Origin of the sequence: Streptomyces sp. NPDC047974, assembly GCF_040653375.1 — a bacterium.
Classification (GTDB): domain Bacteria; phylum Actinomycetota; class Actinomycetes; order Streptomycetales; family Streptomycetaceae; genus Streptomyces.
On sequence record NZ_JBEZNU010000005.1, the window covers coordinates 182,787 to 297,227 of the forward strand.

Sequence of the window (114,441 nt, forward strand, 5' to 3'; positions counted from 1 at the left end):
CGCGCGGCGAGCTGCGCCGAACGGCCCGAGCGCGCCGCGTCCTCCGCGTCGCGGGCCAGCGCCGCGCCGCTGAAGTGCGCCTCCAGGCACCCCAGGTTGCCGCAGGCGCACGCCCGTCCGTCCGGCTGGACCTGGATGTGCCCGATGTCGCCGGCGCTGCCCGTCGTACCGCGGTAGACCTGACCGCCGATCACGATGCCGCAGCCGATACCGGTACCGATCTTGACGCAGAGGTAGTCGCCGACGGAGCGGGCGACGCCGGCGTGCTGCTCCCCCATCGCCATGAGGTTCACGTCGTTGTCGACCATCACCGGACAGCCGAGGTCCTGGCTGAGGGCCTCGCGGACGGGGAAACCGTCCCAGCCGGGCATGATCGGCGGGGCGACGGGCACGCCCTCGGGGAAGCGGACGGGACCGGGGACGCCGATGCCGGCACCGTCGAACCCCTCCGCGACACCCGACGCCTTCAGCTTGTCCGCCAGGGCGAGGACCCGTTCGAAGACGGCGACGGGCCCTTCGCGGACGTCCACGGGCTGGTTCAGGTGTCCCAGGACCTCCAGTTCGGCGTTGGTGACGGCGACGTCGATCGAGGTGGCCCCGATGTCGACGCCCAGGAAGCGCAGCGCCGGGGCGAGCCGGAGGTTGTGCGAGCGGCGTCCGCCGCGCGAGGCGGCGAGCCCGTCCGCGACGACGAGCCCCGTCTCGAGGAGCCGGTCCACCTCGACCGCGAGCTTGGAACGGGACAGGTCCACCAGATCGCCCAGTTGGGCACGGGAGTTGGGGCCTCCGTCGCGCAGGAGGCGCAGCAGTCGCGCCTGGTGCACGTTGGCGGGTCGAGCGGTCATCCGTCTCACGAATCCCTCCCCTCCCCCGCCTCCGGCTGGGGGCCCGGTTGCCTGTCCGCGGCGGCCGATCCGTCGGGCTTTCGAGAGGAACGTAGCAGCGCTCCTCCGAGCTGGGAACTACTTGAGCAGGAAACCGTCACAACTTCTTCCACTCCCGGGACAAAGACTCGTCGCCACGGAGACCGTCGTCACGGAATCGGCCTCTACGGAGACGGTTGCCACGGAGACGGTCGCCACGGAGACGGTTGTCATGGAGACGACGGAACGGCCCCCCTTCCGGAGAAGGGGGGCCGTCACGCGGCGGGAGCCGGAGCGGGGTGGATCAGGGGGCGATCTTCAGGAGCTTGTTGGCGGTGCCGGCGGAGGGGTTCTTGATGGCGTCGGCCGTGGCCGCTCCGGTGAGGGCGGCGGCCGTGTCGGCCGGGGTCGCCTCCGGATGGGCGGCCAGGTACAGGGCGGCGGCACCGGCGACGTGGGGTGCGGCCATGGACGTGCCGGAGATCGTCTTGACCTCGGTGTCACTGCCGTTCCACGCCGAGGTGATCTCGGAGCCCGGAGCGTAGACGTCCACCACCGCGCCGAAGTTCGAGAAGTCCGACTGCTCGTCGTCCTTCGTGCTGGACGCGACGGTGAGGGCTTCGGGGACCCTGGACGGCGAGCCCTGGCCGGCGTCGGAGGACTCGTTGCCGGCGGCGACGGCGAAGGTGATGCCGGCGGCGATGGCGCGCTGGACCGCCGCGTCGAGCGCCTCGTCGGCGCCGCCGCCGAGGCTCATGTTGGCGACGGAGGGGCCGGTGTGGTTCTTCGTTACCCAGTCGATGCCGGCGACGACCTGCTCGGTGGTGCCGGAGCCGTTGTCGTCCAGGACGCGGACGGCCACGATCTTCGCCTTCTTGGCGACGCCGTGGGAGGTGCCGGCGATGGTTCCGGCGACGTGGGTGCCGTGGCCGTTTCCGTCGTCGGCCGAGTCGTCGTTGTCGACGGCGTCGAAGCCGTGGGTCGCCCGGCCGCCGAAGTCCTGGTGCGAGACCCGGACCCCGGTGTCGATGACGTACGCCGTCACGCCCTCCCCGCCACCGTCGGGGTACGTGTACTTCTCGTCGCCGGCGGTGTCGGCCTGGTCGATCCGGTCGAGGCCCCAGGACGGGGGCTTCTCCTGGGTCTCGTTGATGGTGAAGCGCTTGTTCTGGACGACCGTTCCGACGGCGGGGTCGGCCGCGAGCCGCTTGGCCTCCTGGACCGTCAGACCGGAGGCGGAGAAGCCGTTGACCTCCGAGCCGTAGGCCCGGTCGAGCGTGCCACCGTACTTCTTCGCCAGCGCTTCCTTGTTCGCGGATGCGTCGAGGATGACGACGAAGCTGCCGTCGACGGCGCCGGGTGCGCCGAGTCCGTGCACGGTTCCCTCGGCGGGGGCGGACGCGCCGGCGAGGTTGGCGGCGAAGAGCGCCGCGGCGGCGGAGCCTGCCACACCTGTGGCTATGGCTGCGTGACGAAGGCCGCGGGATCGCTTGTGAGTTGCCATGAAGGGAGATCTCTCCTCGTGTTGACGTGTGGGGCGTCAAACGTTCGAGAGAACCTTGTGCGGCTTGGCAGGAGCAAATCAAGTCCCGTCCGTGACGAGACGTTATTCAACAAGGTTTCTTAAAACCGCCTCCGCATCCCCTCCACGACATTCACGCCTCCCACCGCACCCTCCCGCGGGACGCGCACATCCCGCGGGCCCGCTCCGGCCTCCCGAGCGGGCCGGTGCCGCGCGGGAGGCCGTTCGACGGGCGAGGCACTCAGGCGCCGAGGACGGTCAAGGCCGCGATCGCGGGGCCGAACGCGCCACCGAGTTGATAGCCGAGGTTGAACAGGCCGAGCGCCGTGGGGCGTTGGGGCGTGGGCGCACTCTGGACGGCGAGCACGGCCAGGGTGGCCTGACCCGCGCTGGTCGTGAACACGGCCAGGGTCGCGACGGGCAGGAGCAGCGCCGGCCAGGGGGTGAGCAGCGCGAGGAGCGGGGCCAGGGCTCCGGCGGTGAGCAGGATGGCCAGGACGCGAGTGCGGCCGAGCCGGTGCGCGACGACGGCCAGCGCCATGGAGAGGACGGAGCCGGCGAGCAGGGCGCCCAGTTGACCGACGCCGATCGCGGAGGCCGACCAGTCCGTGCGGTCGCGCAGCACCTGCGGGACGGCGAACAGGAGGGTGAAGTACGAGGTCGCGAAGGCGCAGGCGAGCAGGGTGGAGAGGAGGAACGCCCTGGTGCGCAGCAGGGACAGCGGGACGAAGCCGGAGGGGCGGGCCCTGATGTGCAGCGCGAGCAGCACGCCCACGGCGAGGGCGGCGGTCACGGCGGGAAGCGGGAAGCGGGGCACGAGGACGACCGACGTGGCCAGCAGCACGAGCAGGGCCGCACCCCGGCCGTCGAACGGGGTCCTCTCCTTCGGTGGGTCCAGGTCTGCGCGGCGGACGACGGCAGGGAGGGCGAGGAGCGCGACCGCTCCGACAGCGAGGGAGAGGCGCCAGGCGGCGACGTCCGCGAGCACCGAGCCGAGCAGGGGACCGACCGCGCCGAGCACGCCGAATCCCGCCGTGATGACGCCCATCCGGCGGACGGTGCCGGCCAGGCTCATCGCCGCGGTGACCAGACCGGCACCGCCCACCGCCTGCGCCGCGCGCCCGGCCATGGCCAGCGGCAGCCAGGGGGCGGCGACGACCACGGTGCCGGCCACGACCAGGGTCGCGCTGAGCCGGAGGACGGCACGAAGGCCTCGGCGGCGCAGAAGCCCGGCCATCAAGGGGGTGCCGACGGCGATGGCCCAGGCGAACACCGTGACGAGCCAGGTCGCCGTGGCGGTGGGGACGCCGAACGAGCCGGCGATGTCGTCGAGGATCAGGACCGGGCTGTTGGCGCCGGCGGCGAGCGGGGTGGCGAGTAACGCGAGCCAGAGGGCGGGTACGGGGCGCGGCTCCGACGGCGAGGTGGTGGTGGGACGCGGTCGGGCGCGGTCGAGCAGGGACACGGCGGACTCCCGTCAATCAACCTTGATAATCTCAGCGTTGAGATAAAAACAGCCCGAGTCGCTCAACGTCAAGCTTCTTAATGTTGAGAAGATGCCCGTTGAGACGATGTCCGTCGAGATGACGTCCGTTGAGAGGAGTACGCCGATGAGCGACGCCGTGGACGCGATCGTCCGTCAGTGGGCCGAGGAGCGCCCCGACGTGGAAGCAGACCTGTGGCCGGTGGAGTTGTTCGCCCGCGTCCAGCGCCTGAGCCGGGTCGTCGAGAAGTCCGCCAAGGCGGCGGCGGCCGCTCACGGCGTGGAGTACGGCGAGTTCGACGTGCTCACCACGCTCCAGCGCTCGGGCCCGCCCTACGCCCTCACCGCCGGAGCCCTCCTCAAGGCCGCCATGGTCACGTCCGGCGCGATCACCAACCGCATCGACCGGATGGAGGCCAAGGGCCTCGTCGAGCGGATCCGCGACGACGGCGACCGGCGCACGGTCAGGATCCGCCTCACCGACCACGGCCACGCCGTCACCCGCGCCGCCTTCGCCGACCACCTCGCCAACTACGGCCGGCTCCTCGCCGACGTCGACCGCGACCTCGTCGAGAGGACGGGCGACGGCCTGCGCCGGGTACTGGAGACCCTCGGCGACACGAGCATCGAGTAGGCCGTTTCTTCCGGATCGGGCCGGATCAGGGAGCGGCGGGGGCGGCCTGGTAGGCGATCGCGAGTTTGTCTGTTCGTGTGGCCAGGCCGCGCCACTGCTTGAGGTGGTTGATGCACCGCTCGACGCTGTTCCGCTGTTTGTACGCCTCGCTGTCGAAGCCGGGCGGACGGCCACCGAGTCGGCCGCGCCTCAGGCGGTGGCCAACCTGGTCGGACGGCTGTGGAATGACAGCGCGGATGCCTCGCCGCCGCAGGTGGGTCCGGATGGCGCGTGAGGAATACGCACGGTCGGCTGGGACGGCAAAGGGCCGGCATCGGCTGCAGTGAGGACGGCAGCGAGGATGCGTTCCCAGGTTCCATCGGCCGCCCATCCGATCAGGCACTTGTGAGCGGCCCGGAAAGGACCGAGCTCGCCCGGGAGGTCTCGCCACGGCGAACTGGTGCGGTACTTCCATGCGATTGCCTCAAGTGTGCGGCGGTGGCCGGCCCACCGCCGCCCACGAACCGGATCGGCCGGCATCAGCGGCGCGATCCGGTCCCACATCGCATCAGTGATCACTCATCGGACAGGCGCATCCAGTCAACTCACCAACCGGCCAAGCAGATACGGGTGAGGACTACCCGTCCCAAGCCGGAAGTTCGGCAGCGGTGACAATGCTGCGAACGCCCAGGTACGCCCGCCGGGCCGGGGCCGTCTGGTCAACGACGACGGAGCAGCCGGCCCACTGCCCGCCGCACTCTTCGACCATTGACCGCACGGCCGACGCCTGGTTGCCCGTCTCCATCCAGTCGTCGACCAGCAACACCCGGTCCCCGGGGCCCACGGCCGCCCGCTGCAGACGCAGTTCCTGGCGAGTGCCCCGGTAGTCGGGGTCGCTACGACGGGTGGCCTTCTCCCCCGGAAAGATCCCCTCGCCCTTGCGTACGGCGACAAAGCCGACGCCGAGCTCGACAGCCGCTGCGGCGCCGAGCAGGAATCCCCGCGACTCGATGCCGCAGACGGCCGTGACTCCGTCGTCCCGGAACGGCCCGGCCAGGCCGCGGACCACGGCGGCGAGCGCTCCGGGGTCGCGGAAGATCTGCCAGACGTCGGCGTGGCCGCCGATCCACCGGAAGCGGTCGAGGACCAAGGCACGTGCGTGAGACACCATGATCGCGAGTCTGCGGATGGACTGGCAGTCCAGGCAAGCGGATTCCCGTTCGGGGAACACGGACTGACGGGCGCCGCACCACCTTCACCGCGATCCTGATCTGGACCGAAGCTGACCGAAGAGACAGGCCCTAGCCCCCGCCCGGTCGTCGCGGTCGGCCGGCCGCTCGCCGGGAACCGCGACGACCACAGGGCCGGCCGCGCAGGTGACTCAGTACCAGCGGGTGCAGGTCCAGCTTCCGCCCTGCCCGTCGTACTCCTCGACACAGGCCCGGTAGGCGTTGCTCGAACCCACCATCTGCGTGTACGCCTCGTAGGAGGGCGAGGCGTTGGCGACGTACGACCTCCCGCCCCTGATCTCGATCTTGAATCGCCAGCTGCTGTTCGCCTTCTGGATGCGGGCCCACGAGGCGCTGCAGCGCGTGGACGTCCGCAGCTGGACCTCCGGACCGCCACCGGCCGGCTTGATCCGCTTGAGCACGGTCGCGCCGGAGCCGCACCCCTCCTGCTGGGGGTTCTTCCCGGTACAGGCGGCGCCCTTGCACGCGGCGGGTGCCGCCGCCTCCGCGGACAGCGCGGGGGCGAGGAGCAGCGCCGTGGCGAGGGCGACGGAGCCGAGGGACGACAGCAGGGATCGGCGAGTGGCCATGAAGGAGCCTTTCGACACAGGAGAATGCGCACAAAAAGGGTGATCAGCGCATCTGATGTGATCTTGATAGCGATCATGACAGGCCGGTCACAAGCCCACGGGCCTGCGGATCACTCCGGAGAGTGAGTCCTGACCAGGGATTTCATACGTCCGTGTCCGCCCCCGGGACGCCCTCCCTGGCGAGCCGGCTGGGCCACCAGACCTTCGGACCGATGTCGCGCACCAGAGCGGGCACCAGGAGCGACCGCACCACGATCGTGTCGAGGAGGACGCCGAAGGCGACGATGAAGGCGATCTGCGCCAGGAAGGCGAGCGGGATGACGAGGAGCGCCGCGAAGGTCGCCGCGAGAACCACTCCCGCCGAGGTGATCACACCGCCGGTGGCGATCAGCCCGCGCAGCATGCCCTGCCGGGTACCCAGCCGCAGGGTCTCCTCGCGCACCCGGGACATCAGGAAGATGTTGTAGTCGACCCCGAGGGCCACCAGGAACACGAATCCGTACAGGGGTACGGAGGCGTCCGTACCGGAGAAGCCGAAGCCGTGCTCGAAGACCAGCCCCGCGATGCCGAGCGTCGCCAGGTAGTTCAGACCGACGGTGGCGACGAGGAGGAGCGGCAGGAGCAGCGACCGGAGGAGCACGATCAGGATGACGAGGATGATGGCGAGGACGACGGGGATGATCAGGTTCTTGTCGTGCTCCGCGGTGCGCTGCGTGTCGTACTGCTGTGCCGTGTAGCCGCCGACCAGGGCCTCGGCGTCGGTGGCGTGTACGCGCTCGCGCAGGCCCTGGACGGTCCGCTTGGCCGCGTCGCTGTCGGGGGCGTCGGCCAGGGTGGCGTCGATGCGGACCTTGCCGTCGACGACCAGCGGCTGCCCGCCGGGGGTACGGGTGGTCACCTGCGCGTCGGCCACTCCGGGTGTCTCGGCCGCCGCCTGCCGCACCGCGTTCATGCTCACCGCTTCGGTGATGATGACCGCGGGCTGGCCGGAGCCGCCGGGGAAGTGCCGGCCCAGCGTCTGCTGGGCGGCGACGGACGGGGCGTCGTTGACGAAGAGTTCGTCGAGCGGCACGCCCTTCGACTGCAGGGCGGGGAAGAACGCCGCGCCCGCCAGGAGGACGCCGGTGGTGACGATCCACAGCTGTCGGGGGCGGGTGTCGACCCAGTGGGCGACGCGCCGCCAGATGCCGTGACCGCCCGTCCCGGCGTCGGCCGACTTCGGCCTGGCCGGCCAGAACGCGGTCCTGCCCATGAGGGCCAGGACCGCGGGCAGGAACGTCAGTGTCGTGAGGACGGCGCAGACGACGCCGATCGCCCCGACGGGTCCGAGCGCCTTGTTGTTGGTCAGATCGCTGAAGAGGAGGGCCAGGAGGCCCAGGGCGACGGTCGCGGCGCTGGCGGTGACGGCGCCGAAGGATCCCCGGGTGGCGGCCCACGCGGCGGTGACACGGTCACCGCCGGCGGCCAACTCCTCCCGGAAGCGGGCCGTGAGCAGCAGCGCGTAGTCGGTGGCGGCGCCGATGACCAGGATGGACAGGATGCCCTGGACCTGGCCGTCGACACGTACGACGTCGTGGTCGGCGAGTACGTACACGATCGCGCCGGCGACTCCGAGCGCGAAGACCGCGCTGATGATGATCAGGAAGGGCAGAAGGACGCTGCGGTAGACGAGCAGCAGGATGAGCAGGACGGCGACCAGCGCCACGCCGAGCAGGAGCCCGTCGATTCCCGCGAACGCCGCGCCCAGATCCGCCTGGGTCGCCGCGGGCCCGGCGAGTCGGGCCCGGGTGTCCGGCACCTCGGCCGCCGCGCGGTCGACCTCGCCGAGCACTTCTTCGAGCCGGTCCCCCAGGTCGGGTGCGAGGGGCACGACGCCCTGCAGGGCCTTGCCGTCCTCGGAGCGGAAGGCCGGCGAGGGCGCCCCGGCGACGCCTTCGGTGTCCGCCAGCGACCCCAGGGCGGCGGTGGCCGCCCGCTGCTGGGCCTCCGACACGTCGGCGCCGTCGCGCGCGGTCCAGACGACGATGACGGGGATCTCCGGCCGGCTGAAGGCCTTCTGCTGCGTGATCACCTTCGTGGACTCGGCGTTCTGGGGCAGGAAGGCCGCCTGGTCGTTCGTGGAGACCTCGCCGAGCTTGCCCGCGTAGGAGCCGAAGGCTCCTCCGAGGCCGAGCCAGACGGCCACGAGGACGAGGGGGACCAGCCAGCGGACTGGTCGGCGCACGCTGTTCATCGACTCCCTAACGGAGAGCGGGGACAGAGAGAGGGTCGGTCATGACATCTCAACGAGAATGTATCTCAATGATTGAGTAATCTTATACTTGACCTATGCAGCCACCTTCGCCCGACGCCTCCGACCAGCCCAGCGACCTGTTCGCGTACGCCGTCCTGCTGCGCACGCTCCATCGGGAGCTGAACCGGAGCACCCTGGACTTCGCCCACGAGCACGGGCTGCACGCCACGGACATCCACGCCCTCTCCGTCATCATGGATTCCTCCGCCGGCGCCGAAGCGCCCGTCACCCCCACGCGCCTCAGGGAAGAACTGGGCCTGACGTCCGGGGCCGTCACCGCCTGCCTCGACCGGCTGGAACGCTCGGGACACATCAGCCGCGTGCGCGACAGCGCGGACCGCAGGGTCGTCCACGTCGTCTACAACTCCGAGGCCCGCGCTCTGGCGCGCGAGTACTTCAGCCCGCTCGCACGGGCCACCGAGACGGCACGCGGCACGTTCACCCCCGCCGAGCTCACGACGATCGCCTCCTTCCTCCAGGCGCTCAACACCGAACTCGCCGCGGAGCGCAAGGAATGAGGGACGCGACAGGGGGGTGAGGCGGTCTCTTGGCGGAACCGAGGACAGCGGCGGCGCGTATCTGATGGAGTGAGGGGCCGAGGGCGCGGGTGTGGTGCGTGCCCCGATCCGGACCGGTCGTTCACGGGAGGGCGAGCATGCTGGCGGAGGCGATGACGGCGCTGGCCGCGGCCGGGGGCACCGCGGTGGTGCAGGCCGCGGGCACGGACGCGTGGACAGGGGTGCGCGGGCAGGTGGCGCGTTGGTTCGGCCGGGGGAACCCGGAGCGTGAACACGCCGAACTGGAGCGCCTCGACCGGACCGCGGGCGAGCTGGAGACTGCGGCGCCGGCCGAGGTCGAGCGGGTGCGCATCCGTCAGGAGGCGGCGTGGCAGGGCCGGATCCAGGCGCTGCTCGAAGGTCTGGAGGACGCCGAGCGGGACGCGGTCGTGGACGAGCTGACCGCCCTGCGGACGCGGCCGGCCTCCCTCGACGGCGGCGTGTCGGCCGGGCAGGGCGGGGTGGCCGTGGGCGGGAACGTGCTCGTCCAGGCCGACCACTCGTCCGCCGCCGCCCTGGTCATGGGGAACGTGACGCTGGGAAACCCTTCCCGGCCGGGTTCGCACCAGGACTGAGCGCACCCGGTCCCGGCGCGGCCGCGCCGGCCCACCACGTCGGCGGCGTCCACGCCGACCACGGCGGCAGCGCCTTCGGCCACGTCGGACAGGTCCACCACTACGCCGCGCCCCGCGCACCGGCCGCCTGGCCCCACCAGGTCGGCGTGATCCCGCCCCGCGCCCTCTCGTTCCAGCACCGGGCCGAGGTCGACGCGTTGCGGGCCGCGGTCGACAGCGGCGGAACCGCGGTGATCGGCCAGGTCCTGACCGGGACCGGCGGGGTGGGCAAGACGCAGCTGGCCGCCGACTACGCCCGGACCACCTGGGACGGCGGCGGGGTCGACGTCCTCGTGTGGATCAGCGCGAGCAGCCGCTCGGCGATCACCGCCGGCTACGCGCAGGCGGGTGCGGAGGTGCTCGCCGCCGATCCCGGCGACCCCGAGCAGTGCGCGCGGGCGTTCCTGGCCTGGCTGGAGCCGAAGGCCGGTCAGAAGCCGTGCCGGTGGCTCGTCGTCCTGGACGACGTCGTGGATCCGGCCGACGTGCGGGGCTGGTGGCCGCCCGCCAGCCCGCACGGCCGTGTCCTGGTCACCACGCGTCGCCGCGAGGCCGCCCTGACCGGGGCCGGCCGTCGTCCGGTGACCGTGGGCCTGTTCACTCCCGAGGACGCGGCCGTCTACCTCACCGCCGTACTCGCCGCGCACGACCGTCACGAACCGCCCGACCAGATCGCCGGCCTCGCCGCCGACCTGGGCCACCTGCCGCTCGCGCTGGCCCAGGCCGCCGCGTACCTCGTCGACACCGACGTCTCCTGCGCCCGCTACCGCCGACTCCTGGACGACCGGCGCAGGAGACTGGCCGACCTGCTCCCCGAGCCCGGCGCCCTGCCCGACGACCAGGCCGTGACGGTGACGGCTGCCTGGTCCCTGTCCATCGAACACGCCGACCGGCTCCGCCCCGCCGGACTGGCCCGCCCCATGCTCCGCCTCGCCGCCATGCTCGACCCCAACGGCATCCCCGCCGACGTCCTCACCAACCGGCCCGTCCTCGCCCACCTCACCCGCCACCTCCCCCAGGACGCGCGGCCGCCCGTCCACGCCACGGCCGAGGACGCCGAGGGCGCGCTGCGCGCCCTGCACCGGCTCAGCCTGGTCACCTACGCGCCGCACCAGCCCGTCCGGATCCACGGGCTGGTGCAGCGCACCGTGCGGGAGGACCTGCCGCCGGACGTGCTCGCCCACACCGTCCGGGTGGCGGCCGACGCCCTGCTCGACGCGTGGCCGGAGACGGAACGCGACTTCGCCGTCGGCCAGCGGCTTCGCGCCAACACCGAGGCCCTGCGCTCGCACGACGAACACCTGCTGTGGACGGACGACGACGTGCACGAGGTCCTGCTCCGCCTGGGCCAGAGCCTCGGCCGTGCGGGCCTGTACCGGGCCTCCGACGACCACTACCGGGACCTCGCGGCGACCTCGACGCGGAAGTACGGCGCCGCCTCGCGCCGTACCCTCGCCTGCCGCGGCAACGCCCTCGGCTTCCTGAAGTACATCGCCAGCCCCGCGGAGGCCGTGGCCGCGTACACGGAACTCGCCGAGGACTGCGACCGACTCGTCGGACGGGACGACTACTTCACCCTCCGCGCCCGCGGCGACCTCGCCGAGACCCGGGCCCTCGGAGGCGACCCGGCCGGTGCGCTGGCCGACTACGAGGAACTGCTCGTCGACCACCGGCGCGTCGACGGCCCGCACCACCGCCGCACCCTCTCGGTCCGTGCCCGCATCGCGTCCCTGCACGTCGACGCGGGAGACGCGCGGTACGCCGCCGCCCTGTACGAGGAGCTGCTCGACGACTGCCGATCGCACCTCGGGCCCCTCGACGACATGACCCTGGACGTACGCAGGACACTCGCGCAGCTGCGAGGAGAGGCGGGTGATCCCGCCGGGGCCCGCGACCGGTTCGGGGAGCTGCTGGACCAGCACCTGGCGGCGTTCGGGCGCGACGACCACCGCACCCTGGTGGTGCGGCACGATCTGGCCCACTGGCGCGCCGCCGCCGGAGACCCGGCCGGGGCCGCCGCCGAGCTGTCCGACATGATCGACGACGCCGTGCGGGTCCTGGGCCCGCACCACTTCGACGTCGCCCACGCCCGCTTCTCCCTGGGGCTGCTCCGCAGCCAGGCAGGAGACGCGAGCGCGGCGCCGACCGGCATCGACGAGGCCACCCGCCTGCTGGAGCAGGCCTTCGGACCCGACCACCCCTTCGTCATCGGCCACCGCGGCCTGCTCCAGATGTGGCAGCACGGTCTGGCGGAGAGCGATCCGGCCACCGCGGCCGAGGCCGTCGAGGAGATGATCACCTCGCTGACTGCCATCTGGGGCTCCGACCACCCGCAGGTGCTCTTCTTCCGCGGCAGTCTCCTCGGTATCCAGGGCGCGATCGGCGACCCGGGGCGGACAGCCGATGCGGTCGCCGTCCTGCTCGCCGACTGCCGGCGGGCCCTCGGCCCCGAGCACCCCCTGACCCTGACGACCCGCGCGCAACTCGCCGACTGGCGCGGCGAGGCGGGCGACCACGCCCGGGCCGTCGCCGACCTCCGCGTCCTGCGGGAGGACATGGCCCGGGTCCTGGGCCCGCACCATCCGGAGACCCTGCGCACCCGTGAGCTGCTCGCCGCGAAGCTGCACGCGACCGGCGACACCGCCTCGGCCCTCACGGCGTACGAGGACCTGATCACCGTCCACGGCCGGGTACTGGGTCCGGACCACCCGGACACCCTCCGGCTGCGCACCGTCCTCGCCGACCGCCGCGCCGAGGACGCGGAGGCGGACACGATGATCCCGGTCTATCGAGAACTGATCGCGGATCATACGCGCGTCCTGGGCGCCGACCATCCGCGCACGCTGGAGGTACGCGCCCGCCTGCTCGATTGCCGGGCGGAGGCGGGCGACCCGGCAGGGGCGGCCGAGGCGTGCCGCGAGCTGCTCCTCGACTACGAGCGCCTCATGCCACGCGACCACCTCGAGGTCGTGCCCGTCCGCGGCACCTACGCCAAGCTGCTCGCGGACAGCGAGGACTTCACCGGGTCGGCCGCCGTGTACGAGGACCTGGTGTCGGTCGCCCTGCGGATCACCGGCCCGGACCACCTCCTCACGCTCCTGGCCCGTGGCTGCCTGGCCGAGGTGCGGACCCGACGCGACCGGGCCCCGGCCGACGGCCTCGCCGCCTTCGCCGCCCTGCTCGACGACTGCCTCCGTGTCCTGGGCCCCGCCCACGACCTCACCCATGCCACCCGCGCCTTCCGGGACGTCCTGCGCGACAGCGGCCCGGCGGTCCCCTCCACCACCTACGGCGCGCTTCTGGAGCAGTACGCGAAGGCCGAGCGCGCCGGCCGCGCGGCGCCCCCCGGCACCGGCTGAACCCGAACGCACGGACGGAGAAGGGTGCCTGATCCGGGACCTGCCCCGGTCGGGCACCCTTCCTCATGTCAGCGGAGGCCGAGTGCCACGACCTGCGTGATCGCGTCCTCGGCGAAGTTGTCGTCGCTGACGAGGATCAGCAGGCGCTCGCCGGAAGGCAGGTCCGGGCCCCACGTCATGCCCTCGGTGTTGTCGACGGCGGAGAGGCCGAGGGTCTCGAAGTCCGCGACGAGCCTCTTGCGCATCGGCGTCACGGTCTGCCCGGCCAGCGAGTCCATCGCGCGGACGTCGGTCGCCCCGCGCGTGGTGGCGTCGAAGAGGCGGATCTTGTAGCCCGCGCCGGCGACCCAGGTGCGTTCGAGCACGAGGTAGCGGCCGGGCTGGTCCGGGAAGGCCAGGATGGAGGGGACGCCGGTGTCCGGGCCCCAGGGGCTGTTCGGGTCGTTCTCGGCGAAGATCTTCTCCAGCAGGTAGGCGAACTGCCCGAGCACCCGCCCACCGCGGTTCTGCTGCGTGACGCGGACCAGCGCCCCGTTGTCCAGGTCCGGCGGCGGGCCGTCCTGCAGGAGCGGGCCCTCGATCGCGCTGGTCACCACCTTGCCCTGGGAGCCGAAGGTGATCGCCTCGATCGCCTGGTTCTGGCGCGGGCCGCGCTCGTCCATCGTGATCGCGTAGTTCGCCGGCAGCCGCAGCCGTCCGGTGTAGTCGCCGGTGGCGGAGGCGTACTGGATGGACGGCTGGACGACCAGCGGGCCGACCGCCTTGGGCCGGTCGCCCTCCTGCGCCCACCAGTAGTCGCAGCCGCGCGGGTCGACCCTGATCTCCTCCGGGTCGACGGCCTTGCCGTCGCCCACGGCCGGGGCCGGGTAGACCGAGCCGTCGGGCTGGCGGAAGGGGTGGGTGCCGGTGAAGTCGACGGCGTGCACGCCACCGGCGTCCACGTCCAGCTTCGCCGTGTAGAAACGGGCGGGCTGGAGGTTCGAACGGTCGTCGCTGATGAACACGTACTCGCCGGTGCAGGGGTTGCGGTCGACACCGGACAGGCCACCGACCGTGGTGTCCTCGAAGGCCAGCTTGTGGGGAACGGTCTTTTCGCCGAGCAGGCGGGCCTGCACGGCTCGCCCCAACCCCCGGCCGGGGTCGCCCGGTTGGGCGGCGGCGGCCACGGCGGGGGCCAGGGTCGAGGTCAGGAGCAGGGCTACGGCGCACGCGCGGCGCGTCAGGGAAGAACTCACCAGATGATCTTGGCCTCTGGTGGGCGGGAGCACAGTCGCCCAATCGGGTAGGGCTCGCGGACATCGGTTCGGTGGTCGTTCCGGGAACGGCCGCGGACGGGTCCCGCGCGGGGTGCGTCGCCGAGCGGGTGCGGTTCAGTCCCGGGCTTTCACCCGCGTGTCGAGGAAGTCCAGCAACGCCGCGTTGAAGCGGTCGGGCTGCTCGGCGCCCGGGAGGTGGCCGGCGCCGTCGACGACCGTCAGGACGGCCTGGGGGACGAGGTGGTGGATCGTCTCGGCGGCCGCGACGGGGGTGTAGACGTCGTCCGCTCCGACGATGATCAGCACCGGCTCGCGGACGGCGGGCAGCGTGTCACGGTAGTCGCGGCGTTCGGCCCGGCCGCGCAGCGCCGCGGCCGCGCCACGGGGGTCGGTGGCGCGCATCATCGCCAGGACGCGCTCGGCGACGCGCGGCATCGCGGTCACGTTGTACGCGGCGAGCATCTTGTCGATCACCTCGTCCGCGTAGCCGGCCATCCCCTCGGCGAGGAGCCGGTCGGCGAGGCGGTTGCGGGCGTCCTTGCCCTCGTCGGTCTCGGCGGAGGCCGAGGTGTCGGACAGGACGAGGGCACGCACGCGTCGAGGGTGGCGATGGTGGAACTCCATGGCGATCTGACCGCCCATGGAGACGCCGCCGACCACCGCCCGCTCGATGCCCAGGTGGTCGAGGAGCGCGGCGAGGTCATCGGCGAAGTCCGAGAGGAGCACCTGCCCGGGGGTGACGCCGCTGCTGCCGTAGCCGCGCAGGTCGGGGGTGACGACCCGGTAGCCGGCTTCGGTCAGTGCCGTGACCTGGGGTGCCCACAGGGTGCGGTCGAAGGGGTGCCCGTGGACCAGCAGGACCGGCAGTCCGGCCGACGGCCCGAAGTCGTCGTAGTGGAGGGTGACGCCACGCAGGGTTACGGTGTCCATGCCAGGCACCCTAGCCGCGTGATCACCGGTGGTGCAGCGGCGTTGCGCGGGACGACGGACGGGGCCTCGCCCTGCTCCGTTCCGGTCCGGGGCGGCGGAGCCGGTCGGCCTCGGGTGCCGAGGCCGACCGGCTCCTCTCCTGCGTGCCGTCGGTCCCTAGCGGGGCGCGGCGTCGGTGTCGGGCGCGCCGGAGGCCTGGTAGGCGGCGGCCTGGAGGGTGAACATGCGGGCGTAGAGGCCGTCGTGCGCCATGAGTTCGGCGTGGGTGCCCTCCTCCACGACCCTGCCGGCGTCGAAGACGTAGATCCGGTCGCAGTCGACGACGCTGGCCAGGCGGTGCGAAATGAGGACGGTGATCCGGTCCTCGCGCAGGCGCCCGCGGAGGACCGCCTCGTACACGGCGTGTTCGGACGGCGGGTCCATGCTCGCGGTCGGTTCGTCGAGGAGGAACAGCGGGGCGTCCTTGTAGAGGCCCCGGGCCACGGCCATCTTGGCCCACTGGCCGCCGGAGAGGTCCTGGCCGCTACGGAACCGCTTGGAGAGCAGCGTGCTCCACTGTTCGGGCAGGCGGGCGATGACCTGGTCGGCGCCGGAGGCGCGCGCGGCGGCCAGGGCGCGGTCCGGGTCGGCCTCGGTGAGGCTTCCGGTGGAGGCGGTGATGTTGGCCAGGGCGCTGAAGGGGAACCGTACGGGCTCCTGGAGGACGAAGGCGACCTGCCGCTGGAGCGACCGGGCGTCCATGGCCCGTACGTCGACGCCGTCCCAGCGGATCGTGCCGCCCTGCGCCTCGTGGAGCCCGGCGAGGAGCTTGGAGGCCGTGGTCTTTCCGCCGCCGTTGGACCCGACGAAGGCGACGGTCTCCCCCGCCCTGAGGGTCATCGACACTCCGGTGAGGGCGGGTTCGGGCTTCCCCGCGTACGTGAACGACACGTCGTCCAGCTCGATCGTCGCCACGCGCTCGGGAGCCCGGAGGGTGCCGCCGCGCATCTGCAGGCCGCGGCAGCGTTCGAGTACGGCTTCGAGGTCCGCGACCCACAGGGCGTGCTCGTACACCAGGTGGGCCACGTCGACGAGCCGGGTCAGCGCGGCCTGGCCGCTCTGCACGGCCAGCACGGCACTCGCGCCGGCGGCGAGGGGCAGCCAGCCGGCGATCAGCATGGCGGTGAGCGCGCCGTACGTGACCGCGGTGCCCAGTCCGCCGACCCCGCGGCCCGTCAGGTGCAGCCAGGCCGCCTGGGTGCGCAGGCGCGTGTCCTCCTCGGCGATGCGGGTGATCAGCCGGTCGTGCTCGTCCAGCAGGGCCGCCTGCACGGTGTCGGAGCGCACCTCCGCGGCGGCGTCCTGGTCGAGCAGCAGCCAGGTGAAGACGCGGACGCGGCGCTGCAGGGCGTTCCACCGCTTGAAGGAGTGGTACCGGGCGCGTGCGCTGCGGATCGCGGCGATGCCGACGGGCAGCACGGACAGCAGCATCAGCGGCAGCAGGGCCGGATGCAGGAGTCCGAGGACACCGATGGTGCCGGCCAGGCCGAGCGCGGCCGAGGCGAGCGCGACGACCTGTCCGATGAGCTCGCGGGCGTAGAAGAGGCCGCGGTCGTAGGCGCGGAACACCTCGTCGTGCCAGTCGGCGTCCTCCACCGCCTCAAGGCGTACGTGCGCCGTCAGCCGGAGGAACTCCTTCTCCAGCGCGGTCCGGATCTTCGGGGTCACCCGTGCCTGGGCCATCCCGACGCCGGCCTCCAGCAGGGCCCGCAGGGCGAGCAGACCGGCGACGAGGAGGACCTGGAGGGCGGCGGCACGGACGCGCTCGGGTGTCGGCCCCTCCGCGAACAGCGCCTGCAGCACGCCCACGGAGGCGAGGAGCCCGAAGGCGGTCATGGCGGCGGAGGCGAGCTGGCAGGCGACGGCGGCCAGGGTGGCACGCGGGTCCGCCCGCCAGGCGAGCAGACCGATCCGGCGGGTCGTCCGGGGCAGCCCGCCGAGGATCTGGCGGACGGTCGCGGTCGCCACGGCTCCGTCGTGGACGGACCAGTAGGCCTCCTCCATCCCCTCGGTGATGTCCGTGCCGTCGCCGTCGACGGCGGCCGACGGCGGCCGGCCGAGGGTCGGCGTGCGCGGTGGGGGGACGGAGCTGTCGGGAGCCGGTTTCCGGTGGGGGTGCTCGGTCATGCGAACCGCCTCGGGTCCGTGGCTTCCGTGGCTGCCGGGCGGGCGGGTGGGGCGGGTGGGGCGGGTGGGGCGGGAAGAAGGAGAGAAGCGAGGATCTGGGAGTGCAACACGTCCTCCATGCCTGCGGGTCGGGGTGTCGGTCGGCTCAACGAGGTGACATCCCGGGTCGTGCACATCCGATTCGGACGGCGTTCGAACCCCGTCAGCAGGCGAAGGAGAGTTCGTTCCCTGTACATCGATCCGCGCGGGGCGCGGGTCGGGGCGGAGACCCGGCGTGGCCGAAACGCCGAGGTCGCGGGTGTGCGGCCGCATCTCCGACGCGGCCCCTCCGAACGGCGCGGGGCGATCCCGGGTACCGGTCCCGGGTCCCGGTCCCGCGTCCCGCGTCCCGCTCAGAACATCGTGTTGTCGTTCTCGGAGGTGGGCGGGACGACCTGGAGGACGTCCCAGTGCTCGACGATCCTGCCGTCGGCGTCGAAGCGGAAGATGTCGATGCCGGCGTACTCCTCGTCGCCCGGCCAGGTCTGGTGGCAGTGCAGGACGACGTGGTCGCCCTCGGCGAAGGCCCGCCGGTACTCGACGCGCTTGCCCGGGTACTCGGCGGCCATGCGCTCGAAGTAGTCGACGAACGCCTGCTTGCCGTCGCCGACGTGCGGGTTGTGCTGGATGTACGTGTCCCCCACGTACCGGTCGACGGCCTCGGCGGGGCGGCACTCGTTGAACATCAGGTCGTAGAACGCCTTGGCCGTGGCCTTGTTCTTCTCCGGGTCGCTCATGGGGCCACCGTAGGGCCGGCGTGCGGGAGCGGCGCGGCGGGGACGCCGGTCGGACGAGGGCCGTACCGGAGCGGCCCGCCGTGCCGGTGAGCGCGCGGCGCTAACCTCGGAGCCCATGACGATCGTATGGATCAACGGCACCCACGGCGTGGGCAAGACGACGACCGCCGCGCTCGTGCAGCAACTGATCCCGGACTCACGGGTGTTCGACGCCGAGAAGGTCGGCGAGACGCTCATGGACATCAGCCCGGGGCTGCCGACGACGAGCAACTTCCAGCACTGGCCGCCGTGGCGGCCGCTCGTGGTGGAGACCGCACGGCACGTCCTCGACTACACCGGCGGCACCCTGGTGATGCCCATGACGGTCCTGTACGAGCAGTACTGGCGCGAGATCGGCGCGGGCCTCGCCGGGCACGGGATTCCGGTCCGGCACTTCGTCCTCCATGCCGACCGGGACACCCTCCGCTCGCGCATCGCGGGCGACACCGTCACCGGCCCCGACTCCCCGTTCCGCCTCCAGTACCTGGAGCCCTACGCCGAAGCGGCGGACTCGTGGCTGCACGCCGAGGCCGAGGTCGTCGACACCACCCACCTCACCCCCGCCCAGGCCGCCCTGCGGATCGCGGAGTCCGTCACGGGCTGACGCGGTCCGCCCCCTCCCGCCCTCCGTCTGCCCCGGTGAGGGCGGGAATAGGCGGTGCCGGTCCGTTGTTGTGGGGCCATGGGCCGTACGCGCCGTGCCGTCGTTGCCGCCTCCGCCGCCGTTGCGGGAGTCCTCGTGCTGCTCGCGGGGTGCGCCTCCGCCGCCACGTCCGACGGCGTCGCCGCTCCCCCGCCCGCGCGTGTCGCCGAGGCGGGCGAGCCCGCGCCCTTCGGCGCTTCGCCGAGTCCCAGCCCCCGGCCGCGGGCCGCCGAGATCGACATCCCTTCGATCGGGGTGGCGGACCTGCGGGTCGTGCCGTACGAGGGGAAGACCGACGACCGGGCGGGCACCCGCATACAGGACCGGGGCGTCGCGGCCAGCCCGTACGGGGACCGGGGCGGCGTCGGGCCCGGCGACATCGGCAATTACCAGGTGACGGCGCACCGGCTCTCAGCCGGGGGGCCGCTCCGTGATCTGCCCGAGGTCGAGGTCGGCGACCTGGTGCACGTCACCGCCGGAGGCGACACGTACACGTACCGGATCGTCGAGACCCGCACCACCTCCTTCCGCTCCGAGCGGTCCCTCGCCGAGCAGCGTGCCGCGGTCCCGGGGGAACCGGGCGAGCGGCCCACCCAGGCCATGATCACGTTGTCCACCTGCGCGACCCCGGAGGACGACGCGGCGGGCAACTTCTGGCGGGACGCCCAGGGGAATCCCGAGCACCGGATCGACAAGATCGGTCTGCTCACCACGACCCGGCCCGCGTCCGCTCCCTAGTCCGGATCCGCGTCCGGCTGAGCCCGTCCCTCCCGGGGTTCGTCGTTCGGGGTGCCGTCGGCGCAGAGAGTCGTTCTCAGGAGGGGGTCGTCCGGAGCCGGCCGCGGGAGGGCCCTGCGGTAGAGGGCCAGCTGCTCGCAGGTGAGGCTCTCCGGGCCGCATGCCGTGAAGTCGGCCGTCGCGTCGGCGCAGACCTGTGGCGGGAGGCTCGGGGCCGGGGAGACCACCACGCCGGTTCCCGCGCCGTCGGGCTTCATGCCGGCGTTCAACGCCTCCGTCGCGGTGTAGCCGAGCGCGGCGACGGCGGCCGCCGTCGCCAGGAAGAGCCGCGCCGCCCGGGGAGCGGGCGCGGCCGGTAAGGACCTGGGGTCGTCGTCCGTCATCGGTGTTCCTTCGGGGCTTCGGTTCCGCCGGGATGATCACTCGGACGCTACCCCGGCCCGCGCTCACCGGGGGCACCGCTTCGGCGGAGCGCATTGCGGTGATCTGTGTGGCATCCGTTGGAATCCTCGGGAATGTACTGGCCCGTGATCGTTTCCGCGTGGTGCCCTCCCGGCATGAACACACGTACCAGACTCGCTCTGGCGAGCGGCATCGTCGCCGCCGTGGCCCTGACCGGACCGGCCGCCACCGCCGTGGGGACCGGCGCCGTGCCCGATCCGACTCCGGCGCCGCTCCTCACCGCCGCCAACGCGGTGCCCGGCAAGTACATCGTGACCCTCGACGAGACGGTCGACGCGGCCGATGCGGCGGCGAAGCTGGGGCTCAAGCCCACGTTCGTCTACGAGAAGGCGCTGAACGGCTTCGCGGTGCCGCTGACCGCGGTCCAGCTGGACCTCGTCAGGAAGACGCCCGGGGTGGCGTCCGTCGAGGAGGACGCGGTGGCCCTCGCCCCGCCGCAGCCCGTCACGCCAGCGGGTACCCGCGGACCGGCCGCCACCTGGGGGCTCGACCGGATCAACCAGTGGAACCTGCCGCTCGACAACGACTTCACCACGCTCGGCAGCGGCGCCGGCGTGACCGCGTACATCCTCGACACGGGGATCGACTTACGCGCACGACGAGTTCGGCGGCCGGGCCTCGTTCGGCTTCGACGCCATGGGCGACGGACGGGCCGGGCAGGACTGCAACGGACACGGAACGCATGTGGCGGGCACCGTCGCCGGGAAGACGTACGGCGTCGCCCGCAAGGCCGGCCTGGTGAGCGTGCGGGTGCTGGGCTGCGACTCCCGCGGACCGTACTCGGGGATCATCGCGGGGATGGACTGGGTGGCCAAGAACGCCAAGCAGCCCGCGGTCCTGAACGGCTCGCTGGGCGGCGACAAGTCCGTCGCCGTCAACAACGCCGCCACCGCCCTGTACTCGGCGGGCGTCCTGCCCGTCATCGCGGCGGGCAACTCCGCGAAGGACGCCTGCGACGTCTCGCCCGCGTCCGCGGCCGGCACGGTCACCGTCGCCGCGTCCAACGTCTGGGACGAGGAGACGTCCTTCTCGAACCACGGCCGGTGCGTCGAAATCTTCGCGCCCGGCCAGGACATCGTGTCGGCGAAGCTCGGCGGCGGTTCCGTCGCCCTGAACGGCACGTCCATGGCCGCCCCGCACGTGGCCGGGGTCGCCGCGCTCTACAAGGCGCAGCACCCGACCGCCGGCCCGGCCGAGGTGAGCCAGTGGCTGGACGGCAACTCCACCAAGGGACTCCTGACCAACCTCAGCAACAACACCCCCGACAAGCTGCTGTACACCGGCGGCCTGTAGCACCCGCCCGCGTCACCGCTTCCGGTCCCCGTCCCGCTCCCGCCCCGCCTCTCACGCCCCGCCCCGGGCGGTCGGCGACGCCGGGGCGGGGGCCGCGGGTGGCGGGGCGGTGCTGTTCCTGACGACGAGGCTGGTGGCGAGTTCCAGGCGGGTCACGGCGGGTTCGCCCGCGCGCAGCCGGAGCAGCATCTGGACCGCCTCCTCGCCCATCTGGCGGAGGGGCTGGTGGACGGTGGTGAGGGCGGGGCTGGACCAGCGGGCGGGCATCACGTCGTCGTAGCCGACGACGGAGAGGTCCTCGGGGACGCGGAGCCCGCAGACCCGGGCCGCCTCCAGGACGCCGAGGGCCTGGAGGTCGCTGCCGGCGAAGATCGCGGTGGGACGGTCGGGCAGGCGGAGCAGGTCGAGGGCGTGGGCGTACCCGCCTTCGACGTGGAAGTCGCCGAAGCGGATCAGCTCCGGATCGGCCGGGAGTCCGGCCATGCCGAGGGTCGAGCGGTAGCCGTCGAGGCGGGCGAGGGAGCACAGGACGTCCTCGGGGCCCGTGATGATGGCGATGCGCCGGTGGCCCAGGTCGACGAGGTGGCGGGTGGCGGCAACGCCGCCGGCCCAGTTGGCCGAGCCCACCGACGGGACGTCCGGCTCCGGGTCTCCGGCCGGGTCGACGATCACGAAGGGGATGGAGCGGGCGCCGAGTTGTCGTTTGACCTCGGCGGGGAGCGAGGAGAAGACGAGGACGACGCCGATCGGGCGGCGCTGCAGGACGCCCTCGATCCAGTCCGGTCCCGGCGCGTGCCGCGTGCCGCTCTCCGTGAGGACGACGCTCGCCTGGTGGGCCTTGGCGAGGTTCTCCACCCCGCGGATCAGCTCCATCGACCACACGCTGTCGAGCTCGTGGAAGACGAGTTCGATGAGCGGGGCCTCGCCGGCCGCCCGGGTGGTCCTCCGGTACGCGTGCGCCTCCAGGAGCGCCTCCACCTTGCCGCGGGTGCGGGGCGAGACGTCCTGGCGCCCGTTGAGGACTTTCGAAACTGTCGAAAGCGAGACCCCGGCCTTCTCGGCCACCTCGGCCAGGGTGATTCGCCGGTTCTCCTCGTCATCACGCATCCGAGCAGCATAAAGCACCAGCCCCGGCGACTCCGATGTCACGTTTCCATAACGCGACGACAGAGGGTTGACCGGTTTCACGGCACCGACCTAGCGTCCCGCCCATGAAGTTTCGGAAACACTTCCGAAACTCTTTCGAAGCGAGGCGGTGCGATGAAGCGACACATACGGCTCCTGAGAACGGCTGTCGTCGGTGGTGCGTCGCTGGCCATGACCCTGTCCCTGGCCGGCTGCGGCGGGTCGGGGGACGCGGCCGGCGGGGACGCGGGCACGATCCACGTCCTCGTCTACGGGGACGCCACGAACAAGGTGGAGAAGCAGCTCGTCGACACCTTCAACAAGACCTCGAAGGTCAAGGCGGTCCTCGACACCATCCCCGGCGCCGACTACCAGTCCAAACTGCAGACGATCATCAGCGGCAAGCAGGCCCCGGACGTCTTCTTCAACTGGGGCGGCGGCAGCATCAAGCCCTACGTCGACGCCGGGCTGCTGATGCCCCTCGACGACTTCATCGCGAAGGACCCCAGGCTCGAGTCCGACTTCCTGCCGTCGGTCTTCGACACCGCCGTCGTCGACGGCAAGCCGTACGGCGTCCCGATGCGCGGCACCCAGCCCGTGCTGCTCTTCAGCAACGAGAAGGTGCTCCGGGAGGCGGGCGTCACCGCCCCGCGGACCTGGGACGAGCTGCTGGCCTCCGTCAAGGCCCTGAAGGCCAGGGGCGTCACCCCGATCGCCCTGGGCGGCGGCGACCGGTGGCCCACGCAGATGTGGTTCCAGTACGTCTACGACCGGGTGGCCGGGCCCGAGCACTTCGCGAAGGCCGTCAAGGGCGACAAGGACGTCTGGGCGAGCGCGGACAGCAGGAAGGCCCTCGGCATGCTCAAGGAGCTGATCGACGCCGGCGCCTTCGGCACCAACTACGACTCGGTCAAGTTCACCGACGGCGGCTCGCCCGCGCTGCTCGCCACCGGCAAGGCGGCCTTCGAGCTCATGGGTTCCTGGGAGTACTCCACCCTCCAGGACGCCTACCCCGACTTCGTGAAGAGCGACCTCGGCTACGGCGCCTTCCCGGCCGTCACGGGCGGCAAGGGGAACGGCGACAACATCGCCGGCAACACCAACAACTTCTACTCGGTGCTCAAGAGCACCGAGCACCCCGAGGCCGTCGCCGACTTCCTGAAGCTCATGTACTCCGACGAGTTCGTCAAGGCGCAGCTCGCCATCGGCAACCTGCCCACCACCACCAACACCCCGAAGTTCCTCGGCACCGCCGCCAACCCCGAGTACTCGACGTTCCAGTACGACCTGGTGAAGAAGGCCCCGGCCTTCCAGCTCTCCTGGGACCAGGCGTTCCCGCCGGCCGCCACCACCACGCTCCACCAGGCGATCCAGCAGTTCTTCAACGGGCAGTCGGACGCCGACGCCTTCATCGCCGCCATGCAGAGCCTGCCCGCGGCCTGACCACCGGGACTTCCGACATGACCCCCGCCTCCGGTGTGGGCCGCCCGGGCTTCGCCTGGGCGGCACCGGCCGCCGTCTTCTTCGGGCTGTTCGCCCTCGTCCCGCTCCTCCTGGTCGTCGTGCTCTCCTTCACCCGCTGGAACGGCCTCGGCTCGCCCGAGTTCGCGGGCCTGGAGAACTGGAGCAAGCTGCTCGACGACCCCGTGATGGTGAAAAGCCTCTGGCTGAGCCTCGTCCTCACCGTCCTCGGCGTCGTCGTCCAGACCCCCATCAGCATCCTGCTCGGCGTCTGGGCCGCCGGCCGGCAGCGCAACCGCGCCGTCCTCTCGGCCGTCTACTTCGTCCCGCTCCTGCTCTCCGTCACCGCCGTGTCGGTGCTGTGGCGCGCCCTCCTCGACCCCAACTTCGGCCTCCCCTCCCAGGCCACCTGGCTGTTCGGGGACGGCAACCTCTTCGGCGTCCGGTCGAGCGCCATCGGCGTCCTCGTCCTCGTCGGCACCTGGCAGTTCACGCCCCTGCACACGCTGCTCTACCAGGGGGCCGCGCGGGCCATCCCCGACGTGCTCTACCAGGCGGCGCAGATCGACGGCGCGGGGCGGGCCAGGCAGTTCTTCCACATCACCCTGCCGCAGCTGCGCAACACCGTCGTGACCTCCACGATCCTCATGGTGGTCGGCGGTCTCACCACCTTCGACACCGTCCTGATCCTCACCCAGGGCGGCCCCGGCACCGACACCACGAACACGGCCTACTTCATGTACCAGAAGGCCTTCAAGAGCTTCGACTTCGGCACGGCCTCCGCCATCGCCCTGCTCCTCGTCCTGGTCGCCACCCTCGTCTCCCTGGTCATGGTCCGCCTCAGCGGCTACGACCGGATGCGCAGCACCCTGGAGGGCGTGTGATGAGGAAGCGCCCCCACTACCTCGCCGGCTTCGGCTCCCTGGTCTGGCTGTTCGTCGTCGGCCTGCCGCTGTACGTCATGCTCGTCGCCACGTTCCAGAGCCGGACCGACTACGCCGCGAACGGCCCCCTCGGCTTCCCGACGAACCTCACGCTCGACAACTACGTCGGCGACCTGAACGACGGCTTCGCCCGGTACTTCCTCAACACGGTCGTCGTCACCGTCTCCGTCGTGGCGATCGTCCTGCTGCTCGTACCACCCCTGGCGTACGCGATCGTCCGCAGCGACGGCAAGGCCTCCGGCAGGGTCTTCCGGCTCTTCCTGCTCGGTCTCGCCATCCCCTCCCAGGCCGTGATCGTGCCGATGTTCTACCTGATCAACGAGGCCGGGCTCTACGACAACCTCGTCGGCGTCATCCTGCCGACGGCCGCCTTCGCCATGCCCGTCTGCGCCCTGATCCTCACCGGCGTCATGCGCGACATCACCTCCGAGCTGTACGAGGCGATGACGGTGGACGGCGCCTCCTCCCGGCGGATCTTCCTCCAGCTGGTGCTGCCGCTGTCCAAGGGCGGGCTCTCGACGATCGTCGTCTTCTCCGCGCTCCAGGCGTGGAACGGCTTCCTCTTCCCTCTCGTGCTCACCCAGTCCTCGGAGAACAAGGTCATCACCATGGGCCTCTACGACTTCCAGACCGAGCACGGCGTCGACATCCCCGGTCTCCTCGCTGCCGTCGTCCTGTCCATGCTCCCCATCCTGTTCGTCTATCTGTTCGCCCGTCGCGCCCTGGTCCAGGGCCTGATGGGAGTCGGAGGAAAGTGACCGCCCCCATGACCTCGGCGTCGCCCGACACCCCTCGCGGCCCCGGCCCCGCCTCCGGAGCCGGCCCCCTTCCCGGACCCTGGCGGGACCCCACACTGGATCCGGAGGCCCGCGTCGAGGCGCTCCTCCGGGCGATGACGCTCCCGGAGAAGACCGCCCAGCTCTACGGTGTCTGGGTCGGCGCCTCCGACGACGGCGCCGAAGTCGCGCCCCACCAGCACGACATGGAGGAGCCCGTCGACCTCGACGCGCTGCTGCCCACCGGACTCGGCCAGTTGACCAGGCCCTTCGGCACGGTTCCGGTCGACCCGGCGCTCGGCGCGCTCTCCCTCATGCGGACGCAGGCGAGGATCGCCGCCGCCAACCGCTTCGGCATCCCCGCCGTGGCGCACGAGGAGTGCCTCGCCGGCTTCGCCGCCTGGGGAGCCACCGCGTACCCCGTCCCGCTGTCCTGGGGCGCGACCTTCGACCCGGAGCTGATCCGGGAGATGGCCGGCACGATCGGGCGCGACCTGCGCGCGGTCGGCGTCCACCAGGGCCTGGCCCCCGTCCTCGACGTCGTACGCGACGCCCGCTGGGGGCGCGTCGAGGAGACCATCGGCGAGGACCCGTACCTCGTCGGCACCATCGCCACCGCCTACGTCCAGGGCCTGGAGTCCGCGGGAGTCGTCGCCACCCTCAAGCACTTCGCCGGCTACTCCGCCTCGCGCGCCGGCCGGAACCTCGCCCCGGTCGGGATGGGCCGGCGCGAGCTGGCCGACGTGATCCTGCCCCCGTTCGAGATGGCGGTCCGGGAGAGCGGCGTGCGGTCGGTGATGCACGCCTACACCGACACCGACGGCATCCCCGCCGCCGCCGACGACGGGCTCCTGACCGGGCTGCTCCGTGACACCTGGGGGTTCACCGGCACGGTCGTCGCCGACTACTTCGGCGTCGCGTTCCTCAAGACCCTGCACGGTGTCGCCGGAAGCCTCGACGAGGCGGCCGGCGTGGCGCTCGCCGCGGGCGTCGACGTCGAACTGCCCACCGTCAAGGCCTTCGGCGGGCCGCTGCTGGACGCCGTCGAGCACGGTCGCGTACCCGAGTCCCTCGTGGACCGCGCGGTCCGGCGCGTCCTCCTCCAGAAGGTCCGCCTCGGCCTGCTCGACCCCGGCTGGAGCCCCGTCCCACCGGCCCTGGCGGGCATGGTCCCCGACGCGGACATCCCGGAGACCTCGGGGGCCTCGGACCCGGAGGACCTGCGCGGCGCGGTCGACCTGGACCCCGCGTCCAACCGGGAGCTCGCCCGCCGGGTCGCCGAGCGGGCCGTCGTCCTCCTCCGCAACGACGGCACCCTGCCCCTCGACCCGGCCGTGCCCCGCCGGATCGCCCTGATCGGCCCCACGGCCGAGGCCCCCACGGCCGTCCTCGGCTGCTACTCCTTCCCCGTCCACGTCGGCGGACAGCACCCGGACGTGCCGCTCGGCATCGCCCTGCCGACCCTGCACGAGGCGCTCCGGGCCGAGTTCCCGGCCGCCGAGTTCGCCGTGGCGGCCGGCACCGGGATCGACGACGGGGCGACCGACGGGATCGCCGAGGCCGTGGCGCTCGCCCGCGGCGCCGACCTCGTCGTCGTGGCGCTCGGCGACCGCGCCGGGCTCTTCGGCCGCGGCACCAGCGGCGAGGGCTGCGACGCGGAGTCCCTCGACCTGCCGGGGGCCCAGGGCCGGCTCCTCGACGCCCTGCTCGACGCCGTCCGCGACACCGGTACGCCCCTGGTGGCCACGCTGCTGGCCGGGCGGCCGTACGTCCTGGGCCGGGCCGCCGAGGAGGCGGCCGCCCTCGTCCAGTCCTTCTTCCCCGGCGAGTCGGGAACCGCGGCCGTCGCCTCCGTGCTCAGCGGCCGGACCGCCCCCAGCGGCCGTCTCCCGGTCAGCGTGCCCCGGCACCCCGGCGCCCAGCCGTCCACGTACCTGGCCGCCCGCCTCGGTCACGCCAGCGAGGTCTCCAGCATCGACCCGGCGCCCGCGTACGGCTTCGGCCACGGCCTGACCTACACGAGTTTCGACTGGTCCGAACTCGCGGTGGAGACGGCCGAGTCGCCGACGGACGGCGCCTTCCGCCTCTCCTTCACCGTGGAGAACACCGGTGCCCGCGCCGGCACCGAACTCGTCCAGCTGTACCTCCACGACCCGGTGGCGTCGGTGGTGCAGCCCGTGCAGAGGCTCGTCGGGTACGCGCGGCTCGACCTCGCCGCGGGCGAGCGGAAGCTCGTCCGCGTGGAGGTCCCCGCCGACCTCGCGTCGTTCACGGGCCGCGACGGGACGCGGCGGGTGGAACCGGGAAGCCTGGAACTCCGCTTCGCCGCCTCCAGCACCGCGCCCCGGCTGACGGCGCACGTCACGCTCACGGGTCCGGTGCGGCAGGTCGACCACCGCCGGCGTCTGCACGCCGACTTCCGGATCGCGCCTTCCGCTCCCGTCCTCCCCCCGGTCCCCTCGGTCCCGTGATCACGGGACGATCCTGATGAAGAAGGGGTCGCCGTCGAGGATGCGGTCGCGCTGATACCAGGCGCCGAGGGCGCCGCCCGCGCTGCTGTTGTCCGCTCCCGGTACGTACTTGACCGAGAAGTCGCCGTACGGCGCGGACGGCCGGTACGTGGGCAGGCCGGCGCCCTCCAGGCTGGAGGCGAAGGGGAACTCGTCGCACTCGGGCCTCGGCACCCCGGGCTTGATCAGCTTGGCGCACTCGGTGCGTACGGCCTTGCGGTTGTCCCGGACGCGCTGCGGGTTCTTCTTGCGGACCAGCCGGTGGAGGGGCGAGGCGGCGGACCCGCCGGGGATGCGCTTGGGCGGGTCGCTGCGGGCGGGGACCGTGGCCGTCGGATCCTCCAGGGCGGTGCGGATGTGCTCCGCGACGGCCGCCTCCTTGCCGCCGAGCCGGTACACGAGGTGGGGCACGGTGTTGTCGAAGACGGCGCCGTCGACGAGCTCCGGCCGCTGCTCGGGCTCGTCCCGTCGGCCCACGGCCCGCGTGGGCTCGTCGTGGGCGTCGGGTTCCGGTTCGGGGCGGGCGATGTAGTCGCTCGTGTCGAAGCGGACGGTGCTGCGCGGGCCGTCCTTCAGCTGGGGTGAACTGCTGCCCGCCTTGCCCCACATGCCGAAGGAGAAGACGGCCTTCACGATGCGCTCGTGTTCGGCGCCCGCCGTCGCGGGCGCGTCCGCCGTGAAGCGGGCGGGAGCCGCCACCCACATGGCCAGCGGCGTCAGGGCGGAACCGGAGGAGGAGTCCTCGCACACGTCCCCGACGACGGCCGCGTACGTGCTCACGCAGTCGAAGTCGAGCCCGAACTTGGGGTCGCCGGGGAAGCCGGACATGTCGAGCTTCGAGCCCTGGGCGGTGTAGTCGACGCGGCGGCCGTCGGCACGGCCGTTGCCGAGGAAGGTGACGAGCATGGAGGAGGTGCCGATGGGCACGGGGAGCGTGAAGGGGCCGACCTTGTAGTAGTGGGCGATGACCACGACCTTGACGGCGCACCAGGCGTAGTGGTTCTTGACCCACCCTTCCGGCAGGCCGGACCTGCCGCCGCGCCGGAAGTCCGCCAGGCACTCCTCCTGGGTGACCGGGTCGTAGAGGTCGCGGGTCGTGGGCGCGTCGGCCGCGTCCGTCACGTCGGCCGCGTTCACGCCGTAGGTGGAGGCGGTGGTCCGGCGGAACTCCGCGGCCTCCTCGGCCGTCCTGGGGACCTTGGGCAGGTCGCCGTAGCCGAGGGACCGGAGCGTGGCTCCCCCCTTGAGCTCCTGGAGGATCTCCTCGGCGGTGCGGGAGGCGTCGTTCCCGACCCCGATCCGCACGAACGACTCCCCTTCGCCTCCCGAGGGGTCGTACGGCGGCGTCGTCGCGTACGGGGGACTCGCGGCGTACGTGGGGGTCAGGCCGGTGACGGCCATCGCGGCGGCCAGGGCCAGGACGAGTGCGGGCCGCCGCAGGCGCGAGGACATCCGTCACGCCTCCGTTCCGGGAGCGGCGCCCGCGGTGAGCCGGTACGAGCAGCCCGGGCGGGCGCACGGACCGTCCAGGTCCTGGCCGAGCGAGATCAGGTCACCGTCCTTGATGAGGGTGTACCGCACGGTCCAGGAGGCCTCGGGGGCGTCGTCGCAACGGTCCGAGAACGGATCGCAGCGGGTGAGGGAGACGTCCACCCCGAAGCGCCGGTGGGTGCCGCCGATGACCTCGTCGCGTACGGCGGTGTCGACCCGCCAGCGGAAGCCGTGGTGCTCGGCGGGCCGGGGGGCCTCGGCGCGTACCGTCCACTCGTCCGGCATGCGCCACGCGCAGGCGACGATGCCGACGTCGATCCGGGCCAGCGGCTCGTCGGCGGCCCAGTGGCGCACCGTCAGCTGCTGCGACGGCGCGCAGCGGGCGAGGCCTCCGCCGCCGGTCGCGTGGGCGGGGGCGGCCACGGACAGGAGGGAGACCAGCGTCAGCGCGGCCGCGCCGGCGGTTCGCCGCAGGGGCTGCCGCGGTCGGCGGGGCGGGCGTGTGCGGGGCAGGAGGGACATGCGTGCTCCCGAATTCGATTTCTCGTACGAGGTACGAATGGACACGTGATCGAGTCCATCCTCGGGAGCACGGAGCGCGGGGAGGCCGTGGCCCGCCCACGAACCGGCGAAATCACTCTCCCGCCGCAGATCGGCACCGGGCACTCGACGCGACCGGCCCACAGGCACGGAGCCGAGAGCGCCCGGGGCGTCCGAGCCGCGTGCGATCCGGGGTGCGATCCGGGGCGGGGCATCCGGCGTGCGGCGACGGGCGCGCCGGATGCCCTGCCCCGGTACCGCCGCCGGCGGCCCTCGGCTCAGGAGTCGAGCAGGCGCGCCACCCAGTCGTCGCGGGCCGCGGTCGCCGCCTGGGACACGGCGGTGTGGGGGGCGAGCAGGTCGAAGCCGTGGAAGCCGCCGGCCCAGACGTGGAGTTCCGTCGGAACCCCGGCCGCCCAGAGCGCCGTCGCGTACGCGACGTCCTCGTCGCGGAACAGCTCCGCCGAGCCGCAGTCGACGAACGTGGGCGGGAGGCCGGCGAGGTCCGTCGCGCGGGCCGGCGCCGCGTAGACCGAGACGTCCTCGGTCCCGCGCCGCTCGCCGAGGAGCGCGCTCCAGCCGACCCGGTTGTTGTCGCCGTTCCAGGTGCCGGCGTCGGCGTACTGGCGGGTCGAGGCCGTCCGCCCCCGGTCGTCGAGCATCGGGCAGATCAGCACCTGTCCCAGCAGTGCCGGGCCCTGGCGGTCGCGGGCCAGCAGGGCGGTGCCCGCGGCGAGTCCGCCGCCGGCGCTCGCGCCGGCGACGACGATCCGGTCCGGGTCGATCCCGAGGTCCGTGGCGTGCTCCGCGGTCCAGACGAGACCCGCGTAGCAGTCCTCCACCGGATACGGATCCGGGAACTCGGGAGCGAGACGGTACTCGACCGTGACGAGGACCGCGTCGTGCTCGACGATCCAGGGCAGCATCTGGACCACGCCGAGCAGACGGTCCCCGAGGACCATGCCGCCGCCGTGGACGTGGTAGATCCCGGGCCCCCGCCCGGTGTGGTCGCGGCGCGAGATCACCGTCGCGGCCAGCTCCGCGCCCTCGTGGCCGGGGACGGTGACCTCGCGGCGTACGAGTCCCTCCGACTCCAGCTCCTCGTCGGTGAGTCCGCCCGCCATCGGCAGGTCCCGGAACGTCGGGACGGTCTCCAGCGTCAGGGTCGGCAACTGTTCGCCGACGACGGACAGCACGGCTTCCAGCTCCGGATCGAACGGCGGCCTGGCTATCCCCGGGCTCGGCATCATGACCCCTCTCTCCTCGTGTCTCCCTGCGTCTCCCCGCGCACCTCGCGCTGCTCGCGAGGCGTCGCGGCGGATGGCCCCACCCTGTCCGCGGGCCGAGGACCACGACAACCGCCGTTCGCGGCGGCATGCGGACGCCGCGTGCGCCGTCCGCCGGCGCGACCGGGGGCCGACCTGCCGGAACGCCTCGGGATCGGCGTCGGCCCGCCGGGGCCGGATCGCGGTGCGCGGTCGCGCACTTGATCAGGGGTACGGGACGCGGCCGGTCGCGGGGAGAAGAGCGGGCGGCGAAGGACGACCGCGCGAACCGGGAGCCTGACCGCCTCCCCCCTGGTTATAACGACCGTCATAGTCTACCGTGACCGCTGTCTATAACGCTCGTCATAGGAGCTGCCGTGCCCCTGATCCGCCTGACCGTGCCCACCGGCGCCCTCACCGAGGAGGGCCGCGCCGGCGTCCGACGCGACCTCGCCGCCGCCGCGCTGCACTGGGAGTCACTGCCGGACACCGCCTTCTTCCGCGCCCAGGCGTGGAGCCACCTCGTCGAACTGCCGGAAGGCGCGCAGACGACCGCCGAGGACGACGCACCCCGCTTCCTCGTGGAGGTGAACGTGCCGCAGGGAGCGCTGTCCGAACGACGCAGGGCGGGTCTCGTACGGGACGTGACAGGGACGGTCCTCGCCGCCGCCGGCCTCGGTCCGGCCGAAGCGCCGCGGGTCTGGGTGCTCGTCCACGAACAGCCGGACGGCACGTGGGGCGCGGGCGGCTCCATCGTCCGCCACGCCGACCTGGTCGCGCCGGCGCAGGGCCGGCGGCGGGGCGAGGAGCGGGCCGATGCGTGAACTGACCTATGTCGCCCGGCGGACGGTCGAGTGGCGCGAGGCCCCGGATCCCGCGCTCCGGTCCGACCGGGAGGCGATCGTCGCCCCGGTCGCCGCGACCCCCTGCGACGTCGACTCCTCGATCCTCGCCGGACACGGCTTCATCGACCCGCCGTTCGCCCTCGGCCACGAGTGCGTCGCCCGTGTCACCGAGGTCGGCGACGCCGTGACCGCCGCCGCTCCCGGCGACCTCGTCGTCGTGCCCTGGTCGATCAGTTGCGGCACGTGCGGCCCCTGTCTCGGCGGGCTGACCGCCCACTGCGCCTCGGTCCCGCACATGGCGATGTACGGCGCGCCGATCGGCGGCAGTTGGGGCGGGCTCTTCTCCGACCTGGTCCGCGTCCCGTACGCGGACGCCATGCTCGTCCCGCTGCCCGCCGGCCTGGACCCGGTCGCCATGGCGGCCGCGAGCGACAACTGGTCGCTGTCCTGGCGGCTCGTCGCGCCGCACCTGAAGGCCCGCCCCGGCGCCCGGGTCCTGGTCGTGGCCCGCGGCAGCATCGGCCTGTACGTCTGCGACGTCGCCCGGGCGCTCGGCGCCTCCGACGTCCTGTACGTCGATCCCGACGCGGAGCACCGCCAGCTCGCCGAGGGCTTCGGCGCCCGCACCGCCGAGGCCCTCGAACCGGTCCGGCACGGCTTCGACATCGCCGTCGAGGCGACCGGACGTGTCGACCAGCTCGCGCTCGCCGTCAGGTCCCTCGCGCCGGAGGGCGTGTGCGAGTCGGCAGGCAACCACTTCCGCCCCGGCGAACTGCCGCTGCTCGACATGTACCTCACCGGCGTCACCCTGCGCATCGCCCGCGACAACGTCCGCGCCCACATCCCCGACGCGCTGGCCCTCGCGGCGTCCGGCACCGTCGACCCGGCACGGGTCGTCTCCCACGTCCTCGACTGGGAGCGGCTCCCCGAGGCCCTGCCCGAGCAACACCTCAAGCCCGTCTTCGTACGCGACCTGGGGTGCGCCGAACGGGGCGGAGACCACTCCGGTCCGGCATCCGACTCCTGATGTACCATCACATGCTCTTCTGTGGGCGACACTTGGGGGTCAAGGATGCGCAACTGGAGGACGCCGTTACGGGTCGCCGGGGTGGTCGGATCACTCGCTCTGCTCGCCGCGTGCGGCGGGACCGACGAACCGACCGGGCCCGCCGACGGCCGGCCTTCCGCCTCGGCGCCGGTCACGGGCGGGAGCCCGTCCACGGCGGAGTCCGAGGCCGCCGGTCCCGAGACCGCCGAGTCCGGGACCGCGTCCCTCACCGCGTACGACCCGCCCACCCGTTTCGAGGCGCACGGCAGCCTCGGCGCGCCCGCACTGCGCAACGTCGCGCTCGACGGGCAGAGGGCGTACTACCTCGCCCCCGGTGAACTCGTCGCCCGCGACCTCGCCGGCGGGACGGACATCGGGGCGGTGAAGGCCTCGACGTCGTCGTCCGACGACCTCCCGCACGGACCGGGCCTCGGCACCGCCGAGGGAAGGCGGTACGCCGTCGCCGCGTTTCCCTTCCGCACCAAGGGGACGGGCAGCGGCGGCGACACCGCCGGCGTCGAGGTCGTCGCGATGGACGCGGCGACCGGCGAGGAGGCCTGGCGGACGCGGTGGGTCCTGCCCGCGTCGTACGACCCGTACCTGGTGACGTACGTCGCCGGGATCGCGGGCCGTACGGCGGTCGTCGTCTCCCACGGGGAGCACCGCTACCCCGTGACGTACGGGATCGACCTCGTCACCCACGAACAGACGTGGCGCAGGCCCGCCTTCAAGGCGCAGCTCGTCCAGGGGACCCGCGTCATCGGCCAGAAGCGAGGCGCCGAGGACGCTCTCCGGCTCGCGGCCGTCGACGGCGCGAAGGGGCGCGACCTCTGGACGGGCATGGAGGTCGGCGGGGACTGGACGGTCGAGGCCTTCGCTCCGGACCGCGCCTGGGTCGGGGACCCGGACGGGCGAGCCGTCGTCGACAGCGCGACCGGCGCGAACAAGAAGTACGAGGGCTTCGGCGAGCGGTTGCACTCCGTCGAGAACTGCGTCGACGACGCGCTCAGGACGACCGTCTGCTTCTCCCGCACGGTCAAGGGCGGCGAGATCTCGGCGTACGACCGGACCGGCACGCGCCTGTGGCGGGTGGGCGGCCCGTCGGACACGTCGGGACGCAAGGAGATGCGTCTCCAGTCCGCCTTCCACGGCGCGGTCTACGTCCACCTCAGCGACGGCCCGTACGTACCGCTGGTGCTGGACGCGGCCACCGGGGCCGACAAGGTCACCGATCCGGTGACGGCACCGCAGCTCGCGAATCCGTACGTGGGACTGGTCACGTCCGGGCAGGGCGGGATCGAGGTGCACCGGGCCACCGGCTGAACGGACGCACGATCGGCCGCCGCGGGGTGGCCACGGGCCTTCTGCTCACCCGACCCGCGCGGCGGCCCCGGCGCCGACGGCCGTCTCCGAGCGGAAGCCGTGGCCGAGTTCGGGGGCGAGACCGTGGTAGTGGCGGAAGTTGTAGATGAGGGGGCTCCACTCCCCCGGGTCGACGTGGTGCGTGCCGGGGACGACGATGTGCTCGGCGGCGTGGACGCGGAGCACTTCGCACTCGACGGAGAAGAAGTCGCCCCCGCCGCCCGGAGTCAGCGCGACGGCCCGCGCCTCCAGCTGGAGCGGCGACTCGGCGACCCGGGGCGGTCGTACGAGCTGGGAGGGGACCGGGGTCAGCCCGGCGGCGGCGAACTTGTCGGGCTCGTACCGGTACACCGCCCGCTTGCCCTCCGGCACCGGATCGGCACCGGTCAGCGGCGCGAGGCGCTCCACCTGCTCCCACAGGTCGGGCGAGGCGAGGTTGATCACGACGTCCGGCCGCTCCGCGAGGTTGCGGACGGTCCTGCTGTCGCGGCCCAGGCCCAGGACGACGTTCTGTCCCAGGGCCCAGGCCGAGGAGATCGGGGCGAGGTTGAAGGTTCCGTCGCCGTTCTCGGTGGTGAGGAGGACGACGGGGGTGCCGAAGTAGAGGATGCTCGGGCGGATCACGCGGTGGGTGTGGTTCGTCATGCGGAGAACGCTAGGTGCGCGACCCTTCGGTGGGCGTCGAAGTGACGGCGGTCGACCATGGCCGTGTGACCAGCACCGACGCGTACGCCGACGAGCCCGACCTCGCCGCTCCGGCCGTCCTCCCGGTGGACCGGACGCGCGCCGACTTCCGCCTCGCGCTGCTCGACGGCGGGCGTGGACGGCGACCGAACCGGCCCGGCTCGCGGGCGTCGCCCCCTCGACCGCGACGAGCCACCTGAACCGGCTGGTGACGGGCGGCCTGCTCGCGGAGGAGCGCAGCGGCCGGCACCGCTCCGTCGGACTCGCCGACCCGGGCATCGCGGAGATGATCGAGGCGCCGGCCGCGCGGGCCCCCCATCGCGTCGGAGCGAGGGCGGACCGGCAGCGCCCTGACGTTCCTCGCGGGAACCACGGCGGCGACGACGGCTGCCCCGCGAGTACGCCTCCACGGGTCCGACGGGTACCGGGAGTCCGGTGGATACCGGGAGTCCTGTGGATACCGGGAGTCCGGCGAGTAATTCCGCTCAGCGCGCCGGACGGTAGGTCGCGATGATCACTCCGCTGCTGGTCGGCTGGGCGCTCACCAGCTGGAGCCGCTTCATGGGTGCGTCGTCGGCGAACAGCTTCCGGCGGCCCTCGCCGGCCACGACCGGGTGGATCAGCAGGACGAGTTCGTCCAGCAGGTCCAGCTCCAGCAGGGAACGCACCAGGGTCGGGCTGCCGGCGACGGTGATGTCCTTGCCTTCGCCCGCCTTGAGCTCGTTCACGGCGGTCGTCAGATCGCCCTTGACGAGGGTGCTGTTCGCCCAGTCGTCGACGCTGTCGAGCGTCGACGAGACCACGTACTTGGGGGACTCGTTGATCCACTTGGCGAAGCCGGCGTCCTCCCCGCTGGTCACCGTCGGCCAGTACCCGGCCCACTCGGTGAACGTGACGCCGCCCAGCAGGATGGTGTCCGCCGTCTCCAGCGTGCCGGCGAGCGCCGCGCCCATCTCCTCGTCGAACTCGAACTGCCACTCGTTGGGCGACTGGGCGACTCCGTCGAGGGAGACGAACAGACCCGAGACGACCTTGCGCATGATTCCTCCACGTCGGAAAGGTTCGATCGACGGTTCCCGGCCGGTCGGCCGAGAACCGTCGGCCACGTGAGGAACAGTAGGTCGGCGTGCGGGGTCAGGTCTTGTACAGAAGCGACAGCGGCAACGCCGTGTCCGGAGTGGCGAGCTGGGTGGCGGTGCGCCCCACGTACCGCTTCAGGGAGCGTGCCAGGTGCGGCTGGTCGAAGTAGCCCAGCCGGTGCACGACCTCCTGCGCCGCTACGCCCTCCTGGATGAGCACCGCCGCCTGACGCGCCCGGTGGATCTGCCGGACGGCGCCCTGGGTCAGGCCCGTCGCCGCGACGAAGCGCCGCTGCAGGGTGCGCTCCGAGACGTCCGGGGCGGTGCCGGTGTCGCCGAGCGCGGCGGTGACGACCGGGTCGACGTCCACGATGCCCTCACGGACCATCCGCCGTACGAACGCCTCGGCGTTGTCGTAGTCGGGGACGTGCCACGCCGAGCCCTTCAGCCACAGCGAACGCCGTGTCACCTCGGGGATCGCCGCGCTGCCGCCGACCAGTGCGCTCACCGGGATGTGCGGCATCGACGTGCCGAGCGCGAAGCTGATCCCGAAGAAGACGGCCTCGCCCGGGACGGGTGCGAGGGAGGCCTTCGCCTCCGGGCCCAGTACCGCCGCCTGGGGGACCCCCTGGTGCTCCCAGAACACGAGCTCCCAGTGCGAGGTCGCGACCGACATCATCCGGCCGGCCTCGTCGCTGCGACTGCGCCACACCCGTTCGATGTACGGCACCTCCGACGGCCGGCTCTCGACCACCAGACCCATCCTGGCCCCCTCCCCCGGTCGACCTCACCGATCCGGTCGACCTCACTGCTCCGGACCCCGGCAGTGTGGCATCCCGGCCGGAACGCGTCAGCGGCCGGTGTACGGCAGCAGCGCCATCTCCCGGGCGTTCTTGACGGCGGTGGCGAGGGCCCGCTGCTGCTGGGCGGTCACCCGAGTGACGCGGCGGCTGCGGATCTTGCCCCGGTCGGAGATGAACGTGCGCAGCAGATCGGTGTCCTTGTAGTCGACGTACGTGATCCCCGCCGCGTCGAGCGGGTTGGGGCGGGACTTCACGGGCTTGCGGGGTTCCTGGCGTCGAGCCATGGCGGTGTCTCCCTGTCTTGGGGGGCGGATGTCTCGGGGTTCTGCGGGTCGAGGGTCAGGCGGCGGTGTCGAGGAGGGAGTCGAAGGCCGCGGGCAGGTGCTTCCAGGCGTCGGGCCCGGCCGCGTACTCGGCGTCGGTCAGCAGACAGGATTCGAGGAGCCGCTCCAGTCCGTCCCGGTCGAGTCCGGGCGAGGTGAAGACCAGGTGCTGGCAGCAGTCGCCGTGTTCCGGGTGCCAGTCGAGCGCGGCCGCCGCCTGGCGCACGGGAGGGATCAGCTCCCAGGCCGCGTCGGGCAGGGACGCCAGCCAGGGGCCGGCGTTCTCGACGCAGAGCGCGCCGCCGGCCGCGTCCCAGGCGAGCAGGGTGTCGGGGCGGTCGGCGAGCCAGAACCGGCCGCGGCTGCGCGCGGCGGCGCAGCACAGGTCCTCAAGGGCCTGGTAGAGGCGCTCGGGGTGGAACGGCCTGCGCCGATGCCAGACGAGCGTGGTGACGCCCGCCTCGTCGGCCTCCTGCGGAAGGAGTGCGCACGCGGGGTGCTGGGCGGCCGCCGCGGCCTCGACGTCGAAGCCCGCGAACGCGGCCCGGGCCAGCTCGGCGGAGGCGGCCGGCACCTGGCGTGCGGTGGGGTGCAGCTGGGCGAGCAGGGCGCGGTCCTCGTCGTCGGCTTCGTCGTTGTCGACGACGGCGAGGACCGGGGCGTACTCCAACTGCCGTGCCCAGGTGTCGGCGACGGTCCGCCGGTCGGTGGGCGCCGCCGCGAGGCCGGCCTCGGCGAGGTCGTCGCCGTTGCCGAGGTACGGCAGGACGAGTGCCGGGTCCACGGCCGTGATGACGCCGGTGAGCCTGAGCCGGCCGCGGCCGTGCGCGGCGATGACCTCCGCCATGGCCTTCGGTTCCACGGAGTCCCACAGTTCCACGACGGCGAGCCGGGTCAGCCCGCCGTCCGCCAGCCGTTCCAGCTCGGGGACCAGGTCCTCGCGCAGCGCGCAGCAGGCGCAGTCGTCGACGAGCGGCGTCTCGTCCCGGGACAGGGTGCCGGTGGCGTCGCGGACGAGCCGGAGGACGGTCCCGCGGGGAGCGTCGGAGAGGTCGTGGTGCAGCGCGACGCTGCCGGGGACGGTCCGCAGGAGCCGGTCGACGACCTCCCGCCGGGCCTCGGAGTGGAGGCCGGCGACGACCGCGACGGCCAGTTCGCTCCCCGTGTGCCCCGTGCTCATCGGCCGCTTCCGTAGCGTCGCTCGAAGCGCTCCACGCGCCCGGCCGTGTCGAGGACGCGGGCGGTCCCGGTGTAGAAGGGGTGGCTCGCGGAGGAGATCTCGACGTCGACGAGGGGGTAGACGTTGCCGTCCTCCCACTCGACCGTCTTGTCGCTGGTCATCGTCGACCGCGTGAGGAACGCGGTGCCGGAGGCGGAGTCGCGGAAGACGACGGGGCCGTAGGCGGGGTGGATTCCGGGCTTCACGGCAGGAACCTTTCGGGGATGGGGGTGGGCATGGGTGTGGGGATGGGGATGGGGGGATCAGCGCGGTTCAGGCGGGCTTCCGCCGGTGGCAGGGGTCAGCGGTCCTCTCGGAAGTCGACGTGCCGCCGGGCCACGGGGTCGTACTTGCGCAGGACGAGCCGGTCGGGGTCGTTCCGGCGGTTCTTCCGGGTGACGTAGGTGAAGCCGGTGCCCGCGGTGGAGCGGAGCTTGATGATCGGGCGGATCTCGTTGCGTGCCATGGGGCTAGTATATGGGAACGATTTTCATTTCCAACCAGCCCTCTTCGGAGAAAGGCGGCCCCCCATGTCGGCCCTCTGCCAGCTGACCGGCGCGAAGCCCGGTTTCGGCAACACCATCTCCCACTCCCATCGGCGCACCTCGCGCCGCTTCGACCCCAACATCCAGCGCAAGCGCTACTGGCTGCCCAGCGAGGGACGGCACGTCCGCCTCACCCTGAGCGCCAGGGCGATCAAGACGGTGGACGCGATCGGCATCGAAGCGGCCGTGGCCCGCATCCGCGCCCGAGGAGGGAAGGTCTGATGGCGAAGAAGAGCAAGATCGCGCAGAACGAACGGCGCAAGGCGGTCGTCGAGCGGTACGCCGCACGGCGGGCCGAGCTGAAGGAGGTCATCCGCCGCCCGGCGTCCACCCCCGCCGAGCGCGAGGCGGCCCAGGCCGAGCTGCGCCGGCAGCCGCGCGACGCCAGCGCCACGCGCGTACGCAACCGCGACAGCGTCGACGGCCGCCCCCGCGGCTACCTCCGCAAGTTCGGCCTCTCCCGCGTGCGAACCCGCCACCAGGCCCACGCGGGCTTCCTCCCGGGAGTGACCAAGTCCTCCTGGTGAACCGGGACGTGCCCCCGCCGGAGCCTCCCGGCGGGGGCACGTACGCAGACCACCACCCCCCAATTGATAATGGGTCCCGTTTTCATATAGCCTCGGCGAGTCACCCCCCGACCGAACGAGGAGACCCGACCCGATGGCCGTCCCCAAGCGGAAGATGTCCCGCAGCAACACCCGCCACCGCCGCGCCCAGTGGAAGGCCAGCACTCCGCAGCTGGTCGCCGTCACCGTCGACGGTGTCGTGCACCAGGTGCCGCAGCGACTGGTGAAGGCGTACGAGCGCGGCCTCGTCCGTCCCGAGGGCTGAGCAGTTGACCTCCTACGAACGCCTGCCGGTCACGGTCCTCTCCGGGTTCCTCGGAGCGGGGAAGACGACCCTGCTCAACCATGTGCTGACCAATCGCGAGGGCCTTCGGGTCGCGGTGATCGTCAATGACATGAGCGAGGTCAACATCGACGCCGCGCTCGTCCGGGGCGGCGAGGCGGCGCTCTCGCGGACCGAGGAGCGGTTGGTCGAGATGACCAACGGATGCATCTGCTGCACCTTGCGCGACGACCTCCTGGAAGAGGTCGAACGGCTCGCGCGCGAAGGGCGGTTCGACTACCTGCTCGTCGAGTCCAGCGGCATCTCCGAGCCGATGCCGGTCGCCGCGACCTTCTCCTTCCCCCGGGACGACGGCGCCACCCTCGGCGACCTGGCCCGCCTCGACACGATGGCCACCGTCGTCGACGCCGCGAACTTCCTCCGGGAGCTCGACGGGGGCGAGGAACTGGCGGCCCGCGGCCTCGCGCCGTACGAGGACGACGAGCGCACGATCAGTGACCTCCTCGTGGATCAGGTCGAGTTCGCCGACGTCATCGTCCTCAACAAGCTGGACCTGGTCGGCCCCGACGAGGCCCGTCGGCTCCGGGCGGCCCTGTCCCGGCTCAACCCGGAGGCACGCATCGTGCCCGCCGTACGCGGACAGGTGGCGCCCCAACAGGTCCTGGGCACGCGGCTGTTCGACGTCGAGCGGGCCCAGCAGGCCCCGGGCTGGGTGAAGGAGCTCAACGGCGACCACGTACCGGAGACCGAGGAGTACGGCATCTCCTCCCTGGTCTTCCGCGCCGATCGCGCCTTCCACCCCGGACGGCTGTGGACCCTCGTCACCGAGGGCCTGGACAGCGGCGCCTACGGGCGGATCCTCCGCTCCAAGGGCTTCTTCCGGCTCGCCAGCCGGCCTCGCGTGACCGGTCTGTGGTCGCAGGCGGGCGCCGTCGCACGATTCGAACCCGCCGGCGCCGCAGGCCCGGAGACCGGCCAGGTCCAGGAACTGGTCTTCATCGGCACCGACTTGCGCCCCGAGGCACTGCGCGCCGCACTGGACGCCTGCCTGCTGTCCCCGGGCGAACCCGTACCCGGCGAGGACGAGTTCCCCGAGTGGGAGACGTACGGCATCGACGACGCCTGCGCACACGAACCCGGGCACGAGCACGGACGCGAGCGTCGGCCCGAGCACGGGCATGCGTACGGGCACGAGTACGTGGCCTGACACAGCAGGCCGAAAGAATCCGGGCCGGACGGTGGTCGCAGCCACGGCACCGTCCGGCCCGGTCCTCGTCGTGCCGCGCCATGCCGTGCCGTGGCGCGGCCAGGACGTCGTCTCTCGTAGCGTGATCCGTCGATCCGCCGATCCGGGGCCCGACTGTTGCCACCGACCGGCCAGGGCACGCAGCCGACACGCCGGTTTGTCACACCTCTCCGTCATGCTCTCCGGCATGAACGAGAACGCCTTCTGGCAGCTCATCGAAGCGTGCAGCCCCTCGGTCCCCGATCCCGAGGGCAACGAGCTCGCCGCTGCCCTGACTGCCCGCCTGACGAACGGCCCCGTGTCCGACGTGGTCGGCTTCGCCGAGCAGCTCTCCTGGGCCCTCTACAGGCTGGACCGCAAGGAATACGGCGATGGCCTGTCGAGCGATCAGTTCCTCTACACCCGGGCTGCGGTCGTCGCGGCCGGTCGCGAGGAGTTCGAGAGCACCCTTCGATCCCCGGAGCGGTTCGTGCCGTACGCCGACGGCTTCGTCTGGGCCGAGGCCCTGCTCTACGTACCCGACAACGCATACGAGCACCTCACCGGTGAGGAGTGGGACCGCAGCACCCGCTACAGCTACGAGTCGTACTCCAACAGGGCCGGATGGACCGCTGCGTAGGCGCCCGCGGTCCGCTCCCACCCCTCACCCCTCCGACGCGGCCTCTACGCCCGCGGGCGTTCGAGGAACGTGCGGGCGTGGGTCCAGACGGTCTCCGGGTCGTACGGTTCCGGTCGGCGCCAGGTGGTCGTGGTCAGGGCGCCCCGCCCACGGTACGCGCGCATGATCTCGACGTGCGGCGGCCAGGCGACGAAGCTGCCGAGTGCCTCCTCGTCGCGCCAGACGGCGACCGAGCCCACGCGTCGGGACAGGGGCCGCGCCCAGAGCCACATCCCGTACGCGCCCTCCAGCTCGGTCCATCGCGCCGCCAGGGCGCGGGCGGCACGGTAGACGCCCGGCAGGTCGGCGATCCGGTCGGGCCGGAAGGCGGTGACGGTGACGGTGACGCCAGGAGGGGGCGCGGCGACGGGGGCGGGAAGGGGGCCCGGCGTCCAGGAGGACCTCAGCACGCGGTGTCCGCCGGGCGCCGCCCGAGCATCGCGAGGATCCGTTCCAGGACGGACGCGTCGGCGGCGGTCGCGAGCCCGGGCGCGAAGGGGCTGCCCGGAGCGCGCCGGAAGTCGCCGTCGGGGACGGCGCGGGCGATCGGCAGCGCGGCGGCGAGGACGTCCGGGCCCGGGTCGTACGGGAGTCCCAGGGCGTGGGCGACGTCCCACCCGTGCACGACGTAGTCGAGGAAGTGGAAGCCGAGGGCCCGCCGGGCCGTGACGACCGTCCCCGGACCGAACTCCGGCAGGGCGAAGGGACGGTCGGGGTCGTCGACGGCCGCGAAGGCGGCGAGGACCCGGTCGGCGGCCTTCCCGTATCCGCCGTCCGTCACCTCCCACCGGGCCGGGTCCGCGCCGTCGCCTTCGGCTGCCGCCGCGAACCCGTGGTGCTGGGCCGTCATGTGGTCGAGAAGGTCGTTCACGTCCCAGCCGGCGCAGGGCGTGGGCCTGGTCAGGTCGGCGGGCGTCACGCGGGCGACCAGGCGCACGGTGTCCCGGACGACACGGGCGTGGAGACGCCTCAGGTCGTCGAAGGCGTTCCCCTCGATATTCATAGGCATACGCTTACGATCTGCGTGAGCGTACGATTTGTCAACGGGTAGTTTCATGCCCATGTCCGAGAACGCAACCCCGAGAGAAGAGCGCCGCCCCGACCTCGCGGCGATGGTCGTACCGCTGGGCCGTGCCCTGATGGCCGCGGAACGGCCGGTGCTCGACGCCCACGGCCTGACCATGTGGGCGTACGCCGTCCTGCTCCACCTCGACGAGGCCCCGATCCGCACGCAGGCCGCGCTGGCCGAGGCCATCGGCGCGGACAAGACCCGGATCATCGGCGTCCTCGACGCCCTGGAGGAGGGCGAACTGATCGACCGCGTGCCGGACCCCAAGGACCGCCGAGTACGCCTCCTCTCCCTCACCCCGGAAGGCCGCCGGGTACGGGACGCCGCGCAGTCCGCCATCCAGGAGAGCGAGGAGCGCCTCCTCGCCGGCCTGTCGACGCGCGACCGGGAGGGCTTCCTGCGGGCGCTGCGGGTGCTGACCGAGGCCACGAGGGCCTCCTGAAGCCCCTCCCCGACTCGGCAGGGTCGGGGAGGGCCCGGGCCTCCTCCAGGGTCAGAGGGGCGCGAGGGCGGAGGCGAGTTCGCGCCACTCGCGCTGCGGGAGCGTGGTCGGGTCGGGGGTCAGGACCTGGAGGCAGACGTGGTCCGCGCCGGCGTCGGAGTGGTGCCGGACGCGGCGGCGGACGGCCTCCGCGTCCCCGTACGCGACGACGGCGTCGACCAGGCGGCGGCTCGGGCCGCCGGCGAGGTCCGCGTCGCCGAAGCCCAGCCTCCGGACGTTGGCCTGCTGGTGCGGGGCGGCCGTGACGTACGCGGCGACGTGCGCCCGCGCCAGCTCCCGCGCCCGGCTGCGATCGGTGTCCAGCACGACGGCCTGCTCCACGCCGAGGAACGCGTCCGGTCCCATGACTGCCCGGGCCTTCTCGGTGTGCTCGGGCGGCACGAAGTACGTGTGCGCGCCCCACGTGGTCGCGGCCGCCAGACCGAGCATCTTCGGGCCGAGGGCCGCGAGCAGGCGGCGTGGCGCGGGGTCGGGGACGGGGCCGTGCGCGGGGGCGGCGTCCATCGCCCGGAGGTAGGCCCGCATCGTGGACAGGGCGCGGCCTCGCGCCGGTACGGGGTAGCCGTCCACCTCGTGGATGGTGTCGTCCACCCGGTGGCCGCCCAGACCGAGTACGTACCGCCCGGGGAAGGCCTCGCCCAGGGTGCGTTCCGCGGCGGCGGTGGCGAGCGGGTCCCGGAAGGCGATGTTGGCGATGCCGGAGGCCACGGGGATGCGGCGGGTCGCCGACAGCAGTAACCAGGCCTGGCCGAAGGTGTCGCGGCCGAAGGCCTCGCCGTACCAGATCGCCCCGTACCCCAGCTCTTCGAGTTCGGCGGCGGATTCCCGTACGCGTCCGGCGGGCTGTCCGTCGTAGGCGAAGGTCCAGATGCCGACGCGGCCGGGATCGGTCGATGCGGGCGGTGTCATGCGTGCGTACTCCTCGGGTCGGTCGCGGAACACAAACGGAGAGGCTCTCCGCTTCCCTGGGGACGCTACGATACGGAGAACCTCTCCGGTTGGCCACACCTGGCAGGCGGAACGGATCGCGACGGGACGCGACGGAAGGCAGGACGATGACGGCCGAGCACGGCATCGGCGGTGTCGGTGGTGTCGGCGGCAGCCCCGCCGATCCCCCACGGCGCATGGACGCCCGCCTCAACCGGGAGCGCCTGGTCGCGGCCGCGCGCGAGGTGTTCGCGGAGGCGGGCCCCGGCGCGTCCCTCAACGAGATCGCCCGCCGGGCGGGGGTGGGGCCGGGGACCCTGTACCGCCACTTCCCGGGCCGGACCGACCTGTTGACCGCCGTACTCAGGGACCGGATCGAGACCTTGTGCGGACGGGCGGAGCAGCTGCTCGGCGCGCAGGACGCGGACGACGCCCTTCAGCGGTGGCTGCACGACTTCCTCGACCACGCGCGGGCGAACCAGGGCATGGGCAGTGCCCTGCTGGTGGAGACCTCCGCCGCGGCCGACCCGGACTGCCGGCGACGCATCCTCGGCGCGGCGAGCGGACTGCTCGACCGGGCTCGGGAACACGGAACGGCCCGCGCCGACGTGACCGTCGACGACCTCGTGCACCTCGTGGTCGGCATCGCCCTGGCCACGACCGGCGGCGAGTCCACCGGGCCGCAGCCCCACCGCCTCCTGGACCTGGTGCTCGACGCGGTGTTCGGGCCACCGCGCGACGGCGGGTGACAGGGCGACGGTGCTCGACAGGTGTGCGGTGCGCCGGTCGAGGTGATGGCGGGGCGCCACGGACGGACGGTGCAGCGGCGGAGTGAGCCGGCGTGCGCCGGGCCGCGGTGTCCGTCCGTGGACGCCGCCTGCGGTCAGGGGGTGTGGACGGTGGGGCGCGGTGCGGTGGGCATGCCGGCGCCGAGGAAGAAGGAGGGGTGCGGGGGCTGGTTGTAGGCGGTGTTCTGCCAGGCGAGGGCGGTGCGGTACTGGGTGTCGTGGAGCAGGGTGGTGATCCTGGTGCCGGTCGGGTGGGGTGTCGAGTAGATGCGCAGGGCGGTGTTGTCCGAGGTGCGCCAGACGATCTCCTCGCGCCAGTCGCCGAGGATGTCTCCGGAGAGGGCGGGGGTGGCCTTGGTGGTGTTGTTGGAGGAGACGCCGGAGCCGGTGAGGAGGCGGGTGTCGCCGGCGGTGCCGTACTTGTCGACGCGGGTGCCGTCGAGGAGTTCGCGGACGGTGTCGCCGTCCCACCAGGACAGGAAGTTGATGCTGGAGGGCTCCCGGCCGAGGGATGCGCCGGTCGCGGAGCGCAGGGTGGTGTCGGAGGCGGACCAGGCTTCGGCGCCGGGACTGCCGGCGTAGATGTCGCCGGCCACGCCACGGCCGTTGTCGGCTCCGGAGGCCGTCTGCCACAGGATCTGGCCGGTGCGGGCGTCGGCGAGCCAGGAGCCGGGCTTGGTCTTGTCCTCGGAGACCTTGAAGTACTCCAGGCCCTGCCGGGACGGGTCGAGGTCGCCGACGTGGCCCGCGTCGCCGTGACCGAGGCGGGTCGTCCAGAGTCCGGCGCCGTTGTCGTCGACCGTCATCGCGCCGTAGACGATCTCGTCCTTGCCGTCGGCGTCGACGTCCGCGATCGAGAGGGCGTGGTTGCCCTGGCCGTCGTACCCCTTGCCGACGTTCGTGGAGGAGTTGGTGTCGAAGGTCCAGCGGCGGGTGAACTGGCCGCCCCGCCAGTCCCAGGCGGCGATGACGGTACGGGTGTAGTAGCCGCGGGCCATGATCAGGGACGGGCGGGCGCCGTCGAGGTAGGCGGTGCCGGCGAGGAAGCGGTCGACGCGGTTGCCGTAGGAGTCGCCCCAGGACGAGACGGTGCCGCGCGCGGGGACGTAGTCGACCGTGCCCATCGCCTTGCCCGTCTGGCCGTTGAACATGGTGAGGAACTCGGGTCCGGACAGGACGTAACCACTCGCGTTGCGGTGGTCGGCCGCCGCGTCGCCGATCACCGTGCCCGTACCGTCGCGCGTGCCGTCGGCGGTCTTCATGGCGACCTCCGCCCGGCCGTCGCCGTCGTAGTCGTACACCTGGAACTGGGTGTAGTGGGCGCCGGAGCGGATGTTGCGGCCGAGGTCGATCCGCCAGAGCCGGGTCCCGTCGAGCCTGATGCCGTCGATGACCGTGTTGCCGGTGTGGCCCGACTGGGAGTTGTCCTTGGCGTTCGCCGGCTGCCACTTCAGGACCAGGTCGAGCCTGCCGTCGCCGTCGAGGTCACCGGTACTGGCGTCGTTGGCCTCGTACGTGTACGCCACACCGTCCGGTGTCGTGCCGCCGGCGGGCGCCGAGATCGGCACGTCCAGGTAGCCGGAGCGGAACTTCAACGCACCTTCGGAGGCGGGCTGTTCGGCGCCGTTGATCACGGCGCGCACGGTGTAGTCGGCGGAGTCCGCGGCGCCGGAGTCGAAGTAGTTGGTGGAGGCGGTGAGGGGGGTGGGGGTGAGCTTCGTGGTGCCCCGGTAGACGTGGAACGCCACGTTGTCCGGGTCGGTGGCGAGCCAGCGCCACGAGACCAGGTTGCCGCTCGCGGTGTGCGTGCTGGTCAGCCCCCGGTCGAGGCGTTCCACCTGGCGGGCGGTGGCGGCGTGCGCGGTCTGCGGCGACGTCACGAGCCCGGAGACGGCGAGCACGGCGGCCGCGACACCACTCGTCAGCAGCCTGCGCGTCGACCGCCTCCGCGTCGGGAGGGAGGGCGGGGCGGGCGGGCGGAGGGGAATGCGCGAGGGGGCGCGGGTGGGGGCGGGGGCGGGGGCGGGCAATGTGGCCTCCGTGGCGTGGGGTGCGTGCGGGTGCGGCCCGTGGGACGTGAGGGGCGCGTTCACCACGCCGCCTTCACGGGCACGGGCGACGTGGGAACGCTCCCACGAGGGGTGAGCGTAGGAACCCGCTGACGCCCGGTCAAGAATCCTGTCGCATCTTGTTGTTCGCCGATGTTGGGATTCGTTACTTTCCCTGCCGTGTGCAGGGGAGGGTGACCAGGTCTCGTCCTGCCGCTCACTTGCCCGGTCAGGGTCGTTCAGCAGTGGGGGTGATCATGAGTGCCATGGATATGAGCCGGACCGAGGCCGTTGCCCTCGTGCAGCGGATCATGGCTGCGGACTACGCCTCCGAAGAGGAGGCGGACGAGTGGTTGGACATGCTCGGCGGAGCCCTGGCATGCCCGACCGGCCGCGTCAGCGACTTGATCTTCCACCCGTCAGGGCGGGAGCTCTCGGCCGCCGAAGTGGTCGATCAGGCCCTGGCCTATCGGCCGATCGCCTTGTGAGGTCGACGCCCGACCCCGGAGCCAGACGGTGAGGGTCGCCGCGGCGGCCGTGCCGAGGTGGACACGGACGACCGGGGACAGCCAGCGCCCGGTCGGGAGCTTGCCGGCGAACCCGCCGCGTCGGCCGAGGCCTGGACGGGCCGAACCGTTCAGGCAGGTCACACCACCCGGAGGAGAGGATGAGCCCGCGGACGCGGCGCCGGCACTTCTGGCGCAGGGCGAGGCCGAGGTCCAGGACGGGGGACGTTCGCGGGTGCCGCACGGCGCCGGGCCCCTGAGGGGTGCGGGGCCGTACGGTGGCCTCGCCGTCGGACCGCGTCACGCCTCGGGCCGGGGAGGAGCGTTCCCTCCGGCTGCCCGCCGCGCGCGCAGCGCGGCCTTCGCCTCGGCCTTCGCGCGGTCGAGCTGTTCCCTCAACTGGCGTATACGGGCCTCTCGTTCGGCGCCGGTCAGGCCCGTGAGTCCCAGCCGTGCGTCACGTTCCTCCTGAGACATGGCGTCCCCTCCCCTTCTCCCCCCGGCATGATGCACCACCGCGCTCGACGCCGGCGGAACACGGATCCCCTCCCGCTCGGACTCCGGGGACGTACGGCCCTCGGCGGCGGCGCGAGGGCGCCGCGACACGGCGGCGGGGTGCCCGGGCATGGCGAACGGCGGGGGTGTTCCGCGCCTACGTTGGGCGGCATGAACGACATCACAGCCGAGCTCGACGACTTCCTCGTCCGGTACGCCGGCGCCCTCGCCTCCTTCGACGCCGAGGCGGCGGCCGCGTTGTGGGGTGCCCCGGGCATGATCCTCGACGATCGCAGCGTCGGCGTCGTGGAGACCCGGGAGGCCATGGTCGACGGGCTGAAGCGTTCGTACCCCCTGTACCGTCGGCTCGGCCTGACGGCGGTCGGCCATGAGCTGCTGAGCCGTGATCAGCTGAGTGACGCCGTCTTCCTCGTCCGCGTCCGGTGGCTCTTCTACGACGGGGACGGCGATCTCATGACCGACAGCTTCGGCAGCTACCTCCTGCGCCGCGACGCCGACGGCGCGGGTCTGCGGGCGTTCGTGTACGTACCCGTCGACGACGCCGAGAAGCTGCGGGAGCTCGCCGTACGGAAGGGGATCGATCTCACCGGGGAGTAGACCGGGCGGGTGAGGTTGCCCTCGCTCGTCGGCGACGTCGTCGTGCGGCAGGCAGGCAGGCAGGCAGGCAGGTGTGCAGGTGGGCGATACCGGTCGGGGCCTCCTGGGCTTCGGGGTGGACGCCCCGTTCGCTCGCCCGGCGCGCCCGCGTCGGCGGGTCGGCCGGTCACCCCAGCGGTCCGGCCGGGTCGGGCACGCGCCGTGGAGACGGCGCGGCTCCGACGGGACGAGGGGCGTACACCCTCGTGTCGGGCGCGGAGCGCGTGGTCGCGCTCACGCGCCCCGCCCGCATCGCGTTCGGTGGACGCGTCAGGTGCGTGGCGGCGGAGTCGGAGAGGGTGTCCGGCCGGGTGGGGTCGGGCCTTCCTGCCCATCGGGGCCGGTGTCCTGCCTCGCCTCGCGTTCCGCGCTTCCGTGGAGGTCGGCGAGCAGCTCGGCCTGGCCCTCCAGAACCCCGGAAAGGATCGAGCGCGCGACGGCGAGGAGGTCGGCGACCTGGGGGCTGGTCAGGGAGTAGTACACCGACGAGCCCTCGCGGCGGGCGACGACCAGGTTCGAGCGGCGCAGGACGGCGAGCTGCTGCGAGAGGTGCGCCGCCTCGACGTCCACGTCGGCGAGCATCTCGGAGACCGCGTGGTCCCGCGTGCTCAGCAGTTCCAGGACCCGGATGCGTACGGGATGTCCGAGCGTCTTGAAGAACTCGGCCTTCAGTTGGTAGAGCGGCGCCTTCACCGGGCCCACCGCCGCCGCGGGTCCCGTGCCGATCCCGACCGTCCAGAACTGTTCACCATGGGGACCATCCTCGCCGCTGCGGGTGGCGACGCCGAGCCCGGGGTCTCCCGGCCCCGGGGCCGGGTCACCCGGATCGGCCCGGGTCCCCCTCTCGCTGTGCGGGCCAGAGGGGAACCCGGGGGTACGCGCGCCCGTGTCCGTGACCGGGCGGGGTCGCGGGCGGGCGCGTGCCTTGCCAGTCGTCGCCGCGACCACTCGCGCTGTCGACCGGGCCCGTCCCGCGGGCCAGTGCCGTCCGCCGGGTCGTCCGGGACGCCAGGAGGGTCCCGACCGCCCCCGCCGGAGGAGGGAAACCCTTTGGCGCGGAACCTTCTCCGTCCGCCCCGCCGGCCGACCTAAGCTGGGGACGAACGGCACCGAACGAGGGGGAGACGGCTTGGACCCGATCACTGCAGCGGCGCTCGCGGCCCTGGCGGGCAGCATCGGTTCCGAGGCCGGGCGGAACGCCTGGCTGGGACTGACCGCGCTCGTCCGACGCCCCTTCCGCCGCAGCGCGGCGCTGGAGGAGGCCCAGGAGGACGGCGCGCTCGCCGTCAGCTCCGGCGAGGCCGAGGTCGCCGCCCTGGAGGGCGCGCCCGCCGACCCGGTGCACGCCCAGGCACTCGCCACCGCGCTCCATGTACGGGCCGCTCTGGACGGAGAGTTCCGCGCGCTCCTCGACGCGTGGTGGCGTCAGGCCCGGACGCAGTCGGGCGGCAACGTCCAGAACAACATCAGCGGCACGGTGAACGGCACCGCCGTCCAGGGCCGCGACCACTCGAACCTCACCTTCCACATGACCCGCACCACCGGTTCGGGCGACCACCGCGACCAGGACGTGACCGGCCGCTCCTGAGCGGAACGCGCGCGGCGCGACGGCGGCGGGGCCGATGCCCCGCCGCCGTCGGCGGTCAACTCCCTTGCGCCCAGGGCGGCTCGGAATATGCGGAACGCGACTCCCGGCGTGTCCCGGGCTGCTAGCGTCCTGTTCCATTCGGGCCGTAACCGTTAGGAGCAAGGGGGGCGGCGGCGCGTGGGTGGTGTCGTGGGCTTAGCCGGTGGGGGCGTTCGGCCTCGGTGGGATCCTCGGGAGTCCCCGTGCGTCAGGGTGTCGACGCTCGACGACCGGCTCGTCGAGATGAATCTGGTGGAGCTGCTCCACGATGCCGACGGGGTGCGCGGCGTGGAAGGCGGCACGCCGGGCGAACAGGTCGCGGTCATCGAGTTCCTGCTGGCGATCTGCTACGCCTCCGGCACCTACCCGGAGTCGGCGGCCCAGTGGCCGGCCTGGGTGGACCGGAGGGACGCGCTGCGGCCGGCGGCCGAGTGGCTGGCGCGGCGCCCCGAGGACGAGATCTGGGACCTGTTCCATCCGGTGGAGCCCCTGGGGCAGAACGCGCTGCTCGCTCCGTTCCTCGACGAGCACGGGGCCGGTCCCGCGCAGCTGGTGATCGAACGGGTCGGGGACTACAACCAGTTCTTCGACCACCACCATCTGGAGCACCCCAGCCCGCTGCCCGTCGCCGAGGCGTTCCGGGCCATGCTCACCCAGCACGTCTACGGGCCGGCCGGCCGCGCCCGGATCTCCGGCAAGGAGACCCTGGGCGCCACGATCACCAACCTCGCCGCCACCCGCCTCGGGACCCGCATCCGGGTGATCGCCCTCGGCGACACCCTCGGCGAGACGCTGCGGCTCAATCTCGCCCCGGTCGACGGGCCCGCCGGGACGCTGAACCGCACCTGGACCGTCGGCGAGGAGCGCCGGGGCTTCACGGCGAAGGCGACCCCGCGGGCCGTCGAAGGCCCGGCGGATCTGCACAGTTACCTCGGCCGGTCGGTGCTGCTGCGCCCCACGCGGACCGGGGAGTACGTCGACCGGGTGCTGCTCGGCGCGGGCGAGGTGCTGAAGCTGACGGACGAGCACCTCCAGGACGCCGTGTACCTCGGGACGAAGGGCGACGGCACCGGGAAGCCCCTGTGGGCGTCGGCGACCCGCGCCGTCTGGCGCGAGGCCCACGCCCTCTACGCGGCGGTGGACGAGGCCCGCTCCGGTGGGGGACGGAACAACGGAGGCACCCTCTACCGGCGGCTCGCGCTCTTCCCTCCCGCGGGCGTCGCCCCCGAGCCCGGCCAGCGGCCCGCCCGACGCGTCGACCTGTGGACGGTCGGGCTCGTGGCCAAGCAGACCACGGCCATCGCCTGGGTCGACGGGACCTTCCCCTTCGCCCCCGGCATGGAGGCCGAGCTCTACGAGGCGTCCTACCGCGGATCCGTCGTCGCCGAGTTCGTGGCGGCCGCCCTGTACAAGGCGGCGTACGCGGCCTGGCGGGTGGCGTACCCGAATCCCAAGCCGACCGACAAGGTCCTCCAGGTCGCGCGGTTCGACGCCCGCGACCGGCACTGGGAGGCGACCCGGGAGCCGTTCGAACTGCTGATGGAGGAGACCGCCCTGGGCGAGGACGTCGGGGCGTCCCTCCGGGAGTACGCGGCCGCCATCGCCACCGCGGCCCGCCGGTTCCTCACCGAACGCCTCGACTCCCTGCCCCGGAACGCGCAGGGCGCGAAAGCCCGGGCGACGGCGCTTCGGCGCTTCGACGACGAGCTGGACCAGCAGAAGACCCCGGCCGAACTCCGAGGGGGGACCACCTCATGACCACCGCCAGAGCCGTCGACGGCACCCGCCACCGCGCCGCCGGCCGCACCGACGCCCCGGTGAGCGAGGGCGGGGCGGCGCTCACCGCGTGGCTCGCCAGCCTCGTCCACAACCACGACTACGCGAGCCTGGCGGAGCTCCGCCGGCCGCGCGTCCAGCGGGAGCCGCACTTCCGGGCGCTCTGGTACAGCCCCACCGAGGCGCAGCGCGAGGTGTACGGACAGGTCGCCTTCCTGTTCGCCGTCTACCACCAGGGGCGGACGAAGCCCGCCTTCGGCTACGGCAGTCTCGGCGAGGCGGCCCGCCGGATCGGCGGCGGAGCGGGGCGCGGGCCGGACGACCCGGGCGCGGCGCGGCTCGTCGACCGGATCGTGTCCAGCCGCCGCATCCCGTGGCGCCACCTCCAGCACGCCATCGCGCGGCTGCGCTCCTGCGAGCAGCAGCCGCCGTCCTGGGCCGGGCTCGTCGACGACCTGAACCGGTGGCACGACCGCCGGGCCCGAGTCCCGTACGAGTGGGGCGTGGCCTTCCACATGCCGCCCGCGCGAGCCGCCGCCGACCGTGCGGGCGCGCTCTCCCTCCCGACCGCAGCCGTCTCCCTCCCGAAGGACCCGACCACGTGACCAGCAGCGTCTCCTCCCCCGGCAGCCAGTTCCTCTCCCTGCACCTCCTGGAGACCCTGGTGGCGGTCCTCCCCGTGCGCGACGAGAACGGGGCGCCGAAGTCCATCGTCTACGGCGGCACCGAGCGACACATGATCACCAGTCAGGCGCGGCGCAGGGCCGAGCGCGTCCACACCCGGAACCGCGCCAACGCCGGGGTCGGCGCGCTGGCCGGGCGCGGCACCGGGACCCGTACCCGCGAGTGGGCGCTGATCACGGCACGGGCGCTGACCTCCGAGCACGGCTGGGAGCCGGAGGAGGCCGTCCGCACCGCGCGGGCCGTGATCGAGGCCACCGGTCTGAAGTTCGGGGACCCGGGCAAGAAGACCGTCGCCAACCTCACGAAGGTGTTGCTGTTCGCCCCGTCGGACGCGGGCGCGCGGATCGCCGCCCACATCGAGGAGCAGGCCGGGACGGTGCGGGCCTGGGCCGACGCGTACACGGCGGCGCAGGCGGCCGCGGCCGCGGCCTCGGCCAGGAAGAAGGGTGGCCGCAGGAGCGCGACGCAGGAGGAGGCGCCCGGCGGGGACGTCGCCGAGGGCGGCGCGGAGACGGGGACGGGGACGGGGACGGGGGCGGCCGGCGAGGCCGCTGCCGCGGAGGCGAAGCTGCCCGCGCTGCCGGCGGCGACCCGCGCCGCGGTGCTGACCGCGCTCGCTCCGCGCGACGCCATCGACATCGCCCTCTACGGACGCTTCCTCGCGGAGATCGCGGACTCGCCGAACGTGGACGGCGCCGTCCAGAGCAGCCACGCCTTCACCGTGCACGAGGCGGAGCAGGTCGACGACTTCTACGCGGCGGCCGACGACGCGAAGCTGGACCGGAAGCGGAGCCCGAAGCCCCAGGAGAAGACGGCCCTGGACTTCCTCGACGCGGCGGACGACGCCGGCGCGGGCATGACCGGCTACCAGTCGCTGATCACCGGCACGTTCTACCGGCACGCCGTCCTCGACCGTCTGAAACTGCGGCGGAACCTCCGGGCGGCCGGGATGACGGAGACGGAGGCCGAGGAGGCGTCCGTGGCGGCCGAGGCGGAGTTCGTCACGGCGTTCGTCGACGCCTTCCCCGAGGCGAAGAAGAACTCGACCGCGTCCACGGGGTCGCTGCCCGCGCTGGTCCTCGCCTTCGAGGGCGAGCGCCCGTACAACTACGCGGCCGCCTTCCAGAACCCCGTCGACGAGAACCCGGTGGGCGGGGGCGGCGAGGGCCCCGCCGGTCCGGCCGCGGTCAAGCGGCTCCTGAAGCACCACGCGTTCGTGAGCGGGCGCCGGCCCGACATCAAGGCCGGCCGCGTCCTCACCTACGACCCGCAGATCGACGAACTCCTCGGCACCCTCAAGGACACCGGCGCGCTGACCGTGTCCTCCGCCGAGGAGCTGACCGCGTGACCTCGCACGTCCTGCTGGTGCGGCTGGCCGCGCCCCTCCAGTCGTGGGGGGTGGCGTCCCGGTTCTCGCGCCGCGACAGTCACGTCAGGCCCACCAAGTCCGCGGTCGTCGGCCTGGTCGCGGCGGCGCTCGGCCGCGATCGCACCGACCCGGTGGACGACCTCGCCTCGCTCGTCTTCGGGGTCCGCGCCGACCACCCTGGCACCCCGGTGCGCGACTACCACACCGTCGGCTCCGGCCGGTATCCGCTGCGCCCTCGCGACGTCATCACCGACCACCGGCGCGCCGCGGCCGTCGCCGCGAGCCTGGCGGCGGCCGACGGGCCGTCCTTCGGGCACCACGAGCTGGCCGGGTGGTACGGGGCGCCGAAGAAGATCACGGCGGATCCGGTCTCGGGGGCGCTGGTGTCGGCGGAGCTGTCGCGCTCGGCGATGGTCACCGAACGCTGGTACCTGTCGGACGCGGCCTTCCTCGTCGGACTCGAACACCCGGACCCGGCCTTTCTCGACGCACTCGCGTACGCCCTGGAGCACCCGAAGCAGCTGCTGTGGCTCGGCCGTAAGTCGTGCCCGCCGTCCGGCACCCTGGCCGCGGAGATCCTGCCCGGCACGATCGCCACGGCGTTCGCCGGCAAACTCCTGCTCCCCGGGCCGGACGGGCCCGACACCTCCGGCCGTCGGCCCTGGGCGTGGATCCAGGCCGCGCCGGGCACCCGCGGCGCCTCGCAGGTGAACGACCAGCCGGTCAGCTTCGACCCCGCGCGCCGGGCCCACGCCAGGCGCTGGGAGACCCGTACGCGCATCACCATCGCACCGACCGCAACCGGATGGGACATCATCCCGTGACCACCAGCGCACGGGCCTCGACGGCCCGCTTCGTCGCCACCCACGCCGTCCTCACCCTCCATGCCCGCCACCCGCTGGTCGCCAAGTCCCTCGTCGACGCGCAGGAGATGCACCGGACCGTCATGAGCGGCTTCCGCGGCTGGGTCGAGGACGGCGCCCCGGAGGCGCGCGCCCAGATGGGCGTCCTGTCGACGTGGTCGGTGGACCTGAAGGCGGCCGCCCTCGTCCTCGTCGTACAGTCGCGGATCCCGGGCGACTGGACCCGGATCCCGCGCGAGGCCTTCACGGCGGCGCCGCGGCTCATCACCGTGGACCGTACGTTCAAGGCGGGCGAGGTCGTCGGCTTCCGTACGGTCGTCAACCCGACCCGCAGCAAGCCGTCGGGCCGTCCCGCGTCGGAGAAGGTACGCGGCACCCGCACCGCCCACACCACGCCGGAGCACGTGAAGCGCTGGTTCACCCGGCGCCTCCAGGCCGACGGCGAGCCGGCGAACGCCGACGACGGCGTGGCCCGCATCGGCGCCACCGCCGACCCCGCAGCGCTGGGCATCCGCATGCTGCCGACGGTCTCCAGCGCCCACCGCGCGAAACCGGTCCGCATCGGCCGCGCCGAGATCCGCGGCGACCTCACCGTCACCGACCCGGACACCTTCGTGAACGTCCTGTCGAACGGCGTCGGCCACGCGCGGGCGTACAGCTGCGGGCTGATACTGACGCGCTGACACGGGAGCCCGACGGGGCGTCCCCGCGCACGCGGGAGGGAAGAAGGGTCTGCTCCTAACGGGAGCCATCCCCGCACGGGCGGAAAACCCCGTCCGTGGCCGAGACTAAGCCCTGCGGCCCCGCCGGGACCAGACCCTCCGGACGCCCCGGACCTACCGCTTCCCGCCACGGCGCATCAGAATCGCCAGCGTGGCGCGCGCGTCCCGCCGGCGCTGGGGGGTGCGGAGGACGACGGACGACACGGCGACGGTCGCGACGGCGCCGGTGTAGGCGAGACCGGTGGCGGCGGAGAGCGTGGCGGCTTCCTGGAACACGGTCTCCAGGACGGTCAGCACGATGGACATGGGATTCCCCCTCGGGGTCGGTCGCCGGGCGGTCGGTTCCGCGGGGCTCGATGCCTCAGGTATCCACCGTGCGGGCCGCGTCCGACGAAGTCGGCCGGCCCCGAACGACGACGTACGCGCAGGTCAGAGGGGAGATGAAGATGTGTCCGACGAAGTCTTCGGCGGACGGCGGACCGGGTGGCGACGGACCCCAGGAGAGCTTCGCCAGGGATCTCAAGGCGCTGTACGAGGCCGCGGGCGGCCGGGCGCTGGGGTACGCCCGGCTGATCGCCGAGGGCCGGAAGCAGGGCTTCACGGTCGGCACGTCGAACCTGAGCGGCTGGTTCCTCGACGCGCCCCCTCAGCTGCCCCGGCATGTCACGTACGTGCTCACCGTGTTGATCCCCTTCCTGGAGGATCGTGCGGTGCTCCGCTCGCCCGGACACCGGCGGGCCGCGGACGGTGTGTGGGGCCGTCGCCTGAGTGCCGCACAGACCGTCAGCAAGAGCGGGCAGGGCGGTCGCGGCCCCCGTGTCCACGCGGCGTCCGCCGGACGCCTCCTGGGCGGACCTTCCCTGGTCCTCCGGGACGTCCTGCCCCGCGACTTCGTCGGTCGGGAGCGGGAGTGCGCCGATCTCGCGGCCTTCGCGACCGCTCGCGACGGGTCCCCCTCGTACCTCTGGTTCCGGGCCGGGCCCTGGGCCGGGAAGACCGCGCTGCTCGCGTGGTTCCTCGCCCGGGAGCTGCCCGCCGGCGTCGACGTCGCCCACCACTTCGTCTCCGGACGTCACGGGACCGATCGCCGCCTGGACTTCGCGCGGGCGGTCGGTGCGCAGCTTGCTGCGGTCTCGGGCGGCAGGCGTCGCCCTCCGCTGGACCCCGAGGACCTGACGCTCGACCCGTGGTACGACCTCGCGGCGCAGGAGTGCGAGAAGCGGGGGCGCCGTCTGCTGCTGGTCGTCGACGGGCTCGACGAGGACGCCGATGCCGGCCCGGAGTGCCGGGGCATCGCCGGGCTGCTGCCGAAGGAGCCGCCGCACGGCATGCGGGTCATCGTCTCCGGGCGGCCCAGCCCCCGGGTTCCGGAGAGGCTCGCGGACGACCACCCTTTGCGCGACCACGGCGTCGTCCGGCGGCTGAGCGACTCCCCCGCGGCGCGGATCATCAGGGACGCCGCGATGGCGGAGCTGCGCGGACTGCTCAAGGACCCGGACTTCGGGGAGCGCGTCCTGGGGCTGCTCGTCTCCGCGCGGGGTGCGCTGAGCTGGGAGGACCTGGCCGAACTCCTCGACGTCGGGCCGCACGCCGTGGAGGAGCGGCTCCGCACCGTGGCCGGCCGGTCCCTGGCGCCGACCCGGGTCGATCGGCTCCCCCTGGACGTGCGGAGCGAAACGGAGGCGGAGGACGGCCTGCAGGCGTTCGTCCTGGCTCACTCCACGCTCCAGGAGACCGCGAGCAAGGGGATCGGGAGGCGCTCGCGGCTGAAGCGGATCGCCGAACTCCACGCGTGGGCCCGGGAGTACGAGGCGGAGGGATGGGACGAGGAGACGCCGAACTACCTCCTCACCGGCTACACCCGTCTCGTACGCGAGGAGGAGGCTCCCGAGCGGCTCGCCGAGCTGGTGCTCGATCCTCGGCGGCAGCTTCGGCTCGTGCTCCGGGACGGGGCGGACGTCGCTCTGGGTGACGTGGAGTCGGTCGCGCCGACCGACGGGGAGGAGGTCGCACCGGCGCGGGCGGCGGCGGTCGCGGTGTCACGGGAGTTGCTGCGGGGGCGCGTGCAGGCGCTGCCCGGGTCCGTGGCGCGGACCGTGGCGCGTCTCGGGGACGCGGGGCGGGCCCGGGCGTTGGCGGGGGCTTCGGGGCGGGCCGTCGAGAAGGCCGTGCGGCTGGCCGATCTGGCGCGGTCGCTGCACGCGAGGGGCGACGCGGAGGCCGCGGCGACCGCTCGGGCCGCCGTCGGGTGGGCGCGCACCGCGCTGCGGGAGGCGGGGCGCTTCGCTCACCTCGTCGACGAGGCGGGGGCCGCGGCGGCACGGGCGGCCGTCGCGCTGCTGGAGACGGCCCTCGCGCCGGACCGGCGCGACGACTTCCGGGAGGCGCTCGCCCTGCTGCGGGCCTCGCGGGGGACGGGTGCGGCGCGGTACGAGGCCTGGGCGGTGGCCGCCGGACTGCTGGCGGCGGAGCATCCGGACGAGGCCGCCGAGCTGCTGGACGCGTTGGAGGAGGACGCCGAGGGGCTGGGGGTGGAGGGCGACTCGGCCGGGGCCGTTCAGGTGTGGGCGACCGTCGCCGCCGCGGATCCCGATCGTGGCGGGCGGGTTCGCGAGCGTGTTCTGGCCCATGTGACGGAGGTGTGGGAGGACGGACCGGCCTTGGAGAAGGTCGGTGTGGTCGCCGTCGCCGCCTCGCTCGTGGCGCCGTCGAGGCCGGAGCCCGCCGCGCGGCTCGTGGACTCGGCGCGGCAGTACCTGGAGAGCGTGCTGGGCGTGGACGCGGGAGGGCTCTCGGCCGCGGACGCGTTCCCTGTCGACTTCGGATTCCGCGACACGCTGGAGGCGTTCTGTCGGGCCCTCGTCGAGATCGGGGCCTCGGAGGAGACGGTCGACCGGATGCGGGACCTCGGGCTTCGGGTTCTTCCCGAGGAGTCCGAGGAGGAGGTGCTCGACGCCGATCCGTTCGAGGATCGCGCGTTCGTCGAGGCCGGTCGGATCGCCGACGAGGCGCTGGCCCTGGCCGGCCGCGAGGCCGAGGACGAGGCCGAGCAACTGCTGCAGCAGGCGCTGGCGCTGCTCCCGGCGGGCGGGCTCGGTGAGGGGCTGAGCCCGGTGTGGATGGCCGATCTCGCGGGGGCGCTCGTCCGCACGGGGGCCGCCGACGAGGCCGCCGCGCTGCCGGCGACGGTGGAGCGCCCCGCCGATCGGGTGCGCGTGAACGCCGCCCTGGCCTTGGCCTGTGCCGATGCCGCTCGGCCCGAGGCGGCGTACCGGTACGCGGACGAGGCTGCCCGCGAGGCGGCCAAGGCCGGTACGGGCCGGGCGCATGTCGCGCAGGCGTGGGCGTGTGTCGGCGAGGTGGGGAAGGTCGTGGACCTCCTGGCGCGGCACCTGCAGCAGCCGGACCGGGCCGGGACGCGGGCCGCGTGGCGGAAGGCCGATCAGGCGGTGCGTATCGCCGTCTCCGCGGAACTCTCGGCCCTCGACCCCGAGGCCGCGGGCTTGGTGCTCCTGCCCGTCCTGAAGCGTCTGGACGCCGGGCGGAAGGCCCTCCGGAGTCAGTCACTGCTGGCCTCGGTCGTGGAGCTCGTCCCGGCCGCCGGCCGGCTGCCGTCGCCCGCGCGGGAGCTCTTCGACGACCTCATGGAGGCGGCGCGGACGCAGGCCGCGCGGAGCGGCCCGCGGTCCCGGAGGGCCGAGGACGTGCTCGTCGTCGCCTTCCTGCGGCTGGGGGCCGGGGACCTGCCCGGCCGTCAGGTGGACTGGCTGAGGCAGGAGCTGCGCAACCGCGGGGCCGAGCACTTCCCGACCGCCGCGCTGGCCGTGCTGCACGCGGCGCTCGGCGACATCGCGGCGGCCGAGGCCGTCGCCGGGCTGCCGGCCGTTCCGCACCACCGGGCGGCGGCGCTGACCGCGGTGGCCTCGCACCTCGCCCGCGTACCGGTCCGTCCGTTCCCCGTCACCGGTCCGGGCGGTACGGACTCCTTCACGCGTGCCGTCCAGCACCTGGCCCTGACGGCGACGCCTCTCGCGACTCCCGCTCCCGAGGCCGCCCTCGGGTCCCTGGGGCGGGTGTCGACCACCGCCGGCTGGTACCACGCCCTTCCGGTTCTGGCCCGGGTCGCCCCGGAGGCGGTGGCGGCCGTCCACGAGATCGCCGCGGTCCACCTCGGTGTCACCGGCCGTCCCTGAGGGGTGCGTTCCGGGAGACTGACCGGGGCGGGGCGGGGCGAGGGCGCCGAAGGGGCGGGCGGGCGGAGGCGTTGTCAGAGGGGGCGCATAGTGTCCTCCTCATACCGCAGTTCAGGGGCGCCTCCGCCCCTGGTTCCGGCTGCGTGGACGAGTGACGTACGGGTGGAGAGGCGCGGCACATGGCGTGGCTGGATGCGGGTGAGGGGTACGAGGTGACCCTCGGCGAGGGCGGGCGGGTGGTCGCCCGCCGGGCCGGGGGGCGGGAGTTGAAGACCGTCCCCAAGGCGCTGCGGGACGACCCGGGCGTGGACCGGCTGCGGCGGCTCTCCGAGTGGCTGGACCGGCACGCGGAGGCGTGCGTGGCGCAGGTGGACGCGTGGATGGTGTCCTCGCTGCCCGTGCCGACGGCGCTCATCGCGCGGGTGTGGCCGGACGAGGCCTGGCGGTCCGCGCTGCGGGACATGGCCGTGGTGGGGGACGATCCGGACGAGGTCGGCTTCCTGAGGGACGTGTCGGAGGACGGCGGGCTGAAGGTCGTCGACCTCGACGGCGAGACGGTGCGGCTGGCGCCGCGCACGGTGACCGTGCCGCATCCGGTGCTGCTGCCCGATCTGGAGGACGTCCGGGAGTTCGCGGCCGAGCTGGGCATCACCCAGCGCGTGGAGCAGATCCACCGCGCCACCTGGACGCGCCCGGAGGCGCACGCGGCGAACGCGACGGAGGTGCGGGAGTACGCGGGCGGGAAGTTCGCCTCCCGGTTCGGGCTCGCCGCGCGGGCCACCGGGCTCGGCTACCGGGTGTCCGGCGGCTACGCCACGTGCAAGGTCCGCGACGCCGGGCGGACGACCGAGGCGTCGGTGTGGATCGGCGAGCCGTACTGGGACGGGGAGTCGGAGACCGGCGCGCTCGGCTGGCACGACGAGGAAGGCCGCGCGGTGCGGCTCGACGGGGTCGGACCGGTTGCCTGGTCCGAGGGGATGCGCATGGCCGCCGCGCTCTACGCCGGCCGCACGATCGAAGAGGGTGGGAAGGCGTGACGGGCACGACCGCGACGAACGAGATGGAGCTGCTGAACGCCGGGGCCGTGCTCCCGGCCGGCACCGAGGGGGCGGGGCCGTCCGCCGTGGAGCTGACGGCCCGGGCCTACCGCCATCCGGTGCTCGGCGAGGACCGGGTCGTGGTGCGGCTGACCGCCGCCGAACTCGGCGCCGCCGAGGACCTGGCCGCGGGTTTCCTCGGGCTCGAACCCGCCGGGGAACCGGTCGTGGTGGGTCTGGGGCGGCGTCAGGAGCTCGGCTTCCCCGAGTGGGTGCTCGTGCACCACCCGGAGGACGGGCACCACGCGCTGGCCGTCGTGCCGGAGCTGGACCGGCTGGCCCGGCAGGCGAAGTCCAAGCCGAAGGCGGCGCTGGACGCCTGCCTGGAGCTGGCCGGGCGGCTCGCCTCATCCGTGCCCCACTTCCTGCCGGTCTTCTACGAGCAGGCCGCGCGGATCTTCCTCGCGGTGGAGAACACCACCTACGCGGGGCAGCTGTTCGGGCGCGCCCGCACCAGTGAGGCGCAGCACGGGCTGCCGGTCGACGAGGACCGTCTCGACGCGGTGTTCCTGGAGTTCGCGCTCGCCGGCGCGCTGCCGGTGAAGGTGCTGTCGGGGTACGGCAAGGAGCTGTCGGCACGGCTCTCGCCGGAGGAGGCGTACGAGCGTTTCCGCCGGCTGTGCGTGCGCCGTACGGCGGGCGGGCTCGCGCCGTCCGCGCAGGCCACCACGGAGCTGCGGCGCCTCGCCCGGGCCGCGGGCCTGGCCGGCGGCGAGGCGGAGCAGGACTTCGTCGCCGAGCTGCTGCCGCTGCCGGCGACGCTGCGGGCGGCGGCGGGCTGGTGGAAGTCGCACCGCGCCACGCTGGTGGCGCTGGCGCGGCGCGTGCCGGCGGTCCGGGGCACGCTGCTCACGCTGACGCCGTCGTCGGACGACGGGGAGCTGAGCGAGCTGTGGCTGGACATCCTCGCCGAGTCCGGCGCCGACGCGGGGCTCGTCGACGCCGGGCTGCCCGCGGAGGAGCGGTGCGCCGACGGGACGGCCGGGTGGCTGGAGCGCTTCCACGGCGCCCGGCACCGCGGCTGGGGCCGGCGGCTCACGCCGACGGCGCTGCTCGATCTGGTGGAGCGGGCGGCGGAGCGGCTGCGGGCCGATCTGGCGGACCGTCCCGAGGGGCGGCGCGCCCTGCGGATCGGGGTCGAGGACGTGAACCTGCTGGACCTGCTGCTGGCGCTCGACGTGCCGGTGACCGCGCCGGACCAGGAGGGCGGCCGGCGGAACACCGCGCTGGATTTGATGGACTGGCACCAGTCGGAGCGGCCCCGGGATCTGGCGGCCCTCGCCGCGGACCCGCGCTTCCACCCGGCCTTCGACCGGGGTGCGGACGGCTTCCGCGGCGGCGGGCACGACGCGGACGTGATGCGCCGCCTCGCCGCGTCGGCCGGCGGGCGGGTGCTGCTCACCCGCTGGACCGCCGGGGTCGCCCGGAGGTCGGTGGCGGCCGGGCTGCCCGCCCTGCCGACGGCCCTGTCCACCCTGTCGTGGCTGCCGTCGGAAGCACTGGCGCTCGCGCCGGACGAGGTGACCGCGGCGGCGGGCGCCGATCTCGGCGAGACGCTGGCGCGCAGCCTGCGCGGCGGCACGTGGGAGGAGTTCCACTGGCCGGAGTGGGAGCGTACGGTCGCGGAGCTGGCGTCGGATCCGGCGAAGCTGACCGTGGTCGAGGCCTGGCCCCACCTGATCGTGTCGAACGCCTCCCAGGTCCGGGTCATCGACGCCGACTCCACCCTGCTCGTCCATGACCTGCGCATCCCGTCCTCCGTGGCGTCCTCGGTCCGCGACCGCGGCTTCCACTACGTGGACGGCGCCCTGTTCGTCTTCTGGAGCGGTTACGGAAGCGGCCCGGCGCAGGGGTACTGGCACACGGCACCGGACCGGCTGATCACGCTCGACGAGAGCGTCAACCCGTGGTCGCTGCGCTCCTCCGAGGTCAGCCTGGCGCTGCCCGGCGGCGGCCGCACCACCGGCCGCGGCGTGCTGCACGCCGGGGACACCCGGATTCCCGCGGAGGCGCCGGTGATCTCCGACGGCACCTCGTACTGGGTCTTCGAGAACCGCAACGGCGGGGACGACAGCGGCTGGGTCGAGTACGACCCCGCCGAGGGCACCTACGGGCGGCGCTCGCAGCCCGGCTTCCTCGCCGACGCGCTGCGCGGACACGCCCCGGACGCCAGGCTCGGCGCGTTCTCCTCCTGGCTGCGCCCCGCACCGACCGTCGAGGGCTCCGCCGTCGGCGCGCCCGTCGACGGGCTGCTCGGCTGGCGCGTGGTGCGGCTGCCGGGGAACGGCTGGCGCGGCGAGGACACCGGCGGGCGTGAGGTGGTACTCCCCGAGGGGGCCACGATGCCGGTCGCGGCGCTGCTCTTCCCCGGCGACGACCGTCCGCGCGCGCTCGGCCGCGAGTGGCGGAACCTCTCGCTGACGGACCCGGACGGGATCGTCACGGCGACGGCCGAGAGCGGCCGGACCGACCTGTTCCGGACGGCGGCGTCGGTGCTGCCGCCGCTGCCCTTCCTGTACGCGCTCCGCCCCCGCGACCCGCGGGGGTCGGCCGCCCTGCGCGCCGCCGACGCGGAGACGGCCGGCATCCTGCTGAAGGCCTCCCTGGACGCGGAGACCGTCCAGGAGGTGGCGGCCCTCGTGGGCACCTCGTTCCCCGAGGTCACCGCTCCCGAGCTCGTCGCGGGCGTGGTGAAGACCGTGCTCTTCGCCGCCCGGCAGCAGCGTGCGCTCGACGCGGTCGCCGCGCGCCTCCACCCGACGGCCGAGCCCGTCGTGGAGCGGGTCGCGGGCCCGTCCGACCGGGTCCTCGCCCAGGCGCTGAACGGCGTGGTGGGCTCCGGCTACTACCGGTGGGGCTCCGAGTCGGACGTCACCCACCGCTATCTGGAGGAGCTGACGGCGGCCTGCGCCGACACGGAGGCGGAGGCCGTCCCCGGCCGGCTCCACTTCGACCTGCCGTCGCTCCCCTGGTCCGGGCTGCCGTTCACGCAGCTCCTGGACCGGCCGGCGACGATCGCCTACCGGGCCGTCGCGCCCGGAGCGGACGAGGAGCACCGGGGCACCCTGCTCGGTCTGCTCGCCCGCACCGACGCCCTCGGCGTCCTGTCGGCCGCCGGATCCGCCGACCGCTGGCGGCGCGTCCTGCTCCACCTGACCGAACCGCATCTGGCCGACGCGCACGGTCAGAGCCGGAACCACGCGCACCGCAGCGTGGTCCCGCTCGGCGGCGGGGCCGTCCTCGGGCTCACCGAGCACACCGACGGCGTCGCGGACGGCCGGGAGTTCGGCGCCCTGCTGCACGACCCGAGCGGGCGGTTCGAGGTGCCCGGGCCGTACACGGTGCGCGGCAGCCTGCCGGTGGGCGACCCGGTGCGCGCGGCGGGCTGGGCGGCCGCGTTCCTGAAGGAGGCGGAGGCGCGCGGCGCGACTCCGTTCCTGCCGGCGGCCGCCGAGGAGTTCGGCCGGCTCACCGGGGCCTCCCGGGCGCTCTCCGGGCTCGTCCTGGCCGGCATGCCCGGGATCGACAGCCACGAGAACAACTTCCTGCCCCTGGAGCTGCGCACGACCCTGGGACTGAAGGTCGCCGAGGCCGGGCACGCCCGGGACGAGCTGCGGGGCCTGCCGGTCGAGGTGCGCCAGGAGGTCGTGGCGGCGCTGCTGCCCGAGGACCCGGCCCTGCTGTGGACCGAGGGCCCGGACGTGGCGGCCGCGGCCGAGGTGTGGAACGCGCGGGTCGGTCGCCGGGTGCCGGTGCCCGACTGGCTGACGACCGAGGCGGCGCGGGCGGTGCGGACCGGCTGGCCGGTGCCGCGGGCGCTGCCCGCGCTCCTCGACCCGGCGGGCTCCCCCGAGCTGGGCACGGACGTCGCGTGGCGGATCCAGAAGGACCGGCCGGAGCCGGCGGCGCCCGCCGAGGCGCCGTTCACCGGGGCCGTGCTGACCGGTGCGGTGGGCCTGCTGACGTGGCTGGCCTACCGGCTCCCGGCGGGCGATCCGCTGCGGGCGGCGCTGCCGGCCGCGCTGACGGCCGTACGACAGCGGCTGGCGGCGCCGGAACTGCTCCTCGCCGTCGGCCACTACACCAGTCTGGCGGAGTTCCGGCGGGTGGCGGGTACCCCGACCGAGGCCGCGCCGGATCACGAGCGGTACGGGGCGGTGCTGATGGCCACGCACGACGGGCAGCCGCTGCCCGCGCTGCGGCCCTCGCTGCTCGACTCCGCCGGCTCCGACCCGTATCTCGTGGCGCTGCGCGGCGAGGACCAGCAGCCCACGTGGGTCGAGGCGGCGCTGCGCCGCTGCCACGACCCGGCGTTCGGACGGCTCCTCGCCGATCAGGGCGCGCCCGCGGCGGGCGCGGCGGACGAGGACGGCACGTGGTGGCCGCAGGACCCGACGCGCTCGGTGCCCGGCCTGGTGGCGGAGGCGGCGGAGGCGCACGGCCTGGGGGCCGACGCGGCGGCGCTGTATCTGATGCTGCTGGCCCTGCCCGACCCGACCGACCGGAACACGGCGCGGTGGACGGGGTGGAAGCCGGCGCGGCTGAAGGCGGCGCGGGCCGAGCTCGCCGCCACCGACCTGGTGGTGTCGGCGGTCCGGGCCCGCGCGGGCCGCACGCTGTTCCTGCCGGGCGCGTGGGTGGAGCAGTCGGCGCCGGTGCTGCCCGTCGAGCAGTGGAAGCTGACGCTGCTCGGCCTGCCGACGGCCGGCCGGCCCGTCCTCGGCACGCTCGTGCCCGCCGAACCGGTCGCCGAGCTGTACGCCCGGGCGTGGCAGCGGATCGCCGACGGCGACCTGCCGCGCTTCGAGGAACTGAAGGTGAAGCGCACGCGCCGGCGGCGCTGATCCGTCCCGGTGGGCCCCACGTCCCCTTTGGCCGGCCCCCGCGCCGGCGACGGGGCGGGGGCCGGCCTGGAGGGGCGCTGCCTGGAGGGGCCTGCCCGGTGGGCACCTGCCGGCAGGTGCCCACCGGGCAGGTCCCACCGGGCAGGTCCCCCCGGGGCAGGTCCCACCGGGGCAGGTCCCACCGGGCAGACCCACCAGGCGAGGTCCGCCGGGCAGGTCCCACCAGGCGGGGTCCGCCCCTGACCACCCCACGTGCCGGGCGCCCACTCGCCGGGCGCCCTCATGGAGGAGCCCGTCCTCGGGGCCCTCCGTACACCGTCCGTCCCTCTCCCCAGCGATCTTCCGAAGGAACCGCGCATGACCGTCACCACCGAACCGTCCGCTCCCGCCCGGCAGGTCCGGCCCGCCGAGGAGCGGTACGCCGCCGAACTCTCCTTCCTGGCCGCACAGGACCCGGGTCCGCGTCCGCCGGGCTGGGCGCTCACCCCGCGGGCCGTCGTCACCTTCGTCTGCGGCAGCGCCGGCGTCGAACTCGTCCTGCCCGAGCGGCGCGAGGGGCTGCCGGCGAAGCTGGAGATCGGCCCGAAGTTCGTCGGCGAGCGGGCGCTCGTGGAGCGCTGCGTCGTGACCCTGGCCGGTGAGCGCGGTCTGCTGCTGACCGGCGAGCCGGGCACCGCCAAGTCGATGCTGTCCGAGCTGCTCGCCGCGGCCGTCTGCGGCACCAGCGCCCTCACCGTCCAGGGCACCGCCGGCACCACCGAGGACGCCTTCCGGTACGGGTGGAACTACGCCCTGCTGCTCGCCCAGGGCCCCACCCCGCAGGCCCTGGTCGACTCCCCCGTGCTGTCCGCCATGCGTACCGGCCGGGTCGTACGGGTCGAGGAGATCACCCGCTGTCTGCCCGAGGTGCAGGACGCGCTCGTGTCGCTGCTGTCGGACCGTCGCCTCACCGTCCCCGAGCTGACCGCCACCGAGGACGCCGTGGTGAGCGCCGCGCCCGGCTTCACCGTGATCGCGACGGCCAACCTCCGGGACCGGGGCGTCTCGGAGATGTCGGCCGCGCTCAAGCGCCGCTTCAACTTCGAGACCGTGGACCCGATCGCGGACGCGGACGCGGAGGCGACGCTGATCCGGCGTCAGGCCGTGGCGGCGGTGCGCCGGGCGGGGGCGGAGTTCTCGGTCGACGACGCCGTCCTGGACGCGCTCGTCACGGTCTTCCGCGATCTGCGTTCGGGCCGGTCGACGGAGGGCTGGGACGTGGAGCGGCCCGGCACGGTGATGTCGACCGCCGAGGCGGTGCAGGTGGCGGCGGCGCTGGGGCTCTCGGCGGCGTACCTGCCCGCCGGGGACGTCCTCGACCTGCTGCCGGGGCACCTCCTCGGCGTCGTCCGCAAGGACGACCCCGCCGACCACGCCCGGCTGCTCGGCTACTGGGACGGGCCGGTGCGCCGCCGCGCGGAGACCGGTTCGGCCATGTGGCGCCGCCTCTGGGACCTGCGCGGGAGCCTGAAGTGACCGTCCCCGACCCGAGGTCGGCCGTCGACGCGCTCGCCGCGTCGCGCGCGCCGTACCTGCTCGGCGTGCGGCACCACAGCCCGGCGCTGGCCGCCGTGGTGCCGGCACTGCTCGACGCGGCGGACGCCGAGGTCGTCTGCGTGGAGCTGCCCGCCGACTTCCAGGCGTGGCTGGGGCACCTCGCCGACCCCGAGACGGTCGCGCCGGTGGCGCTGGCCGGGACGGGCGAGGGCGGGCGGCTGGCGTTCTACCCGTTCGCCGACTTCTCGCCGGAGCTGGCGGCGGTGCGCTGGGCGCGGGCCCGGGGCGCCGAGGTCGTCTGCTGCGACCTGCCCCTCGGCGACCCCGGCTGGTCGGCGGAGCGGGAGCCCGCCGCACCGGCCGGCGCCCGGCGGCGCCTGTTCGCCGACGCGCTGACGGCCGCCGGGACCGGCCGGGACGGCGACGACCTGTGGGACCGCGCCGTCGAGGTGCTGGCCCCCGGGTGCGCGCCCGAGGCGGTGCGGCGGGCCGCGCTCGGCGTGGGCTGGGCGCTGCGCGCCGACGCCGGGGTGCCCGCGACCGACCTGGCCCGTGAGGCCCGGATGCGCCGGGTGATCGCCGAGGCGGGCGCGGGCGGGAGGCGGGTCGCGGCCGTCATCGGCGCGTTCCACGCCCCGGCCCTGCTCGCCGAGGACCCGCAGCCGGACCCGGCCGCGCCGGGCCGCGACGTGGGCTCCGGCCAGGCGGTGGAGGCGGCGGGCGAGGCGACGGTCACCTCGTTCGTTCCGTACTCCTTCGATCTGCTCGACTCGCGGTCGGGCTACCCGGCGGGGATCCGGGATCCCCGGTGGCAGCAGGCGGTGTTCGAGGCGGGCGGTGTGCCGGAACGGCTGCGGGAGGCGGCCGCCGCCGCGCTGACGGGGCTGTGCCGGGAGCTGCGCCGGGCGGGCCACACGGCCGGTACGGGCGAGGCGGCCGAGGCGCTGCGGCTCGCCTGCGACCTGGCGGCGCTGCGCGGGCTGCCCGCGCCGGGGCGCGGGGAGGTCCTGGAGGCCGTCACCACGGTGCTCGGGCAGGGCGAGCCGCTGGGGCGGGGGCGGGCGCTGGCCCGTGCCCTGGAGGCGGTGTTCGTGGGCACGGTGCGGGGACGGCTCACGCCGCACGCGCCGCGCTCCGGGCTCGGCCCGTCCGTGGAGGAGGAGCTGGCGCGGCTCCGGCTGCCGCGTCCGGACGAGCCGGAGCCGCGCGAGGTGCGGCTCGATCCGCTGCGGTCGAAGCTGGACGGGCGCCGTGAGGTGCTGCTCCAGCGGCTGCTCGTCATCGGCGCCTCGTACGGGGAGCCGGTCGCCGTGGCCGCGACCGGGGACGGTACGGCCCTGGGCACCAAGTGGCGTCTGACGTGGACGCCTTCGGTGCCCGCGCGGCTCGATCTGGCGGGGGTGCGCGGGGTGACGGCCGCACAGGCGGCCGCCGGCACGCTGGCCGAGACGGCGCGTCGCGAGGCGGCCGACGGCGGGCCGACGCCGGGGCAGGTGCTCGCCGGGCTCGCCGCGGCCGCCCGCTGCGACCTGCCCGAGCTGGTCGGGGACCGGCTGCGGGAGGCCGCGGAGGTGCTTCCCGAGAGCGCGGGACTCCCGGAACTCCTCGACGCCCTGGACCTGTTGGAGGGTCTGCGGCGCGGTCACTGTCCCGGCACGACGGAGGAGACCCGTACCGCCGCCGGCGCGCTGGCCGGTGAACTGCTCGACGCCGCCGTCCGCGCGCTGCCCGGGCTCGCCGGTAGCGACGCGCCCGCGGACGCCGCCGCCCTGGTGGCGCTCGCCGACCGGGCGGCGGCGCGGCAGCTGGGCCTGCGGATGGACCGGGCGCTGGCCGAGCTCGCCGCGGACGGTTCGCCCCTCGTGCAGGGTGCGGCGCTCGCCGTCCGCGTCCTGGTGGACCTCGACCCGGCCGCCGGGCTCGGGGAGCGGGCCGCCGGGTGGATCGACGGCGCCTCGGGGCCGGACGCCCGCCGTGCGCTGGCGAAGCGGCTGGCCGGGCTGCTCACCGCCGCCGGACCGCTGCTCCAGCTGTCGCCGGACGTCCTCTCCCCGCTCCTGGACCGGGTCGACACGCTGGCCGACCAGGAGTTCCTCGACCGTCTGCCCGCCCTGCGGGGAGGCTTCGACGCGCTGTCCCCGGCGGCCCGCGAGCGGTTGCTGACCACGGTCACCGAGCGGCTCGGGGACCGCCTCGACCTCACCCTGGACGCCCCGGCCGAGCTCCTCGCGCTGTGGGCGGCGGCGGACGCGGCCGGATCGGCCGCGCTCACGTCGCTGGCGCTGCCCGGCCCGGGAGCCGCACCCCGACCGGCGACGGCCGCGGTGGAGACGGCGTCCGCATCGGCGGGGGCCGTCGAGTCGGCTCCCGTACCGGCGGGCGGGGTGCTGCCGGTGCCGGAGCACCGGATCGGGACCGCCGACCGGTGGCGGCTGCTGCTCGGCCGGCACACGGACAGGCTGAGCGGGCGGTCCCGCCGCTACGCCCAGGCGCTGGACGAGCTGTACGGCCACGGGCGCGGCGAGGGTTCCGAAGGGCTCGACGGCGGCGCGGCCGGGCAGGGCGGCGGGCAGGAGGCGTCGTTCCCGACGGCCCGGGAGTGGGCGGAGGAGCTGGAGGCGCTGTTCGGCGCCGACGTCCGTGAGGAGGTCCTCGCGGACGCCGCCGTCGCGGGACGGCACGAGGTGCTGAGCCAACTGGACCCGGCGGCCGTGCGCCCGTCGGTGGAGCTGCTCTCCTCGGTGCTCTCGCTGGCCGGGGGCATGCCGGAGGCCCAGCTCGCGCGGCTGCGGCCGCTGGTGAAGCGGCTGGTCGACGAGTTGTCGAAGGAGCTGGCGACGCGGGTGCGTCCCGCCCTGTCCGGCCTTTCCTCGCCCCGGCCCACCCGGCGGCCCGGGGGCCGCCTCGACCTCGCCCGCACCCTGCGGGCGAACCTGGCGCACACCCGGCGCCTGGACGACGGGCGGGTCGTGGTGGTCCCGGAGCGCCCGGTGTTCGGCACCCGCGCGAACAAGGAGGCGGACTGGCGGCTGATCCTGGTGGTCGACGTCTCCGGCTCGATGGAGGCGTCCGTCGTCTGGTCGGCCCTGACCGCCGCCGTGCTGGGCGGCGTACCGACGCTGTCCACGCACTTCCTGGCGTTCTCCACGCAGGTGGTGGACCTCACCGACCGGGTCGAGGATCCGCTGTCGCTGCTCCTTGAGGTGCGGGTCGGCGGCGGTACGCACATCGCGGCGGGCCTCGCGCACGCCCGTACGCTCATCACCGTGCCCAGCCGCACCCTCGTCGTCGTGGTCAGCGACTTCGAGGAGGGCGCGCCGCTCTCCGGCCTCCTCGGGGAGGTCCGCGCGCTGGCGTCGTCCGGGGCGCACCTGCTCGGCTGCGCCGCGCTCGACGACGCGGGGGCGCCCCGCTACTCGGTGCCGGTGGCGCGCCGACTCGTCGCCGCCGGGATGCCGGTGGCCGCCCTCAGCCCGCTCGCCCTCGCCCGCTGGGTCGGCGACCGCCTCCGTGGAGAAGCCCGTTGAGCACCGCATCCCTGCCGCCCGTCGCCCCCGAGGTCCTCGCCGAGGCCGTCGAGGCGCTGACCGCGCGGCTCCGCAAGAAGCTCGACGCCGCCGTCGCCGAGTGCGCCGGGAAGGCGACGGAGGGAGCCGGCGGCACTGTGCAGGTGCGGTTCGGCGAGGACACCCTCGTCACGCTCGCCCCGGGACCGTCGGGCGCGGTGACGGAGTCCGGGCAGGCGGTGTGCAGCTGTCTTCTGGCGCCGCGCTGTCTGCACCGCGCGGCCGTGCTGGGCGCGGCGCCGATCGCGGACGCGGACGCGTTGCCGCCGGTGGAGGCGCGGGTACCGGAGGCCGCGGCGGAGGTGCCGTCACCGGCCGCCGCCCGGCAGGAGGACGCGCCGCGGTCGGCACCCGCGCCCTCGTCCGGCTCCGCCGCATCCGCTTCCTCCTCCCCCTCCCCCTCCGCCTCCGCCTCCGTAGAGGAAGTCGTGCCGGCCTCCCTCACACCGGCCCAGACCCGTGCCGGGGCGGCCCTCTGGCAGGCCGCGGCCGAGGCCCTCGCCGCCGGGGTCACCGCGGGCGGGACGGTCGTCCAGGCCGAGCTGCTGCGCGCCGCGCACACGGCGCGGCTGGCGGGGCTGCCGCGCGCGGAGGGCGCCGCGCTCAGAGTCGTACGGGGACTGCGGAGCGCTCGTGAGCAGGGCAGAGGGCAGCGGTTGTCGGATCTGACGGCCGCCTTCCGGGAGCTGCTCGCCGGGGCGTTCGCGCTCGCGTCCGGGGTGGCGGAGCCCGGTGCCGTCGGTGGCGCCCGCCGCGCGTACGAGCAGGGCGGCAGCCTGCGTGTGCTCGGGCTGTGCCGCGAGCCGGTGCTCTCCGCGACCGGGTACGGCGGGGTGACCACCCATCTCCTCGGTCCCGAGGGCGCGTTCCACACCGTGTCCGACGTGCGGCCGGGCGGGATCGGTCGGGCCAAGGGCGCCGGGACGGCGTCGGTCGCGCTCGGCGGGGCGGTGCTCGACCACGCCGGGCTCGCGCGCGGCGGGCTGCTGGTCGCGGGCGCGACCGTCTCGGCGGACGGGCGGCTCGGTGCGGGACGGGGCGTCCGCGCGACCCCGGTGCGCGGCGTGGACTGGTCGGAGGAGCCGGTGGCGGCGCTCTTCGCCCGGCCGGTTCGGGAGGCGGTGGCGGCCGCGCTCGCCGCGGGCGCGGAGGCGGACGGCGGTACGGGGCCGGCGCTGCTCGGCTGCGACGTGGAGGTGCTCGGGGCGGCCGAGGACCACCTGGTGGCCCGGGTCCTCGGCGGCGGCCCGCCGGTGCGGCTGCGCGTCGCCCACCCGCACCCGGAGCTCGCCCACACGGCCAACCTGCGGCGGATCGGCGGGTACCCCGGGCTCGTCCTGCGGGTCCTCGGCCGCCCGGACCCGGACCGGGCGGCGACGCTCCGGCCGCTCGCGGTGGCCCCGGTGCCGGGGGCGTCGCACACCCTGCGGCTGCCGGAGGAGTGGCTCGGCCGCGCGGACCTGGGCTACGACCGGCTCCAGGGCGACCACTTCCCCCGCCCCGAGGCGGGGGCGGCGGCGCCCGCACCGGTGCCGGACGGGCCGGATCCGCTGGCCGACGCGCCGCTGTGGCGGGTCCGCAGGCTCCTGGAGGCCGGTGTCGCGGGCGGGCGGCGGGCCGTCGCGGAAGCGGCCCGGGGCGCCGACCGGGCGGCGCTGGCGGTGCCGCTGCGCCGGGCGGGTCTCACCGGGGCCGCCGAGCTCGCCGAGGGCCTGGCCGCCGAGGCCGACCGCAGGCCGCGGGACTCCTTCGGCCGGCTCGTCGACGCCTCCTCCGACGCGTACGCCCGCGCGTGGCTGACGTCCGCGGTCCACCTGGAGGCCGCCGAGCGCGCCCTGGTCCTGGCCTCCTGGTCCTGACCGTGCCGCGCCCTGGGATGCCCGCGTACCGGGTGGGCACCCCGGGGCCGTCGGGTCCGCTTCCAGGGGAAGGTTCGTCGCCTGGCAGGTGGAGGGGGCCACGCGGTGGGCGGGTGGAGACGAGGCCGGGCTCGCGAAGGCCCGGCTCTCAGCCCGGGCTCGCGAAGGCCCGGCTCGGAGCGTCGGCTCGGCGTTCCGTCCGCAGGCTCCGGCCCAGAGGGCCGACTTGCCGGACCGGCCCGGAGGTCCGGCTCGGACGCTCGGCCCAGGGCATCGGCTCATGCCCCCGCCCCGGCGGCCGGCCACGCGGAGTCCTGGCGATCAAGAGCCGAGGGCGAGCGCCTGCGCCCGGCCTTCACCCAGCGGTCGTCACACCCAGATGGGGGGCGAAGTGCTCGGCCACCTGCGCCGCCACAGCATTCGCGTCGAGCGTGCCGTCGACGTCGATCACGCGGATGCCGAGGCGGCGGGCGTTCCGGGCCGCGTCCTCGGCGATCAGTCGGTCACGGGCGACGCGGTTGGCTTGGGCGCGGGCCGGGTCGGTCACGGGGACGTCGAGGGCTCCCGCGCGCGGCAGGGTACGGAGCTGGTGGCGGCGGAAGTCTTCGGTGGGGACCAGGACGACCATGCGCCGGGGTGAGTCGAGCAGCGGCGCGACGAGCTCCGGTCGCAGTCCCCACCCCTCAGCGATCGCCGGCCGGCCGGTGAACAACGCGCGCAGGTCGTCCAACGCCCACTCGAAGCGGACCGGGAAGCCGGCCAGCGTCTCGGAGGCCATCTCCTCCGGGCTCCGCTCCACCCAGACGTGTTCGGGGCTCGGATCTCCCACGGGCTCGCCCAGGGCGATCCGGCGGGCGATCCGGCGATCCTGGTGGCCGCGGGCGTCGTGGTAGTCGTAGTGATAGACCGTCAAGCCGTGCCGCCTGGCGATGATCTCCGCCACGGTGGTCTTGCCGGACCACTGCGCGCCACCGATCCACAGCGCGCGGCGCAGGCTGCCGTGCGGATCCCGGATTCCTGACATGAAGCTCCTCCCGTCGGCCCCGGTGACGAGTGTCCGGGGTCGACGCCGAAAATTGCAGTCTTGATCTCACCGGGTGATCGACGGAGAGTGGAAGGGAGGGGGGACCTTGCCCGACGCTCACCGCCCACCGCCCACCGCCCACCGCTCACCGCTCACCGCTCACCGCCGCCCTCGGTCAGGAAGCGCAGCAGCGCGCCCCGGGTCCGTCCGGCCGGGGATGAAAGGATCGGCGGATGAGCAGCGATCTGGAAGTCAGCGCCCTGGCGATCAACGTCACCATCCCCGAGGCGCTCCGCTGGACGGACACGCGGCGCGGCGAGGCGTTCACCCTGACCACGCTCAACGTCAGGCTCCTCCCGGACGGTCGCCTCGCCGTGAAGGCCTACGGGCGTCCGGTGGCAGGCGGGCGGGGCGCGTACGTGTCGTTCCCGGTCCCCGAGGAGCCCGAGCTGGCGGCGCTGGTCTCCGAGGCCGCCGGGCGCGCCGCGGGGTTGTGGGCGGCGCACCGCGGGCTCGGCTGACCGCCCGGCGGAATTCACACTGGCGTATGACCTGTCGTCGATGTGGGTGGTGACAGGTCATACGAAGCGACGAGAACATCTACGGACGAGGGGAGTGGGTGGGGGGAGCCGGTCCGCCGGACGTCCCCACCCTCTCCCCTCCGTGCCGAGCCTTGCCTTCCTGGCTGTTCCCTCGCGTCTCACGGAGGATCCGCTGTGACGGACTGCGCTGTGATGTTCCCTGGACAAGGTGCCTATCTCCCCGGTGCGCTCGGCCCCTTGGCCGAGGACGAACCACTGATCCACGAGACCCTTCGCGAGCTGGACGCGGCGGCGGCACGCCTCGGCCGGAGCGCGCCCTCGCGGCTGCTGCTCGACGAGCGGGCGCCGTCGCTCGCCGACTTGGCGGCCACGCGCCCCGCCGACCTGCACCTGGCGCTGTTCGCCGCGGAGACTGCCCTCTTCCGGTTGCTGACGGAGCGTCATGACCTGCGGCCGCGCGTCCTGATCGGGCACAGCTTCGGCGAGCTGGTGGCGCTCACGGCCGCCGGTGCGTACGGCCTGGAGGAGGGCATGGCCCTGGTGGCCGCCCGGGACGAGGCGTTCGCCGCGTGCCCGCCCGTCGACGGCGGAATGGTGGCGCTCGCCGTGTCGGTCACCCGGGCCGAAGGGCTGCTGACGGGCCTGGGCGAGTGGGAGGTCACCGTGGCGGCGGACAACAGTCCGCGGCAGTGCGTGGTGTCCGGTCCCTCCGCCGCGCTGGAGCGGGTCAGGGAAGCGGCCGGGAAGCTGGGCATCGACGCCACTCCCCTCAGGGTTCCCTACGCCTTCCACCATCGGACGCTGGCGGCCGTGGCCGCCGACTTCGCCCGACGGGCGGGCGCGTTACGCACCGCTCCTCTCCGGCACGCCGTGCACTCCGCGATCCTGGGTCGCCGGCTCGACGGGCCCGACGAGGTGGCCGATCTGGTCGCCGCCCATCTGGTGCGGCCCACCCGGTTCACCGACGCGGTGCGCCTGCTGTACGCGGACGGGGTCGACGTGTTCGTCGAGTGCGGCCCGCGCGGCGTGCTCAGCGACCTCGTCGCGGCGACGGTGCCGGACGTACGCGTCATCGCGCCGCTGCGCCGGCGGGCGGGCGGTCGGGCCGTGGCCGACGCCCTGGCCGGGGCCCCTGCGAGCGACACGTCGAGGGGCGCCTCGTACGTCAGCTCCCACGTCACCTCGTACGCCACGTCGCAGGTCGCATCGCCGGCCGCGCCGCCGGGCACTCCGAGGGGTTCGGTGCCGGCCGAGCCGCTCGCCGGACCGGCGGAGGAGGAGGGGGGAAGGGACGCGCTCGCCGACCGGGCGGCCGTCGTCGAGACGCTGCGCGCGCTGTACGCCGAGGCGCTCGGGTATCCGCCCGACGTGCTGACCGGGGACGCGGACCTGGAGGCCGACCTGGGCGTCGACTCGATCAAGCAGACGGAACTCTTCGCCCAGGCCGCCGGGCGTTACGGACGGACGCTGCCCGCCGACGGCTCCCGCCTCACCAGCTACACGACGCTCGACGCGCTCGCCGGTCTGCTGAGCACCCTCCCCGCGGTGGACCCGGACGCGAAGGAGGCGCTCGCGTGAGCCGAGAGACCCCTTCCGACATCCCGGCGGCACCCGATCTCCGAGGGAAGGTCGCCGTCGTCACCGGCGGCGGCAAGGGCGTGGGCGCGGCCGTCAGCCGGGAGCTCGCCCGGCGTGGCGCCCATGTCGTCGTCAACCACTTCCACTCCCCCGAGGCGGCCGAGGCCACCGTCGCCGCGATCCTCGACGCCGGGGGCAGCGCCCAGGCGGTACGGGCCAGCGTCGCCAAGCGCGACCAGGTCACCGCCCTGTTCGCGGCGGTCGCCGACGAGCACGGGGGCGTGGACGTGCTCGTCAACAACGCGGCGCGCGGCGTCTTCGCCCGCTACGACGACCTCACCGACACCGAGTGGCAGCGGGCCGTGGACACCAATCTGCACGGGGCCCGCTGGTGCGCCCTGGCGGCCGCGCCGCTCATGGCCGCCCGGGGCGGCGGGGCCATCGTGAACGTGTCGTCCATCGGCGCGGGCCTGGCCATGGACAACTACCTGCTGGTCGGGGTGTGCAAGGCCGCGCTGGAGGCGATGACCCGCTATCTCGCCGCCGATCTCGGGCCTCAGGGCATCCGGGTGAACACCGCCTCCGCCGGTCTCCTGGACAATCCGACGGCCGGGCTGTTCCCCGGCGCGGAGGAGCTGCGGGCGACCTGTCGCACGGCAGCCCCGCTGGGGCGTCTCGGCACCGAGGAGGACCTGGCCCGCTTGGTGGGGTTCCTGGCCTCGCCGCAGTCGCGCTGGATCTCCGGACAGTGTCTGCTGGCGGACGGCGGGCTCTCGGTGGGCCGGGCCATGCTCACGCCCCGGCCTGCGCCCACGGCCGCCGCCGCGCCTCCCGCACCCGCACCCGCTCCCGCCGCACCCACGCCCACGCCCACGCCCACACTCGCCCCCACTCCCGCCCGCCCGGCTCACGTCACCTCCACCGCGTCCACCACCTCCTCCACCTCCACCGGCTCCGCCGCCGCCGAGGACCGGTCCGTCGCCGTCGTCGGCATGGGTCTGGTCGCGCCCGGGGTGGACGGTCCGGACATGCTGTGGCAGCGGCTCGTGGAGGGAGTACCCCGGTTCACCGAGCCCCGGGAACGGTTCGCGCTCGCACACTTCTGGTCGGCGCGGCCCGCCCCGGACCGGACCTACAGCCGGGTCGCCGGATACGTCCGCCCCCTGCCGCCCGACGGCGAGGACTTCCTGACGGCCTGGGCGCACGCCGCTCTCGACCAGTGCGGAGCCTCCGCCCTCGCCTCCGCCGCCGGATCCCGCGCCGCCTGCTTCGTCGGGGCGTGGGCCGAGGGCTCCCAGCACGTCGAGGAGAGCCTGCTCGTGGAGGCCGCCGCGGAGGAACTCGCCGCGCACTGGCCCGGTGGCGGCGACGAGAGCCTCCGCGAGCGCCTGCGCGAGCATCTGCGCGGTCTCCACCCTCGCGCCGGCCGTCTCGCGGACCATCTGCCGGAGGCAGCCGTGCGCCGGGCCGTGGCACGGCTGCTGCCGGCCGACACGCCGGTCCATGTCGTCGACACCGCCTGCTCGTCGTCGCTGTACGCGCTCGACCTGGGGGCACGTTCCCTGCTGGACGGGGAGTGCGAAGTGGCCCTGTGCGGTGGGGTGTTCTCCCTGGGGCCGCGCTACAGCGTGCTCTTCTCGCAGCTGCGGGGGCTGAGCCGCTCGGGCGCGGTGCGGGCGCTCGGCAAGGGCGCGGACGGGGTGCTGTTCTCCGACGGCGCCGGCTTCGTCGCCCTCAAGCGGCTGGACCGGGCCCGGGCGGACGGCGACCGCGTCCTGGGGGTGCTGGCCGGGTTCGGCGCGGCGTCCGACGGGCGCGGCCGCGCCGTCCACGCGCCGCACCACACCGGCCAGGAACGGGCGTTGGCGCGCGCCCGCGCCGTCTCCGGCGTCCCGGCCGAGCGGGTCGAGTGGGTGGTGGCGCACGCCACCGGGACGCCGGTCGGGGACCGGGTGGAACGCGGCGTCGTGCGCGAGCAGCTGCCGCACGCCTGGTGCACGTCCAACAAATCGGTCGTCGGGCACACCGGTTGGACCGCGGGCGTGCTCTCCGTCGTCCACGCCCTCCAGGCGCTGGACCACAGCGTGATCCCACCGCAGTCACCGTACGAGGTCCCCGACGACCCCGCCGACCCCGACGGCGTCGGCGATCCCGTCGGCGCGGCGGCTCCGCGCGTACCGACGACGCCCGTGCCGTGGCCCCGCCCGTCCGGCCGGCCCCGTACGGTCGGCGTGTCCTCGTTCGGGTTCGGCGGCACCAACGCCCACCTCCTCCTCCAGGACCCGCCCCGTCCCGGCGAGTCCGCACCCGCCTCCCTGCCCGCGCCCGTCGACGGCGACCCCGTGGTCGCGGTCGCCTGGTCGGCACACCTCCCGGGCGCGCCCGGCCAGGAGGAGGTGGCGCGCCGCCTGGCGGCCGGCCTTCCGCCCGCCGAGCGGCGCACGTTCGGCAGCGCGTACCCGGCGCCGCCGTTCGACGAGGTGCGCATGCCCTCGCGTACCGTGGAGGCCGTCGACCGCGCCCAGCTGATGGCCCTTCAGGCGGTGGCGAGGCTCACCGCCCCGGACGGCACCCCGTGGTGGGACGGACTCCGGGAGAACTGCGGGGTGTTCGCCGCCCACGCGGGGGTCCCGGCCCGCTCACCCGACGTCACCCTCCGCTGCTATGCGACCTCGCTCGCCGAGACGCTGCGCGGCGACGCCCCTCCGGGGCTGGACCGGGAGGCGTGGGAGCGGGCCGCCGAGGCGATGCTGGCCTCGGTCCGGGCGCGTCCCGCGCCGGGCGAGGACACCCTGGCCGGGTTGATGCCCAACGTGATTCCGGCCCGGGTCGCCGCCGCGCACGATCTGCACGGCCCGACCATGACGCTGGAGACCGGCGACTCCTCCGGCCGCTCCGCGCTGCGGGCCGCCTCCGCGCACCTGCGGCGCGGCGAACTCGACATGGCGCTGGTGATCGGCGTCAACGGCGCCAGCGGGCCGCTCTTCCACCGCGTGTACGGGATCGAGGAGCCCGATCGCCTGGCCGAGGGTGCCTTCACCCTGCTGCTCACCCGGGCCTCCGTGGCGGCCGCGCACGCCTGGCCCGTCATCGCCGAACTCCCTTCTCTGCTCGCAGAGTTGCCGGAGTCCGCATCACCCCGGGGCGGCTGGTCCTATCGTGGCGCCGACGACCTGGTCGACGTCCTGGCCCGGATCGCCACCGCCGCGGCCGACACCCCCGGACCGTCAGCGGTACCGGCCGCCGCGCAGGCCCCGACCCGGCGCCACACCCTGACCTGGGAGCGGCGGGGCCCGTACGCTCCCGGCGTTCGTACGCGTCCCCTCCCGTCCCGCACCCTGCTCATCGCCGGCGCCCGGCACGCCGGGAGCCTCGCCCCCTCGGTGCGGGCGTCCGGTGGCGGCGTCCGTCTGGTGACGCCGGAGGCCGGCCGGGATCCGCAGGCCGTCGTCGACGCGGTGCTCGCCGAGTCCCCGGAAGGATTCGCGCACCTGCGGGTCGTCGCCGACCTGCACACGGCTCCGGAGTGGCCCGCCCCGCCACCCGCCGAGGTGACGGCCCTCCAGGAGGCCGCGTTCTGGGCCGTACGGCAGCTCCGCGACCGCCTCGTGGCCGGCGGGACCTGCGGGGTGGCCGTCATGGCGCCGTTCGCCGACGGGCATCCGCCGCCCCACGCCCACCTGTTCACCGGCTTCGTGAAGTCCCTCGCGTGGGAGCTGGACGGCTGCACGGTACGCGCCGTGGTCGGCGACACCGACACGGCGGCCGGCGCGCTCGCCGCGCTGGAGGACGAGCTGGCGCGGCACGCCGACGGCCTGCCCGTCGTACGCCACCACGGCGGGGCGCGCCACGTCCAGCGGCTCACCGAGGACGCACCGCCCCCGCCCGAAGGCGAGCTGCCCCTCGCGCCGGGTGCCGTGGTCGTGGCGACGGGCGGAGCGCGGGGCATCACGGCGGCGTGTCTGCTGGGTCTGGCCCGCGTGACGCCCCTCCGCGTCCACCTCGTGGGGTCCAGCCGGCTCGCCGACCTCCCGGAGGCGCTGCTCGACGCGACGGAGGAGGAGCTGCCCGCCGCCCGCGCCCGGTACATCGGCGAGGAGCGCGAGCTCCGGCCGCGGCGGACGGTGCGCGAGATCAACGCCTCGTTCGACCGGCTGCTGCACGCCAGGGAGTCGGCCCTGACCCTGCGCGGGCTGCGGGAACTGTGCGGCGCGGAACACGTCCACTTCCACACCTGCGACCTCACCGACGCCAAGGCCGTCCACGCCCTCGCCGAGACCGTCCGGGGCCGCGAGGGCCGCGTCGACCTTCTGGTCAACGGCGCGGGCCTGCACCATCCCGGAGACATCGTCCGCAAGACGCTGGCCGGCATGCGGCGCGTCCGTGACGTCAAGCTGTACGGCCACCACCATCTGCGGTCCGCGTTCACCGGCGCCCTCGCCCCGCGCCTGTGGTGCAACTTCGGGTCCGTCACCGGGGTCGCGGGCCTGCCGGGCGAGAGCGACTACTCCCCGGCGAACGACTTCCTGTCCGGGGCCGCCCAGGCCGGACCTCCCGGCGAGTACACGATCGCCTGGACCGTGTGGGACGAGACCGGGCTCGGCTCCGGGGCGCTCGTCCAGTCCTACACCGCCCGCACCGACCGTCTGTCCCGGATGACCACGGCGGAGGGCGTCGGCCACTTCCTGTCGGAGCTGCGCCGCCGTCCCCGGTGCCAGGACCGGCTGGTCACCTTCGTCGGCGAGGCCGAACACCGTTCCTTCGCCCGCCACTTCCCCGGCCTCCTGACGCCGAACCGACCGGCCGCCCCCGGCTCCGGTGCCACGCCGGGTCCAGCCGCCCTCCGGAGCCCCGCACCGACCCCGAGCCCCGCCGCCTCCCCGCTGCCCGCACCGAGCCCGATCCCCGGCGCCGCCGCCGTTCCGGGGCTGCTGCCGGAGCCGTCCGAGCGCCGTGACGCCCCCAGGGGCGAGCGGGCGACCTGGCACCTCGCCCTCGGTCTCGACACCCACGGCTTCCTGCGCGACCACCTCGTCGACGGGCGGCCCACCGTGCCCGGTGTCCTGCTCGCCGACCTCGCCGTGCAGGCCGCCCGCGTCCTTGCCCCGGGCCTGCCGGTCCGCAGCGTGGACGACCTCGTGTTCAGCGCCTGGGTCCGGGCCCGCGCCGACGGCCGGCCCGCCCGCTTCCGCGTCGACGCGCGCCGCACCGACGCCGGCGACACCCGCGCCGTCGCCGTCGCCGTCACCGTCCGCTCCGCCGTCCTCGCTCCGGACGGCCGCGCCCTGGCCCGGGACCGGGAGCACTTCCGCGCCACGGTCCACCTCGGCGGCACACCCCTCGTACCGCACCCCCACGGCCCCGCCGGCCCCTCGCCGCAACCGGTCGACGACCCCTACTACTCCCCGGCGTCACCGGTCCTGCTCAGGGGCGCCTTCCGTGCCACCGAGGACTGCGGCACCGGCCCGCTGGCCACCACCTCGCGCTGGCGCCCGGACGTCCGGGCGCTCGCCCGACTGCCCCGGCTCGGCACCCCCTGCACCCTGCTCGACAGCCTCGCCCGCACTCCGGCCCTCCGGCCGGCCGCCGACGGGCGCCTCCCCGTCCCCGTCCCGCACTCCATCGAACGGATCGCGCTCTACGCGCCGGGGGACGACCACACCCTCGTCGCGGCCCATCCCGGCGGCCTCCGGCTCCACCACTCCCCCGCCACCGCGCTCTGCACGGCGTCCACCGAAGACGGGCGCGTGGTCGCCCAGATCACCGGAATGCGCGCCACCGTGCTCGCCCACCTTCCCGCACCGGCCGCCTCCGCCCACCGGGACTCCCGTGACGCGTCTGCCTCCACCTGACCCCCGGTCCCGCGCACTCGCCGGCGGGGTGGATCTCTGGTGGCACATCGGGCGGGCTCCGGCGATCCGGGGCCACGGCCGAGCCCTGCTCGGCCACGCGCTCGCCGCCGGTCCCCACCGCCGCGACCGGGATCGTCACCGGGACCGGGACCCCGACCCCGGCCTTCCCCCTCCCCTCGTGCTCACGGCGGCCCACAGCGGCCCGGTGACGGTCGCCGCCCTCGCCCCCACCTCCCCCCACCACCCCATGGCGATCGGCATCGACGTCGAGCATCTGCCCGCCCTCCCCTCCGCCGCGCTCCTGAACCTCGCCCTGCGCCCCGCCGAACGCGCCGCCCTGGCCGAGCGACCCGCCCCCGACCGGCTCGCCGCCTTCCTGGCGGTGTGGACGGCGAAGGAGGCGGTCGCGAAGGCCCTCGGCTGGCCGCTGCCGCGGGCGCTGGCGGACGTGGAGATCGCCCTGCTCCCCCGGCCGGCCGTGGTCCGCCTCGGCACGGACCTCGCCCCGCGCGGCTGGCGGCTGGTGCCGCTCCGGCTGCCCGGCGCACCGCACACCGTCACCCTCGCCCTCGCCCTCCGGCATCGGCACCCCGCACCAGAACGGGAGAACCCATGGACCTCACCGGCAGGACCGCGCTCGTCACCGGCGGCACCCGGGGCATCGGACTGGCCATCGCCCGGACCCTCCACCACCACGGCGCCCAGGTCGTCGTCACCGGCCGCGACGAGGGACACGGCCGGCGGGCCCTGACCGCGCTCGACGCGGGCGACGACGTCACCTTCTGCCTCGCGGACGCCACCCGCCGGTCCGACGCGGAACGGGCCGTCGACACCGTCGTGGAGCGCTACGGCCACCTCGACGTCGTCGTCAACAACGTCGGCGGAGCGACCGACTTCGCCACCGTCGCCGACATCACGGACGAGGTCTGGCACCGCACCCTCGCGCTCAACCTCGACACCGCCCTCTACACGACCCGCCACGCCCTGACCCACCTGGTCCCCCAGCGCTCCGGGCGCATCGTGACCATCTCCTCCATGGAGGGGCGCGACCCCGACCCCGGCCTGTGCGCCTACGCGGCGGCCAAGCACGCGCTCATCGGCCTGACCCGGGTGCTGGCCAAGGAGGTGGGTCCGCACGGCATCACCGCGAACTGCGTCTGCCCCGGCGCCGTCGAGACCGACTGGGTCACCGAGCAGGGCCCGAAGGCGGCGCGCGTCCTGGGCACCGACTACGCGGGCCTGATCCGCCACTTCACCGGCAGGACCTCGACCGGCCGCCTCACCCGGCCGGAGGAGGTCGCGGCCGCGGTCCTCCTCCTCGCCTCCCCGCCGGGCTCCGGCATCACCGGGGCCTGCATCCCGGTGGACGGAGGAACGACGGTCTGACGTTCCCTCGCATCGGTAACTCCCTTCACACAGAGCCCTGTTGGGGCGATCGCGTGATGCGCCTGTGGCCCTTGGGACGCACGGGAAAGCGCGGCCTCACGGGGCACGTGTGTAATCGGTGGACAACGGCTCAAACCTTACGCACAAATTGCACACACCCTCTCTCCAACCCGGTTGCGCATGCTCTAGATTGACCATGCTTCAGCTGATCGCGCCCGACCCGCGCGATCAGTTCTCGCGAACCTGTTTGCCATACGGGGACGGTGGGGGGCCTCTCCGGGCTGAGGAACAGTGCAGGGCGAGCGCGTCGACCACTGGGACCTGGGGGGTTCTGTGCGGCAAGGGGGATTACTCAGCCCGTTTCCGTCTGCGCGTGAGCGCCTGGCGAACGGGCAGATCAGTCGAACGTCGATGGACTGGGAGCAGCGGTACCGCCGTACCGTGATCGCCAGCGACATGGTGGCCACCGCGCTCGTGGTGGGCACGATAGGGGACTTCTTCGGGGCCAGGGACGCGGCCGACTGGCACGAGAAGTGGGGGATTCTGGCCTTCGGCACCGAGCTTCTGGTGCTGGGGGCGCTCGCGGTGAGCCGGGCGTGGGCTCCGGCGGTGCTCGGGCAGGGGGCCGAGGAGTTCCGGCGGCTCGGGCGTTCGCTGTTCATGGCGACCGTGGCCCTGGCGCTGGGCGGGATCGCCCTGACCTCGCGCAACATCAAACTGTGGATCTTCGTCGCGATCCCCGCGATCGCGCTGGTCACGATGACGGCGCGGTATCTGCTGCGGCTGTGGCTGCACAAGCAGCGGAAGGAGGGGCGGTGCCTGCGGCCGGTGCTCGCCGCCGGGAGCATGGCGACCGTACGCGACCTGATCATCCGGACCCGGAAGTTGCCGCACCTCGGGTGGCGGGTGGACGCGGTGTGCACGACGGACGGGCTCGGGCCCGACGGCGGCCGGCTGGACGGGGTACCGGTCGTGGGCCGGCTCGCGGACGTCGCCGACCAGGTGCACCGCGACGGCTTCCGGGTCGTCGCGGTCACCCCGGACCCGCACTGGTCGCCGGGCCGGCTGCGGCGGCTGGCGTGGAACCTGGAGGGCAGCGACGCCGAGATGGTGGTGGCCCCGGTGCTGATGGAGGTGGCCGGGCCGCGGCTGCACGTGGACGCGGTGCTCGGGATACCGCTGCTGCGGGTCAGCATGCCGGCGTTCACCGGGGGCCGCCGGGCCGTCAAGGAGGTCGTCGACCGGCTGGGCGCGGCGCTGCTCCTGGTGCTCCTCGCCCCGCTGATGCTGGTCGTCGGACTGCTCGTCCTGGTGGACAGCCGGGGCGGGGTGCTCTACCGGCAGCGCAGGGTCGGCAAGGACGGCCGGGAGTTCATGATCCTGAAGTTCCGGACCATGGTCGCCGGTGCCGACCGGGCGCGCGAGGAGCTGGCGGGGCGGAACGAGGGCGCGGGGCTGCTGTTCAAGATGCGCCGGGACCCGCGGGTGACGCGGGTGGGCGCGGTGCTGCGCCGGTACTCGATCGACGAGCTGCCGCAGCTCGTCAACGTGCTCGCCGGGTCGATGTCGCTGGTGGGCCCGCGGCCTCCGCTGCCGGAGGAGTCCGCCGCGTACAGCCCGGACATCCGGCGGAGGCTGCTGGTGAAGCCCGGGCTGACCGGGCTGTGGCAGATCAGCGGGCGCAGTGACCTGTCGTGGGAGGAGGCCGTCCGGCTCGACCTGCGGTACGTGGAGGACTGGTCGCTCGCGCTGGACACGGTGATCCTCTGGAAGACCTTCCGCGCGGTGATACACGGTCAGGGTGCGTACTGATACGGGGAGTCGGAGCTTTCGTTCGCCGGCCGGAGGACGGACCGTCAGGGTCCGTCCGGGGGGAGGAGCGGGTCATGAGGGTGAGTGTGTTCGGGCTCGGCTACGTGGGCTGCGTGTCGGCCGCGTGCCTGGCCAGTCTGGGGCACGAGGTCATCGGGGTGGACGTGAACCCGGTGAAGGTCGACCTGGTCAACGGCGGCCGGGCGCCGGTGGTCGAGGAGGGGATCGGCGAGCTGGTCGCCGAGGTCGTCGGGTCCGGGGCGCTGCGCGCCACCACCGACGCCCGGGAGGCGATCGCGGGCAGCGACGTGTCGCTGGTGTGCGTGGGGACACCGTCGGAGGCCAACGGCAGCCTGTGCACCACCTACTTGGAGCGGGTCACCGAGGAGATCGGCGCGGCGCTGGCCGAGCGGGGCGGGCGGCACACGGTGGTGTACCGCAGCACCATGCTGCCGGGCACCTGTCTGAACCTGCTGGTGCCGCTCCTGGAGAAGTACGTCGGCGGCACGGTCGGCGTGGACGTAGGGGTGGCGGTCAATCCGGAGTTCCTGCGCGAGGGCACGAGCGTGCGGGACTTCTTCGACCCGCCGAAGACCGTCGTCGGCGAGCTCGACGCGGAGAGCGGCGACGTCGTCGAGTCCCTGTACGACGGGCTGCCGGGCCCGGTGTTCCGGGTGCCGGTGCCGACGGCCGAGGCGATCAAGTACGCGGACAACGCCTTCCACGGCCTCAAGATCGGCTTCGCGAACGAGCTGGGCGCGGTGTGCCAGGCGCTCGGGGTGGACTCGCACCAGGTGATGGACGTGTTCCTGGCCGACCGGAAGCTGAACATCAGCCCCGCCTATCTGCGGCCCGGCTTCGCCTTCGGGGGCTCGTGCCTGCCCAAGGACCTGCGCAGCCTGGTGCACGCGGCGCGGCGGGCGGACGTGTCGGTGCCGATCCTGTCGCACGTGCTCGTCTCCAACGCCGACCACCTCCAGCGGGCGGTCGAGCTGGTCGAGCGGACCGGGAAGCGGCGGGTGGGCCTCTTCGGGCTGTCCTTCAAGCCCGGCACCGACGACCTGCGCGAGAGCCCGCTCGTCGAACTGGCGGAGCGGCTCTTCGGCAAGGGGTACGACCTGCGGATCCACGACGCCAACGTGAACCTCTCCCGGCTGCTCGGCGCGAACCGCGAGTACATCGAGAACCGGCTGCCGCACCTGGCGCAACTGCTCGCCGACACCGTCGACGAGGTGCTCGACCACGCCGAGGTGTGCCTGGTCGGGACCAGGGACCCGGCGGTCCTGGCGGCGCTGCCCCACGGGGGCGGTCCGCTGATCATCGACCTCGTCCGCCTTCCCGACGCCGACGCGCGCCGGGCCGAACCCGGGTACGTGGGCCTTGCTTGGTGACGAGACCGGCCGCGGCGGGCACCGCCGGCGCGCGCTGATCCTGGTGGAGAACCTTTCGGTGCCGTTCGACCGGCGGGTGTGGCAGGAGTGTCTGACGCTCCGGGACGCGGGCTGGGAGGTGCACGTCGTCTGCCCCGCGGGCGGCACGCGGGACACGGAGCGCGAGACGGAGATCGACGGGGTGCGGATCCACCGCTATCCGCTGCGCGCGGCGACCGGAGGACCGGCCGGCTATCTGCGGGAGTACGGCTCGGCTCTCTGGCACACGGTCCGGCTGGCCCGGAAGGTCGGGCCGGTCGACGTCGTCCACGCCTGCAACCCGCCGGACCTGCTGTTCCTGCCGGCGCGGTGGCTGAAGCGGCGCGGGGCGCGGTTCGTCTTCGACCAGCACGACCTGGTGCCCGAGCTGTACCTGTCCCGGTTCGACCGCGGCGAGGACCTGCTCTACCGGGCGGTGTGCGCGCTGGAGCGGATGACCTACCGGGCCGCGGACGTGGTGCTCGCCACGAACGAGAGCTACCGGGACGTCGCGGTGCGTCGTGGCGGGCGGCGGGCCGAGGACGTGTTCGTGGTGCGCAGCGCGCCCGACACCGAGCGGTTCCGTCCCGTGCCGCCCGAGCCGGAGCTGAAGCGCGGCAAGCCCCATCTGCTGTGCTACCTGGGCGTGATGGGGCCGCAGGACGGTGTCGACTACGCGCTGCGGGCGCTGGCGAAGCTCCGTGACGAGCTGGGCCGCACCGACTGGCACGCGGTGTTCGTGGGCGGCGGGGACACCTTCGACGCGATGGTGGAGCTGGCGCGGCGGCTGGGTCTCGCGGACCGGGTGGAGTTCACCGGGCGGGTGCCGGACGCCGATCTGGTGCGCTACCTGTCGACGGCGGACGTGTGCCTCTCCCCCGACCCGCGCAATCCGCTCAACGACGTGTCGACGATGAACAAGGTCCTGGAGTACATGGTGATGGGCCGGCCGATCGTCTCCTTCGACCTGCGGGAGGCGCGGGTCTCCGCCGGGGACGCGGCGCTGTACGCGCCGGCGAACGACGAGACCGAGTTCGCGCGGCTCGTCGCGCGGCTCCTCGACGACCCGGAGAGGCGGGCCCTGATGGGGAAGGCCGGCCAGGAGCGGATCGGCGGGCCGCTGGCCTGGCGGAACTCCCAGCGCGCGCTGCTCGCCGCGTACGACGCCGCCGTGTCGGGCGGCGCGCGGGGCCGGGCGGGGACGGGGCCGCGCCGTTGAGCGACGACACGATACGCCTGGTCAGCCTGGGGCGGATCCTCCGCCGGCGATGGCGGCTCCTCGCCCTTCTCGCACTGGCGGGCGCGCTCGTCGGGTACGGCACCTCGCTGCTGCTGCCGCCGCGCTACACGACCTCGGTGTCGGTGCTGCTCCCGGGGTCGTGGGAGGAGCGGGAGCTGCTGACGCAGGCGCAGATCGCGACCAGTTCGGTGGTGGTCGACCGGGTGGCCGCCTCGCTCGGCCGGAGCGGGGCGGACGGCACGGAGCTGCGCGAGCGGATCGCCGCGGAGGCGGCCGAGGGGAACATCATCAGGATCTCGGGCACGGCCGACAGCCCGGCCGGGGCGCAGCGGCTCTCCGACACGGCGGCCCGGGAGTTCGTCGCCTTCGCGAGCCGGGTGGTGGGCGGCGACGCCGACCCGGAGGCGGAGACGCGCCTGGAGGCGTTGCGGAGGTCGGTGGAGACCGCGAGCCGTCGGATCACGGAGCTGGCCGACGCGGCCGATCCCGGGCGGACGGTGGAGAGCGTGCAGGCCCGTACGGAGCTGGAGAAGCTGCGTACGGCGCTGCGCGACGCCATGACGAAGCTGGACGAGACGGACCCGGCGGCGGGCAGGGCGGGGAAGGTCTCGATGGTCGTGATGGGGCCGGCGGTCCGTCCCGCGGGGGAGGCGCCGCCGACGCGGGTCCACCTCGTCGCCGCGGGCGCCGTGTCGTTCTTCGTGCTGGCGGTCGTCGGGCATCTCACGGCAGCGCGGATGAGCCGCCGGCCGCGTAGCGAGGGGGAGATCGCGGCCGCGCTGGGCGCGGTGCCCGTCGGCTCCGTGGACGTGCCCGGCGGGCGTCCCGCGCTCCGTCCCGGGGCGCGCGGTCCTCGGGCCTGGCTCCGCCGGCTGCTGGGGCTCGACGTCCGCTGGGACGTGCCGGTGCCGCGGGCGTCCGGCGATCCCTCGGGGCGGCGGATCCGCTACCGGCGGGTGTGCGCCCGGCTCCGGGACCGGCTGCCGGTGGCCGGCCGGCTCCTCGTCGTCGTCCCGGACGGCGACGAGGTCGCCCGCAGGGCCGCCGGGGAGCTCGTCGCCGAGGCCGCGAGCGCCGCCTCGCCCGACGACGGCTTTCCGGCGTTGCGGGTCGTGGGGGTGACGGTGTCGCATCCGCTGCTTCCCGACCGGGACGGCGAGTCGGGCGTCGTGGTCGTGGTCAGCCCGGGGAGCTGGACCTCGGGCGAGCTCGCGGGCATCGCGGGGGCGTGCGCGGACGCCCGGCAGGAGGTGGTCGGCCTCGTCGTCGCGGGGGCGGTACGAGGCCGGCCGGCGGGAGGTGTCCGGTGACGGCCCGCACGGAGGAGGAGCCGGCGGCCGCCCCGCTGATCGACCTGCAGACGCTGCTGGCGGCGGTGCGCAGGCGGCGCCGGCTGTGGTCGTCGCTGGCGCTGTTCGGGCTGCTCGCGGGCGCGGTGCTCGCGTGCGTGCTCGTGCCGCCGCCGACGGCGACGACGAAGGTCCTGGTGGCGCACCAGGAGGACCAGCCGAACGATCCCGGGACGCTGATCCGTACCGATGTGGCGCTGCTGCGCACCACCCGGATCGCGGGAGAGGCGCTGCGTGCGCTGGACTCCGGTGAGCGGCCGGAGGACTTCATGGAGGAGTACGAGGGTCTGGGGCTCACCAACAACCTGATGGAGATCACGGTCTCGGGTGACAGCGAGGCCGAGGCGGTGGCGCGCGCCGGGGCGCTCGCCGACGCGTTCGTCGCGGACCACGTGCGGCGGCTGAGGGAGACGGCGGACGCCGAGGCGAAGGCGCTGCTCGACCAGCGCGACCGCATGCGGGACGAACTCGCCCGGGTCAACGGGTCGATCGCCGAGGGGGCACGGGAGAAGGCGCCGAAGGCGTCGGCGGACATGGAGTCGCTCTTCGCCCGCCGGGCCGAACTCACCTCGCGGATCTCGGACTTCGACCAGCGGGCAGCGCAGGCCCGGGTCGGCACCCCGCGTCTCGTCGCGGGTACGCAGATCGTGGACGCCCCGCGCGCGGTGCGGCACTCGCTGCCGAAGTCGGTGGCCTCCGACGCGGCCATCGGGCTGGCCCTGGGGCTGGCCCTGGGCCTCGCGGTGGCGGCGGTCGGCTCGGTGGTGGCGGACCGTCCGGTGCTGCGCCGGGAGATCGCCGCGCACCTCGGGGCCTCGGTCGTCGCGGAGCTGCCGCGCCGGTCGTGGCCGTGGCGGCGGCGCCGGACCCGGGAGGCGCGCGAGCGGCTGACCCGGTCGCTGGCGCGGACGGTGCGCGGTGCCGCGGGGCCGGTGTCGCTCCTTGAGCTGGGCTGTGCGCGGGAGACGGCGGCGGTCGCCCTGGACCTCGCGCGGGCGCTGGGCGCGGACGGTCCGGTGGCGGTGATCGACGCGCTGCCGGGGCTGCCGCTGGCGGGACGCCGCCCGGCCGCGGGGGATCCGGTGGTGGTCGACGGCGAGGGCGCGGTGGAGCTGTCGCACCGGGAGCGCCGGATCGGCGTCGGTTCGGTGGGGCCGGGTGCGGCGTGGGCGGACCTGCCGTATCTCGGGGCGCGGACGGTGATGCTCGTGCGGGCCGGGTACGGGAGCGTCGCCTGGCTGCACGCCGTGGCCCGGCACCTCGCCGACCAGCGCGTCCCGGTCGTGGGCGTGGTGCTCGTGGACCCCGATCCGCGCGACCGGACCGACGGCACCGTGTGGGACGGGGTGTCGTCCGCGCCGTCGCGCGGGCCGGGCGGGCGGCCGTTCCCGCGGAGCGGCGGGGGTACGGCCCGCACCCCCGCGGCAGGCGGGGAGGGCCGGTGGCGGACGGAGCGGCTGCCGGTGCGGGCGGCGCGGGTCCCGGACAGCGACCAGGAGGCACGGTAGACATGTGTGGCATCGCGGGGACGTACCGGTGGCCGGACGGGAAGGCGGTGGCCGACCGGCTCACCGAGACGCTGGCGCACCGGGGCCCCGACGGGGCGGGCCGGTACGGCCGTCGCGTCGGGGACGGCGAGGTGCACCTGGGGCACCGCCGGCTGGCCGTGGTCGACCTGTCGGAGACAGGCGCCCAGCCGATGGAGTCGGACGGTCTGGTCCTCACCTACAACGGCGAGCTGTACAACGCGCCGGAGCTGCGGGCCGAGTTGGCGTCCGCAGGGGTGCGGTTCCGGGGCACGTCGGACACCGAGGTGCTCCTGGAGGCGTGGCGGCGGTGGGGCACGGACTGCCTGCCCCGGCTGCGCGGCATGTTCGCCTTCGGGATCTTCGACGAGCGCACCGGTGAACTGGTGCTCGTTAGGGACCAGTTGGGCATCAAGCCGCTGTTCCTGCTGCGGCGCGGCGGGGGGCTGGTGTTCGCGTCCGAGCTGAAGGCGCTCGCGGCCGTGAGCGGCGGGTCGCTGGAGGTGGACCACGGGGCTCTGGTGGCCTCGCTGTTGTACTACTGGGTGCCGGACTCGCGGTGCGCGTTCCGGGAGGCGGAGAAGCTGCCGCCGGGGACCTGGCTGCGGTGCCGGCCGGACGGGCGGGTGGAGCGCGGCCGGTTCTGGGACCTGCGCGAGGTCGCCGCCGAGGGGCGGGACCGGGCCCGCGCGGGCGAGCTGCCCGACCTCGCGGCCGTCGTCGAGGAGTCGACCCGGCGTCATCTGCTCTCCGACGTGCCGGTGGCGACCTTCCTCTCCGGCGGTCTCGACTCCAGCTATCTGACCGCGCTCGCCGCCCGCGAGCGGCCGGGGATCTCCGCCTACACGATCGGTTTCCGCGCCGAGGACGCCCGGTTCGAGGCGATGCCGGACGACCTGCGGTACGCGCGTCAGGTGGCCGGGAGGTTCGGGGTCGAGCTGCACGAGATCGAGATCGCCCCGGACGTCCTGGAGTTGCTGCCCCGGATGACGTACCACCTGGACGAGCCGATCGGTGATCCGGCGGCGATCAACACCTTCCTCATCTGCTCGGCGGCCCGGGAGGCCGGGGTCAAGGTGATGCTGTCGGGGATGGGCGCGGACGAGCTGTTCGCCGGTTACCGCAAGCACCTGGCCAATCTGGTGGCGCTGCGCTACCAGAGGGTGCCCCGGCCGCTGCGGCGGGCCGTGTCCGGCGTGGTGGACCGGCTGCCGGTCGCGACCGCCCGGAGGGGGTACCGGTCGGTGCGGTTCGCGAAGCGGTTCCTGTCCTTCGCGGAGCTGCCGGAGGAGACGGCCTTCCGCCGCAGCTACACCCTGTACGACCGGGCCGAGCTGCTGGACCTGGTCGACCCTGACCTGGCGGGGACGGTCGACGACGTGCTGGCCGAGCACGCGGACGTCTACCGGGACAACGACCTCGACGACTTCGTCAACCGGATGTGCCTGGGCGACGCCCGGATGTTCCTGCCGGGGCTGAACCTCGCCTACACGGACCGGTCGAGCATGGCCGCGTCGACGGAGGTGCGGGTGCCGTTCGTGGACGTCGAGGTGGTCAGGGCGGCGTTCGCCGTGCCCGGCTCGCGGAAGATCGTGGGGCGGCGGGGCAAGGCCGTCCTGAAGGAGGCGGCGTCCTCGGTCCTGCCCCGGGAGGTCGTCCACCGGCCCAAGGGCCTGTTCAGCGCCCCGCTGCGGGCGTGGATGAGCCGGGACCTCGCGCCGCTGGTGCGCGAGGTGGTGCACGACGGCGAGCTGGTCCGCTCCGGGCTGCTGCGGCGCGACGCCCTGCGGCGGCTGGTCGCGGAGGACGCGGCCGGGCACCACGACTACTCCAAGCATCTGTGGCACGTCCTGACCCTGGAGTACTGGTACCGCGGAGCGACCTCCGCGGCCGGCCAGGGCCCTTCCCTCACTGCGTAGAGACAAGAGGACTTCGGTGAAGCAGGTAGTGCAGAACTACAAGAGCGGCGAGCTGGCGCTGCTCGACGTGCCGGTGCCCGGGTGCAAGCCGGGCGGGGTGCTCGTACGGACCGCCTATTCGCTGATATCCACCGGGACCGAGCTGATGAAGGTCTCCGAGGCCGGCATGTCGATGGTCGGCAAGGCCCGTTCGCGGCCCGACCAGGTCGCGAAGGTCGTCCAGAGCGTCGCCGTGAACGGGCTGCCCGCCACCTACCGCAAGGTGATGGGCAAGCTGGACTCGTACACGCCCCTGGGCTACTCGCTGTGCGGGGTGGTCGAGCGGGTCGGCGCCGGGATCGACGACGTGAAGGTCGGCGACCTGGTGGCCTGCGCGGGCAACGAGCACGCGCTGCACGCCGAGGTGAACTGGGTGCCGAAGAACCTCTACACCCCGGTGCCGGACGGTCTCGCACCCCGCGACGCGGCCTTCGGGACCGTCGGGTCCATCGCGCTCCAGGGCCTGCGGCAGGGCGGGCCGCAGCTCGGCGAGGTGGCGCTGGTCATCGGTCTCGGGCTGATCGGGCAGCTGCTGGCACAGCTGCTGACCGCGGCGGGCGTCCGGGTGGTCGGCGTCGACCCCGACCCGGAGCGGTGCGCGCTCGCCGAGCGGCTCGGGGCGGTGGCCTGCGGCGACCCGGATTCGGCGGCGGTGGAGCACGCGGTGGCCGAACTGACCTCCGGGCACGGCGTGGACCAGGTGTACCTGGCGGCGGGCGGCAGCAGCAACCAGCCGGTGGAGCTGGCCGCCCGGCTGTGCCGGGACCGGGGGCGGGTCGTCGACATCGGCAAGTGCCGCCTGGACCTGCCGTGGAACGCGTACTACGAGAAGGAGCTCGACGTCCGGTTCTCCCGGAGTTACGGCCCGGGGCGCTACGACCCGGAGTACGAGCTGGAAGGCCGCGACTATCCGATCGGCCACGTCCGCTGGACCGAGCGGCGCAACCTCGCCTGCTTCCTCGACCTGGCCGCGCGGGGCCGGGTCGACGTGGGGCCGCTGGTGTCCCACGTCGCCGGCTTCGACGACGCCGTGGAGACGTACGGGCGGCTGAAGGACGGCCGGCTGAAGGCGGTGGCGGTGCTGTTCCGGTACCAGGACGGAACGGCGGCGGAGGCCGGCGGCGAGGGGCCGACGGTGGCCGTCCCGACGGAGACCGCCCCGTCGGTCACCGTCCCGGCGGTGGCACGTCCCGCCGTGGCGGGTGCCCCGGCCCGGGTCGCCGGGCGGCCGGTGCGGCTCGCGTTCGTCGGCGCGGGGAACTACGCGTCCTCGATGCTGCTGCCCCACCTGACCGGCCGCGAGGGCGTCGAGCTGTCGGCGGTCGTCACCACGACGGCGCTCTCCGCGGCCAACGCGCGGCGCACGTTCGGCTTCCGCCGCGCCACCACCGATCTGGACGCCGTCCTCGGCGACCCGACCGTCGACGCGGTGTTCGTCGTCACCCGTCACAGCTCGCACGCCGACCTCACCCGGCGGGCGCTGCTCGCGGGCAAGGCGGTCTTCGTCGAGAAGCCGCTCGCGCTGACCGGGGACGAGCTGGCCGGGGTCCTCGCGGCCGTGGAGGAGTCCGGCAACGACCGGCTCCAGGTGGGCTTCAACCGCCGGTTCGCACCGCTCCTGCGGGAGGCCCAGGAGCGCTTCGGCGCCCGGACCGGCCCGGCGAGCCTGCGCTATCTGGTGAACGCGGGCCGGCTCGACCACGGCAGCTGGTACCTCCGGGCGGGCTCCGAGGGCTCGCGGTTCACCGGCGAGGGCGGCCACTTCGTCGACACGGCGAGCCGGCTGCTCGGCGGCGACCCCGTGTCGGTGTACGCGGTCTCCCCGCCCGGCACCGACGACCTCCAGGTGGTCCTCGGCTACCCGGACGGCTCCACCGCGACCCTGAGCTACGTCACGAGCGGAGCGCCCGGCTTCCCCAAGGAGACGCTGGACCTGGTCGCGGACGGCAGGGTGCTGCGGTTCGACGACTTCGTCCGCGCCTCGGTGTACGACGGCCGCAGGCGGTGGGTGAGTTCGCGGCTGCCGAAGGCGCGGGACAAGGGGCAGTCGGCCGAGCTGGCCGCGTTCGTCAAGGCCGTGCGGACCGGCGGGCCGATGCCGGTGCCGCTGGAGTCGCTGGTGGCCACCACGGCGGCCACCCTCGCCGTCCCGGCCTCCCTCGCCGCCGGCGTACCGGTGACCCTGGCGGCGGCCCGATGACCGGGAGCACGGGGAGCGGGAGCACGCGGAGCGGGAGCAGGGGCACCGCAAGCGCGGGGACCGACAGCACGGGGAGCAAGGCCGCGGGAGGCGCGCGGGCCATGAGCGCGGGCTGGTACCTGCGGCGGCTGTCCCGGATGGGGCCGCGGGAGGTCGGCGGCCGGGTCGGCGACGCGGTCCGCAGGAGGCGGTGGCGGTCGGCGCGCCCGGAGGGCCCGGCCGTGACCGGCGCCCGGTTCACCGCCGTGCTGCCCGCCGGTGCCCTGGCCGCGGTGGCGCCGGAGGCGGCGAAGCGGCTGCTCGCCGAGGCGGACCGGCTGATGGCCGGGCAGGCCGTGTACTTCGGGGTGGCCCGCGACGACCTGGTCGACCCGGACTGGTGGCACGACCCGAAGACCGGGCGCCGGGCCCCGTGGGGGTACGCCTTCGACGTGCCGTACCGGGACGAGGAGGCGGTCGGGGACGTCAAGCAGATCTGGGAGCTGTCCCGGCACCAGTACCTCACCGTGCTCGCCGCCGCCTACGCGCTCTCCGGCGACGAGCGGTACGCGGAGCGGGTGGCCGCGCACCTGCGGTCCTGGTGGGCGGCGAACGCGCCGTTGCGCGGGGTGCACTGGACCAGCGGCATCGAGCTGGGGATCCGGCTGCTGTCCTGGGTGTGGGTCCGCCGACTCCTCGACGGCTGGCCGGGCGCGCCCGGCCTGTTCGAGGAGAACCCGGTGGCGCTCCGGCAGATCTGGCACCACCAGCGCTGGCTGGCCGCCTTCCCCAGCCGGGGCTCCTCGGCGAACAACCACGTCGTCGCCGAGGCCGCCGGGCAGCTCGCGGCGGCCTGCGCGTTCGGCTGGTTCCCCGCCTCGGCGCGGTGGCGGGCCGACGCGCTGCGCTCACTGGAGCGGCAGCTGCGCGCCAACACCTTCCCGTCCGGGCTCAACCGGGAGCTGGCCACCGAGTACCACGGCCTGGTCCTCGAACTGGGCCTGGCGGCGGTGGCCGAGGCCGACACGGCCGGCGTGCCGGTGCCGAGGACCGTCCGGCTGGTGCTGCTGCGGATGACCGACGCGCTCGCGGCCGTCGTCGACGACCGGCTGCGGCCGCCGCGTCAGGGCGACGCGGACGACGGGCACGGCCTGGTCCTCGACGGACCGGACACCGACCGCTGGGGCTCGCTGCTCGCCACCGGGGACGCCGTCTTCGGCAGGCTCCCCTGGTGGCCGGAGGTGCCCGGCACCGATGTGCGCACCCCGCTGCTCGCCGCACTCGTCCGGCCGTACGGGAAGGGCGGCGGCGCGCCGGCCGTGTCGCGTCCGCGGGTCCGGCCGGCGCACTTCGCCGACGCGGGCCTGACCGTGCTGCGGGGGCCCGGCGGGATCTGGTGCCGCTGCGACGGCGGTCCGCACGGCTTCCTGTCGATCGCCGCGCACGCCCACGCGGACGCGCTGTCGGTGGAGGTGCGGCACGACGGCGTCGACGTGCTCGCGGACCCGGGGACGTACTGCTACCACGGGCAGCCGGAGTGGCGGAGCTACTTCCGCTCCACCCTGGCCCACAACACGCTCCAGTGGGACGGCGCCGACCAGTCCGTCTCCGGCGGCCCGTTCCTGTGGACCCGGCACGCCCGCACCCGCGTCCTGGTCGCGGACGTCCCGGACGCCTCCGGCGGGAAGCCGGCCCGCTGGTGCGCCGAGCACCACGGCTACGAGGGAGTGGCGCACCGCCGGACGGTGGAACTCGCCCACGCGTCAGGGGAGTTACGGATCCACGACGAGGTCCACGGCGGGCGCGGGCGGGTGCGCCTCGCCTTCCACCTGGGTCCGTCGGTCGGCGCGGAGCTGGTGGGGAACCGGGCGGTGCTCACCTGGTCCTCGCGGGAGGGCGAGGACCGCTCGGCGGTGCTCGCCCTGCCCGGGGAGCTGTCGTGGCGGGCGCACCGCGGGGAGAGCCGCCCGCCGCTGGGCTGGTACTCCGCGGGGTTCGGCCGCAAGGAGCCGGCCACCGCGCTGATCGGCACCGGCTCCGTCGACGGCGCGGCGGGGTTCACCACCGTGCTCAGGTTCCACGGCCAGGGGGCGCGTGGTGAGTGAGGAGCGGCACCGGGCGGTGCCGAGGACGCCGCGGGCGCCCGTGGTCCGGGTGGTGCGGGGCGGGGGTGGGGATGGCCGCTGACCGCGTGCCGAAGCCCGTCGCGGCGGCGTGGGTGCTGCTCGCCCTCAACACGCTCGGCTCCGCCGGGGCCAAGACCGTCGTCGCGATCCCCCGTTCCCTCATCCAGATGGTGACCATGGGCGCGCTGGTGGTCGCCTTCGCGCTCGCGCTCGCCGTCAACCGGCCGCTGCGCGTGCGGCCCAGCGCCTTCGTCTTCCTGCTCACCCTGCTGCTGGTGCCGAGCGTGATCGCCGGCCTGCGCCTGGAGGTCGGGTTCGGCGCGCTGTTCCGGTGCGCCCGGCTCGCGCTCTTCGTCGCCACGCTGTGGCTCCTGACCCGCTGGTGGAACGGCGGGCTCGGCTTCGTGCGCGTGCACATCCGGATGTACTTCGCGGTGCTCTGCCTGGTGGCCGCCGGCCTGGCCGTCGCACCCGGCACGGCGATGCCGGAGTACTACGGCGGGCGGCTCGTGGGGGCGCTGTGGCCGCTGACGCCGCCGCAGATCGGGCAGTACGCGGCGGTGGTCGTCGGGCTCACCGTGCTGCTCCTGCTCGGCCGCCGGACGACCGCCGCCGGCGCCGCGGTGGTGGTCGTGCCGGGGCTGGTCCTGCTCGCGATGACCCACACCCGGACGGCGACGCTCGGGCTGCTCATCGGCCTGGTGCTCGCGGTCGGCTCGCTGTTCCTGACCAGCGCGGCGGCCCGCCGGGTCTTCGCCTGGGCGGTGCTGTGCGCCTCGGTGGCCGCGGTGGTGTTCGGCTCCGCGCTGCGGGCGTGGTTCCTGCGCGGGCAGAGCCAGGAGAACTTCGCCAACCTCACCGGCCGGGCGAAGGTCTGGGACGCGCTGCTCGCGGCGCCCCGGACGGCCGGGGAGCGGGTCCTCGGCGTGGGGCTGGGCGACAAGTCCTTCGACGGGCTGCCGATCGACAACAGCTGGCTGGCGGTCTACCACGAGCAGGGGCTGCTCGGGGTGACGCTGGTGGCGGCGCTGCTCCTCGTGCTCGGCGGGGTGGCGCTGCTGCGGCCGCCGTCGCTGCCGAGGGCGTGCGCGATCTTCCTGATCGGCTACTGCGCGCTCTCCTCGTACACCGAGGTCGGGCTCGGTGACGCCTCGGCGTATCTGCTGCATCTGGCCCTGGCCGCCTCGTTGTTGGTGGCGCCTGCGCCCGTCCCTGCCCCGGCGGCGGCCGAGCCGCCCGTCCGACCCGTCCCGCTGTGGGCGAGGAGGTGAGCTGAGCATGCGTGTCCTCGTGGTGCACAACCGCTACTCCTCGGCACAGCCGAGCGGCGAGAACAGGGTCGTCGACGAGGAGGTGGCGCTGCTGCGTTCGGCCGGCCACCGGGTCGGGCTGTTCGAGCGGCGCAGCGACTCGATCGGGGCCCGGTCCCTGCTGGGGAAGGCGGCGGTGCCGCTCCTGGTGCCGTGGAACCCCGCGGTGCGCACGGAGCTGGCGGCGCGGCTGCGCGCCGAGCGGCCGGACGTGGTGCACGTGCACAACGTCTTCCCGCTGCTGTCGCCCTCGGTCCTCGCCGCCTGCGCCGACGCCGGCGTGCCGGTGGTCGCCACCCTGCACAACTACACGCAGGTGTGCCCGCCGGGCACCCTGCACCGGGACGGGCGGGCGTGCGGCGAGTGCGTGGGTCCGAAGGTCCCGCTGGCTTCCGTCCGGCACGGCTGCTACCGGGACTCGCGCCTGGCGACGGTGCCGCTCGCGGTCGGCCTGGCGGTCAACCGGCGCCGCTGGTGGTCCGGGGTGGAGCGCTTCCTGTGCATCTCGGCGGCGCAGCGGGAGCTGCTGGTGCGGTCCGGCATGCCGGCCGGTCGCCTGGTGGTGAAACACAACTTCGTGCCGGACCCGGGCACGGTCCGCACGGGTCCCGGCCGGCATCTGCTCTTCCTCGGCCGGCTCACGCAGGCCAAGGGGATACGGCTCCTGATGGCCGCGTGGGAGGAGGTGGCGGCGGGCGGCGGGGTGGGCGTGCCGCTGGTGGTCGCCGGGGCGGGGCCGCTGGACCGGGAGGTGGCGGCCTGGGCGGCGGGCCGGGAGGACGTGCGGTTCGCCGGCCTGTACGACCCGGCGCGGGTCCGGGAGGCGGTGGCCGGGGCGGTGGCGGTGGTCGCGCCGTCGGAGGCGCGGGAGACCTTCGGTCTGGTGGTGGCGGAGGCGATGGCGGCCGGGGTGCCGGTGGTGGCCGCCGGCCACGGCGGGTTCTCCGAGCTCGTCGAGGACGGGGTGACCGGGCTGTTGCACCGCCCGGGCGACGCCGCCTCGCTGGCGTCCCTGATGCGCCGGATCGCCGCCGATCCGGGGCGCAACGAGGAGATGGGCCGGGCGGCCCGGCGCCGCTACGACCGGTTCTTCAGTCCGGCGGTCGGCCTGGAGCGCCTGGTGGAGGAGTACCGCGCCGCGATCGCGGGGCGGACGGAATCGATGGGGGGCAGTTGATGACACGATGCCGACTCTGCGGCTCGGCGGCGCTGGTGAGCGTCGTCGACCTGGGGGCGACCCCGCCGTGCGAGAGCTTCCTCGCGGCGGACCGGCTCGACCTGCCGGAGCCCGCGTACCCGCTGCACCTGCGGCTGTGCGCCGAGTGCCGGCTCGCGCAGCTCCCGCCGCTGATCACGCCGGAGGAGACGTTCACGGAGTACGCGTACTTCTCCTCGTACTCGACGTCCTGGGTGGAGCACGCGCGGGCCTTCGTGGCGGGCGCGGTGGAGCGGCTGGGGCTCGGCCCGGACGCGTTCGTCGTCGAGGTGGCGAGCAACGACGGGTACCTGCTGAAGCACGTGGTGGAGCGGGGGATCCGCTGCCTCGGCGTCGAGCCGTCGGTGAACGTGGGCGCGGCGGCGCGGGAGGCGGGCGTGCCGACGCTCACGGAGTTCCTGTCGCCGGCGACCGGTGCGGCGGTGCGCGCCGAGCACGGCCCGGCGGACCTGGTCGTGGCGAACAACGTGTACGCGCACATCCCGGACGTCGTCGGTTTCACCGAGGGGCTGCGGGCGCTGGTCGCCGACGACGGCTGGGTGTCGATCGAGGTGCAGCACCTGCTGACCCTGATCGAGGAGAACCAGTACGACACGATCTACCACGAGCACTTCCAGTACTACACGGTGGAGTCGGCGGCCCGGGCGCTCGCGAGCGGCGGGCTGACGCTGGTGGACGTCGAGCTGCTGCCGACGCACGGCGGCTCGATCCGGCTCTGGGCGCGCCCGTCCGAGGCGGCCGGCGAACCCGGCGGCCGGGTGGCGGAGGTCCTGGACCGGGAGAAGGCCGCGGGGCTCCACGAGCTGTCCGGGTACGCCCGGTTCTCCGAGCGGGTGGCGAAGGTGCGCAGGGACCTGCTGCGGTTCCTGATCGAGGCGGCCGAGCGGGGCGAGACGGTCGTCGGCTACGGCGCCCCGGGCAAGGGCAACACCCTGCTCAACCACTGCGGCATCCGGCCCGACCTGCTCGCGTACACGGTCGACCGCAACCCCTACAAGCACGGCAGGTTCACCCCGGGCACCAGGATCCCGGTCCTGCCGCCCGAGCGGATCGCCGCCGACCGGCCGGACTACGTGCTCGTCCTCCCGTGGAACCTGCGGGACGAGCTGGTCGAGCAGCTGTCCTACGTGCACGAGTGGGGCGGCCGGCTGGTCTTCCCCATCCCGGAACTGAGCATCGTCGAGGTGACGCGATGAAGGTCGTCCTGTTCTGCGGCGGTTACGGGCTGCGCATGCGCGCCGGGGCCTTCGACGACGTGCCCAAACCGATGGCGATGGTCGGCCCCCGGCCGCTGATCTGGCACGTGATGCGCTACTACGCGTACTACGGGCACACCGAGTTCATCCTGTGCCTCGGCTACGGCGCGCACCACATCAAGGAGTTCTTCCTCAGCTACGAGGAGACGGCGTCCAACGACTTCGTGCTGCGGGGCGGTCGGACCGAGCTGCTCACCACCGACATCGCGGACTGGACGATCACCTTCGCGCAGACCGGCATCGAGTCGCCGATCGGCGAGCGGCTGCGCCGGGTGCGCCACCACCTGGACGGCGACGAGATGTTCCTCGCCAACTACGCGGACGTGCTCACCGACGCCCCGCTGCCGGAGATGATCGACCGCTTCGCGCGGCGGGACGCCGGCGCGTCGATGATGGTGGTGCCGCCGCAGTCCTCCTTCCACTGCGTGGACCTGGGCGAGGACGGTCTGGTCGGGGGCATCACCCCGGTGAGCGAGCTGCCGCTGTGGGAGAACGGCGGCTACTTCGTCCTCCGCCAGGAGGTCTTCGACCACATACCGGAGGGCGGGGACCTGGTCGCCGACGGCTGCGCCGGACTGGCCAAGGAGGGGCGGCTCGTCGCCCACCGGCACCGCGGCTTCTGGAAGCCCACGGACACCGTGAAGGAGCGGGCCGCGCTCGACGAGGCCTATGCCCGGGGCGACCGGCCGTGGGCCGTGTGGGAGCGGGACCGGGTCGGAGCGCGGGCGTGATCCGGCTGGGGGCCGGGCGGCCCGTGGAGCGGGTCGTCGCGGTCGGCGCGCACTGCGACGACGTCGCGATCGGCGCCGGCGGCACGCTGCTGACGGTCTGCCGCGCCCGGCCGGGCGTCCGCGTCGACGCGCTGGTGCTGACCGGCGGGGGCGGCGAGCGGGAGCAGGAGGAGCGGGCCGCGCTCGCCGCCTTCTGCCCGGACGCCGACCTGCGGCTGACGGTGCTGAAGCTGCCGGACGGCCGGCTGCCCGCGTACTGGGACGAGGCCAAGGCGGCGGTGGAGGAGCTGCGGGCGGGGACGGAACCGGACGTCGTCCTCGCCCCGCGCACCGCCGACGCGCACCAGGACCACCGGGGCCTGGCCCGGCTGGTGCCCACCGCGTTCCGCGACCATCTCGTGCTCGGCTACGAGATCGTCAAGTGGGACGCCGATCTCGGCCGTCCGACGGCGTACCAGCCGCTGACGGCGGAGATCGCCGAGGAGAAGGTACGACTGCTGCAGGAGCACTACCCCTCGCAGCGGCACCGGCCCTGGTACGACCGGGAGGCCTTCCTCGGCCTGGCCCGGATCCGCGGCATCGAGTGCCAGGCGCGCTACGCCGAGGCCTTCGACGTCACCAAACTCACTCTCGACCTGGGGGAATGAATCGTGCGCGTACTGCTGACCGGACACCAGGGGTACCTGGGCACCGTGATGGCCCCGGTCCTGGCCGCCGCCGGGCACGAGGTCGTCGGCCTGGACGCCGGGCTCTTCGCCGACTGCGTCCTCGGCCCGGCGCCCGCGGACCCGGCCGGGCACCGGGTGGACCTGCGCGACGTCACGGCCGAGCACGTGGCCGGGGTGGACGCGGTGATCCACCTGGCCGCGCTCTCCAACGACCCGCTGGGCTCGCTGGCGCCCGAACTCACCTACGCCATCAACCACCGGGCCTCGGTGCGGCTCGCCCGGCTGGCCCGCGACGCCGGGGTGCGGCGCTTCCTGTACGCGTCGACGTGCTCGGTGTACGGCGCCGCCGGCGGCGACGAGCTGGTCGGCGAGGACGCGCCGCTGCGCCCGGTGACGCCGTACGCGGAGTCCAAGGTCCGCGTCGAGGACGATCTGCACGCGCTCGCGGACGGCGACTTCAGCCCCGTGTACCTGCGCAACGCCACGGCCTTCGGCTTCTCGCCCCGGCTGCGCGCCGACATCGTCCTGAACAACCTGGTGGGTCACGCGCTGCTGTCCGGCGAGGTCCTGGTGCTCTCCGACGGCACGCCGTGGCGTCCTCTGGTGCACGCCGCCGACATCGCCCACGCCTTCACGGCGGCGCTGACGGCACCTCAGGAGGCCGTGCACGACCGGGCGTTCAACATCGGCAGCGAGGCCAACAACGTCACGGTCGCGGAGATCGCCGAGCAGGTGGCCGAGGCGGTGGAGGGGTCGAAGGTGGTGATCACCGGGGAGACCGGCGCCGACCCGCGCTCGTACCGGGTGGACTTCTCGCGCTTCCGGGCGGCGGTCCCCGGCTTCGACTGCGCGTGGACGGTGAAGCGGGGCGCGCTCGAACTCGCCGACGCCTACCGCGCACACGGCCTGGGCCGCGAGGACTTCGAGCGGCGCTTCACCCGTCTCGCGGTGCTGCGCGCCGCCGCCGGGGCCGGGGCCGTCGACGACACCCTGCGGCGGCGCCGATGACGACGCCCGGCGAGGAGATGCACGCCCTGGTGGAGCGGCTGTACCCGCTGTGCCGGAGCATCACCGGAGACGGGGTGCGGGCCACCCTGGACGTCGTCGGCACGTACATACCGCTCCAGGTGCACGAGGTGCCGACCGGGACGCGGGTGCTCGACTGGACGGTGCCGCAGGAGTGGAACATCCGGGACGCGTACGTCGCCGACGCCACGGGCCGGCGGGTCGTCGACTTCGCCGCGTCCAGCCTCCACGTGCTCGGCTACAGCGTGCCGGTCGCGGCGACGATGCCGCTGTCCGAGCTCCGCGGCCATCTGCACACCCTGCCGGACCAGCCGGACCTGATCCCCTACCGCACCAGCTACTACGCGCCGGAGTGGGGGTTCTGCCTGAGCCAGAACACCCTCGACGCGCTGCCGGACGGCCCGTACGAGGTGCGGATCGACTCCACGCTCGCCGACGGGCACCTCACCTACGCCGAGCACGTCGTCCCCGGGCAGGTCGCCGACGAGGTGATCGTCTCCAGCCACGTCTGCCACCCGGCGCTCGCCAACGACAACCTCGCCGGGATCGCCGTCGCGGTCTTCCTCGCCCGGGCGCTCGCGGAGGGGACGCCGTACTACACGTACCGGTTCGTCTTCGCGCCCGGCACCATCGGCGCCGTCACCTGGCTGGCCCGCAACGCGGAGCGGATCGAGCGGGTCAGGCACGGGCTCGTGCTGGCCTGCGCGGGCGACCGGGGACGGCTCACGTACAAGCGGAGCAGGCGCGGCGACGCGGGGATCGACCGGGTCCTCCGGCACGTGCTCGAAACCTCCGGACGACCGCACGAGATCGTCGGGTTCACTCCGTACGGCTACGACGAGCGGCAGTACTGCTCCCCCGGCTTCGACCTCGGGGTCGGCTCGCTCAGCCGGACCCCGTACGGCGGCTATCCCGAGTACCACACGTCGGCGGACGACCCGGACTTCGTCTCCCCGGAGGCCATGGAGGACACCCTCGCGGTCTGCCGCGAGGCGTTCGCGGTGCTCGACCGCGACCGGCGGTACGTCAACCTCAGCCCGTACGGCGAACCGCAGCTCGGCCGGCGGGGACTGTACGACTCGCTCGGCGGGCGCAGCGACGCCAAGGAGGCCCAGCTCGCGATGTTGTGGGTGCTCAGCCTCTCGGACGGCGACCACGGGCTGCTGGACGTCGCCGAGCGATCGGGGCTGCCGTTCGACGCCGTCGCCGCCGCGGCCGAGGCGCTGCGCGACGCCGGGCTGATCAAGGCGTGAGGCCGGTGACCACCGGGGAGGAGAAGGAGGCGTCCCCGGCGGGGGGTTCCGGCCGGCGCGCGCTCGCCGGCCGGCTGTCCTGGGGCCTCGCCGACCAGGCGGCCTCCAGCATGACCAACTTCGCGGTGGGCCTCTATGTGGCCCGCTCGCTGGGCCTCACCGCCTTCGGCGTGTTCAGCCTGGCGTGGGTGACGTACGGCGTGGTGCTCAACGTCTCCCGGGGCGTCGCCACCGACCCGCTGGTGGTGCGCTTCAGCGCGGTGCCGGCGGCGTCCTGGCGGGCCGCGGTGGCCCGCTCGTCGGGCGCCGCGCTCGCCGTCGGCGCCGCCGTCGGCGCGGTCTGCCTGGCGGCCGGACTCGCCCTGGGCGGCGGCGTGGGCGCGGCGTTCGCGTGCCTGGGGCTCGCGCTGCCCGCGCTGCTGCTCCAGGACGCCTGGCGGTTCGCGTTCTTCGCCGCGGGCGACGGACGCAAGGCCTTCGTCAACGACGTGGTGTGGGGCGTCGCGCTCGTCCCCGCCCTGGTGGTGGCGGCCCGGGTGGGCGGCGTGGCCGCCTTCCTGCTGGCCTGGGGCGGGTCCGCCGCCGTGGCCGGGGCGTACGGCCTGATCCAGTCCGGCATCCGGCCGCGGCCGGGCGCGGCGCGCGGCTGGCTGCGCGAGCAGAGCGACCTCGGCGGCCGGTACCTCGTCGAGAACGTCAGCCTCAGCGGGGCGGGCCAGCTGCGGGCGTACGGGCTGGGCGCGCTCGCCGGGGTCGGCGCGGTGGGCGCGGTCCGGGGAGCCGAGCTGCTCCTCGGCCCGTTCCTCGCCGTGCTCATGGGCCTGTCGCTCGTCACGGTCGCGGAGGCGGCGCGGGTCCTGCAGCGGGCCCCGCACCGGCTCGGCAGGTTCTGCCTGCTGCTCGGCGGCGGGCAGGCGGCCGCCGCGCTGCTGTGGGGCGCGGCGCTCCTCCTGGTGCCGGACCGGGCGGGCGCCCTGGTGCTCGGCGACGTCTGGCACTCCGCCGCACTGCTCGTCGTCCCCGCGACCCTCGGCGTCGCGGGCGCCGGCCTCGGCACCGGCGCCGCGGCCGGGCTGCGCGCGCTCGGCGCGGCCCGGCGCAGCCTGCGCGCCCAGCTCTTCGCCTCCACCTGCTACGCCGCGGGCGGCCTCGGCGGCGCGGCGGCGGGCGGCGCCGTCGGCTCGGCCTGGGGCGTCGCCGCGGCGACCCTCGGCAGCTCGGCCGTGTGGTGGCTCCAGCTGCGGTCCGCCCTGCGTGAGCACGACCGGAAACCGATCCGTGAAGTGAGGACCTCATGACCGCTGTCCCCCGGCTGAGCATCGGCCTGCCCGTCCACAACGGCGAGGAGTACCTCGCCGAATCCTTCGACGCCCTCCTCGGCCAGACGTACGGGGACTTCGAACTGGTCGTCTCCGACAACGCGTCGACCGACGGGACCGAGGAGATCTGCCGCGACTACGCCGCGCGCGACCCGCGCGTCCGCTACCTGCGGCTCGCCCGCAACATCGGGGCCGCGCCGAACCACAACCACGTCTTCACCGAGTGCCGCGGCGAACTGTTCAAGTGGGCCTCGCACGACGACCTGTACGCCAGGGACCTGCTGCGGCGCTGCGTGGAGGCCCTCGACGAGCGGCCCGAGGTGATCCTCGCCCACGCCGACCAGGCCGTCATCGACGGCGACGGCCAGGTGAAGGTCCCGTACGCGTACGGTCTGGCCACCGCCTCCCCGCACGCCCCCGAGCGGTTCCGCAGCATGCTGTTCGAGCCCGGCGGCGACGACTTCTACGGCGTGATCCGGGCCGACGTGCTGCGCCGGGTGCGGCCGCACGACAGCTACCACCACGCGGACCGCACCTTCGTCGCCGAGATCGGCCTCAACGGCCCCTTCCACCAGGTGCCGGAGCTGCTGTACTTCCGCCGCGACCACCCCACCCGCGCCGAGCGGGCGAACCCCTCCAAGCGGTCCCGCTGCGTCAACCTGGACCCGCGCCGGGCGGGCCCGCTGCACCCGACGCCGCGGCTGCTCGCCGAGTACGTGTGGGGGTTCGTCGCGGCGATCCGGCGGGCGCCGCTCTCCTCCGCCGACCGGCGCGCCTGCTACCGGCACCTGGCGGACTGGGCGGCGAGCCGGGCGCGGCCGGGCGCCGGCGAGCGGGTCGAGGACCGCGCCCCGGTCGACCCGGAGCTGCTGACCGTCTCGGTCGACGAACTGGTCGCCGGCCGCGAGGGAAGGCGGCGGTGACCCCCGTGCGCGTCGGCGTGTTCGGTCTCCTGGGCTCCGGGAACCTCGGCAACGACGGCTCCCTCGAAGCCGTCCTGCGGTACCTGCGCGCCGAGCACCCGGCGGCGGTCGTCGACGCGCTGTGCGGCGGCCCCGAGGCCGTCGCGGCCCGGTTCGGGATCCCCGCGACCCGGCTGCACTGGTACCGGGGCGAGTACCGGACCGCGTCGCGGGCGGGCGCGGTCGCCGGGAAGGCGCTCGGCAAGCTCGTCGACGCCGTCCGCACCGCCGCCTGGGTGCGCCGGCACGACCTGGTGATCGTGCCGGGCATGGGCGTCCTGGAGGCCACGCTGCCGCTGCGGCCGTGGGGCTTCCCGTACTCCCTGTTCCTGCTGTGCGCGAGCGGCCGGCTGCTGCGCACCCCGGTCGCGCTGGTCGGTGTGGGCGCGGACGCGATCGCCGAGCGGCCGACCCGGTTCCTGGTCCGCTGGTCGGCGCGGCTCGCCGCGTACCGCTCCTACCGGGACGGGCTGTCCCGGGACGCGATGCGGGCGATGGGCGTGGACACCACGGGCGACACGGTCCACCCCGACCTCGCGTTCGCCCTGCCGGCGCCACCGCCGGGCGCGCCGCCGGGTCCGGTGTGCGTCGGCGTCATGGACTTCCACGGCGGCAACGACGACCGGGCCAGGGCCGGGGAGATCCACCGCCGGTACGTCGAGGAGACGACCCGCTTCGTCCGCGCCCTGGCGGCGGAGGGCCGTCGGGTGCGGCTGCTCACCGGCGACGCCCGCGACGCGACGGTGGTCGCCGCGATCCTCGACGCGGTCGACTCGCCGCTGGTCACCGCCGCCGGGGCGGAGTCGCTCGCCGAGCTGATGGCGGAGACGGCGGCGGCCGAGGCGGTGGTCGCGACCCGCTACCACAACCTGGTGTGCGCGCTGCGGACCGGAACGCCGACGCTCGCCGTCAGCTACGCCGCGAAGAGCGACGCCCTGATGGAGGACATGGGCCTCGGGGCGTACCGCCACCCGGCGCGCGAGGTCGACGCCGACCGGCTGCTCGACCGGCTGCGCGCACTGGAGAAGCACGCGGCCGAGGTACGCCGGACGCTCGCCGAGCGGAACGCCGCCGCCGCCCGCCGGCTCGACGCCCACTTCGGCGCGCTGACCTCGTCCCTGTTCCCCGACCGTCCCGTCCCCACCTCCCGAGAGGCACGATGAAAGCGACCCACGTCCCGGAGATCGCCGGCGCCCGTCTCTTCGAGCCGACGCCGCACACCGACGAACGCGGCTCCTTCTGCCGCACCTTCGACGCCGAGGTCGTCCGCTCGGCGGGGATCGACCCGGACGCCTTCGTCCAGGACAGCCTGTCCCGTTCGGTCCGGGGCGTGGTGCGCGGGATGCACCTGCGCTCGGGCGCCGGCGAGGCGAAGCTGGTGCGGTGCTCGTACGGCCGGGTCTTCGACGTCGTCGTCGACCTGCGGCCGGACTCGCCGACGTACCTCGGCCGGGTCTGCGTCGAGCTGTCCGGCGAGACGCAGGCGACCCTGTACGTCCCCGCCGGGTGCGCGCACGGCTTCCAGGCGCTGACCGGGCCCGCGGACGTCTCGTACCGGATCGACCGCCCGCACGACCCCGCCGAGGACGTGACGATCGCCTTCGACGACCCGGAGCTCGGCATCCCCTGGCCGCTGCCCGTCACCTCGGTGTCCCGGCGCGACCGTGAGGCCCCCGGCCTCGCCGACGTCCTGAAGCGGCTGGGGAGTTGAGGCGGGGGATGGACACCGAAGAGCGGGACTCCGGGGAGTTCGCGCTGCCCCGGTCGCGGGCGGCGAACGAGCGCCTGCACCACCTGATCCCGGGCGGAGCGCACACCTACGCCAAGGGCGACGACCAGTACCCGGAGCATCTGGCCCCGGTCATCAGCCACGGCCGCGGCGCCCACGTCTGGGACGTCGACGGAAACCGGTACGTCGAGTACGGCTCGGGCCTGCGGTCGGTCAGCCTCGGCCACGGCCACCCGCGCGTGGTCGAGGCGGTGCGGCGCGAGCTGGAGCGCGGCGGGAACTTCGTCCGGCCGTCCGTCGTGGAGATCGAGGCGGCGGAACGCTTCCTGGCCACCGTGCCCACGGCGGACATGGTGAAGTTCGCGAAGAACGGCTCCGACGCCACCACGGCCGCGGTCCGCCTCGCCCGCGCCGCCACCGGCCGCGCGCGGGTGGCCGTCTGCGCCGACCACCCCTTCTTCTCGGTCGACGACTGGTTCATCGGCACCACGCCCATGGCGGCGGGCGTCCCCGCCGCCACCACCGACCTCACCGTGCGCTTCCCCTACGGCGACCTGCCCGCCACGGAGGAGCTGCTCAGCCGGTACGAGGGCGAGATCGCCTGTCTGATCCTGGAACCCGCCACCCAGACCGAGCCGCCGCCCGGCTACCTCGCCGGTCTGCGCGCCCTGGCCGACCGGCACGGGTGCGTGCTGGTCTTCGACGAGATGATCACCGGGTTCCGCTGGTCCGAGGCGGGCGCCCAGGGCCTGTACGGCGTCGTCCCCGACCTCTCCACCTTCGGCAAGGCGCTCGGCAACGGCTTCGCGGTCTCCGCGCTCGCCGGCCGCCGGGAGCTGATGGAGCGGGGCGGTCTGCGCCACTCCGGGGAGCGGGTCTTCCTGCTGTCCACCACGCACGGTGCGGAGACCCATGCACTGGCCGCCGCGATGGCCGTGCAGCGCACCTACACGGAGGAGGGCGTCACGGACCGGCTGCACGCCCTCGGCGAGCGGCTCGCCACCGGGGTCCGCGAGGCCGCGGCGGCCATGGGCGTCGCCGACCACGTCGTCGTTCGGGGCCGGTCCAGCAATCTGGTCTTCGCCACGCTCGACGGGGACGGCCGGCCGTCCCAGGAGTACCGGACCCTGTTCCTGCACCGGCTCCTGGCGGGCGGCGTGCTGGCCCCGTCCTTCGTGGTGAGCGCCGCCCTCGACGAAGCCGACGTCGACCACACCGTCGACGTGGTGGCGCAGGCGTGCGCGGTGTACCGGAAGGCGCTGGACGCGGGCGGCCCGGCACCGTGGCTCACGGGCCGGCCGGTGAAGCCGGTCTTCCGCCGCCTGGCCTGACCGCACCTGGCGACCAGTCAGCCGCGTTTCCCCGCAAGGGAGTCGGAAAGGAAGTCGACCGTCCCGGCGACCGCCGGGACGACGGCGAAGGCGGTGCACCAGCCGCCGAGGACGTCGGTCGGGTAGTGCGCGTCCAGCACGATCTGGGCCCAGCCCATGACGGCGCCGCCCGTCACCCCGGCGGCGAGGACGAGCGACAGGCCGGCCGTCCGGCCGAGGCCGAGCCTTCCGCTCACCAGCAGCGCCACGACCAGCGCGAACGCGGTCAGGAAGGCGGTGTGCCCGCTCGGGAAGGCGAGGTACCCGCCGTGGATGGTCCGCCCGACGACGGGCTTGAGCAGGGTCGTCGCGGCCACGGACACGCCGACCGCGCCGACGAGGAGCACGGCCGCGCGGGGCCTGCGCGCCACCAGGCAGCCCAGCACGCCGAGCGCGACCAGGCCCGCCGCCCCGGCGGGCTCTCCCAGGAAGTCCGCCGCCTCGGCGAACTCCCGCCACGACGCCCCCGTGTCCCCCAGCAGGCCCCGGACCCGGACGTCGACCCCACCGGGCCCGCCCACGCCCCCGTACCGGGCCCCGAGCACGGCCACCGCCAGGGCGGCGAGCCCAGCGATCGCCGCCAGCCACCCGCGTACCGGCCCGGGCAGCACCGCCCGCCCCGGCCCCGCGTCCGCCCGTCCCATCGCGAACCCCCTCCCCCGCTCCCCGTCCCGCCCACACTAGCCACCGTGCGGCCCGGCGGCCGCCGGTTCTCCGCGCGACAGACGGCGCACGGGAGGTTACGGTCGATAAGCCGTATAGCGACCGGAGACGACCATGTACCTGGCCTATGACTATCCGCTGCTCAGCGTGTTCTGGAGCATGCTCTGGTTCTTCCTGTGGATCCTGTGGTTCATCCTGCTCTTCCGGATCATCATGGACATCTTCCGCGACGACGACATGAGCGGCTGGGGCAAGGCCGGCTGGATGGCCTTCGTCATCCTGCTGCCGTTCCTCGGCGTGCTCGTGTACGTGATCGCCCGCGGCAAGAACATGGGACGCCGCGAGATCGCCCAGGCACGGGCCCAGCAGCAGGAGTTCGACGCGTACATCCGCAAGACGGCCTCGGGCGAGGGCGAGCGGCGCAGCAGCGTCGACGAACTGGCCCGGCTCTCCGAACTGCGGTCCCGCGGCGACATCACGGACGAGGAGTTCGCCCGGGCGAAGGCCCTCGTCCTCACCGACGACCCGCCCGCGGGCGCGAAGGCCGCCTAGGGAGTGTCCGACCCTGGGACGTCGTCGGGCGGGGCGGGATCCGGTGTGGCGGATCCCGCCCCGCCTTCGCGCGTGGGTCAGGAGGCGGGGACCTCGTCGACGAAGGTGGTGCCGGCGGCGCGCAGGGCGGCGAGCTCCGTGGCGACCTGGGCCGGGGTGAGGACCCGGTCCTTGACGTGCAGGACGTAGTCGACCTGCTGGTCGTAGGCGCGCGGCGCGGTCGACGTCAGGCCGTCGAGGTCGATGAGCCACTGGTTGAAGTTGATGGACATGGGCCGCTCGGGGAGGTAGGCGGCGTCGTGGGTGCCGAAGACGGCGCCGTCGACGTAGTAGGTGATCGTGCTGTCGTCGATGGTCACGACGAGGTCGTGCCAGCCGGCGAAGCTCCGGCGGCTCTCGCTGTGCTGGTTGACGGCCTGCCAGGGGTCGGGGTCGTAGGTCTCCCAGGAGGTCGTGTACAGGATGTTCGCGGGCTCGCCCCAGCCGCCGTTGGGGAGGTACTCGAAGTCGTACTCGGCGTAGTCGTCGGCCATCGGGGCCTTGAGGTCGTTGATGGTGAAGAAGGTCTGGACGACGCGGTCGCCGTCGGGGCCGTACTTCGGCGCGTCGGAGAACCTCACCCGGGCCGCGTAGGTGCCGTTCTTGAACTTGGTGGCCTTGGTGAGGACTTCGGTGTGGGTGGTGGTGGAGCCGGTGCCCGCGCTGGAGGTCTCCAGGTTCATCACCGTGGTGCCGCTCTGGTCGACGAAGGTCACCTTGGAGGGGTCCCAGGCGGCGCCGGGGACACCGGGCCCGCCGGAGTCGGAGCGGACGCTCCAGCCGTGGGAGGCGAGGGCCGGGTCGGTGTGGGAGGTGTAGGAGAAGTCGTCGAAGAGGACCTCTCCGCCGCCCGTCGGGGGCGTGGTGGGCGGGGTGGTGGGCGGGGTGGTCGGCTCGTTGCCCGCGGGGGCGGTGCCCCACACGGTCACCCCGGCGAGCTGCGCGGTCACCTTGGACCAGTCGGCGTAGGAGGCCGGGGCGCCCTGGAAGGAGTAGTCGTCGCTCTGGTTCAGGGTCTGCCAGTCGGACCGGTGGAAGCGCAGCTGCATGTCGCCGGTGTCGGCACCGGGTGCGAGCGAGCCGGCGGCGGAGGTGAAGCCGATCTCCAGGTAGCGGTCGGCCGTCGCGGTGGGGTTCGCGAGCGTGCCGAAGGTGCCGGTGACGGCCGAGCAGCCCTTGACCGCCCACGAGCAGGCGAAGCGGTAGGCGGCGGTCGGTGAGTCGGCCTTGAAGTAGTACCGGATCCTGACCTGGTTCAGCGCCACGGCGGTGGTGCCGGTGTTGCGCACCTTGAGCCAGGGCTCGCTCTGGTCGGCGGTGGCGCCCGACGCGCTGGTGCGGTACTGGACGGCGAGGCCGTCGCCGGGGGCGGCGGAGGCGGTGGCGAGGGGCAGGGCGGCGAGGGCGGCGCTGCCGGCGATCGCGGTCAGCGCGAGGGCCGCCCGGGTGCTGCGGCTCGTGGCACGGGTGGTCATCAGACGGATTCCTTCCGATCGCTCCCGCCGTCGGCGGGAGGGTTCGCGGGGGTGGTGCGCGCAGGCGTCATGCGGGGGCGGGTGCCGCCCGGTCCGGGAGGGTGTCGTGCGGGACGCCGAGCGCGGTGAGCCGCGCGCGGTGCCCGTCCATCCGGGCACGGAAGCCGGGCCAGTCGCGGTCCGGGTTCCACACGCGGTCGGCGAGGGCGCACAGGCGGGGGTAGGTGAGGTACTCGACGTGGTCGGGCGTGGGGACGAACTCGGTCCACAGCTGCCCCTGCGCCCCGAGGACCTTCCCCGCGGGTTCCGGCGCGCCGTGGGGCGGCAGCAGGTCGAGGTCGTACACGGTCCGCAGGCCGAGGCTGTGGCCCGGCTGGGCGGGCGGTTCCCCGGGGCCGGGGCCGCGGGCGTAGTCGAAGTAGACGCGGCGGTGGTCGGCGAGGACGACGTCGTGTCCCCGGCGTGCCGCCGCCCAGGCGTGCTCCGGGGTGCGCCAGCTCATCACCGTGCAGCCCGGGGGCGGTGCGGCGCCGTCCTCGGCCCAGACGACGGGGCGCCGGCCGGCCCGCAGGACGTGGTCGGCGGTCCTCTCCAGGAACCAGCCGTGCAGGTCCCGGGGGCCGGCGAGTCCCTCCCGTGCGGCGCGGGCGATGGCCGCGGGGCTGGACTCCCATTCGACGGTGGGGACTTCGTCGCCGCCGATGTGGACGTACGGGGAGGGGAAGACGTCCATCGTCTCGTCGAGGACGGTGCGGAAGAAGTCGAGGACGTGGTCGCCGACGCCGAGCACGTTGGCGCAGACGCCCCAGTGGGTCCAGACGTCGAGGCGGCGTTCGGGGCGGTTGCCGAGCGCGGGGTAGGCGGCGAGCGCGGAGCGGACGTGGCCGGGCACGCCGATCTCCGGTACGACCGTGACCCCCCGGGCGGCGGCGTACGCGACGAGGCCGGCGAGTTCGGCGCGGGTGTACGAGCCGCCGTGGGGGCGGCCGTCGAAGCGGTCGCTGCCGGCCGGGCCGACCATCGATTCCGCACGCCGGCCGCCGACTTCGGTGAGCCGCGGATAGGCGGCCACCGGCATCCGCCAGCCCTGGTCGTCGGTGAGGTGGAGCTGGAGCACGTTCAGCTTGTGCAGGGCGAGGAGGTCGACGAAGCGGTGGAGGTAGGAGACGGGCTGGAAGTGCCGGGCGACGTCGAGGAGCATGCCGCGCCAGGGGTGTGCGGGGACGTCCGTGATCTCGACGCCGGGCAGCTCGATCGCCCTCGCGGGCCGGCCGGCGAGGGCCTCGTACGGCAGCAGTTGGCGCACGGTCTGCACGCCGCGCAGGAGGCCGGTGGGGCGGGCGGCGCGCAGCAGCACGCCGTGGTCGGCGACGGTGAGTCCGTACCCCTCCTCGCCGAGGCCGGTGAGCGCCGGGTCGAGGGCGAGGACGAAGGTGCCGTCGTCGGCGTGGTCCAGGCGCAGCCCGGTGGCGGGGGTCAGATAGCCGCGCAGGAGGTCGGCGGCCCGTTCGGCGCCCGGCGCCACGCGCAGGCGGGTGGTGGTGTCGAGGCGGAAGCGGCCGGG

General features: G+C 74.2%; 94 protein-coding genes and 4 pseudogenes (2 of these 98 running past the window's edge). 63 read left to right on the plus strand and 35 right to left on the minus strand.

Annotated elements, in window-relative coordinates:
* From AB0E19_RS10200 to AB0E19_RS10210, 3 genes are all read right to left on the minus strand, one after another.
* Window positions 1-845, minus strand: the 5' portion of a protein-coding gene (locus tag AB0E19_RS10200) for an ROK family transcriptional regulator (protein ID WP_362176208.1). The gene continues 337 nt to the left of window position 1, outside the view; only the first 845 of its 1,182 coding nucleotides appear in the window; its start codon is at window positions 843-845; the stop codon falls past the left edge of the window.
* A 322-nt stretch (window positions 846-1,167) separates the two neighbouring features.
* Window positions 1,168-2,367, minus strand: coding sequence for a S8 family peptidase (locus AB0E19_RS10205; protein ID WP_362176211.1), 1,200 nt, complete (start codon window positions 2,365-2,367; stop codon window positions 1,168-1,170).
* 259 nt (window positions 2,368-2,626) lie between these two features.
* On the minus strand, window positions 2,627-3,850 hold the full coding sequence (locus AB0E19_RS10210; protein ID WP_362176214.1) for an MFS transporter: 1,224 nt from the start codon (window positions 3,848-3,850) through the stop codon (window positions 2,627-2,629).
* Between the two features lie 145 nt (window positions 3,851-3,995).
* Between AB0E19_RS10210 and AB0E19_RS10215 the strand changes: the two genes are divergently transcribed.
* A complete protein-coding gene (locus AB0E19_RS10215) occupies window positions 3,996-4,502 on the plus strand; it encodes a MarR family transcriptional regulator (RefSeq protein ID WP_362176217.1) in 507 nt (168 codons plus the stop codon).
* 64 nt (window positions 4,503-4,566) lie between these two features.
* Here AB0E19_RS10215 and AB0E19_RS10220 read toward each other — a convergent pair.
* The 5 genes and pseudogenes from AB0E19_RS10220 to AB0E19_RS10240 all read right to left on the minus strand — a co-directional run.
* Window positions 4,567-4,818 (minus strand): annotated as a pseudogene (locus AB0E19_RS10220) (transposase); the annotation flags it as partial.
* An 83-nt stretch (window positions 4,819-4,901) separates the two neighbouring features.
* Window positions 4,902-5,045, minus strand: a pseudogene (locus tag AB0E19_RS10225) (transposase); the annotation flags it as partial.
* Between the two features lie 73 nt (window positions 5,046-5,118).
* Entirely contained in the window at window positions 5,119-5,652 is a 534-nt protein-coding gene (locus AB0E19_RS10230; protein ID WP_362176220.1) for a phosphoribosyltransferase family protein, read from the minus strand.
* 210 nt (window positions 5,653-5,862) lie between these two features.
* On the minus strand, window positions 5,863-6,300 hold the full coding sequence (locus AB0E19_RS10235) for a DUF2690 domain-containing protein (protein WP_362176223.1): 438 nt from the start codon (window positions 6,298-6,300) through the stop codon (window positions 5,863-5,865).
* A gap of 142 nt (window positions 6,301-6,442) precedes the next feature.
* Entirely contained in the window at window positions 6,443-8,533 is a 2,091-nt protein-coding gene (locus tag AB0E19_RS10240; protein WP_362176226.1) for an efflux RND transporter permease subunit, read from the minus strand.
* A 95-nt stretch (window positions 8,534-8,628) separates the two neighbouring features.
* Here AB0E19_RS10240 and AB0E19_RS10245 point away from each other — a divergent pair, with 95 nt between their 5' ends.
* The 3 genes from AB0E19_RS10245 to AB0E19_RS10255 all read left to right on the plus strand — a co-directional run bounded on the left by AB0E19_RS10245 (window position 8,629) and on the right by AB0E19_RS10255 (window position 13,123).
* Window positions 8,629-9,111 (plus strand): MarR family winged helix-turn-helix transcriptional regulator, encoded by a 483-nt coding sequence (locus AB0E19_RS10245; protein ID WP_362176229.1) that lies wholly within the window; start codon window positions 8,629-8,631, stop codon window positions 9,109-9,111.
* A 137-nt stretch (window positions 9,112-9,248) separates the two neighbouring features.
* On the plus strand, window positions 9,249-9,725 hold the full coding sequence (locus AB0E19_RS10250) for a hypothetical protein (RefSeq protein ID WP_362176232.1): 477 nt from the start codon (window positions 9,249-9,251) through the stop codon (window positions 9,723-9,725).
* A 146-nt stretch (window positions 9,726-9,871) separates the two neighbouring features.
* A complete protein-coding gene (locus tag AB0E19_RS10255; RefSeq protein ID WP_362176235.1) occupies window positions 9,872-13,123 on the plus strand; it encodes a tetratricopeptide repeat protein in 3,252 nt (1,083 codons plus the stop codon).
* 68 nt (window positions 13,124-13,191) lie between these two features.
* Here AB0E19_RS10255 and AB0E19_RS10260 read toward each other — a convergent pair whose 3' ends face one another.
* From AB0E19_RS10260 to AB0E19_RS10275, 4 genes are all read right to left on the minus strand, one after another.
* Entirely contained in the window at window positions 13,192-14,358 is a 1,167-nt protein-coding gene (locus AB0E19_RS10260; RefSeq protein WP_362176239.1) for an esterase-like activity of phytase family protein, read from the minus strand.
* Window positions 14,359-14,493: 135 nt separating this feature from the next.
* A complete protein-coding gene (locus AB0E19_RS10265; RefSeq protein WP_362176242.1) occupies window positions 14,494-15,309 on the minus strand; it encodes an alpha/beta fold hydrolase in 816 nt (271 codons plus the stop codon).
* Window positions 15,310-15,465: 156 nt separating this feature from the next.
* Window positions 15,466-17,475 carry an ABC transporter ATP-binding protein gene (locus tag AB0E19_RS10270; protein WP_362176245.1) on the minus strand — a complete coding sequence of 670 codons (2,010 nt, stop codon included), beginning with the start codon at window positions 17,473-17,475 and terminating at the stop codon, window positions 15,466-15,468.
* A 392-nt stretch (window positions 17,476-17,867) separates the two neighbouring features.
* Window positions 17,868-18,251 (minus strand): nuclear transport factor 2 family protein, encoded by a 384-nt coding sequence (locus AB0E19_RS10275; RefSeq protein WP_362176248.1) that lies wholly within the window; start codon window positions 18,249-18,251, stop codon window positions 17,868-17,870.
* A gap of 115 nt (window positions 18,252-18,366) precedes the next feature.
* Between AB0E19_RS10275 and AB0E19_RS10280 the strand changes: the two genes are divergently transcribed.
* Window positions 18,367-18,894 (plus strand): AAA family ATPase, encoded by a 528-nt coding sequence (locus AB0E19_RS10280; RefSeq protein ID WP_362176251.1) that lies wholly within the window; start codon window positions 18,367-18,369, stop codon window positions 18,892-18,894.
* A gap of 78 nt (window positions 18,895-18,972) precedes the next feature.
* Window positions 18,973-19,671: a class E sortase gene (locus AB0E19_RS10285; protein ID WP_362176254.1), complete on the plus strand. Its 699-nt coding sequence runs from the start codon at window positions 18,973-18,975 to the stop codon at window positions 19,669-19,671.
* Here AB0E19_RS10285 and AB0E19_RS10290 read toward each other — a convergent pair.
* Window positions 19,668-20,054 carry a hypothetical protein gene (locus tag AB0E19_RS10290; RefSeq protein WP_362176257.1) on the minus strand — a complete coding sequence of 129 codons (387 nt, stop codon included), beginning with the start codon at window positions 20,052-20,054 and terminating at the stop codon, window positions 19,668-19,670. The two genes, AB0E19_RS10285 and AB0E19_RS10290, sit on opposite strands and share 4 nt — an antisense overlap.
* Window positions 20,055-20,228: 174 nt before the next feature.
* Between AB0E19_RS10290 and AB0E19_RS10295 the strand changes: the two are divergent.
* Both AB0E19_RS10295 and AB0E19_RS10300 read left to right on the plus strand, forming a co-directional pair.
* A pseudogene (locus AB0E19_RS10295) lies at window positions 20,229-20,504 on the plus strand (S8 family peptidase); the annotation flags it as partial.
* A 265-nt stretch (window positions 20,505-20,769) separates the two neighbouring features.
* Window positions 20,770-21,426: a S8 family peptidase gene (locus AB0E19_RS10300; protein WP_362176260.1), complete on the plus strand. Its 657-nt coding sequence runs from the start codon at window positions 20,770-20,772 to the stop codon at window positions 21,424-21,426.
* A 51-nt stretch (window positions 21,427-21,477) separates the two neighbouring features.
* Here the strand turns inward: AB0E19_RS10300 and AB0E19_RS10305 are convergent, their stop codons facing one another.
* On the minus strand, window positions 21,478-22,533 hold the full coding sequence (locus AB0E19_RS10305; protein WP_362176263.1) for a LacI family DNA-binding transcriptional regulator: 1,056 nt from the start codon (window positions 22,531-22,533) through the stop codon (window positions 21,478-21,480).
* A gap of 153 nt (window positions 22,534-22,686) precedes the next feature.
* On the opposite strand from AB0E19_RS10305, the gene AB0E19_RS10310 reads away from it, so the two are divergent.
* Genes AB0E19_RS10310 through AB0E19_RS10325 form a run of 4 tightly spaced genes read left to right on the plus strand, consistent with a single transcriptional unit; the run spans window position 22,687 to window position 28,203 of the window.
* Window positions 22,687-23,994 (plus strand): extracellular solute-binding protein, encoded by a 1,308-nt coding sequence (locus AB0E19_RS10310; RefSeq protein ID WP_362176266.1) that lies wholly within the window; start codon window positions 22,687-22,689, stop codon window positions 23,992-23,994.
* Window positions 23,995-24,011: 17 nt separating this feature from the next.
* Window positions 24,012-24,896 (plus strand): sugar ABC transporter permease, encoded by an 885-nt coding sequence (locus AB0E19_RS10315; RefSeq protein WP_362176269.1) that lies wholly within the window; start codon window positions 24,012-24,014, stop codon window positions 24,894-24,896.
* Window positions 24,896-25,714: a carbohydrate ABC transporter permease gene (locus AB0E19_RS10320; RefSeq protein ID WP_362176272.1), complete on the plus strand. Its 819-nt coding sequence runs from the start codon at window positions 24,896-24,898 to the stop codon at window positions 25,712-25,714. Before AB0E19_RS10315 ends, AB0E19_RS10320 begins: the two co-directional genes overlap by 1 nt.
* An 8-nt stretch (window positions 25,715-25,722) precedes the next feature.
* On the plus strand, window positions 25,723-28,203 hold the full coding sequence (locus tag AB0E19_RS10325) for a glycoside hydrolase family 3 N-terminal domain-containing protein (RefSeq protein WP_362176275.1): 2,481 nt from the start codon (window positions 25,723-25,725) through the stop codon (window positions 28,201-28,203).
* On the opposite strand, the gene AB0E19_RS10330 is transcribed toward AB0E19_RS10325, so the two are convergent.
* The 3 genes from AB0E19_RS10330 to AB0E19_RS10340 form a co-directional block, all read right to left on the minus strand.
* The gene (locus tag AB0E19_RS10330) at window positions 28,204-29,694 is read right to left on the minus strand and encodes a NucA/NucB deoxyribonuclease domain-containing protein (protein ID WP_362176278.1); all 1,491 of its coding nucleotides are present in this window, start codon (window positions 29,692-29,694) and stop codon (window positions 28,204-28,206) included. It lies immediately after the preceding gene.
* A 3-nt stretch (window positions 29,695-29,697) separates the two neighbouring features.
* A complete protein-coding gene (locus AB0E19_RS10335; RefSeq protein ID WP_362176281.1) occupies window positions 29,698-30,255 on the minus strand; it encodes a hypothetical protein in 558 nt (185 codons plus the stop codon).
* Window positions 30,256-30,551: 296 nt separating this feature from the next.
* Window positions 30,552-31,520, minus strand: a complete 969-nt coding sequence (locus tag AB0E19_RS10340) for an alpha/beta hydrolase fold domain-containing protein (RefSeq protein ID WP_362176596.1) — start codon at window positions 31,518-31,520, stop codon at window positions 30,552-30,554.
* Window positions 31,521-31,915: 395 nt separating this feature from the next.
* On the opposite strand from AB0E19_RS10340, the gene AB0E19_RS10345 reads away from it, so the two are divergent.
* From AB0E19_RS10345 to AB0E19_RS10355, 3 genes are all read left to right on the plus strand, one after another.
* Window positions 31,916-32,362, plus strand: a complete 447-nt coding sequence (locus AB0E19_RS10345) for a tautomerase family protein (protein WP_362176284.1) — start codon at window positions 31,916-31,918, stop codon at window positions 32,360-32,362.
* Window positions 32,355-33,410 carry an alcohol dehydrogenase catalytic domain-containing protein gene (locus AB0E19_RS10350; protein ID WP_362176287.1) on the plus strand — a complete coding sequence of 352 codons (1,056 nt, stop codon included), beginning with the start codon at window positions 32,355-32,357 and terminating at the stop codon, window positions 33,408-33,410. Before AB0E19_RS10345 ends, AB0E19_RS10350 begins: the two co-directional genes overlap by 8 nt.
* An 81-nt stretch (window positions 33,411-33,491) precedes the next feature.
* Window positions 33,492-34,754 (plus strand): PQQ-binding-like beta-propeller repeat protein, encoded by a 1,263-nt coding sequence (locus AB0E19_RS10355; RefSeq protein WP_362176290.1) that lies wholly within the window; start codon window positions 33,492-33,494, stop codon window positions 34,752-34,754.
* 45 nt (window positions 34,755-34,799) lie between these two features.
* Here AB0E19_RS10355 and AB0E19_RS10360 read toward each other — a convergent pair whose 3' ends face one another.
* Window positions 34,800-35,438 carry a flavin reductase family protein gene (locus AB0E19_RS10360; protein WP_362176294.1) on the minus strand — a complete coding sequence of 213 codons (639 nt, stop codon included), beginning with the start codon at window positions 35,436-35,438 and terminating at the stop codon, window positions 34,800-34,802.
* A 65-nt stretch (window positions 35,439-35,503) separates the two neighbouring features.
* Between AB0E19_RS10360 and AB0E19_RS10365 the strand changes: the two are divergent.
* A pseudogene (locus tag AB0E19_RS10365) lies at window positions 35,504-35,793 on the plus strand (winged helix-turn-helix domain-containing protein); the annotation flags it as partial.
* Between the two features lie 169 nt (window positions 35,794-35,962).
* On the opposite strand, the gene AB0E19_RS10370 reads toward AB0E19_RS10365, so the two are convergent.
* From AB0E19_RS10370 to rpmG, 6 genes are all read right to left on the minus strand, one after another.
* A complete protein-coding gene (locus tag AB0E19_RS10370) occupies window positions 35,963-36,517 on the minus strand; it encodes a dihydrofolate reductase family protein (protein ID WP_362176297.1) in 555 nt (184 codons plus the stop codon).
* Between the two features lie 94 nt (window positions 36,518-36,611).
* Window positions 36,612-37,319, minus strand: a complete 708-nt coding sequence (locus AB0E19_RS10375; RefSeq protein ID WP_362176300.1) for a helix-turn-helix domain-containing protein — start codon at window positions 37,317-37,319, stop codon at window positions 36,612-36,614.
* Window positions 37,320-37,406: 87 nt separating this feature from the next.
* Window positions 37,407-37,643, minus strand: a complete 237-nt coding sequence (gene rpsR / locus AB0E19_RS10380; protein ID WP_362176303.1) for a 30S ribosomal protein S18 — start codon at window positions 37,641-37,643, stop codon at window positions 37,407-37,409.
* 55 nt (window positions 37,644-37,698) lie between these two features.
* Window positions 37,699-38,862, minus strand: a complete 1,164-nt coding sequence (locus tag AB0E19_RS10385; protein ID WP_362176306.1) for a GTP-binding protein — start codon at window positions 38,860-38,862, stop codon at window positions 37,699-37,701.
* A complete protein-coding gene (locus tag AB0E19_RS10390; RefSeq protein ID WP_362176309.1) occupies window positions 38,859-39,107 on the minus strand; it encodes a type B 50S ribosomal protein L31 in 249 nt (82 codons plus the stop codon). The genes AB0E19_RS10385 and AB0E19_RS10390 overlap by 4 nt, the downstream gene beginning before the upstream one ends.
* 95 nt (window positions 39,108-39,202) lie before the next feature.
* Window positions 39,203-39,367, minus strand: coding sequence for a 50S ribosomal protein L33 (gene rpmG / locus AB0E19_RS10395; protein WP_169090767.1), 165 nt, complete (start codon window positions 39,365-39,367; stop codon window positions 39,203-39,205).
* Window positions 39,368-39,431: 64 nt separating this feature from the next.
* Here rpmG and rpmB point away from each other — a divergent pair, with 64 nt between their 5' ends.
* The 5 genes from rpmB (at window position 39,432) to AB0E19_RS10420 (ending at window position 42,160) form a co-directional block, all read left to right on the plus strand.
* Window positions 39,432-39,668, plus strand: a complete 237-nt coding sequence (gene rpmB, locus AB0E19_RS10400) for a 50S ribosomal protein L28 (protein ID WP_362176313.1) — start codon at window positions 39,432-39,434, stop codon at window positions 39,666-39,668.
* Window positions 39,668-39,973: a 30S ribosomal protein S14 gene (gene rpsN / locus AB0E19_RS10405; RefSeq protein ID WP_362176316.1), complete on the plus strand. Its 306-nt coding sequence runs from the start codon at window positions 39,668-39,670 to the stop codon at window positions 39,971-39,973. The genes rpmB and rpsN overlap by 1 nt, the downstream gene beginning before the upstream one ends.
* A 133-nt stretch (window positions 39,974-40,106) precedes the next feature.
* Window positions 40,107-40,277, plus strand: a complete 171-nt coding sequence (gene rpmF / locus AB0E19_RS10410) for a 50S ribosomal protein L32 (protein WP_360599642.1) — start codon at window positions 40,107-40,109, stop codon at window positions 40,275-40,277.
* 4 nt (window positions 40,278-40,281) lie between these two features.
* Window positions 40,282-41,502 carry a GTP-binding protein gene (locus AB0E19_RS10415; protein WP_362176320.1) on the plus strand — a complete coding sequence of 407 codons (1,221 nt, stop codon included), beginning with the start codon at window positions 40,282-40,284 and terminating at the stop codon, window positions 41,500-41,502.
* A gap of 226 nt (window positions 41,503-41,728) precedes the next feature.
* Complete coding sequence (locus AB0E19_RS10420) at window positions 41,729-42,160, plus strand: DUF4240 domain-containing protein (RefSeq protein WP_362176323.1); 432 nt, start codon at window positions 41,729-41,731, stop codon at window positions 42,158-42,160.
* A 44-nt stretch (window positions 42,161-42,204) separates the two neighbouring features.
* Here the strand turns inward: AB0E19_RS10420 and AB0E19_RS10425 are convergent, their stop codons facing one another.
* Window positions 42,205-42,609, minus strand: coding sequence for a hypothetical protein (locus tag AB0E19_RS10425; RefSeq protein WP_362176327.1), 405 nt, complete (start codon window positions 42,607-42,609; stop codon window positions 42,205-42,207).
* On the minus strand, window positions 42,603-43,202 hold the full coding sequence (locus AB0E19_RS10430; protein ID WP_362176330.1) for a TIGR03086 family metal-binding protein: 600 nt from the start codon (window positions 43,200-43,202) through the stop codon (window positions 42,603-42,605). The genes AB0E19_RS10425 and AB0E19_RS10430 overlap by 7 nt, the downstream gene beginning before the upstream one ends.
* 58 nt (window positions 43,203-43,260) lie before the next feature.
* Here AB0E19_RS10430 and AB0E19_RS10435 point away from each other — a divergent pair, with 58 nt between their 5' ends.
* Window positions 43,261-43,710, plus strand: coding sequence for a MarR family transcriptional regulator (locus AB0E19_RS10435; protein ID WP_362176333.1), 450 nt, complete (start codon window positions 43,261-43,263; stop codon window positions 43,708-43,710).
* A 51-nt stretch (window positions 43,711-43,761) separates the two neighbouring features.
* Here the strand turns inward: AB0E19_RS10435 and AB0E19_RS10440 are convergent, their stop codons facing one another.
* Window positions 43,762-44,679, minus strand: coding sequence for a TIGR03620 family F420-dependent LLM class oxidoreductase (locus tag AB0E19_RS10440; RefSeq protein ID WP_362176336.1), 918 nt, complete (start codon window positions 44,677-44,679; stop codon window positions 43,762-43,764).
* 215 nt (window positions 44,680-44,894) lie between these two features.
* Between AB0E19_RS10440 and AB0E19_RS10445 the strand changes: the two genes are divergently transcribed.
* Window positions 44,895-45,446, plus strand: coding sequence for a TetR/AcrR family transcriptional regulator (locus tag AB0E19_RS10445; protein WP_362176599.1), 552 nt, complete (start codon window positions 44,895-44,897; stop codon window positions 45,444-45,446).
* A 134-nt stretch (window positions 45,447-45,580) separates the two neighbouring features.
* Here the strand turns inward: AB0E19_RS10445 and AB0E19_RS10450 are convergent, their stop codons facing one another.
* Window positions 45,581-47,413 carry a rhamnogalacturonan lyase gene (locus AB0E19_RS10450; protein WP_362176602.1) on the minus strand — a complete coding sequence of 611 codons (1,833 nt, stop codon included), beginning with the start codon at window positions 47,411-47,413 and terminating at the stop codon, window positions 45,581-45,583.
* A gap of 377 nt (window positions 47,414-47,790) precedes the next feature.
* Between AB0E19_RS10450 and AB0E19_RS10455 the strand changes: the two genes are divergently transcribed.
* The gene (locus tag AB0E19_RS10455; protein ID WP_362176339.1) at window positions 47,791-48,021 is read left to right on the plus strand and encodes an e9imm peptide; all 231 of its coding nucleotides are present in this window, start codon (window positions 47,791-47,793) and stop codon (window positions 48,019-48,021) included.
* Window positions 48,022-48,339: 318 nt separating this feature from the next.
* On the opposite strand, the gene AB0E19_RS10460 is transcribed toward AB0E19_RS10455, so the two are convergent.
* Window positions 48,340-48,516, minus strand: a complete 177-nt coding sequence (locus tag AB0E19_RS10460) for a hypothetical protein (RefSeq protein ID WP_362176342.1) — start codon at window positions 48,514-48,516, stop codon at window positions 48,340-48,342.
* A gap of 189 nt (window positions 48,517-48,705) precedes the next feature.
* On the opposite strand from AB0E19_RS10460, the gene AB0E19_RS10465 reads away from it, so the two are divergent.
* Window positions 48,706-49,152 (plus strand): hypothetical protein, encoded by a 447-nt coding sequence (locus AB0E19_RS10465; RefSeq protein WP_362176345.1) that lies wholly within the window; start codon window positions 48,706-48,708, stop codon window positions 49,150-49,152.
* Between the two features lie 309 nt (window positions 49,153-49,461).
* Here the strand turns inward: AB0E19_RS10465 and AB0E19_RS10470 are convergent, their stop codons facing one another.
* The gene (locus AB0E19_RS10470; RefSeq protein ID WP_362176348.1) at window positions 49,462-49,884 is read right to left on the minus strand and encodes a metalloregulator ArsR/SmtB family transcription factor; all 423 of its coding nucleotides are present in this window, start codon (window positions 49,882-49,884) and stop codon (window positions 49,462-49,464) included.
* 436 nt (window positions 49,885-50,320) lie between these two features.
* Here AB0E19_RS10470 and AB0E19_RS10475 point away from each other — a divergent pair, with 436 nt between their 5' ends.
* From AB0E19_RS10475 to cas6e, 6 genes are all read left to right on the plus strand, one after another.
* Window positions 50,321-50,779 carry a hypothetical protein gene (locus AB0E19_RS10475; RefSeq protein WP_362176351.1) on the plus strand — a complete coding sequence of 153 codons (459 nt, stop codon included), beginning with the start codon at window positions 50,321-50,323 and terminating at the stop codon, window positions 50,777-50,779.
* A 252-nt stretch (window positions 50,780-51,031) separates the two neighbouring features.
* A complete protein-coding gene (locus tag AB0E19_RS10480) occupies window positions 51,032-52,576 on the plus strand; it encodes a type I-E CRISPR-associated protein Cse1/CasA (protein ID WP_362176354.1) in 1,545 nt (514 codons plus the stop codon).
* Window positions 52,573-53,199, plus strand: coding sequence for a type I-E CRISPR-associated protein Cse2/CasB (gene casB / locus AB0E19_RS10485; protein ID WP_362176357.1), 627 nt, complete (start codon window positions 52,573-52,575; stop codon window positions 53,197-53,199). The genes AB0E19_RS10480 and casB overlap by 4 nt, the downstream gene beginning before the upstream one ends.
* The gene (locus AB0E19_RS10490; protein WP_362176360.1) at window positions 53,196-54,626 is read left to right on the plus strand and encodes a type I-E CRISPR-associated protein Cas7/Cse4/CasC; all 1,431 of its coding nucleotides are present in this window, start codon (window positions 53,196-53,198) and stop codon (window positions 54,624-54,626) included. Before casB ends, AB0E19_RS10490 begins: the two co-directional genes overlap by 4 nt.
* Entirely contained in the window at window positions 54,623-55,471 is an 849-nt protein-coding gene (cas5e, locus tag AB0E19_RS10495) for a type I-E CRISPR-associated protein Cas5/CasD (RefSeq protein ID WP_362176363.1), read from the plus strand. Before AB0E19_RS10490 ends, cas5e begins: the two co-directional genes overlap by 4 nt.
* Window positions 55,468-56,193 (plus strand): type I-E CRISPR-associated protein Cas6/Cse3/CasE, encoded by a 726-nt coding sequence (gene cas6e / locus AB0E19_RS10500; RefSeq protein ID WP_362176366.1) that lies wholly within the window; start codon window positions 55,468-55,470, stop codon window positions 56,191-56,193. Before cas5e ends, cas6e begins: the two co-directional genes overlap by 4 nt.
* A gap of 153 nt (window positions 56,194-56,346) precedes the next feature.
* Here cas6e and AB0E19_RS10505 read toward each other — a convergent pair whose 3' ends face one another.
* Window positions 56,347-56,538 carry a hypothetical protein gene (locus tag AB0E19_RS10505; protein ID WP_362176369.1) on the minus strand — a complete coding sequence of 64 codons (192 nt, stop codon included), beginning with the start codon at window positions 56,536-56,538 and terminating at the stop codon, window positions 56,347-56,349.
* 140 nt (window positions 56,539-56,678) lie between these two features.
* On the opposite strand from AB0E19_RS10505, the gene AB0E19_RS10510 reads away from it, so the two are divergent.
* The 6 genes from AB0E19_RS10510 (at window position 56,679) to AB0E19_RS10535 (ending at window position 73,327) form a co-directional block, all read left to right on the plus strand.
* Complete coding sequence (locus tag AB0E19_RS10510) at window positions 56,679-60,425, plus strand: hypothetical protein (RefSeq protein ID WP_362176372.1); 3,747 nt, start codon at window positions 56,679-56,681, stop codon at window positions 60,423-60,425.
* A gap of 179 nt (window positions 60,426-60,604) precedes the next feature.
* On the plus strand, window positions 60,605-61,462 hold the full coding sequence (locus AB0E19_RS10515; RefSeq protein WP_362176375.1) for a DUF4132 domain-containing protein: 858 nt from the start codon (window positions 60,605-60,607) through the stop codon (window positions 61,460-61,462).
* Entirely contained in the window at window positions 61,459-66,366 is a 4,908-nt protein-coding gene (locus tag AB0E19_RS10520) for a DNA-binding protein (RefSeq protein WP_362176378.1), read from the plus strand. Before AB0E19_RS10515 ends, AB0E19_RS10520 begins: the two co-directional genes overlap by 4 nt.
* Before the next feature lie 357 nt (window positions 66,367-66,723).
* Complete coding sequence (locus AB0E19_RS10525) at window positions 66,724-67,881, plus strand: AAA family ATPase (RefSeq protein WP_362176381.1); 1,158 nt, start codon at window positions 66,724-66,726, stop codon at window positions 67,879-67,881.
* Window positions 67,878-71,429 carry a DUF5682 family protein gene (locus AB0E19_RS10530; RefSeq protein WP_362176384.1) on the plus strand — a complete coding sequence of 1,184 codons (3,552 nt, stop codon included), beginning with the start codon at window positions 67,878-67,880 and terminating at the stop codon, window positions 71,427-71,429. Before AB0E19_RS10525 ends, AB0E19_RS10530 begins: the two co-directional genes overlap by 4 nt.
* Window positions 71,426-73,327 (plus strand): hypothetical protein, encoded by a 1,902-nt coding sequence (locus AB0E19_RS10535; protein WP_362176387.1) that lies wholly within the window; start codon window positions 71,426-71,428, stop codon window positions 73,325-73,327. The genes AB0E19_RS10530 and AB0E19_RS10535 overlap by 4 nt, the downstream gene beginning before the upstream one ends.
* 355 nt (window positions 73,328-73,682) lie before the next feature.
* On the opposite strand, the gene AB0E19_RS10540 is transcribed toward AB0E19_RS10535, so the two are convergent.
* Window positions 73,683-74,351 (minus strand): hypothetical protein, encoded by a 669-nt coding sequence (locus AB0E19_RS10540; protein WP_362176390.1) that lies wholly within the window; start codon window positions 74,349-74,351, stop codon window positions 73,683-73,685.
* Between the two features lie 233 nt (window positions 74,352-74,584).
* On the opposite strand from AB0E19_RS10540, the gene AB0E19_RS10545 reads away from it, so the two are divergent.
* The 25 genes from AB0E19_RS10545 to AB0E19_RS10665 all read left to right on the plus strand — a co-directional run bounded on the left by AB0E19_RS10545 (window position 74,585) and on the right by AB0E19_RS10665 (window position 110,109).
* The gene (locus AB0E19_RS10545) at window positions 74,585-74,872 is read left to right on the plus strand and encodes a hypothetical protein (RefSeq protein WP_362176393.1); all 288 of its coding nucleotides are present in this window, start codon (window positions 74,585-74,587) and stop codon (window positions 74,870-74,872) included.
* A gap of 213 nt (window positions 74,873-75,085) precedes the next feature.
* Window positions 75,086-76,471 (plus strand): acyltransferase domain-containing protein, encoded by a 1,386-nt coding sequence (locus tag AB0E19_RS10550; protein ID WP_362176396.1) that lies wholly within the window; start codon window positions 75,086-75,088, stop codon window positions 76,469-76,471.
* Window positions 76,468-82,323 (plus strand): SDR family oxidoreductase, encoded by a 5,856-nt coding sequence (locus AB0E19_RS10555; protein WP_362176399.1) that lies wholly within the window; start codon window positions 76,468-76,470, stop codon window positions 82,321-82,323. Before AB0E19_RS10550 ends, AB0E19_RS10555 begins: the two co-directional genes overlap by 4 nt.
* Window positions 82,324-82,501: 178 nt before the next feature.
* Window positions 82,502-83,074 carry a 4'-phosphopantetheinyl transferase superfamily protein gene (locus AB0E19_RS10560; protein WP_362176402.1) on the plus strand — a complete coding sequence of 191 codons (573 nt, stop codon included), beginning with the start codon at window positions 82,502-82,504 and terminating at the stop codon, window positions 83,072-83,074.
* Complete coding sequence (locus AB0E19_RS10565) at window positions 82,996-83,709, plus strand: SDR family NAD(P)-dependent oxidoreductase (RefSeq protein ID WP_362176605.1); 714 nt, start codon at window positions 82,996-82,998, stop codon at window positions 83,707-83,709. The genes AB0E19_RS10560 and AB0E19_RS10565 overlap by 79 nt, the downstream gene beginning before the upstream one ends.
* Window positions 83,710-84,042: 333 nt before the next feature.
* Complete coding sequence (locus AB0E19_RS10570; RefSeq protein ID WP_362176405.1) at window positions 84,043-85,521, plus strand: sugar transferase; 1,479 nt, start codon at window positions 84,043-84,045, stop codon at window positions 85,519-85,521.
* A 74-nt stretch (window positions 85,522-85,595) separates the two neighbouring features.
* Window positions 85,596-86,912 (plus strand): nucleotide sugar dehydrogenase, encoded by a 1,317-nt coding sequence (locus tag AB0E19_RS10575; RefSeq protein WP_362176408.1) that lies wholly within the window; start codon window positions 85,596-85,598, stop codon window positions 86,910-86,912.
* Window positions 86,902-88,149 (plus strand): glycosyltransferase family 4 protein, encoded by a 1,248-nt coding sequence (locus AB0E19_RS10580; protein WP_362176411.1) that lies wholly within the window; start codon window positions 86,902-86,904, stop codon window positions 88,147-88,149. The genes AB0E19_RS10575 and AB0E19_RS10580 overlap by 11 nt, the downstream gene beginning before the upstream one ends.
* Complete coding sequence (locus tag AB0E19_RS10585; RefSeq protein WP_362176414.1) at window positions 88,146-89,480, plus strand: Wzz/FepE/Etk N-terminal domain-containing protein; 1,335 nt, start codon at window positions 88,146-88,148, stop codon at window positions 89,478-89,480. The genes AB0E19_RS10580 and AB0E19_RS10585 overlap by 4 nt, the downstream gene beginning before the upstream one ends.
* Window positions 89,477-91,027 (plus strand): Wzz/FepE/Etk N-terminal domain-containing protein, encoded by a 1,551-nt coding sequence (locus AB0E19_RS10590; RefSeq protein ID WP_362176417.1) that lies wholly within the window; start codon window positions 89,477-89,479, stop codon window positions 91,025-91,027. Before AB0E19_RS10585 ends, AB0E19_RS10590 begins: the two co-directional genes overlap by 4 nt.
* A 2-nt stretch (window positions 91,028-91,029) precedes the next feature.
* Window positions 91,030-92,964, plus strand: a complete 1,935-nt coding sequence (gene asnB / locus AB0E19_RS10595; protein WP_362176420.1) for an asparagine synthase (glutamine-hydrolyzing) — start codon at window positions 91,030-91,032, stop codon at window positions 92,962-92,964.
* A gap of 16 nt (window positions 92,965-92,980) precedes the next feature.
* Complete coding sequence (locus tag AB0E19_RS10600; RefSeq protein ID WP_362176423.1) at window positions 92,981-95,203, plus strand: bi-domain-containing oxidoreductase; 2,223 nt, start codon at window positions 92,981-92,983, stop codon at window positions 95,201-95,203.
* 101 nt (window positions 95,204-95,304) lie between these two features.
* A complete protein-coding gene (locus tag AB0E19_RS10605) occupies window positions 95,305-97,287 on the plus strand; it encodes an alginate lyase family protein (RefSeq protein WP_362176426.1) in 1,983 nt (660 codons plus the stop codon).
* A gap of 71 nt (window positions 97,288-97,358) precedes the next feature.
* The gene (locus AB0E19_RS10610; RefSeq protein WP_362176429.1) at window positions 97,359-98,579 is read left to right on the plus strand and encodes an O-antigen ligase domain-containing protein; all 1,221 of its coding nucleotides are present in this window, start codon (window positions 97,359-97,361) and stop codon (window positions 98,577-98,579) included.
* A 7-nt stretch (window positions 98,580-98,586) separates the two neighbouring features.
* A complete protein-coding gene (locus AB0E19_RS10615; RefSeq protein WP_362176432.1) occupies window positions 98,587-99,795 on the plus strand; it encodes a glycosyltransferase family 4 protein in 1,209 nt (402 codons plus the stop codon).
* Window positions 99,795-101,030: a class I SAM-dependent methyltransferase gene (locus AB0E19_RS10620; RefSeq protein WP_362176435.1), complete on the plus strand. Its 1,236-nt coding sequence runs from the start codon at window positions 99,795-99,797 to the stop codon at window positions 101,028-101,030. The genes AB0E19_RS10615 and AB0E19_RS10620 overlap by 1 nt, the downstream gene beginning before the upstream one ends.
* Window positions 101,027-101,821 carry a glucose-1-phosphate cytidylyltransferase gene (locus tag AB0E19_RS10625; protein WP_362176438.1) on the plus strand — a complete coding sequence of 265 codons (795 nt, stop codon included), beginning with the start codon at window positions 101,027-101,029 and terminating at the stop codon, window positions 101,819-101,821. Before AB0E19_RS10620 ends, AB0E19_RS10625 begins: the two co-directional genes overlap by 4 nt.
* Window positions 101,818-102,468, plus strand: a complete 651-nt coding sequence (locus AB0E19_RS10630) for a PIG-L family deacetylase (protein WP_362176441.1) — start codon at window positions 101,818-101,820, stop codon at window positions 102,466-102,468. The genes AB0E19_RS10625 and AB0E19_RS10630 overlap by 4 nt, the downstream gene beginning before the upstream one ends.
* Window positions 102,469-102,471: 3 nt before the next feature.
* Entirely contained in the window at window positions 102,472-103,497 is a 1,026-nt protein-coding gene (locus AB0E19_RS10635; protein WP_362176444.1) for an NAD-dependent epimerase/dehydratase family protein, read from the plus strand.
* Window positions 103,494-104,768 carry a DUF4910 domain-containing protein gene (locus AB0E19_RS10640; protein ID WP_362176447.1) on the plus strand — a complete coding sequence of 425 codons (1,275 nt, stop codon included), beginning with the start codon at window positions 103,494-103,496 and terminating at the stop codon, window positions 104,766-104,768. Before AB0E19_RS10635 ends, AB0E19_RS10640 begins: the two co-directional genes overlap by 4 nt.
* 5 nt (window positions 104,769-104,773) lie before the next feature.
* Window positions 104,774-106,066, plus strand: a complete 1,293-nt coding sequence (locus AB0E19_RS10645; protein WP_362176450.1) for a hypothetical protein — start codon at window positions 104,774-104,776, stop codon at window positions 106,064-106,066.
* Window positions 106,063-107,010 carry a glycosyltransferase family 2 protein gene (locus AB0E19_RS10650; RefSeq protein WP_362176453.1) on the plus strand — a complete coding sequence of 316 codons (948 nt, stop codon included), beginning with the start codon at window positions 106,063-106,065 and terminating at the stop codon, window positions 107,008-107,010. The genes AB0E19_RS10645 and AB0E19_RS10650 overlap by 4 nt, the downstream gene beginning before the upstream one ends.
* Window positions 107,007-108,212 (plus strand): polysaccharide pyruvyl transferase family protein, encoded by a 1,206-nt coding sequence (locus AB0E19_RS10655; RefSeq protein ID WP_362176458.1) that lies wholly within the window; start codon window positions 107,007-107,009, stop codon window positions 108,210-108,212. Before AB0E19_RS10650 ends, AB0E19_RS10655 begins: the two co-directional genes overlap by 4 nt.
* On the plus strand, window positions 108,209-108,760 hold the full coding sequence (rfbC, locus tag AB0E19_RS10660) for a dTDP-4-dehydrorhamnose 3,5-epimerase (RefSeq protein ID WP_362176461.1): 552 nt from the start codon (window positions 108,209-108,211) through the stop codon (window positions 108,758-108,760). Before AB0E19_RS10655 ends, rfbC begins: the two co-directional genes overlap by 4 nt.
* Window positions 108,761-108,768: 8 nt before the next feature.
* Complete coding sequence (locus tag AB0E19_RS10665; protein WP_362176464.1) at window positions 108,769-110,109, plus strand: glutamate-1-semialdehyde 2,1-aminomutase; 1,341 nt, start codon at window positions 108,769-108,771, stop codon at window positions 110,107-110,109.
* 17 nt (window positions 110,110-110,126) lie between these two features.
* Here the strand turns inward: AB0E19_RS10665 and AB0E19_RS10670 are convergent, their stop codons facing one another.
* Window positions 110,127-110,792, minus strand: coding sequence for a phosphatase PAP2 family protein (locus AB0E19_RS10670; RefSeq protein WP_362176467.1), 666 nt, complete (start codon window positions 110,790-110,792; stop codon window positions 110,127-110,129).
* 133 nt (window positions 110,793-110,925) lie between these two features.
* Here AB0E19_RS10670 and AB0E19_RS10675 point away from each other — a divergent pair, with 133 nt between their 5' ends.
* Window positions 110,926-111,363: an SHOCT domain-containing protein gene (locus tag AB0E19_RS10675; protein WP_362176470.1), complete on the plus strand. Its 438-nt coding sequence runs from the start codon at window positions 110,926-110,928 to the stop codon at window positions 111,361-111,363.
* A 77-nt stretch (window positions 111,364-111,440) separates the two neighbouring features.
* Here the strand turns inward: AB0E19_RS10675 and AB0E19_RS10680 are convergent, their stop codons facing one another.
* Window positions 111,441-112,877, minus strand: coding sequence for a cellulose binding domain-containing protein (locus tag AB0E19_RS10680; protein ID WP_362176473.1), 1,437 nt, complete (start codon window positions 112,875-112,877; stop codon window positions 111,441-111,443).
* A 67-nt stretch (window positions 112,878-112,944) separates the two neighbouring features.
* A protein-coding gene (locus AB0E19_RS10685; RefSeq protein WP_362176608.1) for a beta-N-acetylhexosaminidase crosses the window boundary here: on the minus strand, window positions 112,945-114,441 show its 3' portion. Its footprint extends 90 nt past the window's final position; the window shows 1,497 of its 1,587 coding nt (coding positions 91-1,587); the start codon falls outside the window, past its right edge — the gene reads right to left on this strand; the stop codon is at window positions 112,945-112,947.

Coding starts and splice junctions, on each gene's coding strand:
- AB0E19_RS10205 (WP_362176211.1), bottom strand. CDS start 2,367: ATGGCAACTCACAAGCGATCCCGCGGCCTTCGTCACGCAGCCATAGCC.
- AB0E19_RS10215 (WP_362176217.1), top strand. CDS start 3,996: ATGAGCGACGCCGTGGACGCGATCGTCCGTCAGTGGGCCGAGGAGCGC.
- AB0E19_RS10230 (WP_362176220.1), bottom strand. CDS start 5,652: ATGGTGTCTCACGCACGTGCCTTGGTCCTCGACCGCTTCCGGTGGATC.
- AB0E19_RS10235 (WP_362176223.1), bottom strand. CDS start 6,300: ATGGCCACTCGCCGATCCCTGCTGTCGTCCCTCGGCTCCGTCGCCCTC.
- AB0E19_RS10240 (WP_362176226.1), bottom strand. CDS start 8,533: ATGAACAGCGTGCGCCGACCAGTCCGCTGGCTGGTCCCCCTCGTCCTC.
- AB0E19_RS10245 (WP_362176229.1), top strand. CDS start 8,629: ATGCAGCCACCTTCGCCCGACGCCTCCGACCAGCCCAGCGACCTGTTC.
- AB0E19_RS10250 (WP_362176232.1), top strand. CDS start 9,249: ATGCTGGCGGAGGCGATGACGGCGCTGGCCGCGGCCGGGGGCACCGCG.
- AB0E19_RS10265 (WP_362176242.1), bottom strand. CDS start 15,309: ATGGACACCGTAACCCTGCGTGGCGTCACCCTCCACTACGACGACTTC.
- AB0E19_RS10270 (WP_362176245.1), bottom strand. CDS start 17,475: ATGACCGAGCACCCCCACCGGAAACCGGCTCCCGACAGCTCCGTCCCC.
- AB0E19_RS10275 (WP_362176248.1), bottom strand. CDS start 18,251: ATGAGCGACCCGGAGAAGAACAAGGCCACGGCCAAGGCGTTCTACGAC.
- AB0E19_RS10280 (WP_362176251.1), top strand. CDS start 18,367: ATGACGATCGTATGGATCAACGGCACCCACGGCGTGGGCAAGACGACG.
- AB0E19_RS10285 (WP_362176254.1), top strand. CDS start 18,973: ATGGGCCGTACGCGCCGTGCCGTCGTTGCCGCCTCCGCCGCCGTTGCG.
- AB0E19_RS10290 (WP_362176257.1), bottom strand. CDS start 20,054: ATGACGGACGACGACCCCAGGTCCTTACCGGCCGCGCCCGCTCCCCGG.
- AB0E19_RS10300 (WP_362176260.1), top strand. CDS start 20,770: ATGGGCGACGGACGGGCCGGGCAGGACTGCAACGGACACGGAACGCAT.
- AB0E19_RS10305 (WP_362176263.1), bottom strand. CDS start 22,533: ATGCGTGATGACGAGGAGAACCGGCGAATCACCCTGGCCGAGGTGGCC.
- AB0E19_RS10310 (WP_362176266.1), top strand. CDS start 22,687: ATGAAGCGACACATACGGCTCCTGAGAACGGCTGTCGTCGGTGGTGCG.
- AB0E19_RS10315 (WP_362176269.1), top strand. CDS start 24,012: ATGACCCCCGCCTCCGGTGTGGGCCGCCCGGGCTTCGCCTGGGCGGCA.
- AB0E19_RS10320 (WP_362176272.1), top strand. CDS start 24,896: ATGAGGAAGCGCCCCCACTACCTCGCCGGCTTCGGCTCCCTGGTCTGG.
- AB0E19_RS10325 (WP_362176275.1), top strand. CDS start 25,723: ATGACCTCGGCGTCGCCCGACACCCCTCGCGGCCCCGGCCCCGCCTCC.
- AB0E19_RS10330 (WP_362176278.1), bottom strand. CDS start 29,694: ATGTCCTCGCGCCTGCGGCGGCCCGCACTCGTCCTGGCCCTGGCCGCC.
- AB0E19_RS10335 (WP_362176281.1), bottom strand. CDS start 30,255: ATGTCCCTCCTGCCCCGCACACGCCCGCCCCGCCGACCGCGGCAGCCC.
- AB0E19_RS10340 (WP_362176596.1), bottom strand. CDS start 31,520: ATGCCGAGCCCGGGGATAGCCAGGCCGCCGTTCGATCCGGAGCTGGAA.
- AB0E19_RS10350 (WP_362176287.1), top strand. CDS start 32,355: ATGCGTGAACTGACCTATGTCGCCCGGCGGACGGTCGAGTGGCGCGAG.
- AB0E19_RS10360 (WP_362176294.1), bottom strand. CDS start 35,438: ATGACGAACCACACCCACCGCGTGATCCGCCCGAGCATCCTCTACTTC.
- AB0E19_RS10370 (WP_362176297.1), bottom strand. CDS start 36,517: ATGCGCAAGGTCGTCTCGGGTCTGTTCGTCTCCCTCGACGGAGTCGCC.
- AB0E19_RS10375 (WP_362176300.1), bottom strand. CDS start 37,319: ATGGGTCTGGTGGTCGAGAGCCGGCCGTCGGAGGTGCCGTACATCGAA.
- rpsR (WP_362176303.1), bottom strand. CDS start 37,643: ATGGCTCGACGCCAGGAACCCCGCAAGCCCGTGAAGTCCCGCCCCAAC.
- AB0E19_RS10385 (WP_362176306.1), bottom strand. CDS start 38,862: ATGAGCACGGGGCACACGGGGAGCGAACTGGCCGTCGCGGTCGTCGCC.
- rpmG (WP_169090767.1), bottom strand. CDS start 39,367: ATGGCACGCAACGAGATCCGCCCGATCATCAAGCTCCGCTCCACCGCG.
- rpmB (WP_362176313.1), top strand. CDS start 39,432: ATGTCGGCCCTCTGCCAGCTGACCGGCGCGAAGCCCGGTTTCGGCAAC.
- rpsN (WP_362176316.1), top strand. CDS start 39,668: ATGGCGAAGAAGAGCAAGATCGCGCAGAACGAACGGCGCAAGGCGGTC.
- rpmF (WP_360599642.1), top strand. CDS start 40,107: ATGGCCGTCCCCAAGCGGAAGATGTCCCGCAGCAACACCCGCCACCGC.
- AB0E19_RS10420 (WP_362176323.1), top strand. CDS start 41,729: ATGAACGAGAACGCCTTCTGGCAGCTCATCGAAGCGTGCAGCCCCTCG.
- AB0E19_RS10430 (WP_362176330.1), bottom strand. CDS start 43,202: ATGAATATCGAGGGGAACGCCTTCGACGACCTGAGGCGTCTCCACGCC.
- AB0E19_RS10435 (WP_362176333.1), top strand. CDS start 43,261: ATGTCCGAGAACGCAACCCCGAGAGAAGAGCGCCGCCCCGACCTCGCG.
- AB0E19_RS10440 (WP_362176336.1), bottom strand. CDS start 44,679: ATGACACCGCCCGCATCGACCGATCCCGGCCGCGTCGGCATCTGGACC.
- AB0E19_RS10445 (WP_362176599.1), top strand. CDS start 44,895: ATGGACGCCCGCCTCAACCGGGAGCGCCTGGTCGCGGCCGCGCGCGAG.
- AB0E19_RS10455 (WP_362176339.1), top strand. CDS start 47,791: ATGAGTGCCATGGATATGAGCCGGACCGAGGCCGTTGCCCTCGTGCAG.
- AB0E19_RS10460 (WP_362176342.1), bottom strand. CDS start 48,516: ATGTCTCAGGAGGAACGTGACGCACGGCTGGGACTCACGGGCCTGACC.
- AB0E19_RS10465 (WP_362176345.1), top strand. CDS start 48,706: ATGAACGACATCACAGCCGAGCTCGACGACTTCCTCGTCCGGTACGCC.
- casB (WP_362176357.1), top strand. CDS start 52,573: ATGACCACCGCCAGAGCCGTCGACGGCACCCGCCACCGCGCCGCCGGC.
- AB0E19_RS10505 (WP_362176369.1), bottom strand. CDS start 56,538: ATGTCCATCGTGCTGACCGTCCTGGAGACCGTGTTCCAGGAAGCCGCC.
- AB0E19_RS10510 (WP_362176372.1), top strand. CDS start 56,679: ATGTGTCCGACGAAGTCTTCGGCGGACGGCGGACCGGGTGGCGACGGA.
- AB0E19_RS10515 (WP_362176375.1), top strand. CDS start 60,605: ATGGCGTGGCTGGATGCGGGTGAGGGGTACGAGGTGACCCTCGGCGAG.
- AB0E19_RS10525 (WP_362176381.1), top strand. CDS start 66,724: ATGACCGTCACCACCGAACCGTCCGCTCCCGCCCGGCAGGTCCGGCCC.
- AB0E19_RS10540 (WP_362176390.1), bottom strand. CDS start 74,351: ATGTCAGGAATCCGGGATCCGCACGGCAGCCTGCGCCGCGCGCTGTGG.
- AB0E19_RS10545 (WP_362176393.1), top strand. CDS start 74,585: ATGAGCAGCGATCTGGAAGTCAGCGCCCTGGCGATCAACGTCACCATC.
- AB0E19_RS10550 (WP_362176396.1), top strand. CDS start 75,086: ATGTTCCCTGGACAAGGTGCCTATCTCCCCGGTGCGCTCGGCCCCTTG.
- AB0E19_RS10575 (WP_362176408.1), top strand. CDS start 85,596: ATGAGGGTGAGTGTGTTCGGGCTCGGCTACGTGGGCTGCGTGTCGGCC.
- asnB (WP_362176420.1), top strand. CDS start 91,030: ATGTGTGGCATCGCGGGGACGTACCGGTGGCCGGACGGGAAGGCGGTG.
- AB0E19_RS10605 (WP_362176426.1), top strand. CDS start 95,305: ATGAGCGCGGGCTGGTACCTGCGGCGGCTGTCCCGGATGGGGCCGCGG.
- AB0E19_RS10610 (WP_362176429.1), top strand. CDS start 97,359: ATGGCCGCTGACCGCGTGCCGAAGCCCGTCGCGGCGGCGTGGGTGCTG.
- AB0E19_RS10615 (WP_362176432.1), top strand. CDS start 98,587: ATGCGTGTCCTCGTGGTGCACAACCGCTACTCCTCGGCACAGCCGAGC.
- AB0E19_RS10620 (WP_362176435.1), top strand. CDS start 99,795: ATGACACGATGCCGACTCTGCGGCTCGGCGGCGCTGGTGAGCGTCGTC.
- AB0E19_RS10625 (WP_362176438.1), top strand. CDS start 101,027: ATGAAGGTCGTCCTGTTCTGCGGCGGTTACGGGCTGCGCATGCGCGCC.
- AB0E19_RS10640 (WP_362176447.1), top strand. CDS start 103,494: ATGACGACGCCCGGCGAGGAGATGCACGCCCTGGTGGAGCGGCTGTAC.
- AB0E19_RS10650 (WP_362176453.1), top strand. CDS start 106,063: ATGACCGCTGTCCCCCGGCTGAGCATCGGCCTGCCCGTCCACAACGGC.
- rfbC (WP_362176461.1), top strand. CDS start 108,209: ATGAAAGCGACCCACGTCCCGGAGATCGCCGGCGCCCGTCTCTTCGAG.
- AB0E19_RS10665 (WP_362176464.1), top strand. CDS start 108,769: ATGGACACCGAAGAGCGGGACTCCGGGGAGTTCGCGCTGCCCCGGTCG.
- AB0E19_RS10670 (WP_362176467.1), bottom strand. CDS start 110,792: ATGGGACGGGCGGACGCGGGGCCGGGGCGGGCGGTGCTGCCCGGGCCG.
- AB0E19_RS10675 (WP_362176470.1), top strand. CDS start 110,926: ATGTACCTGGCCTATGACTATCCGCTGCTCAGCGTGTTCTGGAGCATG.
- AB0E19_RS10680 (WP_362176473.1), bottom strand. CDS start 112,877: ATGACCACCCGTGCCACGAGCCGCAGCACCCGGGCGGCCCTCGCGCTG.